A 113,339-nucleotide genomic window follows, 5' to 3' on the forward strand; every position below is an offset into this window, starting at 1 on the left:
TGACGAGGATTTACGGTTTTTAGGTGAGTACGTTTACGAAAAGGTGTTTATTCACTACACGCTGAAACAGTGGGGCAGAAGGCCTGAGGAAATGGAACCTGAAGCAACCATTAATGTGCCGGTGCTGGTAGGGAAGGATGACCGCTACTACACAGCGCGGTTTCAAGGAGTGCCAAGGCAGGGCTATACTCAGATGGTTCAGCAGATGCTGTCCCACAAGAATATAAAGCTTATGCTGAATACGGACTTTTTGGAACTTGCAGAGGTCAAGGCAGACGGTATTTACATAATGGGAAAGAAATACGACGGCACCATAATTTACACAGGCTCTCTTGATGAGCTATTTGGCTACAGGTTTGGACGGCTTCCTTTTAGAAGCTTGGACTTTTGCTTTGAAACCCATGATGTGGAGTACTACCAAGGAGCTGCCACGGTGCACTACCCCAACAACTACGATTTCACACGCATCATTGAATTCAAGCACATTCACCCTGTGGATGTAAAACGCACTACCATTTGTTTTGAGTACCCCAAGGAATACACAACCGAGAATGACGAACGCTACTACCCAGTGCTAACAAAAGAAAGCAAAGCGACTTGGCTTAAGTATGCTGATTTAGCCAGAGAATACCATGTGATTCCCTTAGGCAGAGTAGGGGAATTCAAGTACTACAACATGAGCGAAGCGGTTGAGAGTGCGCTCCGAGCGTTCAATGACATAGCAAAGTAAAAGACGTTTTATTACCATTCAAAAATTTCGTCGTCTTGAAGAACAGGCTTATTTCACGCTCGGCAGATTCTAAAGAATCTGAGCAGTGCACTGTGTTCATGGGCATGGGAAGACCGTAGCGTCCACGGATGCTCCCTGGGTCTGCCTGTAGTGGGTCTGTTGCACCAGCCAGCTGCCTACCCACTCTGACAGCGTCATCTCCTGACCAAACAGTTATGAAAATGGGGCCGCTGGACATGTAGTTAACCAAACGCTCGAAGAAATCCTTACCTTTGTGCTCAGCGTAAAACTCTTCCCAGAATTCTCTTGAGTACCAGCCCAGCTTTGCACCAACCATTTTAAGTCCGCGGTCTTGGAAAAGGGTGGTTATCTCGCCGATTATGTTTCTACGCACCGCATCAGGTTTGTAAATAACTAATGTTTTTTCCGCCATGAAAATATTATAGCATCGACCTGCGTTCCGTTCTGCTATGAGCAATGATGAGTGTTAACATTAACTTGTAAGCATGGAAATGCACACTTTTTTGATGAAGCTGCGGCTAAAAAGCGCAGGAACAATAGGAGGTCATCAGGGGCATGACTAACCAAGAAGTGGCTAATCTGCTTAGGCAGATTGCCAAGATACTGGAAATAAAGGGGGACAGCACCTTTAGGATAAGGGCTTATGAGGAAGCGGCTACAAGAGTGGAAAACCTTGCTGAGCCCATTGAGGATATTTGGAAGCGTGGTGAGCTTACCAATGTTCCAGGTATTGGAGAAAGCATAGCTGCGAAAATTGAAGAATACCTAAAGACGGGGAAAAGTTCTTACTTGGAGGAAATATCCAAAGATATCCCTAAGGGGCTTTTCGAGATGATGGAAGTGCCAGGCATTGGGCCGCGTTTGGCTTGGCGCCTTTACACGGAGGCTGGTATTCAAAGCATTGAGGAGTTGGAAAGGGCTTTGGTGGAGCATAAACTTCAAGGGCTGCGTGGCTTTGGCGCAAAAATGGAAAAGAAGCTCTTAGATGGGATACAGATGTACAGGCAGCTGAGCGGTAGAATACCGCTGTACTTGGCTCTGCCCATTGTTCATAACGTGATTACATATCTCAAAGGTCATGCTAAGTTCGTGGACATCGCACCAGCAGGCAGTTTAAGAAGGGGCAGAGCGGATATTGGGGATTGTGACGTGCTAGTGGCAACTGATGACCCCATTCCTGTGATGGAGGCTTTTGTGAAGATGCCCGGTGTTGCTCAGGTGCTCGCCAAAGGTGATACCAAGGCTTCTGTTTTTACTGGTGGTTTGCAGGTGGATTTAAGAGCAGTGCCAGTGGAGTCGTGGGGCGCAGCTTTGCAGTACTTCACGGGTTCTAAGGCGCACAACATAAAACTGCGAGAGCTTGCCATAAAGAAAGGTTACAAGCTCAACGAATACGGGCTCTTTAAGATGGACACCGATGAAAAGGTAGCAGGGCGCACTGAGGAAGAAATTTACAATGCCTTAGGCTTGCCTTGGATTCCGCCTACTATGAGGGAAGATAGAGGGGAAATTGAACTTGCCATGACAGGCAAACTGCCGCGTTTAGTGGAGATGAAGGATATAAAAGGTGATTTACACGTGCACAGTACTTTTTCCGATGGTACCGACACGGTGGAAACCATGGCAAGGAAGGCAAAGGAAATGGGATATGAATGGCTGGTTATTAGCGACCACGCCACTGGCTTAGGGGTTGTTGGCGGCTTAAAACCCGAAGACCTACCCGATTACATAGCAGCCATTAAAGAGGCAGAAAAAAAGGTGGGCATAAGAATCTTTGTGGGCTTGGAAGGGAACATAAAGGCAGATGGTACTTTCCTCTTCACGGATGACAGGGTGGAGGTGCTCATTGCCGCTATACACACGGCTCTAAATCAAGAGAAAGAAAAAATACTGGATCGCTACGAGAAGACCTTTAAGGAAGCTAAACCGCACATTGTGGCGCATCCCACAGGCAGAATACTTGGCAGACGTGGTGGTTTAAATGTAACTTCCTCTGAGGTGCTGCAGCTCTGCAATAAATATGACGTGGTACCTGAACTCAACTGCACGCCCATGCGCTTGGACATCGATGATGTGGGTGTGCTCACTGCGGTAACCCAGTACCACATGCCTGTTGCCTTGGGCACTGACTCTCACGATGCAGAGGAACTAGTCAACATGGAACTTGGAGTGATTCAAGCTCAGCGCGGCTGGGCAGATCCTGATCATGTGATAAACACATGGAGTGCTGAAAAGGTGGAGGAGTGGCTGCGTAGTGGACATAAGCAATGAACTGTTTCACAATTATTTAAATAGCATTAACTTTTTGGGGTGCTATAAATAAGTTTAGAGGTGAGATTTGGCATGTATAAAGTTGTCATGATAAGGCACGGGGAAAGCGAATGGAATAAGCTGAATTTGTTCACTGGTTGGACTGATGTGGACCTTTCTGATAGAGGTGTAGAAGAAGCCATTTGGGCTGGTAAGAAACTAAAAGAAGAAGGTTACACCTTTGATGTTGCATTTACTTCCGTACTGAAACGTGCCATTAAAACGTTGAATTTGGTGCTTGAACAGATGAATCTGGATTGGATCCCTGTGTACAAGCATTGGAGACTGAATGAGCGCCATTATGGTGCTCTGCAGGGCTTGAATAAAGCAGAAATGACCGAAAGATATGGTGAGCAGCAGGTACTCCTGTGGAGGCGTTCTTATGATGTACCACCGCCACCACTGGAAAAGACAGACCCAAGGTGGCCTGGCAATGATCCACGTTATGCGCTTGTTCCTGAAGACGAACTACCACTTTGCGAGTCTTTGAAGGATACCGAAGCGCGTGTGGTCCCTTATTGGGCTGACATGATCGTACCTGCCATAAAAGAGGGCAAAAAGGTACTCATTTCCGCTCACGGTAACAGTATGCGTGCCATTGTGAAGTATTTGGATAAGATGAGCGGTGAAGAAATTGCGAAGACGAATATTCCCACGGGTATTCCGCTGGTTTACGAGCTTGATGAGTCTATGAGGCCCATCAGGCACTACTACTTGGCTGATGAGGACTTCTTAAAAGCCAAGGAGCAAGAAGTAGCTAACCAGATTTACAAGAAATAGCAAATTAACCAACTCCTCCTCCCATAAATGTGAAAAGTATGGGCTTCCCAAGAAAACAGTTCCTGCGAAGCCCATTTGTGTTGTGCGTGTGAGCGCTTTATTGTTTTTGATATGTGATGGTAATTACTTTTGCCGAGTCATTCCACGTTACGGCAGCACCCAAGGTTTCTACTACAAAGCGCAAAGGAACCATGGTGCGGCTGTTTACGATGATGGGCACCACGTTAGTGCTGCCAAGGTCAATGGGTTTTTTAACACCATTCACCATGGCGTAGTTTTTACCAATCCAAAGCTCCACAGTGGTAGCACTTTTAGTTCCTTCCATGGTTATGGTAACTTTTTGTTTTTCTTTGTCCCAAACAGTGCTTCCTCCGAGCGCTTTAACCACATGACTTATGGGCAAAAGCGTTCTACCACTTTTTATGATGGGCGGCATGTCCATGAAACTCGGCACACCGTTGATTAGGTACTTATCATTCATAATTTGAAGCTCTAAGGTAGTAGCTGTAGTTTGTTTTGCACCCTCTATGAAAGGTCCGTTGAACTGCAAGAGCGCTTGGCTTTGTCCCCAAACACCTGAATCGGGCGGAAACCAAACTGTGTAGCGGGGCGTAGTAACAACGAAGTAGTAGTTATGGTTCCCTGCTTCTAAGGTAGTTTTGTACTGGTATGTGCCAGTGTAAGTAGTACCTTCCACAGGCTGCATTTTATGTGGTTTGCCATCGATATAAACCATGACTGTGGGTGTGACCTTTTCTGGCACCACCAGAGGCAGCTGATATGTGTACAAGGTGGAAGGTGCAGCAGCGCTGCTCCTTAAGGGCTTTACGTAGCTCTTAGCTGCGCCCATTCCTGGCGAGTAGGGCACTCTTGCTGTAAAACCGTTAGCTGGCGCTGTAAGAATAAGCCCGCGGTACATTTGGGAAACCATGAGCTCCTCGTAGGTGTAGGTTTTACGGCCATTCCATGGGTCATTTACCAAATACTTGAACTGCTCGCCAGTATTATCGTAGCCATAGATGACTACGTAGTGTCCCCCTATGATTTCAGTGTTTGCCATGAGGGGCCTACCAGCGGCTATCTCCTGCATTACAAGTTTTTTGGCATAGCTTTCTGAAGGCTGCCTTATAAACTGCGCGGAAATGTCATGAGCATTCAAGAACGGTATGACATCAGCTATGGTTTTGTCGGTGCCGTTACGCCAAATGAAGCCCCAAGCTCCCCAGCCTTGCAGCCCTGGCCGGTGCTCTTGATTAGCAAAGTACTTCCACATTACATCATGGTAGGGTGATTTGTAGCGGTATGCTCGCGTCATGTACCAACCGTAGTCTGTGGGATTCCCGTCTGCGCCAGTTATAGTAAAAGGTGCAATTCTTCCATAATAGGCAAATAGCATGGCAGCAGAAGTTATGCCGCATGCTCGAGAAGGGCTAAACCCAATGGGTATGTTGTAGTGCTGGCTCATGTAAGGAACATTTAGCTGCGCTTTAGCTGGCAAGGTAGCTGCAGCTACTAAGGGAGGGGGCGTCAAAAGGACCAAGCACATTAGAAGTGCAAGAGTACACGCAGACGCGGTTAGCCTGACAATGCGTTTTGTCATCTTTGCAAATGCACCTTTCTCTATTTACTTCTTGTAAAACATGAACAGTGTTTGCGTCATGGAGTCCCAGACGAAACCAATATTCATGGATCTTGCAACAAAATCTGCAGGTAGAAGCGGTCGCTGGTTAACTACCATGGATGCTACTTGGGAGTTCGAGGAATCTAAAGAGGTTCTTGCTCCATTAACGACGGCGTAATTAGTACCAACAGTGTGAGTTAGTGACCTAGATCCTAATCTTATCGTGAGTGTTCTGCTTGCAGAGTTCCACGTAAAGCTACCTCCAAAATGTTCAATAACGGGCTGAGGATCAAAGAAAACTTTATTGTTTTTCATCATGGGCGGTATTCTGCTGTTCAACATGTTTGAATTTGCCAAGTATTCTGAGTTGCCCAATCGAAACAAAGCTGTTTTGTATGGCCCGTAAATAACGACGATATGTTTAGTTTTGTCGAACCAACCCACTTCAGCTCCGAGTTTCTCTGCAACAAACCTTAACGGAACCATGGTTCGTGAATTTACAATTTCTGGGACGACTTGTGGATTGTTGGGGTCAATGGCTTGTTCTTTTCCATTAACTCGAGCTTTGTTCTTGCCTATCCAGAGTTCGATCATGTCTGAACCCAGTTGAACGACGACTCGACGATCCTGCGGATACCAGGCTACTGAACCTCCCATGGCTTCTACAATGAAACGTATGGGGAGCAAAGTACGTCCACCTTTGATTATGGGTTGAGAGTCAAGGTACTTAGGTTGCTCACCCACGTAATATTTTGTGGTTCCTACTCTTAATGTTATTACCACGTTTTTCTTTGATGTGGTAGGGTTTGTAACGGTTATTGTTACAACAGCTGTGGCTTTTCCTCCTTTACCATCTTGTACTGTGTACGTAAAGCTGTCTGTTCCATAGAATCCTTTGTTTGGGGTGTAGGTAACCGAGTTGTCCGTATTGACGCGGGCTGAACCGTTCTTCGGTTTCAAAGTTATTTCTACTGTCAAAGCGTCACCGTCAGGGTCCTTATCGTTGGCTAAAACGTTTATTTTTACAGCTGTATTGATTCTTGTGTATGCCGTATCGTTGTTGGCTGTGGGTGCAGAGTTTGGTGCAATTACTTGAACTGTCACTGTACCAACGGATTTTCCTCCCTTTCCATCAATGACAGTGTAAGTGAAAGTGTCAGTACCACTAAAGTCTTTGTTAGGAGTGTAGGTAACTGTCCTATCAGAATTGATCGTTACTTTTCCATTCTGAGGCTGTGTTACCGAACCAATGTTTAGACGGTCCCCATCAGTGTCATAGTCGTTTGCCAAGACATAAATCTTGATGGCGTTGTTCTTACCAGTGGTTGCCGTGTCGTTCTTGGCAACGGGATTGCGGTTTACCTCTTGTTGCACTCCTCTAACGGTAACCGTGACCCGGGCTTGGCTTGTTAGGCCCTCTGCGTTTACCACCGTATAGGTGAAAGTATCTGTTCCAAACCAGTTGTTCTCCGGACTATAACGTATGATACCTTCTTCAGCTAATATGACAATGGTTCCATGGGATGGTTTACTTGCACCATAAATGGTCAGATGTAATCCATTAGGATCTGTGTCATTTGCTAAAACTCTGATATCCACGGGAATGTTTTGATCAGTTGCTGCAGAATCATCTGAGGCGACAGGAGGAAGTACCTTTGTTTCTTCTATAACAGTAATAGTTACTACGCCAACACTTTTACCCCCTTGACCATCGCTTATGGTATAAAGGAAGCTATCCTCTCCTGCCCAGTCCAGCGGCGGTACGTACTCAATATTATTGTCAGCATCGATGATGGCAGATCCGTAACGCGGCGAACCTACTTCTTCTACCACTAGTTGATCGCCGTCTGGATCGTAATCATTGTCCAAGACTGGTACCGTAATTGGAGTGTTTTTCGGTGTGCTAACCCGATCATTCACTGCCACAGGAGAATGATTTTGCTCTGTTACTTCTATGTAAACGGTGCCAATAGCAGTATGACCGTTACCATCTGAGATGATGTAGATGAAGGAGTCAAAACCAATCCAGTCGCTTTTAGGAGTATAGAGAACACGGCCGTCTCCTAGATCTTGTGCAGTTCCGTTAGCGGGTTGGAAAAACCCATTAAGTAAGATGTGGTCTCCATCTGGATCGTAGTCGTTAGAAAGCGGACTGATTACGACCTCTGTGTTTCTTGTTGTAACAACTTGATCTTTAATTGCTACTGGTGGGTCCTGCACCGGCAAGACCTGGACTAGAACTGTGGCAGTTTCGTGGCGGCCCATGCTATCGATTAATCTGTAAGAGAACTCGTCTATGCCATACCAATTTGTGGTGGGCGTGTAGGAAATGCGCTGATCTTCTAGAAAACTGATGATGCCATGTTGCGGTGGTTCAACAACGCTAATGCTTATTTGTTGACCTTCAGCCAAAATGTCATTTTGAAGCGGGTTCACCACAGTGGTGGTTTCTTCCATGGTTTTGAAAGCATCTGCAACAGCTGCGAACATGTTTCCTTCGCTACTGACGTAAATGGTCACTGTGGACATGCTGGTGGCACCCATTGTGTCCCGTACGGTATATGTGAATGAGTCAGTGCCCTTATACCAGGGGTAGGGTGTATATGACACTGTTGTGGGTGTCAAAAGTTGGACATAGCCGTTATTGGGTTGACTGATTTCTATTATGTAGAAATCGTCATTTTCAGGATCTAGGTCATTCGCTGTGGGGCTAAAAACTACTTCCTGACCGATACGAGTCAGTATTTTGTCTTCCATGGCTACTGGAGGATTGTTCTCAATCACCACCACAGTAACTTCGCCATAACCTGCCTCTCCAGTGGATTTAACCACTGTGTAGGTAAACTTGTCAGTACCTATCCAATCTTGTTCGGGGGTATAGGTAATACTAAAATCGCTGTTAATGGCGACAGTTCCATGGGACGGTGTGGAAACGCTGGCCAACCACAGCATACCGCCTTCCAAGTCACTATCATTCGCTAAAACATCAATCGTTACAGGTGTGTTCTTTGCCGTGGTTGCAGTATCATTGTTCACAATCATACTTTCACTTGACAGCGCTGCCACTGACATTTGCGGACGTGTTGAGGTGTTTGATTCTATCCCGAACGTACCTACTGGCAAGCAGAGCGCTACTAGAAGCAGAAGAGTCAGTATGCTCTTGATTACTCTAAAGCTCTTGTTTTGCTTATCTTGCGTGGCACTTTTTATCATTGGCGCCACCACCTCCCATTACATATAAATCCTTCTGCATCTTTCATTATGTACTAAAAAAGACCATTGGGGCCTATTTTATAAACTGTAAGGCTGGTGCTTCGCTTTGTAAATTGCTAAAAAAGTTAGCTCTTACGTAGCCTCCTTAGAACCATGTCTTTGGGCATGGCTTCCATGAGGTGGAATAGGGAAGGTCCCACGGATTTACCGCTGATTACTGCTCTGATAAATGGGAAGTAGTCGCGTGGTTTTATACCTTTGTCCTGAGCATACTGCCTCAGCACAGCTTCGATGTGATCTGCGTCCCACACCGTAGCGTCAAGCTGCTCAGCCAAACCTCCCAGTGGCAAATCCTTTGCCAAAAGCTCCTGTGCTTTTTCATCCACTGTGAAATCATCAGTGAAGATGTAGTCAGCCAGTTCAACAAAGTCTTTCAAGGTGCGCATACGCTCTACCAAGAGTGGAATTAGCCTCAGGTGGTAAGGTTCAATCTGGAATCCTTTCGCTTCCGCAAAGGGCCTTATGCGGTCCAGAAGTTCTTCTGGAGGAAGCATTTTCATGTGTTCGCGGTTTATGTAGTAGAGCTTATCGGGGTCAAATACCGCTGGGTGCAAGCCAATCTTTTTTGGGTCGAAAAGATCAATGAGTTCTTGTTTAGTGTAGACTTCTCTGTCTGGGTCATAGGACGCACCCAGCAAGGCGAGGAAGTTAAACAGCGCTTCAGGTAGGAACCCTTCGTCGCGATATGCTTCCACGCCCACGGCACCGTGCCTCTTGGAAAGTTTGGTTTTGTCCTTCCCCAAGATCATGGGGACATGTCCAAACTCGGGTGTTTCCCAGCCCAGTGCTTCATAAATAAGGATTTGCTTAGGGGTGTTGGGTATGTGATCTTCTCCTCTGAGCACGTGAGTAACACCCATTGTGTGGTCGTCTATGACCACGGCGAAGTTGTAAGTGGGTGTACCATCACTTCTCACCAAGATGAAATCGTCCAGTTCACTACTGTTAATCTCAATGTGGCCTTTGACCATGTCGTCCCATGCGATTATGCCTCTATCTTGCGGTACTTTCAGCCTAACAGCAAAGGGCATGCCTTTGTTGAGCCGCTCTTCAATCTCTTCTTGGGTAAGTCGTGAGCAGCGTCCATCGTAACGTGTTGGGAGTCCTTGCTGACGCTGCTGCTCTCGCATCTGCTCTAGCTCCTCGGTGGTACAAAAGCAGCGATAAGCTTTGCCTTCCTCCAGAAGTTTTTGGGTGTACTGCTGGTAAATGTGCATGCGTTCAGATTGGTGGTAAGGTCCTTCGTCCCAATCCAAGCCCAGCCATTTCATGGAAATCAGTATTTGCTCAGAGTACTCGGGTTTACTGCGCTCAGGGTCAGTGTCCTCGATGCGCAGCAAGAACGTTCCTCCAAACTTTTTTGCAAAAAGGTAGTTAAAAAGAGCTGTTCTGGCTCCTCCCACGTGCAAATAACCAGTAGGTGAAGGAGCAAATCGAGTCTTTATGTGTGTGGAGTCGTTAACACTCATGCTAAACCAAGCCTCCTTTTACATTCGTAGATGGCTTGCTGCACTGCCACGGACAAGCGAGATGCATCAGTGCCTCCCGCCTGTACCAGTGTGGGGCGTCCGCCACCTTTACCTCCTATGTAGGAAGCTGCCATGTTCACTACTTCACGGAGGTTTACCTTCTCGGCCACATCAGGTGACGCTGCCAAGACCAAGACGGGTTTTTCATTGTTCAAGGTTCCCAAAGCCGCCACAAAAGGTTTGTTAAAACTTCTCATGGCATCAACAGCAATGATGAGCGCACTGGGGTCTCTGGGTGGGAACACTGCATTTATGAACTTAATGCCGTTTATCTCCTCTGCTTTGGTAAAGAGTTCTTTTCCTTCAGCAGTGTGTACCCGTTCAATAAGGTGCTTGATTTCTTTGTCCTTTTCTTTTAAGTCCTGGTTCAGTTTTTGTAGTTTTTGCACGACCATGTCTTTGGACGTATCCAGCTCCTCTGCTACATCTTTAACCAACTTTTCTAAATTCCACAAATGCTCCAGAGCCTTTTTCCCTGTGATGGCTTCAATTCTTCTTATACCTTGACTGCTTGCTGATTCGCTTATGATATGGAACAAACCAATGTCGCCTGTTCGCTTTGCGTGAGTACCACCGCAAAGCTCCATGGACCAGTCGGGCACTTCAACTACTCTGACGGTTTCACCATATTTTTCCCCAAAGAGCGCCATGGCACCCATCTTCTTCGCTTCATCCAGACTGGTGAAGAATATGTTCACCTCTTTGTTTTCTAGTACTTGCTCGTTAACCAGACGCTCCACTTCTTGAATCTGGGCGGGGGACATGCTTTCAAAGTGACTAAAGTCAAAACGGAACCAATCTGGTCCAACTTTTGAACCACCCTGTCTGACGTGATCTCCAAGCACGCGCCTAAGAGCTGCATGCAAAAGGTGAGTGGCTGTGTGTGCCCTTTGCATGGCTTTACGCCTTTCTATGTCCACCTGCAAAAAGGCTTGCTGTCCTTCTTTAATTACACCTGAAGTTACCTGTCCGTAATGTACAATCACATTACCGCCTAAGACCTTCTGCACATCATCTACGCGGAACGTGCCTGTTTCAGTGGTGATAATGCCGTGGTCTGCTTCCTGTCCTCCACTTTCAGCGTAGAAGGGGGTGTGCTCCACTATGATGGCACCTTCATCGCCTTCGTGAAGCTCTGTTCGGCTATTGTCCTTTACCGTTGCAATGATGGTGGAGCTGTCTTCCAACTGGTCATACCCAGTGAACTCAGTCTTTATGTTCCCCACAAGACGAGTAAAAATGGTGTCGGTGAGAACTGCTTCTCCGCCTTTCCAAGAAGCTCTGGACTGCTCCTTGTACTGCTCGATAATCTGGTTTAGCTTCTCTTTATCCGTGCTAAGGTTATTTTCCTGCAGTACATCGTCGATGATGTCCAAAGGCAAACCGTAGGTATCGTAAAGTCTGAACACTTCTTCAGCAGGCACTTCTTTGATGCCCTGCTTTTTCATTTGCTGGACAAGTTCATCTAGGTAGCGCTGGCTACTGCTCAAGGTACGCAGGAACGCTTCTTCTTCCTGCTTGATGAGTTTCATGGAAAGGTCTTGGCCACCGATGAGCTCTGGATACCAGTTCTTATAATGTTCAACGACAACGGGCACGATGTTGTACAGGAACGGTTCTTCTTTACCAAGCTGTAATCCGTACCTGACTGAGCGGCGAGCAATGCGTCTTATAACATAACCTCTGCCCTCATTGGAAGGAACAGCGCCGTCTGTTATGGCAAAGGTGAGTGCTCTTATGTGATCAGCAATAACACGAAAAGCGACTAAGTTTTCTTCGTATTTCTTGCCCGTTAGCTGCCCAATGGCTTCTATGATGGGCTGGAAAAGATCCGTTTCAAAGTTTGTGGGTTTTCCTTGCATGATGGCAGCCATGCGCTCAAGGCCCATCCCTGTATCGATGTTCTTTCTGGGTAAATCAGAAAGGTTGCCGTTTTCGTCTTGGTAGTACTGGGTAAAGACCAAATTCCAGAACTCGCGGAACCGTTCTCCCTCTGCTGCAGGTCCTTTTGAAGGGTCATCGCAAGGCCACTCTTCACCCATGTCGTAGTGAATCTCACTGCAAGGTCCACATGGACCTGTGGGTCCAGGAGGCCCCCAGAAGTTTTCTTCTTTTCCCATACGGACTATGCGGTTTTCTGGAAGTCCTACCAAGTTATGCCATATGTCAAAGGATTCATCGTCATCTTGGTAAATGGTTACCCAAAGGCGCTCTGGTGGAAGTTTGAAACGCTGAGTAACCAACTCCCATGCCCAAAGAATGGCTTCTTTCTTGAAGTAATCGCCAATGGAAAAGTTTCCCAGCATTTCAAAAAAGGTGTGGTGCCGTGAAGTGTGACCCACGTTTTCCAGATCACCCGTTCTGAGGCATTTTTGAACTGTGGTTATGCGCTTGGCAGGAGGCTGTGCCTGGCCTAAGAAATAAGGCTTAAACTGCACCATGCCAGCACTGGTGAACATGAGAGTGGGATCGTCAGGCAGCAAGGAAGACGAAGGCAAACGTAGATGACCTTTCTCTTCAAAGAAACTTAGGTAAACTGAGCGTATTTCATCTCCAGACATATACATAGAGCTGTTGCACCATCCTTTCTATGGTTAGAAAAAACTTTGGACTCTTCAGTATGCTTACTTACTTAACGTATATTAAGTATTTTAAATCATGAAGCTTCTAAGCGTCACCAAGCTCCTGCTTTTCTCTTAAAAATGCTACGCATTGGTCGTAGTAATGCTTGTGGGGGTTCTCTGTAGTGGGTGTTTTAGGTGCTCTGTGACGAAACAGTGCCCACGCCTTATAAAGCTGTATAACTTCAGGTTTGCTTTGAACCAAGGCACCCCAAACAGCTTTTTTACCGTGGGTGCATAGGCAGGCAGGTGGATCGGCAAGGTCCATGTGCTCCAAATCCCAGCACAGGTTTGTCAGTTTTGGAGGTAAACCAAACAGCTCTGGGTAGTGGTGTGCTTCGCATGCTGAGGTTCTAATGGGTGCTAGGGGCGGCAAATTGGTTGAAGGTACTTTTAATGGAAGCTGGAAAAAGTCTTTAAGAATCTCTATGGCTTTTAGCCATTCTGGAGATAGTATCATTTTTAGATATTCCTGGTAAAGTCGGCCTTCGTTCACTTGCCTTAGCAGTAAAAGGCCGTCCACCTTGTCTCCCACAGGTGTTAGACCAAGTTCAGCGCACAGCTTGGCAGCTCTTAAAACCCTTATTGGGTCTTCTTCCAGCCTTTCTTTCTCCACGGACAGCTGTCTGTTAAAAAGGTCTTCTAACCCACCTCGTGGGTCATAGTAGTTTCCTTGGAAATCCAGTGCCATGGCATTCATGGGAAAATCGCGTTTTTGCAGGTTAAGCTGTGAGCTTACATCGACAATTTTGCCGCCTATGATGTAGCGATAAGTTAGGACATCTTTTCCCAAAACAACCTTGGGTTCAAAGGGCACATGTGCGTCGCTTATGATATCATAATCTTTGGGCGGTTTGCCCAATATGATGTCTCGCAAACAGCCGCCAACTAAGAAATCCATGTTATTATTGTATATTGTAAAATTGGTATGGTCTGGTAAAGAACGTACTATTTGATATGCTGTTTCAGCAGTAAAAGTAACAAGATGGTTAATGGAAGGAGGAAACACCGTGAAAACCATAATGGCAAAACCAGGTCAGGTAGAAAGAAAGTGGTACGTGGTTGATGCTGCTGGTAAGCCGCTAGGAAGGCTGTCAGCTGGCATTGCACGTATCCTCATGGGCAAGCACAAACCCATCTGGACACCTGGCGTGGATTGTGGCGATTTCGTTATTGTGATCAATGCAGAGAAGGTAGCTTTGAGTGGCTCTAAAGAACTCAAGAAAGTGTATTATGACCACTCTGGTTATCTGGGTGGCCAGCGAGTTACACCAGCCTGGCAGCTAAGGCAGAAAAAGCCAGAGCAGCTCATTTACAGATCAGTGAAGGGCATGCTGCCCAAGAATAGTTTGGGACGCAGGCAGATCACTCACTTGAAGGTTTATGCGGGACCGGAACATCCGCATCAGGCTCAGCAGCCTGAGAAGATTGAGCTGCCATAAAAGGGCAAAGGAGATAGGAGGGAAATATGCAAGCACAAGCACCGGTAGTAGGTAGAAGAAAAAGGGCAGTTGCCAGAGTCAGATTGGTGCCTGGGACCGGTCGCATCCTTGTAAACGGGCATGATTACAAAGAGTACTTCCACCGAGTAACCTTGGAAAAGGTTGTTGAGAAGCCTTTTGAAGCCACTGGTACTCTGGGACAGTATGATGTTTTCGCTCGCGTAGAAGGCGGCGGCAAGAGCGGTCAGGCAGATGCCATCAGACTGGGTATTGCCCGGGCACTGGTCAGATTGAATCCTGAGTGGCGTAAACCACTAAGGCAAACCAAGTTGGTTTACTCTCTGCTTACCAGAGATCCCAGGGAGAAAGAACGTAAGAAATACGGACTGCACGGAGCTCGTAGGGCTCGTCAGTACAGAAAACGTTAGAAACGCGTTAAAATATTATTGTCACTGTTAGGTGCGCCTGTGGCTCAATTGGATAGAGCAGCGGACTACGGATCCGCAGGTTGGGGGTTCGAGTCCCTCCAGGCGCGCCATTTTTTATTGCAGAAGTTTCGGCGCAAATTAAAAGGGGCTCCTCTACTGGGAGCCCCTTTCTGCAACTTAAATGTATAGTTTACACTTTACACGTTTGGTGGTATGACGCCAGCTGCTTGAAGCACACGTTTAAGCATGACCACTGCTTCTGCGCGTGTGGCGTTGGCTTGTGGATCGAAGGTGCCATCAGGTCTGCCTAGGACAATGCCTTTCTGCACTGCTGCCGCAACTTCCTTTTTGGCCCAGCTGCTTATCTTGGCCTGGTCAGTAAACCTTGACAGTAATGCATCTACTTCTTCCTCTTCAACAGTCCAGTTCATAGCTCTTACGATAAACGCTGCGATTTGTTCTCTGGTTACCTGAGCGTATGGCCTGAATGTGCCATCTTCAAAGCCAATGGCAATGCCTACCTTGTGTGCAGCTTCTACTTCAGCAGCGAACCAAGCGTCAGGAGGTACGTCTTTGAAGGACGTTTCGCTCACGGGTTCTACCGGTACATCAAGTGACCGTACCAGTAAAGCCACAAACTCCGCTCTGGTGACGCTACCATCAGGGTTGAACTTGTTGTCGCCAACACCTTTTGCAATGCCCAAGCCGGCCATGAGTTCTATATCATGCTGTGCCCAGTGTCCTTGAATGTCATCAAAAGTCTGTGTGGGGAGTCCAACGGTGGTGAAGCTGAACGTGTAAGCCTCCTTGAGTGGATTACCAGCTACATCTTTTACAGCCCCTGCTGGTATGGTAACTGTGTACTTGGTGGAGTACTCAAGACGGGCATTTGGTCTAATGGTTAGATCAGAACCACTGATTTCCACTTTTGTGCTTATCTCTTTTCCTTCTGCATTTTTAAGTACTATATCTGCGAATGCATCTCCGGCTACTATGTCTTCATTGAAGGTAACCTTTATCACTTTGTCCAGAGCAACGTCAACTGCACCGTTTGCAGGGTCTGTGCTTTCCACCTCAGGCGCGGTCGTGTCAGGTTCAGCCATGGTGGTGAAGCTAAATGAAACGTCTTTAGGTAGTGGATTATCAGCTGTATCTTTGACTGCACCTGCCGGTATGGTAACTGTGTACTCAGTGGAGTAAGCCAATGGATCGCTAGGTGTAATGGTGAGCACACTAGCAGTAAGTGTGGTAGTCACAGCAACAGTAGCGCCTTTTGCATCGGCTAAGGTGATCTTATCAAAGTTAGTAGCACTTACCACATCTTCATTGAAGGTAACCTTTATCACTTTGTCAATTGGTACATTTGTGGCATTGTTAACTGGATCAGTGTTAACCACAGTAGGAGCAGCAGTATCTAGCACTTTTTCTAATACAGCGTATTTACTGAAGTGCGTAGTTTCAAAGACCATACACTTGGTATCCTGGTCGAAGCTGGAAGAGATTTCTTCCCATGCCTCTGTGTTCTCGTTGAACCTAGCAACTGTGAGCAAGCCAGCAGCAGCTAACTCTTGTTTATCGCTTGGAACGGGCACATACACTTTGACATTTCCGCCTAAATCAGTGATATCTTCGCGGCTTCCGTCAGACTTCACAAGTTCCATAGTGATTTCAAAAATCGCACCCGCTAGTTTATACTGATCGGCGTTAGTAGCTTGTCCATGAAGTTCCTCTGCAGCAGTGCTGGATAATTCAGCAACCTTTATTTCTACCTGAGCACCTGTTAATTCGGCCAAATTAGACACAACTGCGGCAGGCAATTCCATTTGAACTTCTCCTATGTTAACAACCACTGGTTTCTCTGTTTCCCCTATGATAGCTAGTTGGTCTAACGTCAGAGCGAGTGTATCTTCTCCTTCTGGAGCACTTAGGACTACTTCGCCCGTTTCTTCGGCCTCACTTATAGCTTCCTCGATTGCGCTGTCGGGTAATGGTTCCTCAGCTCCGGGCGGTGTGGGTTCCTCTGGTGGTGGAGGTGGTGGCGGTAGAGGTCGCGCTGCTGTTGTAAAGCTCCAGCTGAACGCTCTGTTGAAAACCGTTGGACCGTCGATAGCCACAGCATTAAGCGCTGTTAATGGGACTGGTTCTTCCTTTTCGATCTTGGCATAGAATGTGCCTTCAGGTACGTTCACAGTGTATGAAGTTCCGTATGCAAACGGTGGATGAGTTATCACCACAGTCTTTTTATCATCCGCTAGACTTGCAGAAACGTTACTTAGTGAGCCGATGGTTATTGAAGGTTCTGACACCATTTCCACTGGGTAGTTGAAGACCAACTTTACTTCTGCATTAAGGGCAACGCCTGTGCTGCCGTGGGCTGGCACCTTAGTAGCTACTGAGTCAAGGCTCACAAGGTCCGTCATTTGTTCATCAGCATACCAATCGTAAATGACAATTGGTCCAGCAAGTGTCGCACTGAATGGCCCTTCGTCTGTTCCCCAGTAGTTACCGGAAGCGTAGAGGGTTGAGGTGGAGCGATTGACGACTTCACCTTTGATGTTTGCGTTGGCCACTCTTAAGGTGCCTTCTGTATTCTGGCTTATAATTATTGCCGCGAAATCGGTTTGACTGTCTGGCGATAAGTTATTTTCGTTATTAACAATGAAACTACCGCCTTCAATATCGAGCATGTCATTTCTTTGGTCCGTCCCAGCATTTACACCAAAACGGACTGCGTAGCTGTCGCCGTAGACGATTCTAGGAACAACTTCTATGTCGGTATCAATGATACTTAATTTCCCGCCATTTTCGAAGTTAATGCCACTCTTTACATCAGAAATTGATGAATTCCTAACAGTTAGTTCTTTTGCGTAGCCACCTATGGTGACGTAGTATCCATTAGTGAATGTGCAATTATCTATGGTAATAACCGCTTGAGGGTTGGTTACAGGAACATAAATTGCAAGTGCACCCCATTTGTATTTTTCATTGTTCTCGGTAGGTACAAGAAATCCATTTGCATCAAAGTCACAGTTCATTATTTGTATGTCGCTAACACCCTCGTTTATGTCAATGTTATGATAGTATTTTCCATTGGTTGGAGCAAGCCCTTCTGGGACTTTAAGTTTAAGGTTTTCGATTCTTGTTCCACTGGCACCGCTGTTCAGTTTTATGGTAGTCCAGTTCGTGGAATCAGTTGCGGTCGTTATTACTGGTTTTTCTCCATTCTCATCTGCAACGCCGATTAGGTTTATTGGTTTGCTGATGGTTAGGTTCTCGATATAAGTACCAGTATTCACGTAAACAGTTCCCGTTGCAGCGACTAAGTTGATTGCATCCTGAATGGTAGCGGTAGCATTCTCGCCGATCGTTGCTGTGCCGCCAATGACCGGAACTGTGGAGCCTGTTCCAGCTTCTTTCCAGTCGTCGTCCACCCAAACGACGTCCGGTGGTTCTTCTTGTCCTCTTGCTACTGGTAAAGGCGCTATGAATGTGGCTACAAGGGATAGAGTAAGCACCAATACCAGTAGTTTCTTTGTTTTGCCTCTCATTTCACAATCACCCCCCTTTATGGAGGATTATAGCACTATATAAGCTAATGAGATCACAAAATGCTCATCTTCTAAACATTCATGTATACGAATCGTTTTTTGTGTCAGCCATTCGTTGAAAGGAGCTAGGCGTGATCGCTTTAAGGTAGAGAAGTACTTTGTTTAGAAAGGGTATCTTGGTTGGTCTTATAATTTGTACTTTCTTTGGGTATCTTCTTTTACAGACTTACCATGAACGGCAGATGTGAGCACTATGAAGCTGCCAAACACTGCTGTTGGCTCATGAGCAAGATGACTTTGTGGAGGTGATATGGTGACGCAGCTTCTAATTGTTCTGGTTGGGTTGATAGCAGGCGTAGTCACTGGTCTTATTGGAGCCAGTGGGGTGATGGTTATTGTCCCGGGGCTAGTGATGCTGGGCTACGGCGCAGCCGACGCCATTGGGGCGAGTTTGTTTGCTGATACGGTAGCTTCTCTGGTAGTTAGTTGGACCTACTACCAAGCAGGCAATGTGAACTTACGGCAGGGCTGGTGGATTGCTGTGGGCTCCGTTTTGGGTGCGCAAGTCGGAAGTTACATTTCTCCACATATTGCTGAAAGCAGTTTAGGAGGCTCATTTGGAATTTTTCTCATAATCACGGCTGTTATATTCGCTCTGCGCGGCATGGGTACAGTTATTGGTGTAAATGGACAGCAAGTGGAGGCAAAACGCGAGCCTAATAAACTTCTTAAAATTCTTAGGAAAAACGTGGTATTGTCCAGTCTCATACTGGGCTTCCTAGTAGGTATAATAAGCGGCTTACTTGGGGCTGGTGGCGGCGTTATGATACTGCTCATTTTGGTTTTCGTGCTGGAATACAGCATGCATGAAGGCGTCGGTACATCGACCTTTATCATGGCTTTTACTGCCGCTTCAGGTGCCATTGGGCATGCTTTTACGGGTAACCTTCCCCTGGAAGCAGCAGTGCTAAGTGGTTTAGGCACTGTCATAGGAGGCAGGTTTGCTGCACGGTTTGCCAACAGGGTAAATGAAAAGGTTTTGAGTTACATAGTGGGAGCCATTTTTGGTATTTTGGGTGTGGCCATGCTATTTGGTCTGTAATCTTACTGCTCCGTAGTTTTTGTCAGCACTTTTTGTGTGGTGCAGGTTGAGGAAAGCGGGTTTATACTTATTTTGCAGTGTGTTGTTTCCCCAAATTTCCAGTTAGGGAGGCTTAATGTTGTATATGTTACACGGAAGATTAGTAAAAAGCTGTCGGGTGCACTGACGGAGGGAGGCTTTATCTATGTTAGAGGGTAACTTAGTGAGGTTGAGGGCATACGAACGTGACGATTTAGAAAAAGCAAGGATGATATACAACGATCCTGATGTTAATAAGTTCCTTAGACTTGACGTACCTTATCCGCTGAAGGTTGAAGACGAGGTCAAATGGTACGAGGGTTTGAACCCCTTTGGGAATGGTGCTTATACTTTTGCTATTGAAACAATTGCTGATGGAGAATTCATCGGTTCATGTGGCATCGAGGCCGTGGACTGGAAAAATTCCCACGCATCACTGGGCATATTTTTAGGTAAAAAGTACTGGAACAAAGGCTATGGCAGTGACGCTTTGTCAACTTTGCTCGATTTTTGCTTTAGTGAAATGAACCTGCATAGGACTTACATTTACGTGTTCAAGTTCAACGAGCGAGCAATCCACACTTATGAGAAAATTGGCTTCAAAGTAGACGCTACGTTGCGTGACAATGTTTTCAAAGACGGAAAGTATCAAGACGAGCTTGTAATGTCCATTCTACGCAGTGAATGGGAAGAGAAGAAAAGAAAGCAAACTCAAGCACATGACAATGAAAGATGATCATCGCGAAACTCATTACAACGTTGAGCTTACTCTGGATCCTGACCAAGGGTTATTGCACGCAAATGTGGAACTACTGTGTTCATCCATTGAACAACAATGCAGTAATCTTGAGTTCTATCTTCACAAGAGCATGGAGGTAAAGAGCATCACCGGCAGTGTTCCGATTACTTACCAGTTTGATGTGGAGCAGCCGTGCTCCTTTCCATTTACGCCAGATGCAGGTACTTTAAAAATAAAGCTTACTCAGCCAATGGAAGATGATAAATTGCTTCGAATTTGGTTTGAGTATGAAGGAAACATAGGGGTACCCCCATGGGAAGTAAATCGGATAACCCCAGGTTGGGTGGAACTCGGTTTCTATGCTACTTGGTTCCCGTATAATCCTGAGTTAAAGCAGTTTTGTTACGATGTGCAAGTGCAGATTGACCCCGGCTATGAGGTGATCGGTTTAGGTGAGGTGAAGCAACTTGGTGAAGGTTTATGGTATATTAGCCAGAAGCAGCCTTCTGCAGACATGGTTGTGATGGCATCAAATAGGTTTTGCAGGTTGAGAGATGCGGAAAGTGGCTTGGAAATGGAACTAGATTACGTGGACGTGGCAAAGTGGGTGATTGAAGATGTTTTTAAGAAAGGGCTGCAGGCCTTGAAGTGGTACAGTGAATGGTTTGGTGTCACTTCAAGCGTTGATATGAGAATTGTCATTACGCCGCGCACCGAAGGTGGAGGTTATGCTAGAACGGGTTTTATTGTACTACCCCGCATTGGTACAGAAAGCTACAAAGAGCAGGAAGTAAGCTACTTTAGTAACTTAGCTCATGAGTGTGCGCACCTTTGGTGGGCAAATGCTCCAGTTAACTCGTGGGAAGATTGGCTAAATGAATCCTTTGCCGAGTACTCTGCTTTAATGGCAGTAAGGGAGCTGTTTGGAACGGTTCATTTTGAAAGCATCCTCGCTAAGAAACTCAAGCGCTCAGAAGGCATGCCTCCTATTAAGGGCATTAAAAGGAATGAAGAGAGAGCTTTCACCGTTTTATATGACAAGGGATGCTTAGTGCTTTACGAGCTTGAGCAAATGGCTGGGCGAAAAAAGTTCATTGAAGTGCTTAGAAAAACCTTCCAGCAAAAGGTAAGCTCTACAGCAGAATTTGTTGAGCTTGTGGGTGCGGACGTAAGCAACGAAGCTAAGAAAAAGCTGAATCGACTGCTGAGTAGTTAAAGGTAGGATGTCAACTGAGAATGGGGTAATAGAAGTTGTTTTAGGGCGCGTGAGCAGAATAGAGACGGTGTGTAACTGTTGGCTATTCTGCGGGCTGAGGGAGGAGAGTTGTGAAAAAACTATTAACGTTTTTAGTAGCATTTTTGATTGTTGTTTTGGTTCATGAGGGTGCACATGCTTTGGTTGCTGCTGCTTACGGAGAACTCGCTGCCTTCCAGGTGCATCCATATGGTTTTGAGGTTATCTTCAAAACACCAGTAGCTCAAAGGCAGGGCATTGAGTGGGGTCTTATTTCTGGAGTAAGCAATGTAATAACTGTGCTTTTGGGTTATTTACTGCTCTTTTTTGTTAAACCCATAGCGAATATGAAAAACTCCTTCGTGAGTGCTGTTGGTTATTGGCTTATTGTGATGTTTCTACTGCTCGACCCTCTTAATCTGTCTGTAGGTCCTTTCCTGTACGGTGGAGACATAGGCGGTATTGTAGCTGGCTTTGGAGTAAATCAGTACCTTGTTCAAATTCTATCTTTTGCTATTTTTCTCATAAACCGTGAGCTTGTGGCTCAGGTTTTGCTGCCCGCCTATGGCATAAAGACTGACCATCCACTTTTCAAACCATGGATAAAACTTGGTAGTGTTAGTTAGTAAGGAGGTGGCAGAAGTAAGAAAACAAAAGTTCAAAAGAGGCGTTTTTCCGCTTCTATTGCTGGGGATGATTCTCCTTTTTGTTTTTGGCTGCAAGGGAAGCGATAGCTCTTCGGTGCGGATAGGATTTGTCGGATCAAACTACAGCAACCACATGGACTATGAGTTTTCAACATTTACGGGCACTGAAAGTAACAAATTCAAAGCGCAGAAAGGTGACCTCATCAAGCCAACATATGACGTCACATTGACAAAGGGCAAAATTACTATTCAGCTCATTAGCCCGACAAAAGAGCTGGTGTGGAAGAAGGACATACAGCAAAACGAACAGGGCATGACCGAGCTTGTGTTAGAGGAAAGCGGTTGGTACACCTTTTTGGTAACAGGAAAAGCAGCAGGAGGATCGTTTTACCTTTCTTGGGACGTCATAAGTAAGGCAGAAAAATAAACAAGCTGAAGCTTCTTACGTCGGTCTGCGGGCAAACGATTAGGTTAGGGTCTGTTATCATTCTTAATAATGAGTTAACAGTATTGCTCTTTTTATGGTATTGGAGGTGCGGTTATGAAAGGTATTGTTTTGGCTGCTGGCTTAAATACGCGTCTTTATCCAGTTACAGTGGCTGTCAATAAGCAGCTTTTGCCTGTTTACGATAAACCCATGATTTACTACCCCTTGTCCATGCTCCTCATGGCCGGCATAAAGGATATTTTGGTCATTGCAGATCCTTACAATGTGAGTGCTTTCCAGCGTCTACTTGGCAGTGGCGAGCATTTAGGGGTGAAGTTCAGTTATGCTGTGCAGTGGATACCCAGAGGCATAGCTGACGCTTTTATTGTGGGTGAGTGGTTTGTAAATGGTAGTAAGTGTGCATTGGTTTTAGGCGACAACGTGTTTTTTGGCCCTTCACTCGAGAAGTCAGTGGCTGAAGCATCGCAGCTCAAGGAAGGTGCTGTGGTCTTTGGCTATCCGGTGGATGATCCGCGATCTTTCGGTGTGGTGGAATTCGATGAGCAGGGTAATGTAATTTCACTGGAGGAGAAACCACAGCAGCCAAAATCCAAATACGCAGTGCCTGGACTTTATTTCTATGACAACCACGTGGTAGAAATGGCAAAAGCACTTAAACCTTCGGCTCGAGGGGAGCTGGAGATAACCGATCTGAACAAAGCTTACCTGGAGCAAGGAAAACTCAGGGTAAAAGTGTTGTCTGACGATCTACAGTGGTTTGATACGGGAACGCATGATAGTCTTTTGCATGCCAGCAATGAGGTGGCGCGATATCAAAAAGAGACTGGCCATTACGTAGGATGTCTGGAGGAAGTCGCTTACAGGCAGGGATTCATTGATAGAGACCAATTAAGAGCGCTGGGCATGAGGTACAAGAACACCGCCTACGGTAGATATTTGCAGGCAGTGGCTGACGGGTTAGTCTGAGAAAGTGTTAAAGGGTTAGCGCCGGGAAGGGCCTGCACACACGAATATGACAATACTTGGCGATGACGAAAAGTACATGGTAGAAGCCTTAAAGGAAGCTGTAAAGGCATACAACGAGGGGGAAGTTCCCGTGGGGGTCGTGGTTGTGTTTAATGGTGTGGTGGTAGGCAGAGGGTATAATCTTAGGGAACAGAGCCATGACCCCACTGCTCACGCAGAAGTGGTGGCTTTGCGTGATGCTGCTGCACACATGGGACGGTGGAACCTTAGCGGCGCTACGGTGTACGTGACGTTGGAGCCCTGTTTGATGTGCTGCTATGCCTTGGTTCTTGCAAGAGTCGATCGAGTAGTGTTCGGCGCCACAGATCAGAAAGCCGGAGCACTAGTTACTCACATGGATTTCCTTTCTCTGCCTTTCTTAAACCACCGCTTTGAAGTCCGCGGTGGGGTTTTGGAAAAAAGCTGTTCAAAACTGCTTAGCTCCTTTTTTAGGAAGCTGCGTCAGGGTTAGAAAGGGTCAAGTAGAAGGGTTCTGGCGTGAAGAAGGCAGGTTGTCAAATACTGTATAATGAAAAATAGTCGGAGAGGTGTCCGAGCGGCCGAAGGAACCCGACTGGAAATCGGGTAGGCGGCTAAACCCCGCCTCGAGGGTTCAAATCCCTCCCTCTCCGCCAACCCGGTACGTGGAGTGAGGTACGGCTGTGAACCCCGCCAGGCCCGAGAGGGAGCAACGGTAAGCAGTTTAGTGCCTGTGCTCCACACCGGGCTTTTATGCATCTGCGCAGGGGGTAGAGCAGTATGTACACACAGAACGAGGCTGCTTGTACTTGCTTGGCAGAAAAATGATGGAAAGATCTACAATAAAGATATGGCGCTTTATAGAAAATACAGACCACAAACATTTGAAGAGGTTGTGGGGCAATCCCACGTAACAGAGATTTTGACCAAAGCCCTTGATAACCAAAAAATCTCGCATGCTTACTTGTTTGCGGGCCCCAAGGGCTCTGGCAAAACGTCTTGTGCACGGATTTTTGCCAAGGGATTGAACTGCGAAACGGGTATAACATCCAAGCCCTGTAATGAATGTGAATCCTGCAAGCTCATTAACGAAGGTCACAGCCTGGATGTTATTGAGATTGACGCAGCTTCAAACCGGGGTGTGGACGAAATAAGGGAACTCAGAGAACGCGTGAAATACAGGCCTGCGCAAAGCAGGTATAAAGTTTATATCATTGACGAAGCACACATGCTCACCAGAGAAGCTTTCAATGCGCTGCTGAAGACATTGGAAGAGCCCCCTGAATACGTGGTGTTCATACTGGCAACTACTGATCCACAAAAAATACCACCCACAGTGCTGAGCCGTTGCCAGCGCTTCAGATTTAAGAAGCTTACAAGTGATGAGGTTTTTCAAATACTGGAAAATGTTTGTAAGAGTGAAGGTTTTTCTTACCAGCGAGAAGCACTGGAGCTCATCGCAGAAGTATCTGACGGTGCAGTACGCGATGCTCTAAACTTGCTCGAGCAGATCTCGGTAGTAGATGAGGGAAAGGTGTCGATAAAGACGGCACGCTTTCTACTAAACGTGGTTGAAGATGAGGTCATTTTGGATCTGCTAAAAACAGCTTTTGCAGACATGGATGAGGCTGTAGAGCGTTTGGCAGAGCTAATGGAATCTGGCGTTGAACCGATGGAACTTTTCCGCACAATGAAATCTTTAGTACGCCGAAGTGTGTTTAGGAATAAACCTTGGCCACGTGATGTGGCACTTGAAATGTTTAGAGTGCTGGAATCCTATAACTTCATCATGGAACGAACAGAGTTTCCTGCTGTGGCCTTGGTAGCTTTGCTTAATGAGCTAAGGAGCAAGGCCAATTTGGGTACACCTAAGGGTGGCGAGAGCGCTCCTTTGTCTGAAAAGAATGCAGACAAGGAGAAAACTAGGGTAGCTGAAAAGCCTCAAGAACCAGCGGCTGAAACGCAGAAGGAAAACAAACACAGTGAGAAGCGGGAAGAATTAGCTAATGATGTGGAAGCAGAAGCCGTGAAAGAGGCAACTGAAAGCGAATCTAAAAGAGAGGTTAGCGATGCCGCAGCTACCACTGTAACTGCGGTGGAAGAAAAGGAATCCTCACAGGATGCAACCGATTTGCAAAGCTGGATTGAGAATGTGCGCAGTGAATACTTCCCTTTGTATGTGGTGCTAAGGGAGGGGAAAGCCCGGATCGAGGGTGACAGGCTAATACTTTCGTTTCCAGGACTCCTGCACATGTACGGAAGGTTCATGGAATTGCCTCAGGTTCAAAAGGTGCTGCACAATTACGGGCATTTCAAAGTAGAGCTTCAGACCGAAGCGGAAGAGAAAGATGAAAGTGTTTTAGAGATTTTTAAGCAGGTATTTCCTGAGGCACAAATTGAGGAGGTCAAGAATAATTGAACTTAGAGGAATTGAGTAAGCAGTTTAGGCGCCTTCCTGGGGTCGGGCCTAGGACGGCTGAAAAGATGGCTTACTACTGGCTGACGCTGGAAGATGACGAGGCAGAGCGTTTTCTTCGTACATTGGAAAATTTCAGGCGCCAGATAACGTTGTGCAAGAGGTGTCATAACTTGGCTGTGGGAAGCGATCTTTGCAACATCTGTCAGGATAACAGAAGGGACAAAGCCATTGTAGTGGTGGAGACACCTCAGGATGTGGAAAACATTGAGCAAGCGGGCATTTATCATGGGTACTACCATGTACTCCATGGGCTAATCTCGCCACGGAAGGGCGTCACACCCGAGCAATTGTTTATATCGGATCTGTTTGATCGCATAGTGGATGAAGGCATAACTCAGGTAATCATTGCCACTTCTTTTACCATGGAGGGTGACATTACTGCTGATTATCTTGCAAAACAGCTAAAAACTTTGCAGCCAAACATACCCATTTACAGGTTAGGAACGGGTTTACCCGTGGGTGGCGAACTGAACTACGCAGACAAAGCCACCCTAAGGGCGGCGTTTATAACCAAACAAAAAGTGGGGGAGGAAAATGACTAAAAGAGTAATCACGGACAATTTGGATGAAGTACTGGGCATACTTCCTCCGTGGATAGCTGAAAAGCTTAGGATGAATCCCATGCTTAGTGATCTGGTGGACATAGTGCTAGACCTTAAACGACCAGTGGTTATCAGGTTTAGCAGTAGTCAAGAAGTGTGGGAATCGGATTTGGTTAGTGAGGACGACATCCAATACGTGGTGCAGCATATTGGTACCTTTGGCAAGGACAACAGAGCTGGTCTAGAGGGCACATTACATAGGATTTCTTGCATTAGAAACAGGCAGGGGCGGATTATTGGTTTGTCCATACGAATAGGCAGAGCCATTTATGGTGTGGTAGACCCCTTGACGCCTTACTTTACCCAGGAGAAGAGTGTTCTTCTGATGGGTAAACCCGGAGTAGGTAAAACAACACTGCTTAGAGAGGTTGCCAGACTTCTTTCTGTGGACTATCAAAAACGTGTTATTGTGGTGGACACATCGAATGAAATAGCAGGTGATGGTGATGTGCCACACCCGGCTATCGGGTTGGCTAGGCGCATGCAGGTACCAGTTCCTGAGCAGCAGCATGATGTGATGATAGAAGCTGTGGAAAACCACATGCCAGAAGTGATCATCGTTGACGAAATAGGGCGCAAAGAAGAAGTGGACGCTGCACGTACCATTGCTGAACGTGGTGTGCAGCTCATAGCCACAGCTCACGGTAACACGTTGGAAAACATATTAGTGAATCCCACGCTGTCCGACTTAGTTGGTGGAGTGCAGGTGGTAACACTGTCTGACGAAGAAGCTCATAGGCGTGGAACGCAAAAAACCATTTTGGAGAGAAAAACCAGTCCCACCTTTGACATTCTTATTGAAATACGAGCTCGCGGTGTGTACGCCATACATGAAGATGTTGAAAGAGCTGTTGACAGCTTGCTTAGAGGCATTCCACCTAACCCATTGGTGCTGCGGGTGAAAGATGATGGCACCGTGGAAAGCGGTTACGAACAAACATTGCCTCCTGCAGTAGAAGTGGCAAGTGAGGAAATTGGCGCAGGTAGGAAGCGTGGGAGACGTGGAGGCGAGATTCGCATTCTGCCGCTGGGGCTTTCCCGGAGCAAGTTGGAAAAAGCTATTGCGAACTTAGGAGTTCCAGCAGTCATAGTGGAAGAGGTGGATGACGCTGACATGGTGCTCACGCTCAGATCTCACATGAATAAGGGCTATCAACGTCTTAGGGAAGCGAAAGCGAAAAACGTTCCCATAAAAACCATAAAGAGCAACACGATGAGCCAAATGGAGGACTTTCTCACTACGCTGTTTTCACTAACGCCTGAGCAGATGGAAGCTGAGGTAGAAGAAGCGCTTCGTGAAGCTGAGGAAGCTGCCATGCACACCGTGGAAGATCAGAAAAGGCGAGAACTCAGGCCTGCTCCTCATCGTATTAGGCGTTTGCAGCACGAACTCATAGCAAAATACGGTTTGCTCAGTTTTAGCGTGGGTGAAGAACCTTATCGCCGAGTAGTGGTCATTTACCCGGGGGCGGAGGAGTAACATGTTCATCGTTGTAGAAGGTATCGATGGATGTGGGAAAAGTACAGTAGCCAGCTTGCTTGCTGCCGAAATAGGGAAGAAACGGCCCGTATTTCACACATTTGAGCCGGGGCACGTCCGCGATGGTTTATACCGTGAGCTTATCATGGAGAATGTGGACAATCCTTTTGTGGTGGCAGCCTTGTTCACCATTGACAGGGCGGAGCACGTGAAAAAGATGATTAAACCCGCTTTGGCTAAGGGTGAGTGGGTGGTTTGCGAGCGCTATGCTGATTCCACTTTGGCTTACCAAGGCTACGGCATGGGACTAGATAAGGAGCTCATCAACCGGATGAATGAGGAAGCTATTGATGGTCTGTGGCCAGATAAAATCTTCTATTTGGACATTGAACCTCATTTAGCGTTGGCTCGCCTGCAAAACAAGGAAAAGGATGCTTTGGAAGGTCAGGGGTTAGAATTCTTACAAAGGGTGCGGGAGGGATACGAAGAAATCGCACGCACAAGAGGATACATTTATATGGATGCAACCCTTCCCCCAGAGATTATTGTGAAACGCATTTTGGAGGAGGTGAAGCTGCAGTGAAACTGTTTATAACCATATTGCAGGAAGAAGATTACCGTGTGCTGGCTGAAAGATTAACCGAGAAAGGCATATACCATACACGTATAGCTGGTGAAGGTGGGTTCTTGGGTGGAAGAAAAGTTGTACTTCTGAGCGCCGTAGAAGACGATGCCGTGAATACGATGCTGGCCATAATAAAGGAATCCTGCAGTGAGAGGGAAGAGACCATTTTGGCAGAGGCGCCCTCAGGTTTCATTGGTATGAGCATACCCATTCCAATGAAGGTGCACACGGGCGGCGCCGTGGTCATGATTCTGCCTTTGGATCAAATAATTAAAGTATGAGTGATTTGCCTTCAGCTCTGGTGTATTCACTGGTCACCAGAATGTCTGCCCCAGTGGCTTTAGTAGGCCCTGATTGGCAGGAAGCCTACGAGGTCATTCGGGAGAAAATAGGGCGTGTTTCGCCGCAGGATTTGCTGGAAATACAGGGCGAAACGCTGGGCATTGATGCGGTAAGAACAATTGAGGAGTTCTTGGCGTTTGTTCCAGGATCAGGCGTCAAATACGTGTTGGTGCTAGGTGGTGACAACTTAACACCTGAGGCACAAAATGCCTTCTTGAAGACTTTAGAAGAACCTCCTCGCTACGCTCGGGTTTTGTTGTTTTGCCAGAGATGGAGTAACCTTCTGCCCACGGTTAGATCACGTGTGGTGAATATTCCATTGCCAGCTAAAACTAGAACGGAGTTGCGCACAAAAAGCGCATGGGAATACCTGATGAGCTCAGGAAGTAAGAATGCGCTCGAGCAGCTCAGGAACAACTATGACTGGGCATTAAAAGTTGCAGATAAAGAATTGCTTTTTTCAAAAGATATTGACAGCTACAAATTGGCTGCTTTTTACTTACTTCTCATGGAGCAGAAAGCTTCCGTGATGCTTCTGAAAGACATGTTGGAGCTGGAAGCTGCGCTGCACTACAACGTGAATACGGAGATGATTTTTGACAGGATGCTAATGACTGGAGTGAAGGTGAAATGAAGTATTTGGTAAGAACCATGTTTAGTCAAAAACCAGGATTCATAGAAACGGATGTGCCCTTGGAGAAAGGGCTTCGCATAAAGGTAGTTAAGGAATACGGAGAAGTACCAGCTGTGGTAGTCGGTGCCTGGCGCTACGAGTGTGATACGTTGTGGGGTTATGGTGGTTCTTTGGAAGGTGTCGACTTAGCCGCGCTGGAGTCTGACGTTAGAGAGAGTTTAGAATTCTTAAGGCATGAAGGGAAAAACAGTTTGAACATTGCCATTTTCGCTGCAGAAGAAACAGTTGATCGCCAAACATTGCAGGCATATTTTGTGGCTGAAGGTAGAGTGGACTTCAGAGACCTGGTAAGAAACTTCCAAAAACAATTTAACAAAAGGCTACGTTTGTGGCAAGTGGGAGTAAGAGACCGATCGCAAATGGTGGGTGGCATTGGTGTTTGTGGCCAGCTGCTCTGCTGCCATGCGTTCCTAAAGGATTTCGAATCCATAAGTGTGAACATGGCAAAGGAACAAGGGCTTTTACTTAATCCTGATAAGATTACGGGCACTTGCGGTCGCCTACTGTGTTGTTTGCGCTATGAACACCACTGGTACTGCGAGGCGTTTGCCAACTTGCCAGAACAGGGTAGCCGCGTCAAAGTGAAGAAGGATGGACAGGTCAAAGAAGTAAGGATTGTTACAAGAAATGCTGTTTTGCGCACTGCCTATGTTTCTGACGACGAAGGCAACATGTTTTGGGTGGATTTTGAAGAAATTGACACTACTTGTGGCATGACCCAAAAAGGAGAATGAAATAGGTCTTGGTGCGGAAGGGGGGATTTGAACCCCCAAGGGCTATGAACCCACTGGATCCTGAGTCCAGCGCGTCTGCCAGTTCCGCCACTTCCGCAATCCGGTACTGAGTACCATTAATTATTATATACTACCTGTGAAACGCATAGGACCGATGAAGAACAAGGCTTATGTTATAAAGTTGTATAATAATTTCAGGGCTTGTGGCTAAAAGATGCCTGGGAAGGGGCGTGAACTGAAGTGGCCGAGGGCGGTTTCTGGAAGAAGTTGACGAATTTTTTCACCGCATCAGAAGAAGATGAAGACATAATAGAAGAGGACTACATGGATGAAGGATACGAAGCAGAAGAGGGTACTGGCTTTGTACCTGTGCAGACCCGAGCCGTGCCAGTGGGCTCGACCATATGGGTTTATCAACCAAGTTCTTTCTCCTTTGATGTGGATTCGAGCTTCATTGGGGCACGTATAAAGGATGGTTACATAATCATACTTAATTTGCAGGATTTGGACGACCTATCTGCTCAGCGACTCATCGATTTTGTCAGCGGAGCTCTTTATTCGGTGGAAGGGAAACTAAAAGCCATATCCAGCAGTGTGTTCCTGTTGGTTCCGAAGAATGTGAGGGTGGAAAGCTTTAATGAAGGTTTTGGCACAGAATAGAAGAGCACGGCATGATTATCAAATACTTGAAACCTACGAGGCTGGCATTGTACTCAGCGGAGATGAGGTAAAATCGGCGAAGGAAGGCAATGTACAGCTTCGAGACGCTTTTGTGCGTGTAGAAAATGGTGAAGCTTGGCTTTACAACATGCACATAGCGCCCTATGAAAAAACTGGAGAACCTTTTCGTGGTGACTCCAAGAGAAAAAGAAAGTTGCTGCTTCACAAACGCGAAATAAACAAAATACTTGGTTACTTAACTCAGAAAGGTCTAACAGCTATTCCTCTCTCCATGTATGTTAATGATCGGGGTTTTATTAAGGTGTCCATTGGTGTAGCTAAAGGCAAAAAAATGGTGGATAAGCGCCAAACCATAAAAGAGCGCGATATTGAACGCGAGCTTCGCCGCGAGGGCAAGATTAGGTACTAAGGTTTTCGGGTAAAATATAAATGGGGGCGAAAAGGTCTCGACGGCGAGTCGGAGCCTTGAGCTGCAGGCAGGGTTGGCTGCCACACCTTAAAAAGGGTAGCAAGGCAAAAATAAATGCCGAACCAGAATTTGCACTAGCTGCTTAATGTAAGCAGCCGCTCTCCAAACTGAGGCTGCATAAGTTTGGAAGAGCGTCAACCCATGCAGCGGCTCTTAAGCAGTGGCACCAGCTGTTTAAGGGTGAAAAGAGTGGTGCTGGGCAGTGCGGTTGGGCTTCCTGGGCTGCACTGTCGAGACTTCACAGGAGGGCTAAGCCTGTAGACGCGAAAGGTGGCGGCTCGTCGGACGCGGGTTCGATTCCCGCCGCCTCCACCAAAATACTCCTTCAAAGTAAACTGCGATTGTAAACCCCATTGTTTTTTTGGTGACAAAGCAGTATGCGAGGGAGTTAGTCAGATTATCCAAGAATGAAGTAAGACCGCTTGGTTGTAGAAGCGTTCAATTCGGCATTATGTGGCGAGCTTTTGTCAACAGAATGGAAGCTTATGCATTGCGTTTGGTCGTTAGGTAGGAGTGTTTTGTGCTGTAGGAAGCAGGTACTGAGAAGAGATTAATTGTGGAGGGATGTCATGGCGCAATTTGACATAGTAGAGAAAAGTGGTGTGAAGATTGCTGTGGTGAAGGACAAGACAACGTTGATAACCGATGAGCAATCAGCATTAGATTTCATGTCTGAAGTTTTGGAGAAGACAGGATGTGACCGTGTAATTGTTGATAAATGCATTGCTCCTGAAGAATTCTATGATCTAAGCAGCGGGCTGGCGGGTAGTATTTTGCAAAAATTCGTAAACTACCGAGTGAAAATTGCCTTTGTAGGAGATTTTTCTGTTTATGAAAGTAAGAGTCTAAGGGACTTTATCTATGAAAGCAATAAAGGCAGTAACGTATTCTTTCTACCCACACAGCAAGAAGCTATAGACAAGCTTAGTTTGTTATAAACTTGCTAAAAGAAGAGCTGTGCATAAATTTAGTACTCTTTGTTCATAGATCCGAAAATTGATGTTCTTTTGTGGGGTGCTCATATGAGACGTAGTGACAGAGAAGTTAAAGATTCGGCAAGAATTGATGAAATAATCAGAATGTGTGATTGCTGCAGGCTGGGGTTAGTAGATGGGGATGGAGTTTACATTGTTCCTCTAAACTTTGGTTTCAAAAGCGAAAACGGAAGAAGGACTCTCTATTTCCACGGAGCAAAGGAAGGAAAGAAAATAGAAGTGATAAAGGCACATCCTTTTGTGGGCTTTGAACTTGATACGAATCACGCCGTAACTGCTGGTGAAAAGGCTTGTGATTACTCATTCCTTTACAGCAGTGTGATCGGTAAAGGTGTTGGAGCAGTGGTGGAAGACATTGAGGAAAAGAGAGCTGCCTTGCAGCTTATCATGGAACACTACTCAGGTAAAGGCAATTGGTCGTTGCCTGATGAGGCAGTGGAAGGCGTTGCAGTCATAAGACTGGAAGTCGTTGAGCTCTCTTGTAAAGAACATGCGTAGTCTAAGGCGCTGTAGTGGGTAATCATGATAAATGATAATTGAGACCGAACGGCTCGTAGTTAGGAATATTAGTTTGGGTGACACTGCTTCACTGTCTAGTATTCTCTCTGACTCAGAGGTGATGAAACACATTGAACGGCCGTACACGTATGAGCAGGCAGAAGAAGTTGTGAAGGAAGCACGGTTATCTCCGCAGCCAGTTATATATGCTTTACAGATTGAAGACACGGGAGAGCTGATTGGACATGTTATTTACCATCCATTTAGCGGTGAAGATTGCTACGAAATAGGTTGGGTCATAGCAAAAGAATGGTGGGGTAAAGGCTTTGCAGAAGAGATTACACGGGCACTCATTCATAAAGCCATGCGGGACGGATTAAAGTGCCTCGTAATCGAATGCGATCAAAACCAAGAAGCAAGCAAGAAAATAGCACTTAAAAGCGGCTTTAGTTACAGCGGAAGGCTTGACAATTTGGATGTTTATAGGCTAAAACTCTAACTCGCAGAGTGTGTCATGAGTCAAACCACTTTTTTAAAGAGGGCTGTTAATGTTAGCTATTTCTTGTGATCAAGATGAGCTGACAGTGGTTTGGGGTAGGCAGTATTTGGTTGGCACGGAGATGTATTGAGAAGATATACCGATGTCTGCTGCCAGTTTAGGCTTAAGTGCATACGGCAATGGTATTTAACCGTGGTTTGTGAAAAGCTTGAGATGACTTATCGGGACAGGGAACGAGAGAAGCCATTGTCATGGAGCTCTTCTAAGCTCTATTACTGCCAGGTAAAGATCATTTCCTTGCCTAGAACAGTAAGTTCCTTTTGTGGGGTATGCTTGGAATATGGAGCCACAGAAAAAGAAATTCATATCATACGTGGTGTTAATCGTTGCAATAGTAGCACTCTTAACAGTCGCTTTGTGGAACGGGTTAGTAGTAAAAAGCTATGTGCTAAGTTCAAAGAAGCTAACAGATCCGGTGAGATTATTAATTCTCAGTGACCTTCACAGCAGCATGAATGGTAAGAATCAATCATTGCTACTTGCAAAGATAAGAGAGCTGAAACCAGATTTGGTTTTCCTAGTAGGCGACGTTGTGGACGATAAAAGGCCACAGGAAGGTGCGCTGCAGCTTTTAGAAGCAATAGCTCCTGAATATCCGTGCTTTTATGTAACGGGGAACCATGAATTTTGGTCAGGACGTGCAGATAATATAAAAAACACAATTCGCAGTTACGGCATTGAGGTTTTGGAGGGTAACTGTGAAACTGTTACAGTTGGGGGGCAAAGAATCCAAGTGTGTGGTGTAGATGACCCAGACGGTTTTGAGCAGGAAAACTTCTTTGGGCAAGAGATTTCCCCTGAATGGGATGAACAGTTTGAGAGATGCAAGAAGCAGCTAAATACTGACACGTTTTCTATACTACTGTCACATCGCCCTGAGCGGGTCTCATATTATGACGGCAGCGGTTTCGACCTTGTGGTGTCGGGGCATGCTCATGGCGGGCAGATAAGAGTACCTTGGCTCTTGAACGGACTTTACGCGCCTAACCAAGGCTTTTTGCCCAAATATGCTGGAGGAGTTTACGACCTTGGAAGCTCCACGATGATCGTTAGCCGTGGGCTCGCAAAAAGCTTCATTCCAAGAATATTTAATCCACCTGAAATCGTCTTAGTAAGCGTGGAACCGAGAGAATAATTCTGCTTTGTGTTAATTCAATTCATGGTGGTGCTCAAAGCTGCAATGTTCGTGTGAATGCCCAAGGGGTTCATGAGCGTGCATGTGCTTATGCCAACCGAGTACTGTTCCATTATGAATGTGGTTGTGGTGTCCATCGTTGTGCCGGTGCCAGTGATTGTGTGTTACAGGTTCATGTGTGTGGGCATGCTCGTGCGGTTTTGTGGATGATAGGTAGGTTCCTACGATCATTAGTGGCAATGCTATGGGGAACAGTACGTTAGGTGGTGTTCCAAATAAAAAGAAAGAAAGCGCAACACCTATGAACGGCCCTACGGCATAGAAAGCGCTGGTACGTGCAGCGCCTAAATAACGCTGTGCAGAAACGTAAAAAAAGATGCTAAGCCCATAGGCAACGAAACCGAGAAGCAAAGCAACAGTAATATGTGAAAGGCTTGAGCTCATTTGCCCGAACAATGCGGCAATGCACAGAGAACCTATGCCCGAGCAAAATCCTTTTATGACGACCACTTCCATTGGATCTCTCATAGAGAGCATCCTGGTGCAGTTGTTCTCTAAACCCCAGCACATAGTGGCGCCTAGTGCAAGAAGCGAACCAAGGGATAATGTGTAGTTAGCGCCTAACTCCACAGACAAAAGGATGCATGAAATGGTAATGAAAAATATTGCGGCCCAAAGTCTTCTACTAATATGTTCGCTGAATAATATAAATGCGATGAAAGCTGTGGCAACGATTTCGAAGTTGCCCAAAAGCGAAACTGTGGCTGGATTGGAATTTTCAAGGCCATACATGAACAGTATTGGGGCAGCTATATCTAAAGCGACCATTCCCATTACGTATGGGAAATCGCTTTTTGCTATGTGGGTTTCAGTTTTTCCTCCACCTACAGCGCCTCGAATTATCATAAGAATGAGCACGCCCACACCTGCGCCAAGGTATAGCAGAGCTGCCATCAAAGTTGGGGGTATGTCACTGAGAAGAATTTTAGAAAAAGGGGACGTTAAGCTGTAAAGTGCAGCAGCCAGAACTGCTAACAAAGATGCTCTTTTTTCTTTCGCATTCATGGAATATGGCCTTCTTTAAACCCTTTTCTATTCATAAGCAACATTATTATAGCTGTGACGGTGGTTTCATGCAAAGATGACTTATAATGAAAGTTAACATTCTCGTGGGGCGATTCAAGTATGATGACCCTTCGTTTTGAATCTAATGGCGTTGGGTATAAGTTATATAACTGAAACAAGGGGTGATGACTTTGGCAGAAAAAGACAAGTTGGACGAAGTTCTCGAATATTTCCACTTAAAATCATCTGAGCTTAAGATGACTGCATCGGAAACAGTGGAAGATGAAATAAAGGTTCTGCAAGATGTTATTAAGTTCGCTCAGCGAAAACTGGAAGAATCCACCGGTGAAGTGAAGGAGAAAATTCAGCAGGTAATTGACTTTTCAGAAGAGAAGATTGAGGAACTCCAGTTGAAGACGAGTTTAGGCAGCGATGAGGCAAAAGAAGTTGTTGCATCCATAGCTGACCAGATGGAAGAGCTCATAGATGAGCTGAGAAAATCAGATGTTATGAAAAGAGTAGGGGACGTGGCAAAGAGTGTGGGTGATTTGCTGGGCACTCTTGGCAAGAAGGTTGGAAAGAGCGCTTCTGAACTTTCGCGAGTTATTGCTTTGCGAACAGACTTAAGCAGGTTGAATTCCAAACGCCGAGAACTTGTAACTCAGATTGGCGAAATGGTCCATAAGAGGCTCAGCGAAACAGGTAGCTTAGTGCTTACGGAGGAACTCCTAAAGCTTTCTAAAGAAGTGGAAAAACTTGACATGGAAATTAAAGCAAAGAAAGAAGAACTTAAGCGTGTGGGGAAAGAAGAAGACCTTTCTGAAGAGCAGATAAACACTATAATAAAGGAAGCTGACCAAGGGTAACATTATTTTGATGTATTATAATATGAGCAAAAAAGGAGGGGATGTTAAATGCACGAAATGACAAAGAAGTTCTTGGAAGATGCATTTGCGGGTGAGTCCATGGCTCACATGAAGTACATGATTTTTGCCGAAGATGCAGAGCAAAAGGGGCTGACAAAGCTGGCGAATCTGTGGAAAGCTATCGCTTATGCAGAGTTTGTGCATGCGAAGAATCATTTTAAGGCATTAGGTAAGTTTGGTGAGGTGCCTGCCAACTTGCAGTCGTCCATTGATGGAGAAACCTTTGAAGTGAACGAGATGTATCCTGTGTACAACAACGCAGCGGAGTTTCAGGGTGAAAAAGAGGCTGTGCGGACTACGCACTACGCACTAGAAGCTGAGAAGATCCATGCAGGCATGTACACAAAGGCATTGGATTTGGCTAAACAAGGTAAGGATTATGATGCCGACAAGATCCTCATTTGCCCCATTTGTGGCTATACCGTTGAAGGTGAAGCTCCAGACAGATGCCCGATTTGTGGCGCACCAAAGGAGAAATTCGCAGAGTTCAGTGTGTAAGGGAAAACAACAGGTTTTCATTGGAACCAGTGGTTACAGCTATGGCCACTGGAAAGGAACGTTTTACCCAGACAATATGAAAGGGGAGCAGATGCTCCCCTTTTATGCTTCAAAGTTCAACAGTGTGGAGATAAACAGCACTTTTTACCATATGCCGCGCTCTGCCACCGTGGAAAAATGGCTTGATTGCTCACCGGACGACTTTGTTTTCTCCCTAAAGGCTCCTAAGACTATCACCCACATAAAGAGATTGTCCGATGTGGAGGAAGTGGTAAACAGGTTTTATGAAGCTGCCAGTGTTCTAGCCCATAAGTTGGGTGTTGTTCTGTATCAACTTCCGCCTTCTTTAAAGAAGGATTTGACTTTGCTTGAAGGCTTTCTAAAGCTACTTGATAGAAAACCTGGGAAGAAAGCAGTGGAACTGCGCCATGTCAGCTGGGTTGGTGATGATGTGTTTGAACTTCTCAAGCAACATAATGTGGCTTTTGTCGTTAGCCACGGGGATAATTATCCTCTTGTAACTACTCCTACGGCAGATTTCATGTACGTGAGGTTGCACGGATATCCTGAACTTTACCGGTCGAGCTATTCTGTGGATGAGCTCCAAACTTGGGCAAACCTTATTCGAACGTGGCTTGAGCAGGACAAGATGGTGTACGTGTACTTTAACAACGATGCGGAAGGCCATGCTGTGAAGAACGCTTTGGCCTTAAAAAGCCTTATCTAAGCAATTCACCCATTGAGCGGTTTTCTAAAAACAGCTGCTGCTATAATCGTAAGAGTGAAATCCTATCTTGTATATGATTCTGGAATTGGCGGCGCTTGGTTTTCTCTGGAGTTACTGAGACGTAAAAAGGCGCATCGCGTTGTTTTTTACGCTGATACTTTGAATTTTCCCCTTGGGCTAAAATCGGAAACAGAGCTCTATAACATTCTTGACCAATTCTTTGGTTACGCCAGTGTCGCAGCTACTAAACCTGCTGAGGTGTTTGATGGGATATTCTTAGCTTGTAACACCATAAGCAGTGTGTATTTACGATATTGGCCAGTTTTCAAGAAGAAGGTTCCTTTTCCCATTGTTCACACATACGCATATCATAATGGCCTAATTGGTTTACCTAAACCACTCATACTGGCAACTGAGGCTACGGTACGGGCACGCATTTACACTTACTTCACGGCGGGCAGAGGTGTTGAAATGCCTGCTACAGACCTTATTGAAGCTTTGCAGCAGGATGATACACAGCGAGCTAAGGGGTTGGTCAAACAAACAGCCACCTTTGCTAGGAAAGAACGCTTCTCTCATGTGGTTTTAGGATGCACTCACCTGAGTGAAGTGGCAGCGTTATTTGAGGAAGAAGGCTTGCCAGTGTACGACCCCCTTGCGCAAATACTGGGGAACCTTAAGCTTGATAATGATGAGGGGGTTGGAGCAAATACTCAGCAGCTAATTCTCCATGCCACAGGCGACTATGGCGATGTGGTAAACTATGTAAGAAGGAAGGCTGCACTTTTACCCGAGGAGGTCTTGCTCGATGCCGATTGATAATATCTACATCTTTTATGGTTTGTGGGGTATCGCCATTGTTTTAATTGTTGTTAATGTTTGGCTTGTGATCAGATTGTCAAAGATAAAGGGTTTTGAGAAGCTTAGTCATCAAGTTGATGACGTACTGCGTGACATGGAAGATGTAAAGTGGCGTTTGGAATCCTTAGAGGGTGAAGAACAGAATGATTTTTACTACAGCAAAGTGGTGCGGTACGATGCCTTTCAAGATGCAAAAGGACGTCAGAGTGGTTCCATCTTGGTTTTGAACAGGAAAGGTACAGGGTTTATAATTACTATTATAAATAGCCGTGATAGATCAGCCACTTTCTTAAAGGAAGTGGTAGAGTTTAAACCGATTCAAGCTTTATCACCAGAAGAGCAGGTGCTATTGAATGAAGCCAGAAAAGCTTAGTGGGGAAAACTGTAAGGCTGTAACGATAAATTTGGTTTTTAATCAAAGAAAGATTGAGCTACATTTTACTCGCCGCGGTTACAGGTGGTTATGCAGGACGTTATTGGTAATGTTTTTGCTTCTGGGGGTTACGTTTTTCCATGTTCAACAAAGTAAAGGTTTGGCTGCTTTGACCTTGCAAAAACAGGACGTGCAGCAGACCAAAGAATTGGTGGAGCAGTACCAAGCTGAAATGGCTCTGTTGCAGCAGCAAAATGAGCTACTTATGAAGTTCAAGGAAGAACAGATGCAGCAGCTGGAGAAGAAGCTCCAGGACGTGGTAAACACGGCTGCTGACACACTCAAGAAACCCAGTTTAAAGAATTTAGTTGCTAGCGCTGCTGGGCCAACTGCTTACCGCGGAACTGATGATATTGATAAAGAAATACAAAGTTTGCAGGCGAAGATGGACGAAGTTGAGAAAACGCTTGAGAAATATGCTGATGCGTTGAATGCTTTCCCCGATAAGTGGCCCACTTGGGGTAACATTACCAGTACTTTTGGCTGGCGTCGTTGGAGTTCAGGTTGGGTTGACTTTCATACAGGGCTTGATATTGCTAACTCCTGTGGTACACCGGTTTACGCAGCTGGCAAGGGTGTAGTTATCCAAGCCGGTAGAGACGGTTCATATGGGCTGTCAGTGATTATAAGCCATGGTAATGGTTACACCACGCGGTATGCACATCTGAGCAGTATTGCTGTGAAGGTGGGGCAAACGGTCCTCAAAGGTGATTATGTTGGTGCCATAGGCCAGACAGGTTTTGCTACCGGTTGTCATCTGCACTTTGAAGTTAAGTTGAACGGCACGCTCATAGATCCTTACAAGGTACTGCCATAGAACTTCCAGTTGCGCGGATATAGTAGACCCTTGTGATACCTTGCTACGCTATTTGGCGCGGTAACGTGAAGTTCGTCTATGAGATCGTTTTTAATACTCTGAGGGCATGTATGTGTGAACTATTCAGAATGTGATTACATACCCAAAAGTGATTTAGCGGTTTGTTCTAGCTCAGTAACTATTTCTTCAAAGTTGTTAAGCAAGTCCACTGCTTCCTCATACAGAGGTTGAGTTTCCTCTTTCGTGCTATTTATCTTCACATTGGCAAAAGCACATTGCATGGCTGCTTGAGCTAACTTTATACCGCTATAAAGGTCTGAAGCGACTGATGGTAGTACGTTTTCTGCAGTTTTACCAGCTACTGTTTTGACAGCTTGCTCGATAGCTTTCATAGTGTTTAGAGGAACTTGCGTCGCTTGAATGAGAGCTTTTGTCATGGCCTGTTTTCTTTCCTGCTTTTGGCTTTCTGTGTCTTTTGGGAGCCGCCGAGCACTCATATAAGCCTCGAAGGCTTCAGCATCCTTGTCTGCTAAATTGAGTAGTTCACTACGAATTTGGTCAAGTTTTGCAGCTGCTTCCTGCATAGTAGGATCTTGCACTTTCTTCTGGCTAACGCGAAGAGCCATGGCCATCAAGCTACAAGACATGGCAGCAGAAAGTGCAGCTGCGGTACCTCCACCAGGAGTGGGCGAGTCTGAAGCCAATGAATCCAGAAAATCTTTTATGGGTTGCTGTTCAATCATAATCGCAGAAGCCTCCAATCATCTGAGTTTTTTAGCTTGTTGTAATATAATCATAGCATGCAAAAAAGCAAGCAAAAAGACCAGAAGAAAGACCATCAAAAAGCCATAACCATAGTCATCATAGTGGTTGCAGTGCTGGTGTTGGGTTTGGTAGTATGGTGGAGCTGGACTCAGCTACATGGTGCTTTGAGTGTGCCATCGGAAGGGTTTAAGTTTGTGGCGGAAGGGCAGAAGATTTCAGTACCATGTCTATCTGATGGCTTGCTGACCACTGAAGAGGTTTTACTCTACAGCGCTAACCCTGATACTTTGATGAAATACTTGGCTTTGCAGCAAGTAAAAACATGCAGTGCACCTTTGGCTTGTTTGGCAAAAGGTTTCGATGGCAATAAACTGTATTTGGATCCCAATTGTTACGTGGATGCTGAAAATGCTGAAGTACACGGAGACGTGTTTGAGGCATTAAGCCGTTACTTTGGCGAAGGTAACGTGATGATTGGTTCTCGCCCTTTGGAAGCCAATCCGCTTAGTAGGGTCATACCATTAACCGCTTATTACTTCATAGATACGGAAGAAGGTGTACAGCTGGTGCACCGCGATGGTGTCTCTTTGGATCAATTCTGGAAGGAGCTCGCAGTGGAGCAGCAGCCAGAAGTAAGGGTGGAAGGCACTACGGCTTATGTAACTTTAAGTTTGCCCAGTTATGATGACCATTTGGCTTATGCTATTGCATTGAATGTGGAACACTTTATGAAGGTCAAGAGTGTGGTGTTGACCATAAACGGCTTAGAAGTTTATCGTCACCAAGTGCCTTATGCTTTGAAATTAGCGAAGTCCAATGAAGGTTTTCTTGTTACGGGAGAGGCACTCAGTGTGGATGAGCTGGAAAGTTTTCTAAGAGGTGTATCCATAACGGACAAAGGAAGTTCTGTACTGGTAAAGATTGATGCTGACATGAGCACTGAGGATTACAACTTGGTTATAGCCGTTTTAGATACCTTGAGTGGTAAAACAGTGAAAATAGTTGCGGGGCCCTATTCTGCTTTAGGTTCTTTTCCTTCGCAGTTCTGAAATCCCAGTAGCCACCTTTCTGGAACATGCAGCGCTATTGTTTCACCCTTCTTAAGAAAAGGGATGGGCGTGAGAAATTGATCCTTGTACGGTATATCTAGTTCTGAATGCTGCGTGTTGCTGACCGCTGACATGAGAAGTAACAGTCTTTTTGGTAGTTTTAAGCTGTGGCTGGAAAGTTCCAGCAGTAATGCGTCTTTTACCTCACAACCATTGTAAACACCGTTAAATGTGCAGACTTTTGTTTTTACAAGAAAACCACTGTGTACCAATATATCGCTAAGGTTACCATTGCAGAGTTTGTAAGTGGCTAGCAGATCTGCTGCAATGGTGTATAGCGATTTAGGTTTTTCTTGCTGGTAAAAATCTTTGAAGAAGCAGAACAGTTCATCTGTGGAATAGTACCTTCCTTTTGTCTGTAAGTCATCCAAGAAGGTTTTTTCTGTGTTGAGCAGCCGCAACCTTTGGAAACATTGCTCGTCTTTCACATTCTGGCAGTGTTTTTCAATTTTCCTAATGTGCTCTTCTAAAAATGTTCGGTAGTGATACTGCAGACTGAAGAAGAAATCGGTAAAACCCGCTAGCAGGCTTTGGAAAGAACTTCCTACAGTAAGGAGCGTTCGGTAAGTTTGTAGCTGTACAGCATTCACTGGATTTACAATGCCCTGAAAGTACTGCTCAATATTTCTAATATGTTCGGCATAGGAGATGCTAAGTTCTCTGGTATCTGCGGGGACTTGCTTAAGCAAGCAGATGACTGCCTCAAGATTGTAGTAGAGGTACCTCGCTTCTTCTTCTGAAGGCATGTTTGTCTCTTTTATGATAGGCAGCCTTTGAAAGATTTCCCACCTTAGCTTTTCCAAACCTTGTCCAGTCCAGATGACATTATTGAAGACTAATATGTTGTCCAGTTGCTTTCTGCCGTAGGGGACAGCATAGGAAGACATGGCCGTGGTATAGACCTCTGCTCTTTGAAAAGTCCTTAGAAATTCATCATTGTTCTTAGTATGATGGCTGAGAACCAAATACCACAGTGGCAAAGGAGAGGGTAGGTCAAAACGAAAGAGGGGTATGTTACCAGTAGTTTCCCAAAAACGCTTGTTTAAAAAGCGACTTTCCATGATTTGCACAGCGTGGAAATCAGTAGAAGGGTTGTTTATGCTTTTTGCACGGATAAAATCCTGAGAAAGTTTGTTTATGTCATGGGTTATGCCCATTAGTCTTAATGCAAGTTTTTGTTTCCAACTTACAATCGTTTTAGTGCCTCCTAAACGCATTTTTCCTTATGAAGTATAATATGCTAAGATGAGCATGAAGACCTACGAGCTAAAAGAAGAAGAGTGGACAGAATTCAGCCCGTTTTTGACCGGATCTGAAGAACAGCTTAAGCTGATGGAGCGATTTTTCAAAGTAAATGTGGTTTCCAGCCCAGAAGGAATTGCTGTAACGGCTGAAGATGAATCACGTATAAACGACTTCCTCGCTTTTTTGCGCAGTTTGTCAAACACACTTAGACGAGGAGAAACAATAAAAACGGAAGATCTTCAAAGGTTCTTGAGCTCCTACAAAGAATTTGGCCGGTTGGTTTTAGGAGATGTTATAACCCTAAATGCTCAGGGCAAACCAGTAAGACCTAAAACCAGGGGTCAGGAAATTTTCATCCAGGCAATGAGACAGAAGGATTTAGTGTTCGCGGTGGGTCCCGCTGGAACGGGTAAGACATTCTTGGCAGTAGCATACGGTGTAGCACTTCTAAAGGAGAAGAGTGTCCAACGATTAGTGATCTCGCGTCCCATATTGGAGGCTGGTGAGAAAATTGGCTTCCTGCCCGGAGACATCTATCAAAAGGTTGATCCATTTTTCCGACCATTGTACGATGCTTTATTTGATCTGTTGGGGCCAGAGAAAACTCAGCGTTACATAGAAAGAGGCATTATTGAGGTAGCTCCCTTAGCTTACATGCGTGGGCGTACTTTTGACAATGCTTTCATCATCTTGGATGAGGCCCAGAACACGGGTAACGAACAGATGAAAATGCTGTTAACACGCATGGGCTTGGGTTCAAAGATGGTAGTTACTGGGGACATAACGCAAATAGATTTGCCAAAGCCCAAAGAATCTGGATTGATAAGGGCTCTGGAGATCCTAAAAGGTTTTGAGGAGATTGCCATTGTTTACCTCAAAGAAAGTGACATTGTGAGGCATCGTCTGGTGCAGAAAATTGTGAAGGCTTATAAGGACTATGAAGAACAAAATCAAGAGTAATTTGGTTTTAATACTGTTCATCTTGGGTGCCGCCATATTATTTGTGGGGCTTTTGCCCTTACGTGCACCCATTAAAGACGGTAGATTCACTCGTTCTGTGGTGACGGACAGAAATTTGAGCATAAGATTTGGAGATCAAATTCAAGGGACACTTTTGGTTAGCGATGAAATGACGGTTAAGTCGTACGTAAACACGTTATCCAGATTAGGTGAACAGAATGCTGATCCTGAGCTGAGACAGGCTTTGGCTTTACTAAGTCAGTACGTAAAGGAAAAAGGAATTTACGAGACAGAGATACCCATTAGTGCAGGTTGGGTTCAGAATACGCTGAATTTGAGTGCTGAAACTTCCAAGAAGCTGGCAACGTTGGTATCAGGTATTGTAGTCAAGCCCACATGGGTGGAACGGCCTTTAGATGTAATCACTGCCATTACAACAGCCGAAAGCGTGGTTATTCCAGCTGGTACATTGGTGGCGCGTGATGGAGACGAAGTGGTAGAAGAGCAGGTAAGAGCACTAAGTTTGATGGGGTTGTGGATACCTGGAGAAGCATTCTACCCTGTTGCGTACTGGGTTTTTATCTTCCTCGTCCCAGCAGTGTGGCTCATAGTAACTTGGAGGAGCCAGGTTTATAAATCTTATTCGCCTATCTTTTACTTCTTCTATGGTGTGCTGGGGGCATTAATGTTTTTCTATGTCTATCGTTTCTCCAGCTTATTACTCGGTTTGCCATTGTTCCTGTTTGGTTTCTTGGTGCTTTCACTAAAGATGGCAGAGAAAGGTCTTTGGTCCATGCTAATTCCCATGAGCGTCCTTTCATTTTTAGCTGTGCCCATGGCTGCTTACAACTGGGTTTCTTTGATACTGGTGGGCTTGCTGATTTATGGCTTGGGCAACAAATTCTTCCAATACGAAACTGTACTCACGGCTGCTGGATTATCTGTACTAGCACTAATCGGTTTGGAAATTCTGTGGTGTTTTGGTAGTGGGGTACGAAATCTGAGTTTGGTGTGGAATGGTCTGACTTATACGGTGATGGGTTGTTTAGCGGTAGGTTTGCTACTTGTTGGAGCATTCTGGTGGGAGGAAAGAAAAGGATACCTTACTCCGCTCACCATAGTAAAGCTGAGCAACCTCAGACATCCGCTTCTGCAAAGGCTTGCCATTGAATCTCCTGGTAGTTATCACCATTCCATGGTTTTAGCGCAGATGTGTGAAGAGGCTGCATCAGCTATTGGCGCTAACCGCATTTTGGCTCGTTTGGGAGCCATGTACCACGATATTGGTAAAACTAAACAGCCACAGTATTTCATCGAGAATAATCCTGAAGCCAACGACTTGCATGAGAAGATGAGTCCCAGTTTGAGCATGCTCATACTTTTGTCTCATGTTAAGGAGGGACTTGCTTTAGCTGAGCAGTATAAACTGCCATACAGTGTTAGAGAATTCATTGCTACTCATCATGGCACCAGTGTCGCTAGTTTCTTTTATCACAAGGCAAAGACCAATGGTGCTGAAGTGTCTGAATCAGAATTTAGATACCCGGGGCCATTACCTAAAAGTAAGGAAGCGTCCATACTTATGTTGGCCGATGGTTGTGAGGCAGCAGTCCGTTCCCTAAGTGAGAAGAACGAATCCACTATAAGATCCACAGTATCTTCCATAATCGACTCCAGATTAGAAGATGGACAACTGGAGAATTCAGAGCTAACTTGCAGAGATCTGACCATTATTGAAAACGTATTCGTGAGAGTGCTTTTGGGCCTTTATCATCCCCGGGTTCCATACCCAGGAGGTGCTGAAACGTGATTGATGTGGGTAAAGAAGTTCCCGTTCCAAGAGGAGCTATTAAGCTCACTAAAAACACTCTGAAATTTCTCTTGTCAAAATTTGGCTTGGAAAATAAAGATGTTTCTGTGTATTTTTGTAATGAGAGAACCATTATCGACTTAAACACACAGTACAGATTTAATGAAGAGCCCACTGATGTCTTGTCTTTTACTGGGGAAGGTGACTTCTTAGGAGAAATCATAATATGTGTACCAGTGGCACTAAGACAAGCCGAAGAAAGTGGTGTGGACTGGCAGGTGGAGTTTGCCATGCTTATTGTTCACAGTTTTTTGCATTTGTTAGGGTACGATGATGAAACTGAAGAGGGATTTGCTGAAATGGTGGAAGTTCAAAATAAGTTGTTAAAAGAGTTGGGTTATGAAGAATCTTCGATTGGCAGACTCATTCCGAATAGCCGTTAAAGGTCTCAAGAACGCTTTCTTGCGCGAGTACCACATCCGAGTGGCTTTTTTCTTGGTGCTTGCTTTGTTTCTGTACAGTCTGGTGCTTGGGCTGACACTTCGCGAGTGGCTTGTTCTTGTGACGTTTTCTTCATTGGTGGTGTGTTTGGAAATGATTAACAGTGCTTTGGAAAAACTGGCTGACGCCGTACATCCTGATTGGAGTGAACAGGTCGGGTTTGCCAAGGATTTAGCAGCGGGTGCTGTTTTGGTTAGTATTGGAGCTGCTGCGGCTGCTGGACTGCCTGTTTATGTTTCAGCTTTTAGCAGACGTTTTTCTGTTTCATGGACTTATTCTCTTTTTGTTAACTTAGGCTTACTTATTTTGGGCATAGTACTACTGTTTGTCTGGGATTTTAGGAGGTAAGACGTGTATATGACGAATGAAGAATTAATTAGGAAGTATGATGATTTAATCAGTGCAGCTAAGTCTGCTAGGGAGAACGCTGTGGCGCCTTTTTCTAACTTCAGGGTGGGCGCTGCTTTGCTTGGAAAAAGCGGCAAGGTTTACTTGGGAGCAAACATGGAACCAGCGGTGATGAACTTGGGACTTTGTGCTGAAAGAACTGCTCTGTTTAGCGCTCTGGCTCAAGGCGAAAAAGAATTTGAAGCTATCGCGGTGTATGCTGGAACTGAGCAGCCTGGTTATCCCTGTGGCGGCTGTCGACAGGTATTTTCAGATTTGGCGCCGAATGTTTTGTGGCTCTTAGTTGGGGATAAAGAGGTTAAAATAGAGACACTGGAAAGCATGTTACCTAATCGTTTCGTTTTAGAAGACCTTAGGAGGTGAGTACCTTGTCCAAATCGGGCATAGTAAGCCTGGTAGGGCGGCCCAGTGTGGGTAAGTCCACATTAATAAACAACTTAGTGAAGCAAAAAGTTTCCATTGTAACTCCTCGTGCTCAAACTACTCGGCGTCCCATTAGGGCCATTTTGAATACTGAAGACGGATCACAAATAGTGTTTGTGGATCTCCCTGGCGCCAAGAAGCCTTATGACGCGCTAGGAGAGTATTTGCTTGATTCTGTATGGAGAAATGTTGGCGATTCGGATTTAGCACTTTTTGTAGTAGATGGCTCATCTGTGCCCCCAGGGCCTGGAGACATTTTCGTAGCGCGAAATCTGATGAAAACAGGTGTTCCCGCGTTGCTGGTAATGAACAAATCAGATTTAATCTGCGATGACCAAGTGGAAGAGCGCTTGAGAATGTTTGAGTCATTAGGTGATTTTGTGGGATCAGTGGCTATATCCGCACTAAACGGAAGCAACTTGGATAGGTTAGTCAATCTTGTCCTGGACCATTTAGATGAGGGGCCGCAGTTCTATCCTGAGGGTATGCAAACGGATCAGCCTCTGGAACAATTCATTGGCGAAATAATACGTGAAAAGATTATGCTCTTGACATCAGATGAGATCCCTTACGCTGTGGAATCTCAGGTGGACTTCTTAGATGAGCAGGAAGACATAATACGCATAAATGCGACCATTTATGTGGAAAGGGAATCTCAGAAACCCATCATCATTGGTGCCAACGGACAGATGATAAAGCAAATAGGTACCCTGGCAAGAAAAGAACTGGAGGTTGTGCTGGGAAAGCATGTGTTTTTGGGGCTCTGGGTAAAGGTAAAGGAGAATTGGCGTAACAATAAGGAAGCACTTTATTACTTCGGCTACCATGTGGAATAAAGAGCGTTTTCAAAGGGCTCAGTTGGCACTGAGATCTATTAAGGAAGATTTCTCGCTAAACCAGTGTGTCCACACTGTGGCTGCTTTCGACGTTTCTTTCCAAGCAGGGCTCGGTGTGGGCGTGGTGGCGCTTTTTAACTACCAGAGTGTGCAACTCATGGAATGTGAAATCGTGGTAAAAGAACCGTATGTTCCGTATGTACCCACCTATTTGGCTTTTAGGGAGATGCCTTACATTTTGGCGCTTTACAAGAAGTTGCATGAGGAACCTGATCTGTTGCTCATTGACGGCCACGGTAAGAGTCATCCTAGAGGTATGGGCATTGCCACTCAGGCAGGGCTTTCTTTGAGAAAGCCCTCAATTGGGGTAGCAAAGCGCTTGCTTTTTGGTGATTTATTGGAAACCGCTGATGGTAGTTCTCTGGTAGTTCATCCTGAAACAAGGGAACCGTTAGCCGTTGCCTATAAAGAGAAACCACGTTTCAAGCCAGTTTTTATTTCCGTGGGAGCAGGTGTGTCCAACCTGAGTGAAGCTGTGAGCCTGGTTCTACCCCTTTTTAAGGGCCATAGGGAACCTGAGCCACTCAGGTACGTGCACAATGTGTCTCTTCAGGAAGGAAGGAGGATGCGTGATGGAGTACAACAGGTTAATTGATCACACGCTGCTAAAAGCAGATGCTACGGTGGAGCAAATAGAGAAACTCTGCAAGGAAGCTTTGCAGTACAATTTCTTCTCTGTGTGTGTGAATTCGGCTTTCGTACCTTTGGCTAAGAGCTTTTTGGAAGGATCAGACGTGAAAGTGGCAACCACCATAGGCTTTCCCTTAGGAGCTTCTGCCACTGCTGTAAAGGCTTTTGAGGTGGAGCAGGCCTTAAAAGAGGGTGCCGATGAATTCGACATGGTCATCAATGTGGGTTGGCTGAAAAGTAAGCTTTACAGGCTGGTGCATGAAGACATAGCTGAGGTGGTGAAGGCTGCTGGAGGAAAAGTGGTGAAAGTCATCATCGAAACTTGTTACTTGACTGACGACGAGAAGAAGATTGCTTCCAGTATTGCTGCTGCGGCAGGGGCTCACTACGTCAAAACATCAACGGGTTTTGGTACAGGCGGTGCCACAGTTGAGGATGTTCAACTCATTAGGTCAGTAGTAGGTCCCAATATTGGTGTGAAAGCTTCTGGTGGAATAAGGGATGCTGCAACCCTGAAAGCCATGGTGGATGCTGGAGCTAACCGTATTGGAGCCAGCGCCAGCGTTAAAATCATGGAGGAACTGCGTATTGAGGGAAATTGAGGAGCAATTTGCCATATTGGAGCGGATTCCCTACAGAGAAACTGATTTGCTCTTGTCTGTACTGGGAGAGCATATCGGAAAGGAGCTTCTTACGGTTAGGTCAGGTAGAAAAATTCCTAACAGGTGGAAAAGTTCTTTTTTGGAAGGGAGCATACTCTTGGGTCGCATTTTGCAAGTGAAGAACCATCACGTATTGACAGGCGTGATCACAGAAAAATATGTACCCTACGAAAAGTACAGCCCTTTTATGATTTTGGCTTTAGAGATGTTTTCAAAAACTCCATCTGTAGACCGTTCTTCTTTTCAGCTCCTGGAGAAATTCCTAACCTCTGAGCAAACTGCAAGGGATTTTGATCAATTCTTAGTTTCTTTCATGGTAAAAGAGAGCTTGCAGCCCAGCTTGAACAGCTGCGTGGTTTGCGGTGAAAAGAGAGAACAATTTCCTATAAGCGCTAGTGTGTACTTGGGCGGTTATGTTTGCCCCAGGTGCGGATCTGGAGATGTGGAACTTACTGACGTGGACTACGAATCTCTTTTAAAGACATACCGCAAGGTTGGTGAGCTTACTGAAAACATGAGAGCTTATTGGTTAGATGTGTTGGAATCACAGCTTAGTACTAAATTCGTTTCCAGGGAGGGGTTAAAGTGACCTTTCAAGAACTTATAACGAATCTTACTGATTTTTGGATAAAGCAGGGCTGTATTTTAGCCCAGCCTTATGACGTAGAGGTGGGCGCTGGTACCATGAACCCCAATACTTTCTTTAGAGTACTAGGGCCAGAGCCCTGGCGGGTAGTCTATGTGGAACCATCCAGACGCCCCGCAGATGGCCGTTATGGGGAAAACCCGAATAGGTTGTACATGCACCATCAGATGCAGGTTATCTTAAAACCGGCTCCTTTTAATGTGCAGGATTTGTATTTGCAGTCCTTAGAAGCCATTGGCATTTCACTAAGTGAACATGACGTACGTTTTGTGGAAGACAACTGGGAATCGCCAACGCTGGGTGCTTGGGGAATCGGATGGGAAGTTTGGTTAGATGGCATGGAGATTACACAGTTTACCTACTTCCAGCAGGCAGGTGGATACGATCTAAGTGTGGTACCAGCTGAACTCACTTACGGCCTGGAACGCATTGCCATGTACTTGCAGCGGGTGGAGAATGTTTTCGACCTGAAATGGTCGGAAGACATTACCTACGGCGAAATGCGTAAAACAGAAGAATATCAGCATTGCGTCTATGCTTTTGAAGAGTCTGATGTAAACAAGCTTAGATCATGGTTTGACTCTTATGAGGATGAAGCAATGCGTCTCATAGATAAAGGACTCACGTTACCAGCCTATGATTACGTTTTGAAGTGTTCCCACACGTTCAATTTATTAGATGCTCGTGGGGGATTCTCTGCCGCGGAGCGCAGTTCTTATGTGCTTAGAATCAGGAAACTAAGTAGCAGAATTGCTAAACAGTGGCTCAAAGAGCGAGAGGAGAAAGAATTTCCTTTGATGGGGAGGTGGAACTAATGGATCTACTTTTTGAGTTGGGTTTTGAGGAAATGCCGCCTTCTCATCTGAAAGCTTTGAAACAGCAGGTTATGGAGCGCTTGGAGCCCACTTTTAAGGATTATGGGCTCTCTTTTGAGACGGTTAAAACATTTCTTACACCCAGACGTTTTGCTTTATTGTTGGGCGGTTTGCCAGAAAAACAAGCTGTGGTGGAAAAAATGATAAAAGGCCCACCTAAAAGTGCTTGTTACATGCCAGATGGCAGCATTAAGCCTGCTTTGGAAAAGTTCATGCAATCCAACGGGGTTAGCTCAGACAATATAAGAATAATTGAAGAAAACGGTAAGAGTTATGTCTATGCTTTCAAAACAGAAGGTGGTAAAGATGCTTGTGAGGTCCTCCCAGCATTACTTGAAGATCTATTCACGGACCTTTGGTTTCCCAAGAGCATGCGTTGGGGCCAAGGTTATGTGTTTGGTCGACCTGTTCGCTGGATTGTGGCTCTAGTCGATGATCAAGTGCTCCACATAGAACTTTTCGGGGTGAAATCGAACCGGGTATCGCGTGGACTTAGGGTTTTCGGTAGTGATGTGGAAATAGACATCCCTGGTCATTATGAGCAGCTGGAAAAGGAAAAAGGTTTGATCATCGCAGATGAAAACAAAAGAAGAGATTTGATACGTAACCAAGCTGAAAAGCTTGCTGCAGAGCTAAATGGCAAGCCGCACTTACCTGAGGAATTATTAGAAGAACTCACCTTTATTAACGAATACCCAACGGGGTTTGTTGGGCATTTTGAAGATAGGTTCTTGCAGCTTCCTAAAAAGGTACTGGAAACTGTTATGATCCATCACCAGCGCTATGTGGCGGTTGAAAATGAACAGGGTCAGCTTTTGCCTTATTTTATCGGCTTTAGAAATGGCCCCAGTGAAAACATTCAACAGGTTATTGTGGGAAACGAAAGAGTGATTCGTGCTAGGTTTTACGATGCGCTCTTCTTTGTGGAAGAGGACTTGAAAACGCCGTTTGCAGATAGAGTTCAGGGGCTTGAGAGAATTAGTTTTTTAGGTAACTACGGAACGCTTCTGGACAAAGTTAACAGAGTCAAGCGTTTGCTGGCACTGTTCAATAAAGAGAATGATCTGCTACTTCAGAGCTTGGCTGAACTTTACAATGCAGATCTAACTACGCTCATGGTTCAGGAGCTACCTGAGTTGCATGGATACATGGGAACGTTTTACGCTAAGCGTAGTGGAGTGGAAGAACCTTTAGCCAACCTCATTGAGGAAGTTGTTACAGAACCAAGGGTTGAAAATAGCGCAATCATAAAGGTGCTGGATGCACTGGATACTATTTTTGCGGGTTTCGACATGGGCTTTGTGCCTTCAGGTTCCTCAGATCCCATGGGGCTAAAAGGCTTGGCATTTGATGTTTTGGATCTCATCTGCAAGTTTTTCCCTGAGCGATCAGTGAAGGATTTAGTTTTGGGTGCGGCAAGCATTTTGGGGAAAGAAAACCTGGTTGCTGCCGTGGAAGAATTCTTCTTGGATCGCTTAGATAGTTGGATTGAGTGCAAGGAAATTAGGGTTAAGAACGCTATTATGGACAGGGCTCTGGATAAGCCCATAGGTATGTTCCCAATCATGGTAGAAGTGCTTGGACAATTCTGGACTGGTACCATGGTGCAGAACATTGCCCTAGCTCACAGGCGAATTCGCAACATAATCAGGAATCAGGAGGCTCATGCAAGTTTTGATCCGGCTATCGGGTCTGAGAACGATTTAAGATTGCACGAGAGTTTTCTTAACAATGGCATAAGAATAGACTCTTTAAACGTGGTAACAAAAGATGGTTTAATGAAGGTGCTGGAATACTTAACTGCTCTAAGTGATGACGTACACGAGTATTTTGACAAGGAACTGGTAATGGCAGAAGACGTTAAGGTGCGTCAGAACAGGGTTGCATTACTCATGGCTGTTGATAATCTGTTCAGCAGATTTGCATATTTCGGCGACTTAGTTTTGTAGTAATAGGAGGGTGAACAATGGCAAAGAGAATTTACTTTTTTGATGACCCCGAACCAGTTGGCAGAGAGCTTCTGGGAGGCAAGGGTGCAGGACTGGCAGAAATGACACGGATTGGCTTACCCGTGCCTTATGGTTTCACCGTTACCACGGAGGTGTGTAGAGAGTACTATCGTTTGGGCGGTAGGCTCCCTGATGGCCTAAAAGAGGAAGTCATACAGAGCATGCACAAACTTGAGGATAAGGCAGGTAAAAAGTTCGGTGATCCAAGCAACCCACTACTGATTAGTGTACGCTCTGGTGCTCGGGTATCCATGCCCGGAATGATGGATACCATTCTGAACCTGGGTCTAAACGATGAGACCGTGTTGGGTTTGGCTCGTTTGACAAATAACGAGCGTTTTGCCTGGGATAGCTACAGGCGTTTTATAACCATGTTCTCTGATGTAGTGCTTGGCATTTCAAAGGATGAATTTGAAAAGGTACTCGATGAAGTAAAGGAAAAAGAGCACGTAAAATACGATGCTGAAGTTTCTGCCGAAGGTCTAAAAGAGGTTGCTCTGAAGAGCAAGGAATTGGTTCAGAAAATTACAGGAAATCCTTTCCCCATGGATGTGTGGGAACAGCTTTTCATGGCCATTGAGGCAGTGTTCAGGTCATGGAACAATCCTCGCGCCATACTTTATAGGCAACTTAACAACATCCCTGACGACTGGGGAACCGCAGTAAACATTGTTCAAATGGTATTTGGTAATATGGGCGATGATAGTGGTACTGGTGTTGCCTTTACCAGGAACCCCGCCACTGGCGAAAAGGAACTTTACGGTGAGTACTTGACGAACGCTCAAGGTGAAGACGTGGTTGCTGGTATACGTACGCCAAAACCCATAAAAGAGATGGCACAGGAATGGCCAAATACTTATGCTGAGCTAACGCATGTTGCCGCTCTACTGGAAAAGCATTTTAAGGACATGCAGGATATGGAATTCACTGTTGAGAAGGGTAAACTTTACATGCTTCAAACCCGTAGTGGTAAACGTACTGCGCAGGCTGCCGTAACTATTGCAGTCGACATGGTGCATGAAGGGTTAATAGACAAGGAAACGGCTGTTCTCAGAGTTAGTCCCGAGGACGTAAACCATTTGCTACATAAGCGTATTGACCCCTCAGCAAAAGGAAATCCCATAGCAGTAGGCTTAGCAGCATCACCGGGTGCAGCTGTGGGGACGTTGGTGTTTAGTGCTGAAGAAGCAGTGGCTGAGGCCAGTGCAGGTAAGAGCGTTATTTTGTGCAGGCCAGAGACCACACCTGACGATTTACATGGAATGGTGGCAGCGCAAGGAATCCTGACTACTCGCGGTGGAATGACCAGCCACGCGGCTGTAATAGCCAGAGGCATGGGCAAACCAGCTGTAACTGGTACAGAATCGCTGAAATTGGATCTGGATAACGGCGTAGTTACAGCTCCAGGTGGTGTGACCATAAAGAGGGGCGACGTTGTAACCATTGATGGTGGTACCGGTGAAGTATTCTTGGGAGCATTACCTTTGGTAGAACCCGAAGTAAGTGCTCATTTTGAAGAGCTACTAAGCTGGGCCGACGAGTTTAGAAGACTGGGTGTAAAAGCTAATGCAGATACCCCTGAAGATGCGGCTTTAGCACGCAAGTTTGGTGCAGAAGGCATAGGGCTGACAAGGACTGAGCACATGTTCCTGGGTCATGAGCGTACGCAAATAGTTCAGGACATGATTCTGGCAGAGACCACAGAAGAGAGAATGGTGCCACTGCAGAAACTTCTAGAGCTTCAGAGGAGTGACTTCATCGGCATACTCAAAGCCATGGATGGCCTTCCAGTGACCATTAGGCTTTTGGACCCACCGCTACACGAATTTTTACCTGAACCGCATGAAGCTGCCAAAGAGCTTGAGCAAGCAAAGAGAAATGGTGCTCCTGCTGAAGAAATCGAAAGGTTAGAAAGACTTTACCGAAGGACTGTGCAGTTCCAGGAACACAACCCCATGATGGGCTTTAGAGGCTGCCGACTGGGTATTATCTACCCGGAGATTTATGAAATGCAGATAAGGGCAGTAGCAGAAGCCGCCGTTGAGCTAAAGAAGCAGGGTTACAATCCTCGTTTCCAGATCATGCACCCATTGGTGGGAACTGAAGAAGAGATGAAATTCTTAGCGGAGATGACTCACAAAGTAGTTAACGAAGTTCTTGGAAACAACGGCATTGAACTGGACTACAAGGTTGGAACCATGGTAGAGGTGCCTAGAGCGGCACTGGTGGCAGGTGATTTGGCAAAGTATGCAGAATTCTTCTCTTTTGGTACTAACGACCTTACGCAGCTAACTTTTGGTTATTCACGTGATGATGCCGAAGGTAAATTCTTGGGCGCTTATGTGCAAAAGGGCATACTTCCTGAGGATCCATTCATCAGTCTTGACAGAAACGGTGTGGGTAGATTAGTTGAACTAGGTGTTACCGAGGGAAGAGCTACTCGACCTGAGTTAGAAGTAGGCATATGTGGAGAGCACGGTGGCGATCCAAAGTCCATTGAGTTCTGCCACCAAGTGGGCTTGGATTATGTATCTGCTTCACCATATCGTGTACCACTGGCAAGATTAGCTGCAGCTCAGGCTGCCCTTAAAGAGAAACGCGGAGAAATATTCAAGGACAAATAAAAGAGCCATATAACTGAGCTTTGCAGGAGTCACCAATTCGGTGGCTCCTTTTCATTTTTGTCTCTAGGTTTTTTGTTAGGGGAAGTTGTAAGTAATTAATCCTGAAGAGAGATCAACTTCTAAGTAGGTTATGAGTTCCACATTGCTAAAGGTGTTCACCAGCGGCACGTACAAGGTTTCATTTGCGCAAAAAGGAACTTCCACACTACTTCCAGAAGCGATTGTTTTGCGCAAGAGATTGTTTACTTCACTCGTCAAATCATTGTCTCCCAGAATGAGCACGTTTCCCGTGTGTTCTAAGTTGTCGATGTAATAAACCACGTATTTCCCGGCTGCATAACTTACAGAGACTACTTCACCAGGTAGCTTAAAGGAGTTTTCTACCCCTTTATGTGTAGCTGACATATCGAACATGAGTAGATCGCTATCCTCACCAGCATAGGCAACCAAAAGTTTTTGCTTGTCCGGTTGCATCAGAATGGCATTGGGTATCTTGTTTTGAAGAGCAATCGCTGAGCTTGAGGTTAGAGTTTGCAATGAGAGAAGGCGATCCAAGCTCGCCAAGGTAGTAAGTGTGCCTTGGGCATCTTCTTTGACGAGGTTGCGATCAGTGATCACGTAATATTCTGGTTGTTCGTGTTTTACGTTTCTGTATTCAATAGAATTGTCGGTCATATCTAGGAAAAACTGCAATGACCAATTGCATTGTGATGGCTGCTCTGGATATCGTTCGGCAAACTGCATGTTAACTGACCACAGTTTTGATGACATAGGTGTTACTTGAAACTGTAAGTCGCTTATTGTCCTTTGGGAGGAGTCCTGTTCGGTGCATGGAGAACCCATATTCTTATTAATGAGTGGCGTTACAAAGCCTTCGTCGTCAAATTGAAATGCTAGTCCCAGTGCTTGTATCCAAGCTAAGTGCTCCTGTGAGCGGCCCATGGTTATTCTATTCACCTTTGTGCTTTCATTGGTCTGCACAGTTACGTACAAGGCCTTTCCATCTGTGGGAGACCACCAGATATCTTGCACAGAACCAATGTACTGGGGGAGTTCATAAGCAATAGTCATGGATTGTGTTTCTTCATCATAGACATATACCCGGGTCAATGCACCTAGCTCGCTGGTAAAAGCTACTAAAGATTCTTTTTTAGAGCAGGAAAGGTTAGTAATGGTTGCCTTGGAGATATCTTTTGTCTCATGTGTGATAATGTCGTAAGCTTGCAGTCCATTTTCCTTCTGAGCATAGGAAAATGGGGAAAAGTAAATCTTGGAACCGTTTGCATTCAAACAAGCTCTACCGGTATTTGGAAATACTCTCTCAAGGCGGCCACTGGGTATGGACAAAAGGTATGTTCCCTGAACAGTACCCATCTCTCTCACAGAAGGCAAGGGGGATAAGCTAAAAAGCAAAACCTGGTTATCAGCACTTAAGTCCAGGCTGTACACCACTGACATGCCTTCGTAGTTGAGTATGGGATCAAACAAAGATTCTCCTTGAGTCTGCTCCAGCAAATAGATACGTCCTACGTTCGTAGCAATAGCTGCTTTTGCATTACCCTCGTACGCGTTTGCCGTGAACAAGGATGCATTCTCAATTAGCAATGTGGAAGTTTTTGCACGCAGATCTGTGGAAAACAGCTCACCACTTTTAGAAAGCTGTAGTAGTAAATTATCTGACCACCATACCGTGGATACCTTATCTGTTAAGGAAGCGACTTGCCTGAAATCTGTAAACGCAAGCGTGGGTTTGTTCTCTCTGCGCACAGCAAAAAAACATAGCCCGAATAATGCAACAACCAAAAGCGTACAAGCTAGAATCTTTTTGACACTGAAATTCTTCATTTATTCTATGTTACCTCATAATTAGAAAGATCGTTTAACACACAAACTCATTTCAGTGTGGAGCGTACTAAGTGTTGTGATAATCTTATATGTGGTGTGACAGTAGTCACTAAAAGGACACCATAATGTGTATCTACTACGGGAGCTTAAGTGAGGAGTTGAACGCAAAATGACGAAGGTAGTTTATCCTGGTACTTTTGACCCCATAACGAAAGGGCATTTGGATATACTTGTTAGAGCTGCACAGGTATTCGACCAAGTGACACTGCTTGTACTAAGTAATTTGCAGAAGAAGTCACTGTTTTCCTTGGAAGAACGCGTTAGGTTGGCTAAATCAGCCATAGAGGAAAGTAATGCTCCCAGCAACATTATCGTAGACAGCTATGAAGGGGTCACGGTTCATTATTTGGAAGAGCATGGTATAAGGCTCATAATAAGAGGTTTAAGAGCTGTTAGCGACTATGAGTACGAGATACAGCTATTCCTAGCCAATAAATACCTGAACAGCCAGGTGGAGACTGTTTTGATGCCTACTAGTTTACGTTATCAGTTTGTGTCTTCGAGTTTAGTAAAAGAAATGGTCAGTTTTGGCTTGGATGTTTCTGAATTTGTGACGCCAACTGTGGAAAGGGCGTTAAAAGAGAAATTGGAGGTGAAACAATGAAAATTCTGGTGCTTAACGCAGGAAGCAGTTCTCTGAAGTTTCAGCTTTTTGACATGGAAGATGAATCAGTAATGGCTAAAGGCATCGTTGAACGAATTGGTTTGGATAAACCCTTCCTCAGCTACTCCAAGGGTACGGACAAAATAAAGTTTGACAAAGAGGAACCTATTAATCACAAAGATGCTCTGCAGTGGGTTTTGAACACGCTCACCTCACATGAGTACGGCGTTATCACTACGTTACAGGAGATTGGTGCTGTGGGTCATAGGGTTGTTCATGGAGGAGAAGAATTTACAGGTTCTGTGCTAATTACCGAGGAAGTCATTGAAGCTTTGGAGAGAAATAAGAACCTGGCTCCACTGCATAATCCACCGAACCTCACAGGTATATACGCTACTAAAGCGGTTCTGCCAGAAGTTCCCATGGTTGGTGTTTTTGATACCGCATTTCATGCTACTATGCCTGAAAGGGCCTATCTTTACGCGCTTCCCATTGAACTTTATGAGAAATACAAAGTAAGACGCTATGGTTTCCATGGAACAAGTCACCGCTACGTTGCCATGGAAGCTGCAAGAAGGCTTGGTAAAACTCTATCTGAGCTACGTATTATTAGTGCCCACTTAGGTAATGGTGCTTCTGTTTGCGCTATTCAGGGTGGTAAATCCATTGATACTTCCATGGGTTTCACTCCATTGGAAGGGTTGGTTATGGGAACCCGTTCAGGGGATCTAGACCCTGCCATTCCCATTTGGATGATGCGTGAACTGGGCATGTCCTTTGATGAAGTGGATAACCTCTTGAATAAGAAGAGTGGCGTTTTTGGGTTAGTCCGGGGTAGAAGCTTTGATATGCGGGATATTGAAGATTGGATGGCAGCGGGTGATGAAGAAGCCAAGAAGGCCATGGAGGTTTACTGCTACCGTTTGAAGAAGTACATAGGTGGTTACGCTGCTGTCATGGGTGGGGTGGACGTGCTCATTTTCACAGCAGGTGTGGGCGAAAACTCACCTATTGTCCGTGAGATGGTTTGCGAAGGCTTGGAGTTTCTTGGCATAAAGTTGGACAAGGAGAAAAACAATTCTCGTGGAGATGCTATAATAAGCGCTGCAGATTCTAAAGTGGTGGTCATGTCCATCAAGACCAACGAAGAGCTCATGATCGCCCGTGATACTTACGAGATTGTGAGGGGATTGACATAGACGAAATAAGAACGATTGATCTAAATGCCGTAAGGCGCGAAAAGGGCTATAAAAAGCTGGATCTGTCTTTACTACAGGATAGCCTGCAACTCCCTTACGAGGTTAGAAACCTACAAGGAACCTTGGAGGTGGAACAGTGGGAGTTTGCAAAATTCGACCTTAGAGTAGACGGATCTGTGGATGTAAGAGTGCCTTGTGACCGTTGCGGTGAAATGTTCTGGCAGCACATAGAGCTTGGTAGTGAGGAAGTTTTCATTATTGGTCGTGAACCAGTGCCCACTGGAGAAGAAAAAAGACTTTCAGAAGAGGACATTTCAACTTTTTACACACCAAACGGCCAAGTGAATGTGATAGAATTGTTGAGCGAATACATCCTTAGCAGTTTACCGACAAAAGTTATCTGCAGGGATGAATGTCCTGGGCCTGTAGAGCTTCTTGGTGAGCTGCAGTTTGTTGAGTTCATATTGGATGAAGGAGGGAAATAATACATGGGTGCACCAAAGAAGAAACCAACACGGATGAAAAGAGATCAGAGAAGAGCTCATTTCAAAGCCACTGTACCGAACTTAATCGAGTGTCCGCATTGTCATGAGCTCATACCATCTCACACGGTTTGTCCTAACTGTGGATGGTATGGTGGGGAAGAAAAAATCAAGATTGAGAAGGAAGAGAAAGGCTAGTTAAAAATGAAAATCGCCCTGGATCTCATGGGCGCAGATCAACCTCCGGGCGTTTTGCTGGAAGGTGTGTACCGTTACGCCCATGACCATCGTGATGAGGATGAGCTTCTCGTTTTGGTTTCGAAAGGTGAGGTAGTAAGGGATTCCAGTAGCGTCAGAGTAGTTTATTGTGACGAAGTAGTGAAGCAAGAGGACGAACCTACGGTGGTGCTAAGAAAACGAAACAGTAGTATGTGCAAGGGCTTAGAAATGGTTGCTAGCGGCGAGGTAGAAGGCCTTATAAGCTTCGGCAATACCGGAGCTTTGGTCATTGGTGGCGTTGCTTATGTCAAAAGACTGGAGGCTCATATTAGGCCAGCCATTTGTGTCGCCATGCCTTCTGTGCAGGGTTCCACATGGGTATTCGTAGATGCGGGAGCAAATGCTGATGTGGACCCTGCTGATCTTTTAGATTTTGCTGCCTATGGTTGTGCCTACTATAAATCTTTGGAAGGACATGATGCTGAATCTGTTGCCCTTCTTAACGTTGGAAAGGAAAGACATAAGGGTTCGAAATTGATTCAGGAAGCAGCTAAACTTATGACTGATGTGCCTGAATTTGTTGGTTTTGTGGAACCAGATCAGCTCCTTTTACCAGCTGTGAATGTGGTAGTAACGTGGGGACTTCTCGGCAATGTCTTTCTTAAAACTGCTGAGGGTGTACTGGAAGTGGTGAAACACACACTGAAGGACATTAGTCAGAAGGGCCTCAAAGAGAAAATCGGTTTGGGCTTAGTAAAAGGGAGTTTATACCAAACGTTTAAGAAATTTGATTATCGAACCTATGGTGTCAGTCCTATTTTGGGTTTGAAAGGTAATGTGTTAAAGGGACATGGTAAAAGTGACCCTGAGGCGGTATATAATGCTCTGCGTACTGGTAAATTACTTATGGAACGAAATACCATTGGCGCAGTGAAGGAGGAACTAGTAAGGTGGAGAGAGAAAAGATCTTCCAGGAGCTAAAGAACATCCTAAAAGATACTGTTACTGTTGAAGAGGAAGAGATCACCATGGAGTCAGATCTGGTGAATGACCTTAACTTGGATAGTTTGGATTTAGTAGACCTTGCTCTTAGTGTGGAGCAGGTTTTTGGATTTGAATTCAGTGATGAGCAGTTGCAACAGATAAAAACGGTTAAGGATGTAGTGGATATAATAGAATCAAATCTTTATACTAAATGAGGATTTATCCTGTTTTCCTTTCTCACGCTGGATGCAGACAACGATGTGTGTTTTGTAACCAGAGGGCGGCTGAGCGCATTAAGCCATGGAAGGAAAGCATTGAAGAAGCCTTTCATTACATCCAAAAAAGTAATCTGGTTTATGACGAAATAGCTTTCTATGGCGGTACGCCAACTAGCTCGGAAAACCTTTTGAAGGACATACTTCAGCCCTTTCAGACTTTTCTAAAGATCGGAAAGATAAAGGGCATAAGAATTTCTACTCGACCAGACGAAATAAACGAAAGCATAATCCAGATACTCGTTGATTACGGCGTAAGCACGGTAGAGATTGGAGTAGAGAGCTTTTCAGATGAGGTTCTACGTTTGTCTAAGCGGGGTCATACGGAGGAAGATGTAAAACGGGCGCATGAGCTGTTAAAAGGACGTTTTCGGGAAGTCTTTCAACTCATGGTCGGGCTACCGGGTGAAACTGACCGCCACAGAGAGGAGACCATTTCCAAGACGGTTTCCCTTAAACCATGGGGGGTAAGGTATTTCCCAACATTGGTTCTTCGCGGGACTGAGCTGCAGAAAATGTACGAGAGCGGTACTTACCAGCCCTTGTCCATGGAAGAAGCACTTTACTGGTCTCGCAGAGCATATGAGAGTTTCATGGCTGCTGGCATAGCGGTTTTGCAGATAGGCCTTCATAGCTCCGAATTCCTGTCAGAGGAATTGGTGGCAGGTCCTTACTGCGGTAACTTTGGAGAATTGGTTAGGGGTGTGATGTAAAATGGGCCTTTTAGATGGTTTTAAAGCGTTTTTTCATCAAACTGTACTGAAGATGCAGGGAAAAGCTCTTACTCCCGAGCAGGAGGAAGAGCTGCTTTCAAAACTAATCATGGCTGATTTTAGTCTGAAGAAGGCTCAAGCACTTTTGGAACAGATTAAGGAGAAAGGCAACAACGTAGATGTCATAAGAGAAGTTCTCTTGAGTGAAGCTCCACCTTTTGAGCCTCTCAGAGATACCAGCGTGCCTTCAGTATTCTTTATCATAGGTGTGAACGGTGTAGGAAAAACTACCACAGTAGCAAAGTTAGCACACATGTACGCAAAACAAGGAAAGAACGTTGTCGTTGTGGGTGCAGACACCTTCAGAGCTGCTGCACAAGATCAATTGAGCACGTTAGTGAATCGCATGCCTGTTACATATGTGGGTGGGGAACGTGGTTCGGACAGCGGTTCCATTCTTTACAAGGCCCTTTTAGAGAACCCGCAGGCGTCTGTTTTTTTGGTTGACACAGCTGGGCGAATTCACACTTCCAGGGCCTTAATTGATGAGTTGAGCAAACTTATCAAAGTTGGCAAGAAGTTTTCTGAGGAATTCCCTCAGGAAGTGCTACTTGTATTGGATGGTACGCAAGGGATTCAGGGTTACCGTCAGGCCATGTCGTTTGTCCAGGGTACGCCCATAACGGGTTTAGTACTAACGAAAATGGATAGTACGGCAAAGGGTGGAATGATCTTTTCGATTTGGGATGAGCTAAAAATCCCTGTTAAACTGGTTTGTTTCGGTCAGCAGCTTGATGACATTGATTTCTACAGCCCACAAAGGGTTGTCGATGCCATCCTTGGGAATAACGGCGGTGGTAATAATGACTGAGCAATCAGTGGAAACTGTCATGCTTAGAGCTGTTAATCTGGCGCTTGACGAAATAGGGGAGTACTGGTGCAGTGCAGTCTCATGGGAACCTAAAGGTGTGGATGATCGCGTAACGTTTCTGGATAAACAGATTGAGAAGAAACTACAGAGTTTTCTGCAAGGATACAGCAGTTACGGTTTCATGGGTGAAGAATACGGTGTGAAGAGTCGCGGGGAACGTTTGTGGGTGTTGGACCCCATAGATGGTACCGTGAATTTTACTGTCCGTCTGCCCATGGTTGCTGTCTCTTTGGCACTCATGGAAGGGGACAAGGCCGTTTTAGGGGCAGTGGGGGAAGCAGTTAGCAAGCGTATCTATTGGTCTGATGGTAAACATCTTTTTTTGGATAATGCCGTGGTAAGTAACAGTAGAAAGGTTAGTACTTTGGAGGAAGCATTTGTGGGTTTGGGGACGCCCCGAAAAGACGATCCCTTTGCTGCTGGTTATGGTAAGTTTTTGTCAGCGGTCCAAAAAAAAGCAATGCGTTTAAGGATGCTGGGCTCGGCTGCACTGGGTTTGACCTACGTCGCTTCAGGTGCGTTGGACGCATTTCTTCTACCACGTTTTGAACTGTGGGACGTGGCAGCTGGAAGGTTGTTGGTGGAAGTATCTGGTGGCAGCTACTGGCAGGAAGGTCCAAATAGTATTCTCATTGCAGCGCGCAATGAAGCCCTTCTGGAAGACCTTAAACAAATTTGGTATGGTGTGAACTCCTTATAACCAATAATACTGCTATTTGTTGACCTGATTGGTTTTAGCTGACAACCTTTTTTGTGCTTCAAGCGCGATTATTTGGTGATTGCATGCTAAGTATCATCTGCATTGATGCCGTGGTTGGTTTTCCTGATCGCATGGTTCTGACATTGTCATTTGTTAATCTACCTGATTTACAATGGTTATTGGGAACACTATCCTGTAACGTGGTTTGAAGAAAAGCCTCTGTCATGATAAAATAATTCTGTTGTTTGGTTACACGTGTTGGGGGATCGTCTAATGGGCAGGACGCAGGACTTTGGATCCTGTAGTGGTGGTTCGAGTCCACCTCCCCCAGCCATTATAGGGGGTGATGGGGTTGGGTAAAAGCATTTCCAAAGCAAGAACATTGGGTGAAATTGGTTCTATTCTGTACGTGATCAGTTTGGTCATTCCGAACGCCATTCTCTTAATTGGTGGTGTGGTACTGCTTCTGCTGTCGGTTCTGGACATCGTTAGGGACACGGAGTATAAAGGTTCTGGAAACTCATTTATTATCGCCATGATCCTGGACATAGTGTGGCTTTACGTTGCTGCGTTTGCAGTAGCACTAACGCTGGGAGCTTATAAGGCTTATGTTGAAAGGCCTGGCGCTGACTGTATGGGCCCCATGTGCGACCGCCTGTTTCCCAATCCCTTTGGACCGGGAGGGGCCGGAAGAACTGTTGTCATGGCAGCATTAGGGGCGGCCATTATTGCGTACGTTATTAACATAATTACGGGCATACTTTATAGAAACATTTACAAGAATGTGGGCAAAATAACTGGTGTTTCATACTTTGAACGATCGGCTAATTGGATTTTCTGGGGAAGGATTCTCAGCATTGTCCTTGTGGGACTGGTAGTGGATCTTGTTGGCAGGGTCATGCTAGCAATTAGCTTTTTCCATCTACCGGATTTCTTACCAAGTAATGAAGAAGAGGCTCAGTCAATACAAGAAAAGGATTCTGGACCTGAGTAGATTTTTCCCAGCGTTTTTGCGTAGTAGCATAAGCCATTAAGAAAAAGGGCCCCTTACGGGGGCCCTTTTTCTTACGCTATCCGCACTTGCTATAGCCGCAATTGGGGCACATGAGGCAGCCTTCGGCGCTTACCATGGGTGTGCCGCATACCGGGCACAGTGTTACGCCCATGCTATTTAGGAGTTCTTGGACACGCTCATCGCCGTAAACTGCTTTCATGGTGTCTATTTGTTCTTTATCGAGCTTAGGTGGAGCTGTGGTTTTTTTACTAGCATTTGTCTCTTCCAAAGTCAATGAAAAAGAAGTTGCACTCTTCAAGCCATTTCCCAAAATATTCAGTCCTTTACTGACGGCTTCTTTTAATGCAAGAGCAATACCGTGGGCAGTGCTTCTTAGGCCTTCAGGGGAGAGCTTGTAGCTTACTGGATCTACCGGTTGCACCAATTGGTCCACGATTTCGTCCAGTGGAATACCGTACTGCAGGGCAATGGAGACAAGTCTTGCTACGGCTTCAATTTCAGCTGGTGCTACTGATCCACTGGCATTTGTGAATACCTCTATGGGACGGCCGTTTTCGTCCACATTTACGGTAACGTATAACGTACCTGTGCCTGTTCTGAATTTCTTCGTGAAACCTGTAAGCACCTCTGGTCGTTTCGGGAATATCCTCTTTGGTCTTGGTTCTTGAGTTTCTTCTGATGAACGTTCTTTGGGCGAAGTTGATGGCACGTTAAGTACCTGCAGTTCTAGTGACTTATCTCTGTATACGGTAATGGACTTCGTTCCTAGTTCATAGGCCAGGAGATAGATGTTTTCTATGTCTTCAACAGTGGACTGGTAAGGAAGATTCACCGTCTTAGAAATGGAGCTGTCTATGTTCTCCTGCCATGCTGCTTGCATGCGCACATGCCATTCTGGAGCGACTTCCATGGCAGTGGGAAAAGCATTTCTTATGTCCTCTGGCAGATCTTCTAAATCCCGCAGTTTACCCTCGTTTTCTATGATTCTTTGAACCAATTCTTCGCTGTACAGCTCGCGTTCCTTTAGTACATCCAGCAACGTGGGTTGGACTTCGTGGAAGGTACCTGCTGTGATTTTCCTTTCAAAAGCCAAAGCAAAGTAAGGTTCAATACCACTGTTTACGTTTGCTAGTATAGATAATGTTCCTGTGGGAGCTATGGTGGTTACGGCAGCGTTTCTCATGGGAATGCCGAGCTCTTTCCACTTACTTTGATCATAAAACTCAAACACTCCGCGTTCCTGGGCAAGCTCCTGGGAAGCCAGGTGGGATTTCTCCTTTAAGAATGCTCCCACTTTTCTTGCTTCTTCTAGAGCTTCCTCGGAATCGTATGGTATGCCAAGTAAAGACAAAGCATCAGCCCACCCCATCACGCCTAAACCAATTCTTCTTGCTTTTTTTGCATAATCCTCGAGTTCGGGTATGGGGTAGTCGTTAGCTTCAATGACGTTATCCAAGAAGCGTACTGCCAATCTTATGGTTCGCTGGAATTTCTCCCAGTCCCACTGGTAACCGCTGTCTGTTTTCTTCAGCATGTGTTTGAGGTTTATGGAGCCCAAATTGCAAGAACCGTAAGGCGGCAAAGGCTGTTCACCGCACGGGTTGGTAGCTTCAATGCGGCCATCATCTAGGTAGTCCAATTGATTAATGCGGTCGATGAAGATAATGCCTGGGTCTCCTGTGCGCCAGGCATTCTCAGCTATTTTGTGCATTACTTCACGTGCATTGAGCTCTCCCACTACTTCTCCAGTATGGGGTGCCACGAGCTTAAACGTAGTATCTTCCTTGTAAGCTTGAACAAACTCTTCTGTAACAGCTACAGAGATATTGAAATTATGGAGTGGACCTTGGCCACTGGTGTTCTCCTTCTTGGCGTCGATGAATTCCAAGATGTCTGGATGGTGAACGTTTAGAACACCCATCTGTGCTCCGCGCCTCTTACCTCCCTGTGCCACCACATCTACCATGACATCGTAAATGTGCATAAAAGACACAGGTCCAGAGGATTTTCCACCACTACTCTTAACGAGAGAGCCTTTTGGTCTTAAACGGCTAAAGGCATAACCTACACCGCCACCTGCTTGCATTATTTTTGCAGCATCCCATAGGGTCTTAAAAATACCGTCGATGCTGTCTTCTATGGGGAGTACTATGCATGCTGACATAAATCGTCTGCCTCTGTACTTGGGATCTTTAGGCAAACCTGCATGAAACAACGTAGGGGTATTTGGTAAAAAGTCGCGTTTCCAAAGTATGTCGAAGAAGTCCTGTTCCACGGATGAGATTTGTTCAGATGTGGCGCCCCAAACAGTCTCAATCTGTGCCAGTCCATGTGCTACACGGTGCATAAGCTGTTCAGGGGTTTCCACGATGTTGCCGTTTTCGTCTCTGAGAAGATATCTTTGTTCTAGGACTCTTAATGCTGTTTCGCTCCACTCCAATTCCATGGCTTCTTACCCTCCACCAAAAAGTTTTTCCAATTCTTCGTCCAGAATACTGCCCACTGTGTTGCCATCAGCTTTTCCCTTTAGCTCCTGCATCAATGAGCCCATAATCTTACCTCGCTCCTTCATGCTTTTTGGCTGTAGTTTTTCTATGTGGTTTCTTACTACCTGCCTAATTTCTTCCTCTGACATCAAAGGCGGCAAATAGCTCTCTAAAACGGAAAGCTCTGCCTTTTCCTGTTCTAAAAGGTCTGTTCTGCCTGCTTTCTGGTACATCTCAATGGCTTCTCTACGTTTTTTAACTTCTTGTTTGATTACCTGCAGCACATCGTTGTCATCTGCTTCTCCCATTTTCTGCACTTCCAGGTTTTTTGTGCCAGTCACCACAGACCGTACTACTTCCAATTTAACGCTATCTTTGGCCTTCATGGCATTCTTTAGGTCTTCTTGTAATTTTTCCTTTAGGGACATGATATGTTAATGCGCCTCCTTTTGCTGGAGTTGTAATATAATCGTAACACCAATAAGGAAGTATGTATGTGAAGACCAAATAATGTGGAAAGAGGAGAAAATGCTGTGACGCATTACCTTTCAGTGGAGGGGCTCTTTAAGCTGGAGGTCACTCATGGAGGACCTTTCTGGGAAGCAATAAAGGCTAAACAAGATTGCTTAACACTGCTGGAGAAAGAAGAGGCTGTTGCCATTCATGTGGGTGAGGACATTCTCCCATTGCAAGCTCCAGTACTCAGCGATGGAGCACTAAGACTTGTAAGAAGGGGAACTGTACTGGGTCAACGCATTGCTGAGCGATCCTCCATGTTCGTAGTTGGAATGGCGGCGTACAGACTGTTTGGTAAAAAGTACATGGAGGTTAAGTACTCCTATGGTTCAGGAATCTTTTGCAGCATGGATGAGCCCCTAAAGGATGAGGAAATAAAAGCGCTGAAACAGGAAGTGCAAAAACTTATTGAGGAAGACATACCCATAAAGTGGTCTGTTGTAAATGTTGGCGCGGAAATCCCCAGTTCAATGTTTGTTAGGGGTGTTAAGAGTTTAACAAAATACCGAAATGTAAAACATCAATTATTCTACGGTGAGGATTATGGAGAGGTTTCTTGGCTTCCGCTTTTGCCCAGTACGGGCATGGTCAAGGGCATAAACCTTATAAACTATGCACCTGGCTTCGTAGTAGTTCCAGAAGATAGGCAGTTCGAGGAAATACCAAAACTGTTTCAAGCGTTCTTTGAATACGATCAATGGCTCAAGGTGCTTGGGATAAGCGATGTGGGCGACATAAATGCTTTAACTCAGGGTCGTGAGATTACGGAGCTTATTAAGGTAGCAGAGGCACTGCACGAGAAGAGAGTTTCCTACATCGCAGACGAGATTAAAAAGAAAGAAGCGAAGCTAATTCTTGTTGCTGGTCCTTCATCTTCCGGAAAGACAAGTTTTTCTCATAGGTTGGCAGTTCAGCTCCGAGTGAATGGATTAAGGCCAATCAATATGGGGACCGACGATTACTTTTTGCCTAGGGAATTGACGCCTCGCGATGAAGCCGGTAATTATGACTTTGATTCACTGGAGGCAGTTGATTTGGAAACTTTGGTGCAGGATATCAACCAGCTTCTGAATGGTGAAGAAATAGAAGTTAAAAAGTATGACTTTGTGCGAGGGGCACGAATTACACAGGAAAAAAAGCTCAAACTTCCTGAAAACGGAGTGCTCATTTTGGAGGGCATCCATGCTCTTAATCCGCGCACCACTCAGGGTGTGCCTGCTCATGTGAAATACAAGGTTTACGTGAGTGCATTGGCGCATCTTAACTTGGACGAAGTAAACCGCACTTACACGACTGATGCTCGGCTCATCCGTCGCATGGTCAGAGACAGTTTTTACAGAGCTTACTTAGCAGAAGAAACGCTTCGTCAATGGCCCTCAGTTAGACGTGGAGAAGATAAGTACATTTTCCCTTATCAACAGGAAGCTGATGCATTCTTTAACAGCGCTTTGCCTTATGAGCTTCTCGTGCTTAAACCCTTTGCTGACCCGCTGCTTTCTCAAATTCCAGAAACGGTCAAGGAATACCCTGATGCGTGGAGACTTAAAACATTGCTGAGTTACTTTGAAACATGTCCCTCTGCCTACGTTCCCAGCACCTCCATATTGCGTGAGTTCATAGGTGGCAGCGCGTTTGATGTTTATTAAGCGTTGAACATGCATACAGCTGCCATAATGAGTGTGTTTCCTCTATAATTGAATTAGAGCCATATGGCACGGTAACAGTGCCTAACAGTGTAAGTTTTCATATGTGCGTGTTTGTGGGTTTTGATGTGAATTGTGTGCATGATTTGTATGCCCTCAAGGTGGGCGGAGGAGGTTGATGCTGATATGATACCGTGGGTGGTGCTTGAAAGACTTTACCTGTACTATTCATATGTGGAATCACTACCACCTGAAATAAACTGGGTGTCCTCGCAGATGCTTGGTGAAGCATTAGGGATTTCACCAGACTTAGTAAGAAAGGATATGACTTACTGCGACATAAAGGGCAAGCCTCGTCAGGGTTACCCCGTGCAAGAGTTAAAAAGCTACTTACGAAAACTGTTGAAGTTGGACGTTAACGTTAAGTCCGTAATTGTTGGTGCAGGCAGACTAGGATCAGCTCTGGCTAACTATGATGGACTAAGGAAAAACAATATGCAAGTGCTGGCGCTATTTGATGTGGATCCCGAAAAGGTAGGAAAAAATCTGGGTGATATTCCCATACTTGCTCTTTCAGAGCTAGAAGGCTTTGTAAAGGAGAAGCATGTACAGTGTGGTGTAATCACAGTTCCTGCTAACAGCGCTCAGCAGGTCTGTGATCTCTTGGTTAGTGCCGGGGTAAGAGCTATTTGGAATTTTGCTCCTGCAGCTTTGAAAGTGCCTCACCATGTCCAGTTAAGGAATGAAAATATTGTGCAAGGTTTTGTACTCCTTAGAATACGAATGCTGGAGGTGAACTGAGGTGGACCGCGCAGACATTGTTAAGGAAGGCTTACATTTGGCAGGAGTACTTGCCTCTCAGAAGATGCTAACGGCACCTAAGGCGCTGGGTCGGGATAGCATCGATGTCAAGCTTATCGAAGACAGAGAAACATTAAGTACCATCTTGGATGAAGCGAAGAAGTTTCAAGATAAGTGGCCATTCTACAGTAGGGACGCAAAGACTTTGGAAGATAAGGATTTTATCCTGCTTCTGGCTTACGCAGAAGACAAGAAGCCAGCGAACCTAAATTGCGGTTTGTGTAAGATGGATTGCGACAGTGCTCGTCAAGGGAAAACCTTCTGTGTGTTTTCTGCCTTGGATTTGGGGATTGGCTTAGGGGTGGCAGTGGATGTGTTTAACGATTTTGGTGTGGACAACAGGATTCAGTGGACTTTGGGTGAAGCATGCAAGAGTTTGGGTTTATGCCCTGAAGGCAGCGTTGCCATAGCCGTTCCCATGCATGTGAGCAGCAAGAATGTGTTCTTTGATAGATTTTGGTGGGACAGGAAGTGAATGAGAAAAAATGCGGGTTTTGGTGACAGGTGATTGGCATTTAGGGGCTGTGACCTGGAGAAGAAAGCCACAGGATAGAACTCCAGAAATTCAAGCTTGTTTAAATGAAATATTAGATTTTCTTAGTCAAGAGCGAGTGGATTTAATTGCCGTTACTGGTGATTTTACTCATTATTGGGTTCCCTTAGAGGGTGAGAAACAGCGTTGGCTCATGGATTACCTTTATGCCTTGTCTGAACACGCACCCGTAGTTGGTGTTTTAGGAAACCATGATTGGCGTGGTTTGGTCAGCTTTGATAAGTTTGCGCGTAAAAAAGATGTTTACATCGTTGATAAATTTGGCCAATTGGAACTGAACTTAAATGGCACTAAGGTGTGCATAGTGATTTTGCCTTACTTTGATGCAAGAAAAGTGCTCCAGCCTTATCAAAAACTAACCAGTAATGGCGTGAAGGATACTGCGAAGCAAGTTGTATTGAATGATTTATCTCCTCGCTCATGCTCTTGGGATGCTAATTACAGAATACTAATAACACATGGTGTGGTAGAAGGGCTTGCTTATTCGGAACTGGGTGGTAATGATGTGCCCATACCCAAAAGTGCGCTGTCACAGTTTGATTTCGCCTTACTGGGACACATTCACAATGCTCAAGTGATAAAGGATGATTCCACAGGCAGAATTGTGGGATGTTACCCAGGCGGTGTGGCCAAGTTAGATTTTGGTGAAATGGGAAGTACGCAAGGCTTTTGGATTGTTGACTTAAGCCCTAAAGGCCCAGACTGCAAGCTTATTCAGTTTTCTTCACAGAAACCTCTGAAACGTGTGGAAGTCGCAGGACCGGTCACACCTGAAGTGCGTGAAGAAATCATGAGAACCAACGGTTATGTTAAAGCGGTGCTTAAAGAAGGCGATCTGGTCACCGTTCAAAAGCTGTATGACTTAGAGCCGGTGGTCGTAGTGGAACTCAAGAGTGCCGTAAGTAGTGGAAATGAAGGATCAACGGGTGAAGGAGAAAGCAAGGTTAGGTTTTCCTCTTTGGAAGAGGCCTATGGTTTGTATTTGAACCATTATCCAGAACTGGCAGAGGACAAGCGAGATGAACTTCTTAGGAGATTCTCTTCTTACTTGAGGAAAGCTAAGGAGAATAAGTCATGAAACCAAAAAAGCTCGAAGTTACTAATTTTCTGGGCCTGAAAAATCTTTCACTAGAGTTTCCAGAGCAGGGTGTATTTGTCATAACAGGACCTAACGGCTCTGGGAAATCATCCATTTTGGAAGCCATGTATTTTGCGCTTTATGGTAAGACAATGAGGCTTCCTGGTGATGTCAAAAACACCGCTGTCATAAACAGGAATGCTCAGCACAGTTCCGATAATCCGGCCAGGGCTGTTGTGAGTTTCACCTTTGTGCAGCAAGGCAAAGAATATCTGGTACGTCGCGAGCTGGTGAGAGGCGTTCATAAGAAAGATGATGTAAGTCATAATGCTTGGTTATACGACCTTAGCGGCCATGCCGGGCTTGTTCCTGAAACAGGTGTAGTTAAGGTAAACAACAAGGTTGAAGATATTCTGGGCTTGACGCCAGAGGTTTTTGCGGCAACGGTGTTCTTGGGTCAAGGTAAAATAACAGAACTTGTAGAGGCAAAACCAGATAAAAGACGTAAGATCTTTGATGCCATTTTGGAAACCGATCATTTAGTTAAAATGCAAGAACTTGTGCGCGGAGATCTTAGGGAACTGCAAACTAAAGTAAAGGCCCTTCTGGAACGTAAGGAGATTTTGGAACAAGGCCCTTCTGCCAAGGATTTGGAAAAGGAACTTCAAGACGTGGAAGAGAACATGAAGCAGGTTATTGAAAGGGTGCAGGTTTTTGAACAGGCTGCAAAAGAACTAGAAGAAGTGCAGAGAATCAAAGGAGATATGGAAAACACCGAGGCCGACATAGCGGCTTTAAGAAGTGAAATAGAAAAGCTTAAGGAAGCAGCTGAACGAGATACGAGAATAAGACTTATAAAAGAGCTCAGGTCAAAATATGCTGAGCTGGAGCAGTGGCAAATCCAGCTTGAGGAATTAACGAAGAACAAGGATAAGCTGGGAAAGGACTTGTCGAACTGGTCCGAAAGGATAAATGAGCTTAAACTAAGAGTTGTGCAGATCGAAGGACAGTTAAACAGTCTTGAAGATGATGTGCATTTATCTAAAGAGAAGGAAATCCTGGCTCAAAGCTTGGAGGATTTGAAAGCACTCCGCAGTTATTTAGAAGAAGCTTGGAATGCAATTGTTCAATGCCGCTTGACTAGCGAAGAAGTTCTCCAGCTAGTCCTCGAGGAAAGAAAACTCAAGTCTGAAATCAACAAATTGGAGCATTTTGTTGAAGTGGTTTCTTCGTCTGATGGGCTAATAAACAGTTATTTCAGTGCGAAGCAGAATATGGAAAAGGTGGAGAAAGAGAAACAGGAAGTTGAAAAAGAGCTATTCATACTGGAACAGTCCCAAGCGACCCTAAAAGAGCGTATATCCATTCTAAGTCAGGATTATCCCAACTTGGAACAGGACTTTTTGGTGAGCCGTCTAGCTGAACCTCTTCATGTTGGTGATACGTGCCCAGTCTGTGGCAGCGAAATTACCAAGCTTAGGGAGATTCCCTTGCCTGAGGACGTGCTTATGGAATTTAGCCAGCTGGAGATGGAGCGGTATCACCTGGAGCAGCAGCAGAGAATTATCAATGAAAGAAAAGCCAAACTTGACAAAGAGGAGATTGAGCTCCGTGAGGTCATTAAAGAATGTGAATCGCGGCTCGATCTGGCAGTTTTGGAAAAGATGGGAAGCGTGAAATCGTTTGATGCTTTTCAGATGTGGTTGTCTGCTCAGCGTGAAGCGTTACTGGAACGTAATCAGCGCGTGAGCCAACTTGAGGAGCAGATACAGTCTAAGAGAGACAGGTTAAAGAGTACATATTGCAGTACTTTGAAGCGGCTTTGCAATCAGAAGGAAATAAAAGAAGCCTTACTAAAAGGAAGCGTGGAAGAACAACTTTCACAAGCTGATCAAGGCATCGCGGAGATGGAAAGACGTAAGAAAGAGCTTGAAGCCTTTTCTCAGCAGGTAAGGGAGCAGCGACAGGATCTCATGCTTGCTTTGGCTGAAACCAATGTTGAACTTAGAAAAACTCAGGAGAGAGAAGAAGATATCAGAAATACTTTGCAGGAGACTATCCACCGCATGAAACAGCTTTCTGGCCAAGTCAGCACCTTATTAAGTGAGCTGAAAGAAGAACTTTCTAGAGCTCATATTAGCTATGAGGACTATGAGCTTCTGAAAAGCGAGCAGGAGAGCGGAGCTGCTGATCAGCTAAGGGCCTTAAAAGGTAAATTGGACGTACTTGAAAAGAGGTTGGAAGAACAGCGGAAGAAGTACTTGTCTTTGCTGGAGAACCGCGACGTAGCTAGTGAAGAGCTGCCAGTTCAGCTCGAACAAGCTAAGAGTGAATACGAAGTTCTTCTCGGTGAGCGAGGTCGCCTACAAGCTTCCATTGAACAAGCTTTGCAGAAAGAGGCCGAGTTGAACCAAGTAGAAGTGCAGCTTGATGCGTTGGAGAAGGAATTAAACATACTCAGCCGTCTCTCGGATGATTTGAAAGCGGACCGCTTTCCTGATTTTTACCGTGGGGAAATGATGAATGAAATTGTCTCCTCAGCTTCCAGCCTTTTGTGGGAAATGAGCGGTGGTCAGTTTAATCTGACCTTTGACTCAGATTCTTTCCGTTTCGACGTAGTGTTTGATGATGGACTTAGCTCTGACATAAGCAGTTTAAGCGGTGGTGAAAAGGTTTTGGTAGCTCTGTCTCTGGCGTTTGCAATAAGTCAACATTTTGCTGGGTCTCTGGAATCCATTTTTCTGGACGAAGGCTTAGCTTGGCTTGATAAGGAGAACAATACAAAGCTGGCACAGTATCTTCAGAATTTGGAAGACGGTGCCATTTTGGTTGGTATCGTCACTCATTCTGAGGAATTTGCTATAAACTTCCAAAGGCGGCTTTACGTGAATGGGGGGAAAGCCCAGTGGCTTTAATGTTTAAGAAGGAAACAGTAACCATGTTCAAAATGCTCTCTTTGCATCAAGGTGTGGAGAGGTCTTATTACGACAGCGAATTTGCCATGTGGGATAATTTACCGCCTTTGCCTGAAGACTTCTCAGGCCTGAACGTGGTATCTTGCACACCAGTCTTGCAAGGCGAAGAAGTACTAACCCGCCTAAGTGTGGAACAGATGAACAGGCCCATCGTCATTGTAGATGGTGTGCAAAGGCTGATGAGGCGAAAGCTTCAGAAAGACGGAAACTGGGTTTATTTGGTGGGTCTGGCTGCCGGCGCTGTGGAGGTGTGGCCCAAAGCTGATCTGCTGTTACCCACCTTAAGAAGGGAATTGGTACTTTTCGTACCTGAAGGGCTACTTGAGATGCCTTTTGAAGACGAGTATTACAATATTCCTTTTAGGTCAGTTGCTTACAATCCCAGGGATGAGAGAAGACCCTTGAACACCATAGTCAGTGAAAAGCGTTCTGCCTTGGAATTGTCGGCTTTGAATCAAGCGGTAAGCGAGTTGGGTGGGAAAGGCATCTTACTCAGGGATGGTCCTTTGAAGTTCGGGGATCCATTGACACGGGCAAATGGACCGGTAGGGTTAGTGAAGACTTTGGAGCCTCGTAGTAATGTGGACATTTTTACCAACTTTGTGAAGAAATTGGATCTTGGGCAGGTAAGCTGTCTATTGGAAATGGAAGATAGGAATGATACTGAAGAAATAGGTAAAAGGCGGTATTTCTCCTATTTACGGATCATGGATGTGGGCGATCCTTTTTCTTTGGAGGGTATAGTCCGTCTTGACATGGTTGGGCAGGAAGGTAGTGGTGAGGAGCTTGCAAAAACTGCCTTTATGGCAGCTGAAACAGTTTTTTCCTTATCCCGAGTAGGACCTTATTCACGTTCTCCTTACAATTTGATGACAGTGGACTGGTTGGAGAAGCACTTGAGGGCCTTGTTACCAGATCCTTCGGTAGTAAGTATTGAGGTAGCCAGGGAGGTGAACAAACTTGGCGGATAACATTATCGGCATCGTTTCGGGCATTGAGAAAAACACACCTACGGAGTTTTATGTGAACTTGTTTTCAGAGGATGGTAAAAGCATAAGGGTTCGCATTGGCGACGTGGTTCGTGTAAGTGTGTTTTACAACGACCAGGAAGTTATTTACTACGGTACCGTTTACGACATCCTTAGTAGGTGGGATAATGATGTGGATTCTGGATTCAAAGAGAAGGCGGTTTTTGAACAGGTAGTTCCCGGCAACAGGTTTTATATGGCAGCTGTGGCAGTTACTAGAGCCTTTTACAAAGGGCGTGAGGTTTTTGATGAACCGCTGTCAGTACCTGCCCCTGGCACGCCTGCTTTCTTGGTAACCGAGAAAGAAGAAGTTGAAAAAGCCTTGCGTTTTGATGAACTGAAAAGGCGTAAATCCCACTTACCGGTTGGAGTCATGATAAATGGACAACCTGCTTACATAGATTTGGGCTTTGTACTGGGTGAGAACGGGGCACACATAAATATAAGCGGTCAGTCAGGTGTTGCTGCAAAGACCAGCTATGCCACATTCCTCATGGCAGCCATGTTGCAGCGTGGGCAAGGAGAAGACAGGTATGCTAGTGCTCTTCGGGAAGGACGTTACATTGTGTTCAACATGAAAGGGGAGAGTTTGTTCTTCCTTGACTGTGACAGCGAGGACTGGCTAAAGGCTGACGAGGCAGACAGGCAAATGTGGAGTTCCATGTACGCAGCCATGGGACTTGATCCTGAATGGAAATTCCCTTTGGATAACATCCTTTACTGCGGAATCCCTAAAGGCGTTACCGCCAGGTTACTCGAAGAACCAGACATTAAGTCCAGAAGTGACGCTGGAGATAATTTACGCGTTTATGGGTGGGATTTCATAGATGTTATTCGATACCGCCTTTTAGAACTGGCGCTGGACCAGGAAGAAATGTCCATGAGTCAAAACATGCAGCTTCTACTTTTCAGTGTGCAGGAGAAAATGGAGGAACTTTTGGAACGTCTTGTCTTTGATGTGGATGCAGTTGTGACGGAGTTTACAAGAAAAGGTACCATTGGTAATAGAACTGTTGGAAGAGCTGGAGATAAGAGAGATATTTTTATCAGAGCCTTGCAAAATATCAAATGCAGTATTCCAGACAATGTCTACGAAAGAGTTCGCCTTGTACTGTACGCCTGCAATGAAGGACCTGAGCAGATTCTTGGTAGTTATGGTATTCCTCAAACTGTTGATGATTTAACCGACTACTTAAGAGGCGCTGTTTTAGGCGACAAAGCGGAAGTTTCTGAAGGTCAAGAGGGTGCGTTAAAGGAATGGAGCAAAGCCATCACTGAAAACGAAGTGGGTAGTGCCACTGTGTTTGCTTTTATAAGGCGGCTAAAACTGGCGAAAAAGGAAGGCTTGTCAAAGCTGTGGAGAGCTTTTCCTCATACCCTACAAGGGGAGGTTACCGAAGCTCCCAGTTTTAACTACAGCGTTGGAAGTGCATGGGACAGAAAAGGAGGCATCACAGTCATCGATCTGTCGAAACTTCATTCCTCCATGCAAGCATTTGTAGTGGGAGCAGTATTAAGGCAGGTTTTGGAGGCGAAAATGGCTCATCCAAAAGCCACAGAGGAGCCCGTTTTCATTTTCCTTGATGAACTGAACAAATATGCGCCGAGAACAGAAGGCGGAGCCATGGTAAAGCTGTTTAGGGACGTGGCAGAAAGAGGCCGTTCTTTTGGCGTAATCTTAGTAGGTGCAGAGCAAACTGCATCTCAGGTGGATTTTCGCGTAGTTACGCAGAGTTCTACCACTGTCGTTGGCCACCAAAAGGCAGCAGAGCTTAGCCACGACGAATACAAGCATTTATTACCACGGCAGCGAGAGATGGCTTCTTCGGTGGGCCCTGGTGTAGTATTTGTTGATCAGCCGTTTCTAAGGGTGCCCATCATGGTAAAGTTTCCTATGACCAGATGGTCTACGAAAGAAACCAAGGTTACGACGCAAGGGTTTGGCTTAACTGACATTTTTGGATAACACGCTGTAGAAAGAGAGCATGTAGGAGAAACCTAAAAGAGAGCAAAAAAGGAGAGTGAAAAACATATGAACGCCGATCTCCATGTTGAACTCATTAAAGAAATACCTGAACCTCAGAAGGTTAGCAATTGGAACGATTTTTTGGAAGGTGCTGAAAGTTTCATGACAGCTTTGGAGGCTCGGTACGAGGAAGAAGGGTTGTACTTCAGTGCTGAGATGCGTCTTTATTCTGGCATGGAAGCAGGCGATCTGATCATGGCTTCTACTCTTTATGAAGTGGAGTTGGTCAAGGCTAAAGATTTAGTCCTTGCTTTAGATGCGTGGGCAAGAGAAAACGGGTTTACCCTGGGCGAAGTTTCTTTAGAATTCCGTAGCGAACAAGATGTGGTACCCAGATTGAACGTGCCGCGGTTGCTAGCTGAAACAGGCGTGAAGATGGAAGTGGAAAAAGGTAAAGTTGCTCTGGTTTTCACTCCTGGTTCCATGAAAGATTTTTCTTCGCTGTTCACCACGGTGATTGAAGATCTTAGTAAATGAAGAATAAGCGCAAATGAGGTCAGAGTGGATCAAGTGCTATTGCTTCTTTGTTTTTGTGTAAGATTGCGCCATGGCTAAGGCGGAGAGATTACTTTGGAGATGATGTTAGAAACACCACGTCCGTCGCTGTCTACGGCGTACACCGTTACATTCATGTTGCTGCTTCTTTCTGCAGGCAGCCGCGTGAATTTGTAGCTGAAAGTGCCGTTAAAATCTGTTCTAAGTACCATGATCAGTCGGTTATTAGACCAAAATGTTACGTAATAGGCGCCGCCCTTGTTACCTTTAGTCACCTTACCGCTAAACACTACCCAATCAGCTTTTATTTCATCGGCCGTTGGGTAACTAAGCTGTAGTGACAACGTTTTTGACGCAGTGGTGGCCTGAGAGGGTGTAGGGAATCCATAAGATACTACGGGTGCACTGCCTGTTGCCGTTCCCGGTGTGGTAGTCGCTGTGCATACTTCTTTGACAACGGTTACTGTTTCTACTACTCTTTCTGGAACACAGGTGGAATTGTTAATGTTTGGTCTGCCGGCAAGGATGAGCAGTGCTCCCAAGAAAAGCCCTATGGCAAAAAGTAAAACCCCCGACACGGTTTTTCTGTTTTGTGGACGCTCAGGATAATACATGTATTTTATTTTATCAGAATTCCACCTTTTGCGTTGTAAAATTTAGCCATGGAGCGCATTAGAATGGTTTTAGCTACTGGAAATCTGGGCAAGGTCCGTGAGATTTCTCAGTTGATAGGTGACGTTGTGGAGTTGATTCCTTACGAAGGTGCGTTACCTGAAGAGACTGGAACTACTTATGCTGAAAATGCTTACATAAAAGCAAAAGCTGCATTTGATAAGTACCATTTACCTTCATTGGCTGACGATTCAGGATTGGAAGTGGACTTCCTCGGAGGACAGCCGGGTATTCACAGCAATAGGTTCCTGGGCCTAAAATCGGATCAAGAGAAATACATGAGAATACTGGAGCTTTTAGAAGGTGTGCCTTGGCAGAAGAGAACAGCTCGTTTTCGGTGTTTGGTTTGTTATGTGGATAGAACTGGAGCTGCTCATTACTTCGAAGGAGTAGCAGAAGGTTATATAGCAACTGAGCCAGCTGGTGAAGGCGGATTCGGCTATGATCCTGTTTTCTACTATCCTCCGCTTCAAAAAACCTTTGCGCAGCTTCCAGCACAGGTCAAGAATCAGATAAGTCATCGGAGCCAAGCATTTCTTAAGTTCAAGGAGTATTACTTGAGCACAATCGAAAGTATGCGAACACCCCGACGAGGAGGAGAAGATAAACATGAATGATGGAAAATTTGAAGCACAGTACGATGCCACTGCTGAACTTAAATGGGCAAAAAAGTGGAAGGAAGATAAGGTTTTCCACAGTGAGATCGACAAAGCCAAGCCGCGCTTTAGTATTGTCATACCTCCTCCAAACGTTACTGGCTCACTGCACATTGGGCATGCGCTGGACTTGTCGCTTCAAGATGCCATTGTGCGTTACAAAAAAATGAACGGGTTCAATGTCTGCTGGGTTCCAGGCACTGATCATGCAGGCATAGCAACTCAGAACGTTGTGGAGCGTGCTTTGCTTCAGCAAGGCATACGTCGTCAGGATCTGGGACGAGAGGTTTTCTTGGAAAAGGTTTGGGAATGGAAGGAGCGCTATGGCAATACCATTTTAGATCAGATAACACGACTGGGCTGCGGAGTAGATTGGGACAGGCTGCGTTTCACCATGGACCCGGTGTGTGCCAGAGCCGTGCGTCGGGCATTTAAAGAGCTCTTTGATAGAGGCCTCATTTACAAAGGACACTACATGATCAATTGGTGTCCACGTTGTGGCACTGCCATTTCTGACCTTGAAGTGACTTATGAAGAAGAAGACTCACATTTGTGGTTTATAAGATACCCCTTTGAAGACCAGAAGGGCTTCATAGTTGTGGCCACGACTCGTCCAGAAACCATGTTAGGAGATACTGCCATTGCCGTGCATCCTGACGATGAACGTTACAAGAATGTTGTGGGAAAGCATGTCATTCTTCCATTGGTAGGAAGGAAAATCCCTGTCATTGCGGATGAAAGTGTGGATCCCGAGTTCGGAACTGGAGCAGTAAAAGTTACACCTGCTCACGACCCAACTGACTTCGCCATTGGCCAAAGGCATAACCTTGAACCCATTCAGGTTATCGGACTTGACGGTTCAATGACTGAGGAAGCAGGTATTTTCAGTGGTATGGACCGGTTTGATGCTCGCAAGCAAATCGTGCAAGCTCTTGAAGAGCAGGGCTATCTTGAAAAGGTAGAACCTTACAAGCATGCCGTGGGCCATTGTCAGAGGTGTCACACTGTGGTGGAGCCCATGCTTTCTGACCAATGGTTTGTTAAGTTAACAGCCATGGCTGATGAAGCAAAACGTGTAGTAGAAACAGGTGAAGTGCAGATCATCCCAGAGCGCTGGATAAAGGTCTACCAAGATTGGATGGACAACATACGTGATTGGTGCATATCCAGACAGATTTGGTGGGGGCACCGCATTCCTGTTTATACCTGTGAAGAATGCGGATACGTGTTTGCCAGTGAAGAGGAAACAGTGGAGCAGTGTCCAAAATGTGGTGGGCCAGTAAAACAAGAAGATGACGTGCTGGATACATGGTTTAGTTCTTCTTTGTGGCCCTTCGAGGTGTTCGGGTGGCCTGAGGAGACTGAAGATTTGAAATATTATTACCCCACATCACTGCTCATAACTGGCTACGACATATTGTTTTTCTGGGTTGCTCGCATGATTTTCATGGCAACCACACTAACAGGGCAGATACCTTTTGAAGAAGTGTTTCTACATGGCCTTGTCTTAGATGAACATGGGCAGAAGATGAGTAAGTCAAAAGGTAACACGGTTGACCCCATGGACATGATTGATGAGTATAGTGCTGATGCACTTCGCTACGCTCTTGTATCAGCCATGAGTTTGGGCGGTCAGGATGTGAATTTTTCCGAGTCCAGGGTAGAGCACGGTAAAAATCTCACAAATAAGATATGGAACTCCGCTCGCTATGTTCTGAGTGTTTTGGAGGGTAAGCAGCTGGATACAACACCAAACCAGTTTAGCATAGCTGATCGTTACATACTAAGCAGGTTGGAGCAGACAAAACAATTTGTTAGCGAATGTTTTGAGGCTTATGATTTCGGCGCCGCTCTGAGGGAAATAGAGAGTTTCTACTGGAGTGAATACTGCGATTGGTACATTGAGATGTCAAAGGTGGATCCCAATTACAGTACCTACTGGACGCTCAAAGAGGTTTTGGAGCAGTCATTAAAGTTGTTCCATCCTTTCTTACCTTTCGTGACTCAGGAAATTTGGGATCGGATGGGGCATAGTAATTACCTGGTTGAGGAATCTTGGCCAAAGCTTAGCGAGCATGTGGTTGATGAGGAAGCCATTGAGAAAGTTGCCACAATGAAAGAAGCTGTTAGAGGGCTAAGAAATCTTCGTGCCGAACTGGGCTTAAAGCCAAGCCAGAGAATACCAAGTGTTTTCTTACAGGGAAATATGGAAGAGTGGGAAGAGTTCTTCCCCTACATAAAATTCCTTGCACGCGTGTCAGAAATTGAGCACTCATCACAAACTATTTCAAATGCCTACAGCGTAGTTGTCGGAAACACAGTGTTCTTTGTGCCATTAGAAGGTTTGGTAGATATTGACAGAGAAAGAAAACGTCTGCAGAAACAACAAGCCGATTTAGAGAATCGTATAGCCATATATGACAAGAGGCTGCAGAACGAGGATTTCATCAAAAAAGCACCACAAGAGGTTGTGGAAAAGCAGAGGGAAGAGCGTAAAGCATTGGAGGAATCACTCAGTAAAGTGATTAAGAGATTGAGTGAACTGGGGGGATGAGTTGTGCCTGTATTGGGCATCATTTCTTGTCATCCGCCTATAATCATTCCTGAAATAGGCGGAAACGAAACGAAAAAAGTGCAGAAAACCATTGATGCACTTAAATTAGCCGCATCTGAAGTGGAGAAGTTTAATCCTGAGGTGACACTCATAATGTCACCTCATGCAGTGGCTTTGAATGGGGAAAAGGTTCCAGTCCAGGTCACCGATAAATACACAGGCGATTTTGGTGATTTTGGTGCTCCTCACGTGACCATGCGTTACGATTGTTCTTCTAAGGATGCCTATGCACTTAACGGATGCGGCGCATTAGCTATTCGTTATGGACTCATGGACCATGGTTCCATGGTACCTCTTTACTACTTACGCCCTAGCTCCCCATTGGTAATTATGGGCTATGCATTTTTGCTCTCCACCAAAGGTTACATTACTTTTGGCTCCTGCATGAGACAGCTTTTTGAAGGTAGAAGAGTTCTCTTCATTGCTTCAGGAGATCTCAGCCATAGGCTGCTTCCTGATGCACCAGCAGGATATCATCCAGACGCAAAGCGGTTCGACTTAAAATTGGTTGAAGCGGTTAAGGATTGGTCACTGGACAAGTATCTACTTCTGGAAGATTTTAGGGATTCAGCTGGTGAATGCGGTTATTGGTCCATAGCCACGCTTTTCGGTTTTATGGGCCCAAAGGCTGAGAGCGATGTCCTGAGCTATGAAGGGCCTTTCGGCGTGGGCTATGCGGTGGCAGTTGTGAAAGAATCGGGTGAGTGAGCACCATGGCTGAAAAAATGCATCATCCTTATGTGGAGTTAGCTAAAAAAGCTTTGGAAACGTTTGTACTCACCGGTAAAGTCATACCGGCTCCGGAGCCTTTACCTGAACTTTTTAGCGGAAGGGCTGGCTGTTTTGTCACACTCATGGAAAATGGAGAACTTAGAGGCTGTATTGGTACCATTGAACCTGTTTATGACAACCTGGCACTGGAGATTATCAACAATGCCATTGCCGCTGGGACTGAGGATCCACGGTTTCCACCTGTTAGGGCTGATGAACTGCCTTATCTGGATTACACTGTAGAGGTACTGGGACCCCTTGAACTCGTTAGGGATCTATCTGAGCTTGATCCAAGAGTGTACGGAGTTGTGGTTCAGTCCAGCGTTAGACCTCTACGTAAGGGTGTGTTGCTGCCAGACATTGAAGGTGTGGACACAGTTGACGAGCAAATCAGAATTTGCCGACTGAAAGCTGGTATAAGTGGCAGTGAACCAATCATTCTTTATAGGTTCCGTACTGAGAAGTTTAAATGAAGCTTTACGTTGAAACTGATAAAGGTATAATTTGTCTGGCTTGTCCCAGGGCGTGCAATCTTTCTTCTGGTAGAGGATATTGTGGCGTTCGTTCTGTTAAGGATGGCAAGTTTTCCTGTGATGTATGTGAACTGGTTAGTAGCATAGCCAATGATCCTATTGAGAAAAAGCCAGTTTTTCACTATTTGCCTGGTTCCACGGTGCTATCTGTGGGAACGTTGGGTTGTAATATGCGCTGCATAGGTTGTCAGAATTGGGAGATTGCTCACGCTGATTTAGATACTTATCGTTGGAACCTCCAAAGAATAACTGCCAGTGAGCTTGTAGCATTGGCAAAGCGTGTAAGCGACGGTTTGGCTTGGACTTACAATGAGCCCACAGTATGGGCAGAATACGTATATGATGGAGCTTCTCTGGCTAAGGAAGAAGGTCTGTATACGGTTGTGGTCACCAATGGTTACTATTCCCTTCAAACCTTTAAACTGTGGGAGCCAGTCGTTGACGTCTTTCGTATTGACCTTAAGGGCTTCACTGACGAGACCTATGATAAGTTTGCCCCCGATGTTAAGGTAAGTGTGATTTTGGGCAACATTGAGAGAGCGGTTTCCTCTGGAAAACATGTGGAGGTAGTGACCAATGTCATGCCAGGCGTGAATGATGTTGATTTGGAAGCCATTGCCGACTTCATTAAATCTTTGAATCCTGAAATACCTTGGCACCTAACGAGGTTTTTTCCCCAATTTAAGATGCAAAATGTGCCACCTACGCCGGTGAGTTTGCTTACCAGGGCGCGTCAGATGGCTCTGGAAAAGGGGCTAAAATACGTGTATTTGGGAAATGTAAATTTGCCAGGTATGGAAAATACTGTGTGCCCTCGTTGTGGTAATCTTTTAATTGAAAGAAAAGGTTTGTTCACGGTTGAGAACTATGTTGAGCAAGGCAGCTGTCCCCGCTGCGGCAATAAAATTTATGGAAGATTTGGAGGTTGAAGGTGAGACGGAAGCCTACTTTACCACTCATTTGGAGCATTTTTATCGGTTTGTTTCTCGGAACATACCTAGGATTCTTGCTTGGGAAGTACATTCCTTTTTTCAATCATGCGTGGAATTTCCAGCTGGGACCTTTGGCTCTTGACTTGGGCTTTATGGCGGCTCAATTCAACCTTTCTCTGGGTATAAACGCCATGTCATTACTGGGCGTACTGTTCATGCTCTATGTTTATTTGGTGCAGTAAAAATTGAAAAGAAAAATAGGAGGTCATAGTTATGCCAATAGATATTGGGATCGATCTGGGAACTGCAAATAGTTTAGTGGCGGTTAAAGGCAAGGGCATCGTGGTTAGCGAGCCCTCCGTAGTAGGTTTGGATCGTGTTACGCACAAAGTTCTCAAAGTAGGTAACGAGGCCTTTGAAATGGCTGGAAAAACTCCTGAGAACATTGTGGTGATTAGACCCCTCAAAAGTGGAGTTATTGCTGATGACTACACCACGGAAATCATGGTGAAGTATCTCATAAGTAAGGCAAAAGGTCATGTGGGGTTTTCTGTGTTTCCTCAGAGGCTACGCGTAGTTGTGGGCGTACCAACTGGTGCTACTCCTGTGGAACGTAGAGCGGTGGAGGATGCCTGCAGAAACGCTGGAGCAAGAGATGTTTGGGTGGTTCAGGAGCCTTTAGCTGCAGCTGTAGGCGCTGGTCTTCCCATTACCGAACCCAGAGGTAACATGATTGTAGACGTCGGAGGAGGAACCACTGAGGCTGCGGTTATCTCTTTGGGTGGTTTGGTTTCATGGAAATCGGTACCGGTGGCAGGTGATGCTTTTACTGAAAGAATTATCGAATTTGTTAAAAGTGAATACAACCTGTTCATAGGCGAACGAACTGCTGAAATGATAAAAATAAATATTGGTTCCGCATACCCCATGGAAAAGATGCAAATGGAGGTTACAGGCCGCGATCTGCTAACAGGTTTACCAAAGCGTATCACCATTTCTTCAGATGCTGTAAGAGATGCTTTCAAGGATCTGTTGGGGAGTATTGTTGACGCAGTGAAAGGTACATTGGAGGCCACACCACCAGAGCTAATTTCGGATATCATGGAAACGGGCTTTTACCTCACGGGTGGTGGCTCCTTACTAAAGGGCTTGGATCGATTGCTTAGTGAACGCACTGGCGTGCCTGTGCACACTGTGGAGGATCCTCTAACTGCAGTGGCTCGTGGTGCTGGTGTTATTGCAGGAAACATGCATCTACTCAAAGAAATCCTGCAAGCGTGAGGATGAATGAAGGTAAATCTTGCCCGGGTCATAGAATGGACCATAGCGGCATTACTTATTCTGGCTGTGTTTACCACGATCAGCTGGAATACATTCTTTAGCTATGTGTCCAAACCTTTTCTGTGGATAAGAACAGGAATTTACAGGGTCGGTGAGACTTTTTCTGATTTTTGGTGGTGGAATACTGAAGGCAAAGTTGTCTATGAGAAGAAACTCATGGAAAATGAGAAAGCGCTTGCTCAAAGCGTTACAGATAGTGTCAGGTTTGGTGAAGTAAAGGTCATCGGCTTGAGATGGGATCAAAAACACATTGAACTCATAGCCACTGGAGGTAAGGTCCAAGTAGGGGATTTAATTACCACTGATACAGACATTGTGGTGGGACAAGTCAGCGAAGTTGTAGGTAACGAGTTTGTGATTCGCACCATATTTGACGAATCTTTTAGTGTACCCGGCCTTATATCAAGAACTGGTGCAGTGGGCAGGCTTTTTTATAAGGGTGGTGAACTTTCCTTCCAACCGGTTGGTTACGAGGACATTTTGCCAGGCGACTATGTGGTAGTACCCACAGCAACGCCGTTACTCGCGGCAGTAGTTACCGATGTTTCTGACAAACAGTACATAAAGGCGAATCCGGTTCTGGTTGATCTTAGAGCATATGGCCTGAAACTATGGAGTAAAACATGGTAGAAAGCATATTTTTCTTGATTACTGGTACGATGTTTTTTCCTCCTTTGGTGGTGATGCGAGTCAAAGCGCTTTTGAGTAGCTATGGATTTTGGTCTTGGCTCTTGGTGTTCTTTCTTGCTTTGGGGTTTGATGGGGCGTTCATGCACCCGTTTTGCGTTTGTACTGTGGGGCTGTTACTTTTGGCAGATATTTTTGAGTGGAGTTGGAAAAAACTAGCTGTTTCTATGTCAATTATGTTGGTATTGTGGGGATTCATCATAAATTGGTGGACACTACTGGTGCTTCCACTCATTGTGGTGGAGGCGTGGGCTGATGCGGAATAGGGCCTTTTATGCTCTGGGTTTGCTGGTAGTACTCATTGCGGGCGGGTTTATTTGGCGGCTTCACTTTCTCCAAATTCAGCAGTATGACTACTATGCGACCAGGGAGAAAAACAATTACACACGCTATGTGACTGAAGAGCCCATCAGGGGACGGATTTTAGATACAAAGGGCAGAGTTCTTGCTTACGACCAGACTGCATACAATGTGGCTGTGGTGCCCGCTTTGTCAAAAAATGCAACTACGACTAAAGAAAACCTGTTTAAGCTGGGCGCCAAAGCAGAAGATGTGGAAGCCGCCTTTGAAAACAGCAAACTTTATCCCTTTCAGCCCATGGTTGTCATACAGGATATATCAGAATCTAACCGCTTAAAGGTTCTGGAAGTAGAAAACCATGATCCTGCCATAAAACTGGTTTTAGGCTCCAAACGTGTTTACCCTTATGGGCAACTGGGTGCTTTTATCACTGGCTATGTGGGAATGGCCTCCAAGGAAGATCTGCAGCGTGATGAAAATTTGCGGCCAAGTAGCATTGTAGGAAAAATGGCTGCGGAAAAGGTTTTTGACAGCTACTTAAGAGGCCAGCCTGGCATAACTGAGGTCTTGGTTGATGTTACCGGACGCGTGGTTAAGGAAAAGTTGGTTTCAACGCCAGTAAAGGGGTATGACGTGTACCTCACTGTTGATATGGATTTGCAGAAAGTGGCCTGGGATGCGGTTGCAAACGAAGTTGGTGGAGTCATAGCAGCCAATCCAAGGGATGGTAGCATTTATGCTTTGGTTTCTAAGCCCAGCTTTGACCCAAATGTGTTTGTGAAAGGTATTGACAGTGCAACGTGGAAAGAGTATGAGAAGAACAGCAGCTTAGTAAACAGAATGACCATGTCTCAGATTCCTCCTGGGTCCACTTTCAAGGTGGTAACAGGCTTAGCTGGACTCTATTATCACGCTATAACGCCTGACTTCACCATTAATGATCCCGGTTACCTTCAGCTTGGTTCCGCTCGGGTCTGGAACTACCGTCACAGAAGTTGGGGCAAGGTTGACTTTGAGAAAGGACTCGCTGTGTCCAACAATGTGTATTTCGGGACGGTTGGGTTACGCACCGGCATAGATAAGATTTACGAGGTAGCAAAGACTATGGGCCTTACTGATTATCCTTGGATAGAGTATGATGCTGTTAGCAAGGGAATTATTCCTAATCAGCAGTGGAAAAAGGAAGTGGTAGGCGAGCCTTGGTATCCAGGAGATACAGTGAACACCAGTATTGGTCAAGGTTATGTGGCGGTTTCGCCCATGCTTATGGCTCAGGTGTATCAACAGATTATTAACGACGGTGAACTTTACAAGTTCAGGTTCCTAAAGGAAGTTCGCGACGGTAAGACGGTGGTATTTAAAGCTGAACCCGAGTCACGCCCTCAATCCACCATTTACAAAAACTGGTTTCCCGTCATCAGGAATGGTATGGAAGCAGGCGTGGACTGGGGTTTGCTCACGGGGCTAAAGTCCAGTATGTATACGGCGGCTGGCAAGAGCGGTACTGCTGAGACTGAGAGAGCGAACAAATACCATAAGTGGCTTATTGCATATGCAAATCGTAATAATCCTGAGATAATGGTGGTATCCTTAAGGCTTTATACTACAGATACAGAGCCTGTTAAAATTACTAAAACGGTCATGGAGGGTTATTTCCGTGGAAAATCAGCAGTACGTTAAGTTAACTGGGTTAAGAGATGGGTATTTGGTGGAGTACCAAGGGGATAACCCTGAAGAACTATCTACCATACTGGCTAAGTACTTGCAGTCCTATGCTGATCTATTGCAGGGCCACAATCTTTTTGTGAAATCTGCTTTGGATGAAAAAGCCTTAATAACTGTTGGAAAGAAGCTCAGTGCTCTGGGGTTCCGTACCAGCCTCGTGAAATACGAGGAGAAGCAAAAAGAAAACAAAAAGGAAATGATGTATGGAAATGCTAGCAGGTCAGCAACGGGGCACCGCGTCACAGCCCAAGATAGCAAAAAGAAGGGAATTCCTAACACTACTGGCGACGTGGTTTTTCGGGTCGTGGTTGGTCCGCTCAGAAGTGGGAAGAGCATTAACTTGGGAGAAGGTGTGCTTCTGTGGGGTGATCTCCATAAGGATGCTGTAATAAAGGCTCTTTGCGTCATCGTCATGGGGAAGGCTTCAGGCAAGGTTATTGTCCCTGAGGGTTCCTTTGTGCTCATGAAACAAAGTGAAGGGGCCTCGGTTCAGGTGGGCGATGTGCTTTACGTGGATATTTCTTCTCCTGCGTGGATCCTAATCACAGATGCTGACCCTGACGCAGTAGAAGTGTTTTCTGATGAAAAACAAGTAGGGAGGAGGATGAGTCAATGGCTGGGCAGTGTATTGTAGTGACATCTGGAAAGGGAGGCGTAGGTAAAACCACAATAACAGCTAATGTGGGGTACGCCCTGGCTTCCCTTGGTAAGAAAGTGCTTCTCATTGATGGAGATATTGGCCTTAAGAATCTGGACAGCGTGCTTGGGTTAGAACGGAGGGTTGTCTACGACTTGTTCGATGTGATAACCAACAGGATTGAACTTGAAGATGCTTTAGTTAAAGACAAAAGATTACCTGACAATTTGTTCTTATTGGCAGCTTCGCAGAGCCACTTTAAGGAGGATGTACCTGAGGAGAAGTTTAGTGAAGTGGTGGAAGAGGCAAAAGCGTTGTTCGAATACGTACTTGTGGACAGCCCTGCTGGCATTGAGCACGGTTTTAGAATTAGTAGTCGTTTTGCTGACCGAGCAGTAGTGGTAACTGTGCCTGAAGTTCCCAGTATTCGTGATGTGGATCGAGTGGTCGGGCTCTTGGAGAACTATCGAGTATCTGTGGACGGCGTAGTAGTAAACAGGCTAAACCAGACCTTGGTACGGCAGGGTAATATGCTTTCACCCCAGGATATTCTGGATCTGTTGGAAATACCACTTCTTGGTGTGGTTCCAGAGGACACACTCATTGTTCAAGCGGTAAACCAAGGGGATCCACTGGTTTATAAGTATCCGAACTCAGCGGTGGCACGTGCTTACACGAACATTGCCCATAAACTGCTGGATCCCGAGTATGTTCCTCAAGAAACTAAGAAATCAAGAGGCTTTTGGTCTCTATTCGGCTTTCTCAGAGGTGAGGGATAATGTCTTGGTTCACTGACTTGTTTGGGCGGCACACGAAAAATGATGCTAAGCAGCGTCTTGAGGTCATGCTCATACATGATCGTGGAATATTTGATAATGCTGACCTGGAGCAGATGGAGAAAGAGATTCTGACGGTGGTAAAGCGCTATGCTGACATTGAGACTGGTGCGGCTGAAATTTGCACAGATAAGTTGGACAATGGCAGATTACTGCTCAGCATAAGAGTTCCTGTGAGGGGCCAAAAGAGTAGACGGTGAAAATAAGGCTAGTTTTTGGTTTGATCTGTGTCGTTAGTGCTTTTGCTTTGGTTTTCTTTGGTTTAGTAGGTATCTCTGCAGCTACGCAACCTGGCTATGAGTTTAGCGGCTTCATGACTGATTATGTCAGAACCCAACTGATTGCTTTTGCGGCGGGACTCTTGGTGGGTCTTATTATTCTGTATGTGGGGTTTGCTTACGTGCTAAAAGTTGCTCCATATTTGGCAGTTGTCAGTGTGATTTTACTTTTGATCACTTTGGTCATGGGTGAAGAGGCTTATGGTGCCCAGAGATGGATATCCTTTGGCTCTTTTCAATTTCAACCTTCAGAGCTTGCAAAGTTGTCTTTACCCCTGCTTCTTGTTTGGATAAATGGTCGCTTCAGTGGTGTTAAGAAGTGGGCCATAAGTCTTGTTGGTGCTATGTCTTATGTGGTACTGGTGCTAGTTCAGCCAGATTTAGGGACTAGCATTGTCTTGCTGGTGGAGTTTATAGCCTACTTAGTTATTGAAGGTGTTAACTGGGGCATTTTACTTTCAGGGCTTTACATGGTAATCTTGGCCTTTCCAATTCTTTGGGATAAAGCTCTTAAGGAATACCAAAAACGTCGTCTTCTCAGCTTTTTAAATCCCTTCGATGATCCTTCTGGTTCTGGCTACAATCTAATTCAAGCATGGACAGCCATTGGAAGTGGTGGTTTAAAGGGTAAAGGCCTTGATAATGCCTATTTTCTTTATTATGGCTATCTGCCTGTTGACCATGCCGACTTCATATTTGCAACGATTTCCTACGTACTGGGTTTTTGGGGTGCGGTGAGCTTGTTGGCGCTCATGTGCTCTTTTGTCTTGGGCGGGGTAGGATTTGCGTTCTTTGTTCCTGATAGTAAGCAGAAAGAGTTCTGTTTTATTGTCCTATGCGCCTGGCTTATCCAATTTGCGGTAAACATTGGAATGAATTTGGGACTTATGCCCATAACTGGTATTCCGCTGCCTTTCATAAGCTATGGTGGGTCTGCTCTTCTCATGAACATGGTTATGCTTTTCACTTTTCTTTCTTACAGACCCGAACCTGAGACCCATTAGGGTCCCAGGATTACTTCAGCAGATCCGGCTTCCATACTGTGTTTCAGGTTTTCACTGATAAGGTCCACACTAATGCTGTTAATGTACTGAATTTCGCTTTGAGGGTCCCAGACACGGTTTCGGGTAACAAATCTGTCTGCCAAAAGCAGAGAAATACTTGAGGTGGATTCCAAGCTCATGGTGTAAGCGCCAACGGTGAACCTCTTAAACCTATCCAGTTCATCCACCGTGAGCTTTGCTTGTGAAAGCCTTTCTATCTCCTCTTGAATAATACTCTTTGTTCTGTCTAGCCCCTTTGGTTTCAAATCACAAGAAACAATTAATGCACCTGCTACCGAAGTTGCTTCCACCGTGGAGTACACTGAATAGCTAAGGCCTTCTTCTTCACGTATGCGCAAAAACAACTGACTAAAGCTGGATCCACCGAGAATGTTTGATATGAGTTGGTAGACAAAGATGTCATCCCTTGCTGCTTCACAAGCTTGCAAAGCAAGCCTATAATAGGTCTGTTGTGTGTCTTCTTTAATTCTTGAGCTACCCGGAGTGAACTCTGGTCTTTCCATATGCTTAATGGGATCCACCAACGGGGAAGGAATGTAAACATTCCTAAGGAAGCTCTCCAACACTTTACCGTCAATGGGGCCGGCTATGGCCACACAGGGCTTTTGGTAGATCAACTTTTCCCAGAAAATGTAGAGTTTGGTTTTGGTGGCGTTCTCGATGTCTTTCCGCCTGCCAATAACGTCTTCACGCAAACGATGGCCATTCCACATCGTTTTCTGCAGATGTGAATAAGCTCTCTCCTCGGGCTGGTCTTGTGCCATCTGGATCTCGCTTATAACAACCTGTTTTTCAGTGGAAAGAGCAGTTTCTTCTAATAAAGGCTCGTAAGCTAGGCTGAACAAAACTTTCACAGCATTTTGCCAGTAGTTTGCAGGTACGGTTGCTGTTAGGTATATGGCATCATAAGTAGTGAAACCGTTGTAACGTCCGCCTACACCTTCTATCTCCATGGCTAAATCCTTGCTTGTTGCGTAAGTGCGCGTTCCTCTAAAGAGCATATGTTCCAGTAAATGTGCGTATCCGTATTGGCCTTCTTCTTCAGCCATAGCTCCGCCTGGTATGGCAATGGTTATAGAAAAAACGCTAGTGTCTCTTTTTACGTAAAGCGAAGGAAATTCAGTGTTCAATGTTTCTATGTTCATTTCTTGCCTCCTTTGATCTGCAAAATCAAGATACTACTTACTATACGGGTATTACGAAAAATCATCTGTTTTCTTGATTCTTTCTTGGAGTTCTGCTTTTGAGGGGCGTTCCACGTTTATCACCACATAGCGCGTATAAGCCACAGGTGTATCCACTTCGATCATGTCGTCGACTTTCACAGGATCCGATTGTTTTGCTAATTTGCCGTTTATTTTAACGTAACCTGCCTGAATTATTCTTTGTGCTAACGTGCGTCGCTTAATGATACCGCTTTCTTTGAGAAACTTATCCAGCCTCATTCTTTGATTCTTCCCACAGCGTTTCTAGATCATTTTCAGCTTGATGCTCAGTTACGTACTTTAGACGCCTCTGGAATTTCTTGCTACTATGGAGAAGAGCATCTTCTGGGTCCACGTTCAAAAGTCTGGCTAGGTTTACTACCGTGAACAGAAGGTCACCTACTTCGTCCTTCATACTCTGGGTTTGTCCGCTCTCAAAAGCACAGCGAAGTTCTTCAAACTCTTCCTCGAGTTTGTCTTTTAGTTGCATAGGGTCTTCCCAATCCAAGCCGTGGTGATGAGCCTCATCTTGCAGGCGAAGTGCCCAGGTAAACACGTTGGGCGGGACAGATTCGTCATCGCTATTTTTACCTTTACGTTCCTGCCATTTGCTTAATACGGTGGCTGCATCAGCGTCATGATCAGATGCAAACACATGTGGATGCCTCGAGATCGCTTTCTCTGAAGCTTTAGTAAGAACATCCGCCAGTTCGAAGGCGTCATTTTCTTCTGCGATGACGCTATGAAGCAGCAAATGTAGCCACAAGTCGCCCAGTTCTTCAGCGTAATTATCCATATCTTGGTTGGAAATAGCTTCCATGAGCTCACTAAGTTCTTCACGGCTCAATGTGACTAACTGGTACGGAGTAACTTCTCGGTCCCATGGGCATCTTTCTCTGAGGTTTTCGACTATCTTCTTAAAGCGCATGAACTGAAAACCTACCGTTTTGGGCAGTGTGCAGTGGCAATCAGAACTTCCAAATGAGGGGGGCTCTGGTAACTCAAAAACGCTCTGCAACTCCAAGGCGGCTCTCTGAGGGGTATAACCTAAGCTCTGCAAGAAAAGATTCGAGAAAAACAAAGCATTTTCCAAATTGCTAGTCACTACCACAGTGCCATCTTTGTTAGTTAGGAGGCCTTTCCAGACATCTTCCAAAACCTGCTGCCAGTCAATCACTTCTCTCGGTAAGCGTATTTGTCCACACTTTTCTTTACTGGTTCCTTCTGCTTCTGTCTCTGTCTCAACACACACGTCCAATCCTTTTATGACCTTATATCGCTTCATATTAACATCTTACACCAGCGCAGTATTCTTGGTATAATTCTAGTTATGTTATATTAACTGAAAGTTAAAAGGGGAGGGGAGAGTGTGCTCGAGTTTTTTGCGGTTGCAGTGCTTTTGCTGCTCACGGTTATTCTTAACGCTCGCTGGATTCTGGGCATAAAAGTGGAAAACGCTTTAGCAGCACAGATAAGCGGTCACATCCACGATGGTGCAAAGGCGTTCTTGTCCAGTGAGTACAAGGTTATGTTTCCATGGATTGTTGTACTTTTTATTGTACTAGCTCTGCTCACAGGTTATAAGTCAGCCATTGCCTTCTTGGCAGGTGCTCTATTCTCCATTGCGGCGGGCTACATTGGTATGCAGATCGCTACATTGGCAAATGTACGCACCACAGAAGCTGCTAGGAGAGGCAGTGGAGATGCGCTTTCTGTTGCTTTTTCAGCTGGATCAGTCATGGGCATGACCGTAGTTGCCTTCGGTTTACTAGGGCTGGGGCTTGTGGTTTTCGTTTTTGGTGGTTTTGAAAAAGCCGGAGGCATTGTTAGTAGTTTTAGTTTGGGCGCTTCTTTTGTTGCTTTATTTGCTCGTGTGGGTGGTGGCATTTTTACTAAAGCTGCTGACGTTGGGGCTGACCTAGTAGGAAAGGTTGAGGCTAACATACCTGAAGACGACCCCCGGAATCCCGCAGTCATCGCAGATAACGTTGGTGATAATGTGGGTGATGTTGCCGGTATGGGAGCAGACTTGTACGAGTCCTATGTGGGGTCCATCGTCGCTTGCATTGTTTTGGCTTTGGCTGAGAAAAACATGGTCGGCTTAAGTTTTGTCTTGTGGGCCGTGTCTTTGGGTGCACTTTCCTCCTGGTTCACCATATTACTTGTGAGAGGCATATCCTCTCGCTCCCACATGGAGCCTGCGAACGTGTTTAGAATGGGTAGTATATTGGTGACGCTGCTGGCTGTGGGTTTTGTTTGCCTTATTCCCATGTGGACTGGTGCAAGCTGGTCATATGTTGTTTCAACGGTGGCAGGCATGATTGTGGGCATAGCCATTGGGTTTATTACAGATTACTACACCATGGGCGCGCCCATAAAGGAAATAGCTAAAGCTAGCGAGACTGGAGCAGCTACCAACATTCTTTCTGGTATGGCGATTGCCATGCAATCCACCTTTTTGCCAGTCTTGCTTGTAGGCCTAGCCACAATTGTCGCGTACCTCAGCGCAGGGCTGTTCGGTATTGCTTTAGCTGGCGTTGGTATGCTTTGCACTCTGGCGTATTCTTTGTCGGTAGATGCCTACGGTCCCGTGGCTGATAACGCTGGGGGCATAGCTGAGATGGCGCATTTTTCTCCTCAGGTGCGTGAGGTTACTGATGGTTTGGACGCTTTAGGTAATGCCACTGCTGCCATGGGGAAAGGTTTTGCTATCGCTTCAGCCGCGCTAACGGCATTGGCTCTGTTTGCTGCATTCAACAGTGCTGTGGGGATTAAGGCTTTGGATGTCTCAGACCCCAAGGTGCTCACAGGGGTCATGGTAGGAGCGGCTTCACCGTTTCTTTTCTCTTCCATTGTCATCAATGCCGTTTCCAGGACTGCTTTTGTCATCGTAAAAGAGGTCAGACGTCAGTTTAAAGAAATTCCTGGTTTGCTTTCAGGCCAAGCCAATCCAGATTATGTAGTCTGCGTGAGTATTAGTACTAGTCATGCTCTTAAAAACATGGTAGTACCTGCTCTGTTGGCACTTATTCTGCCTCTGGCTTCCTACTTCTTGCTTGGTGTTGAAGGGGTCGGTGGCGTACTTATTGGCCAAACTGTTAGTGGATTTGTGATGGCCGTTTACATGGCAAATGCAGGTGGCGCTTGGGATAACGCAAAGAAGCTTATCGAAGGTGGTTTCTTAGGTGGTAAAGGTTCTGAGGCCCACCATGCCGCAGTAATAGGTGACACGGTGGGTGATCCGCTAAAGGATACAGCTGGCCCCTCCATTAACATACTTATGAAGTTAAGCACGGTAGTGTCCCTCATCCTCATACCCATTTTTGTGCAAATGGGCTTGCCCGTGCTCATCGATCTATTTGCAAAATAAAACAAAAAGGCGAGAGGAAACTCTGTAATTCAGAGTGTTCATGATATCCTCTCGCCTTCTTATTCCATTTTACAGTGGCAACTACGAGTAGACGGTAAGCCGAGTTCTGTTCCCACCAAAACCGCGTTGCCTTCAAAAGTTTTGGTGGGTGGCAACCATTTATCTTGGCTTGCTGTTGCCAGCAAGCTCCAGCGGCCTACCCGCCAGCTCGCCGAGCAGGGTCACAGCTGGCTGCTTGGCCTTGCTCCGGATGGGGTTTACCGTGCCAGCACTGTCGCCAGTGCTGCGGTGGGCTCTTACCCCGCCTTTTCACCCTTACCTACCCAAACATTTGGGTAGGCGGTTTGTTTTCTGTGGCACTCTCCTTGAGGTCGCCCTCACTGGGTGTTACCCAGCATCCTGCTCTGTGGAGCTCGGACTTTCCTCAACCTTTTGGTTGCGGCTGCCTCGTCTACTCTTTACATATTCTACCATGCTTGTCCAATGTGACTCAATATCGTAATATTCCCTGGCTCTTTGCGTGAAAATGTGAACTACGATGTCGCCTATGTCTACAAGCACCCAATCACCTGGAGTATAACCTTCAACGCGGTAGGTGATGTTCTTTTTATCCAGTAGCTCTTCCAATGAGTCTGCCAGTGATTGGCTATGGGTGAGTGAGTTCGCAGTGCAAATAATGAAATAATCTGCTATGGTGTCCAGGGCTCTTATGTCAACGATTTTTATGTTTTCGGCTTTTTTCTCGTCAAGAAGCCTCTGAATGGCTTCCACGTCCTGATCCAACGTCTGTTCACCTCCTTTCTTTTCTTTTTTGCTCTATGGGTAGTAAAGGTGGTTTTCGTGAATATATGTTTCCACTGTTTTTGGTACTAAATAAGTTATGGGTTTTCCCTTAGCTACTCTTTGTCTTATGTACGTCGAGGAGACGTTTATCGGCGTCATGTCCGTAAAGATGGCTTCTGCTTCTGGTCTGGCTACAGTTATTGGTTTTCTCGGGACTACGATGAAAATAGCATTTTTTACGAGTAAGTCATACCTGCGCCAGTTGTGCAACTCTTCCCATTCATCACTGCCTAATATGAAGTAGGGCTTTTCACCAAGCACGTGCTTTACTGACAAAATGGTTTCATATGAATATGTGGGTCTGGCTTCTCTTTCCAATTCCATGAGCACAAATTTGGGTTCCTCTTTTAGCGCCATCTCCAACATGTTGACGCGGTGAAAGTAGGGGACTTTCGCGCTGTCTTTGTGTGGAGGTATGTGAGTAGGGACAAACCAAACCCTGTCAAGATTAGCGGCTTCCATGGCTAGGTGGGCCATGAACAGATGACCTATGTGAACAGGATCAAAAACACCTGCAAGAAGGCCAGTTCTAGAGGATTTCAAAGGCTTTATCATGTATGACTACGGTTTCTCCTTCTTTTGCACCCATTTGCCTTAGCATTTCCTCAAGTTTCTTACGTCTTATCTCTCTTTGTACATACTGAAAATCCCAAGGTTGGGTGGTATCGTATCTGGATATGTACCGTGCCCATCTGCCTTCAACTACCCAGTATTCATCTTCTCTACGAATGGAGAAATCCTCTGGCAAAGGTGGAAGCTCCATTGTCATGAATTCTGCAGTGGGTTCCTCTGTTGATAATGTGGGCGAAATAAGTTCAAATAAAACGTCTACTAATTGATTAGTGCCTTCGCCTGTGGCCGCGCTTGTAAGCACCACGTGTGATTCTTTGTCAGCAAACTGCACTTTTAGCTGATCAATGTGCTCTGGCTGCAGTAGATCGATTTTGTTTAAAACTAGAACTCGCGGTTTTTCCAGTAAGTTAGGGTTATAAGCTCGAAGCTCACCAATAATCGTTTCATAGGCTTGCATGGGTTCATAACCATCGATGGCTGCTGCATCAATGACAATGGCCAGTACTTTGGTGCGTTCAACATGCCTTAAGAAGGTTAGGCCAAGTCCTTTTCCTTCATGAGCTCCCTCTATGAGCCCTGGAACGTCGCTTACTACAAATGATTGTTCAGCCTTTTTAACAATTCCCAGTACTGGAGATCGCGTGGTGAAGGGGTAGGGAGCTATTTCTGGTTTTGCCTTACTTATGACGGATATGAGTGACGATTTTCCAGCGTTAGGTAACCCCACAAGCCCCACATGGGCAACCAGTTTTAGTTCTAAACGGAGTCTGCGCATTTCTCCTTCATGCCCCAGCTCACGGAAACGCGGTGCTCGTCTAGTGGCAGTAGCCATGCGCGCATTGCCTTTTCCGCCTCGACCGCCTCTAGCTACTAGCAGTTTCATTCCTGGTTTGTCCATATCGACCACAGTTTGAGTTTCCAAGTCAGCAACTATGACGCCCACTGGTATGCGTATGAAGAGGTCCTTTCCATCTTTCCCGAACTGTTTTTGAGATCTACCTGGTTCACCGTCTTCAGCCCGAAACTCCTTTTGGTACTTGAAGTCATACAATGTGAGAAGGGCAGGGTCGGTTACCAGGTATACATCGCCGCCTTTGCCCCCATCTCCGCCGTCAGGTCCGCCTTTTTCAATGAATTTCTCACGACGAAAAGAGGCGGCTCCATCGCCGCCCTTTCCACCGTAAACAATGATTTCCGCAGTGTCAATGAATATCATTACTTTTGTTCGTTAGGAATCACACTGACGAATTTCTTTCCGCCCTTTTTCTCGAACTGAACTACGCCTTCAGCCAGTGCGAACAAGGTGAAATCCTTTCCCTGACCTACGTTTTTCCCTGGCCAGAAGTGATTTCCTCTCTGCCTAACGATGATGCTACCGGGTTTTACTTTTTCTCCGCCGTAAGCTTTCACGCCCAAATACTGCGGGTTAGAATCTTTGCCGTTTCTTGAAGAACCTCCGCCCTTATGATGTGCCATGGTTTCTTATCCCTCCGTTAACACAGACGTTTTAATGCCATTGATTCGCAAAATGGTGTAACGTATCCTGTGTGATTTTTTCCTGTGGTAATTTACTTTCGCTTTGAAACGTCTCACCTTGATTTTCTTTGTACGAATCTGCTTCACGGGTTCGAGCTCTATCTCAGCGCCTTCCACAAAAGGTGTTCCCACTACCGTATTCGCTTCGTCCTTTACCATGAGGACTTTTACTTCCTCCGGTTTGATTTCTTCCCAGCCAGGTACTAGTATGGTTGAGTTTTCCTTTACTTTATACTGTTTTCCTCTAATTTCCAGTAAAGCGTACATGCTTGTCAGGTCCTCCTTTTAATACATATTTTGGCGGAGGGGGTGGGACTCGAACCCACAAGGCCCTTCCGGGCCGCCGGATTTCAAGTCCGGTGCCTTACCAATTAGACTACCCCTCCATCTTATTATGGTTATCAAGGTATCCAATTACAGCAACATATATATTAGCATAGATAAAGCCACATCTGCAACTTGCTAACTGTTACCTGCGGCAGCCTTCTTTTGTTCCCAAGGTAAAAAGGTTTTGTTTTCACTTCCAGCCATGAGTCGGCGGATATTGTCCTTATGGCGCCACGTAATGAAGAAAGCTAGAAAAAGAAGTGCCCACGGGAAGAATGGTAATATGGCAAATGCAAAGATAAAGACGGACCAAATTCCCAGTATGGATCCTAAGGAAACCCAGCGAGTGGGTAAGAAAGTCACCAGCCAAACCGCCACGAACATTAGCACCAATCTTATATCAAAGCCTAGTAAAGCTCCTACGCTTGTAGCAACACCTTTACCACCCTTAAACCTCAGAAACACGGAAAAACAGTGTCCGATTATGGGCGCTAAAAACAGTAGCCATTGCTGGAGAGGCGTCAGCCCTGAGAAATAGTGAAATGCCAAGTATGACGGTATAAAGCCTTTTGACAGATCTAGAAGTAAAGTCATGGCACCAAAGACTACGCCGAGTGCTCTGTAAACATTTGTGGTACCGATGTTCCCAGACCCAATTTTCCTGATATCAACGCCTTTACTTAAGGCGATCAAATAACCGAAGGGCATGGCACCATATAGATAAGCTCCTACTAGACCCAATAAGTAGTAGTAATTCACTTTACACCTCCTCTTTGTTTCCATATGCCTGTAACTACGCTCCACGACACACGCAACTGTAGTCACATTAGCAAATAAGTTGTTTTTTACCGCATATCGCTTCATCCTATAATATTAGATGATTCCCCGTAGCATTATGTTACACTTTACCATAAAAGAAAACAGAAAAATACTAAGGCAATGAGGCGGTGACCATGGTTAGAAAAAACGGCAATAAGCTTGCCTTCTTTTTACTGCTGGCAGTTTTACTTAGTGTGGCGCCAGCACTTAGTTACAGCAACCACACGTTAGAGCTTTTTCCAAATAGCTCCACAGCTATTTTCGATGGGAAGAGCTACAAATTGACAGCATCACCAGTTTTGGTGCAGGGGCGCTTGCTGGTTCCAGTAAGGGACATTTCCGAACTCATAGGGGTAGATGTAAGGTGGGATAACCAAGCCAGAAAAGCGATTGTCACTTTTCCCTATGTTCCAGATTTGGTTTCGGAAAACCAAACACTAAGAGATAACCTGCAGGACAGTTTGTCGTATCTACAGGTTTTAGACAATCCTGAGATGCAGGCTTTGGTAACTACCATAAAGACGATAAAAGAAGAGTATTTGTATCCTGAAAAGACATCCACGGTAGTTTACGCTGCCGCCAAAGGTGCAGTCAATAGCCTCCAAGACCCTTACTCCAGCTTTTATGATCCCAGTGAGGCAAAACAAATTCTCGAGGCACTTCAGGGTGCATTTGTAGGCATTGGGGTTTACCTACAGGAGTCAGCAAATGGTGTTGTTGTGGTTAAAGTGGTTCCGGGATCGCCTGCTCAGAAAGCAGGTATGCAAGCTGGGGATCTCATTATCAAGGTGGATGATGTAGATGTGTCATCAGCACCGATAGAGGTTATAAGCTCGCTTCTTAAAGGCGAAGAGGGAACTTATGTGAAAGTCACCGTAAAACGGGCTGATAAGACTTTAACGTTTACTATTCAAAGGCTTCGCATAGTGGTTCCCACTGTTTCATTAATCATGAATACTACTACCGTTGCTGTGCTCCAGATTGACCAATTCACTGAAACTACTCCTAGCGAATTTAGGCAAGTCATGGGTAGTGTTAAGGCTCCCAAACTTGTCATTGATTTAAGAGGGAACCCAGGTGGATTGGTGGAGTCGCTAGTAGATGTTGCTGGTATGCTCATGGGTACAAAACCAGTGTTTTTGTATCGTGATAACGAACAAACGACGGTAATCGATGCGGAGACGCCCCAGATTTATACTGGTAGACTGTATGTTCTGGTAGACAAGTACTCTGCCAGCGCTGCAGAAATGCTTGCGGGAGCTCTGCAAGACAATAAAAGAGCCACCATTGTGGGTGAGCGGACATTCGGTAAGGGCGTGGGACAAACACTTTTTGATCTTGAGGATGGGTCTTTACTGTATTTGACTACATTCGAATTCCGGACTCCAAATGGCAAAGTTATTAATAACTACGGTATAGACCCTGACATCAAAGTGGATCCGGCAACTGCGTTAGAGTATGTACTTCGGCTTCCATAAGGTGGGCTATATAATTAGACCTAAGGGGTGCATATACAACACACGTGCCCTATGGATGGAGGTGCACTGATGAAAAGGACGTTTGTCTTGTTATTAGTGGTGGGGGCTATCTTGTTGGGGTGTAGCAGTCAACAGTCTGCCAACACTTTAGTAGTTGGCACAGCGGCTGACTTTCCTCCTTTGGAATTCATTGACGAAAATGGTAACTTTGCTGGCTTTGATATTGAGCTAATGAATGCTATTGCTGAGAAGATTGGGTATGAGGTGAAGTGGGAGAATGCTGATTTTGCCGGTTTAGTAGCTTCTTTGCAGACAGGTAAGTATGATGCTGTCATTTCTGCAATGACTATTACAGCTTCACGGCAGGAAGAAGTGGATTTCTCGAGACCCTACTTTAGGTCTGATCAAGCTGTGGTAGTTCAGGAAAGCAACGTGGGCATTTTAAGTAGGGAAGATCTTGCTGACAAAACGATCGGGGTTCAGCTTGGTACCACAGGAGAGCTGCTTGCTCGGGAGTTAGTTTCTGACAAGGGGGGAGTATATACCTACGAGAGTCCTGACCAAGCCTTCTTAGACTTGAATACGGGTCGTCTAGATGCAGTAGTTAATGATCTACCTGTTAGTAGTTATTTTTTGTTGAGGAACCCTAATCTTCCGCTTAAGGTTGCATTCACAATTGAAACAGAGGAGTATTATGGCATTGCAGTCAAGAAGGGTAACACGGAACTCGTAGAAAAAATTAACAATGCCCTTATACAACTAAAGGAGGAGGGCAAGTATGCTGAGCTCTACCAAAAATGGTTTGAAACGGAGCCGCCTGCTGACATCCCGTAAACAGATTGTTCTTTACCTGTACAACGCAGGAGCGTGAAGTCTTTAACTAAGAAAGCTATCAAGGAAAGAGGGTGCTTATGGACTTTCGGTGGGAGTTGTTAGTGACAATTTTTCCCATTTTGTGGTCGGGCTTTTTAACCACACTGGGACTTACATTGTCTTCGCTACTAGTGGGGTTGGTATTTGGCTTAATACTAGCGCTCATGAAGATTTCCACAAACTGGATACTTAAGGGAATTTCCATTGCTTACATTGAGCTGATAAGAGGAACTCCGGCACTGATGCAGATAATGTTGGTCTATTTTGGCTTGCCTGCCTTGGGCCTCAATATTGACCGTTTAACTGCGGCAGTGGTCGCTTTGGGGTTAAATAGTGCTGCTTACTCAGGTGAGATTTTTAGAGCAGGTATTGAATCCATTGACAGGGGACAAATGGAGGCTGCCAGGGCTATAGGTATGACTGGAAGCATGGCTATGAGGCTCATCGTTTTGCCTCAGGCTTTTCGTGTGGTAATTCCTCCTTTGGTTAATGAGTTTGTGGCTCTACTCAAGGACACGTCCTTGGTTTCAGTCATAGGAGTGGCTGACCTCATGCTCAGAAGCAGAAATATGATTTCTTACACAGCTAACGTGTTTACGCCGTTGCTTGGTGCTTCTATTCTGTACTTATTAGCTACCATACCAGGATCTCAGCTTTCTGCCTACTTGGAGAGGAGGTTCAAGTTCTAGAAATGATGCCTATTTTGGAAGCTAAAAACATTGTGAAACGTTTTGGCAAGCATGAGGTTCTAAAAGGGGTAAGTTTGGCTATTCACCAAAAAGAGATTGTTGTCATCATGGGACCTTCAGGTGGCGGTAAGACTACGCTACTTAGGACGTTAAACCTGCTCGAGGAACCCTCAGATGGTGAGATTTATTTTAGGGGAAAGAAAATTGATCCAAGGAGCCGTGATGCCAACGAACTAAGAAAAAAGGTGTCCATGGTTTTTCAGCTTTTCAACCTGTTTAATCATCTTAACGTGCTTCAAAATGTAACCATTGGACCCATAAAAGTTTTAGGCAAATCACCCCAAGAAGCAGAAGCCCAAGCCATGGAAATCTTGCATCGGGTTGGCTTGGCTGAAAAAGCAAAAGCTCTGCCTTCGTCCTTGTCGGGTGGCCAAAAACAAAGAGTTGCTATTGCCAGAGCACTTGCCATGGAACCGGATGTGATTTTGTTTGATGAGCCTACCTCCGCCCTGGACCCTGAATACACCAAAGAAGTTTTGGATGTAATGAAGGAATTAGCTGAAGAAGGCATGACCATGGTAGTGGCCACCCATGAAATGGGTTTTGCTAAGGAAGTGAGTACTCGAATAGTGTTCTTAGAGGACGGCCGTGTAATTGAGGATACCGATGCGCATAAATTCTTCGTTGAAGGCCCGCAAACGGAGAGAGCAAGGCAGTTCCTTTCAAAAATCTTAAAAGCATAAGATATTCTTTAAGCGCATGTTATAATGATTTTGTCCTACGATTAAGCAAGGAGGTAGACTAGACATGGAACCTAAAGACTTTATCAGCAAAAGGGGAGCAAGTTTAAAACCGTCAGCTATTAGGGAAATATTCAAGTACTCAGGCGACCCGAGTTTCATTTCTTTCGCAGGTGGTTATCCAGACCCAGACGTTTTTCCTGTGGAAGAGTTAAAAGAAGTTTCAGTGGAAGCACTAGATAAGTACGCCAAGAAAGCTTTGCAGTACAGTGCTACTGAAGGTGTACCAGAGCTTCGCCAGTACTTGGTGAAGTTCATGGAGGAAGAGGAAAACGTAAAAGGGCTTGGTGAAGAGAACATCATCATTACCACTGCTAGCCAACAATCGCTGTTCTTAGTGGGTTTGGTTCTTATTGACCCCGGTGATGTGGTCATGGTAGAAGCTCCAACGTACCTTGGAGCACTATCTGCTTTCGATCCGTTCGAACCGGATTACGTGTCAGTGCCCACCGATGACGACGGCATCATTCCTGAAAAACTAGAAGAAATGGTAATTGACCTAAAGAAGAAGGGGAAGAAAGTCAAATTCCTCTATGTCATACCCACATTCCAAAACCCTGCTGGTTACACGCTTAGTTTGGAAAGAAGAAAGCGTATAGTAGAGATTGCCGAGGAGCAGGATTTCCTCATTGTGGAAGACGACCCCTACAGCTACTTGGTGTATGAGGGCGAAAGGCCACCCTGCGTAAAGTCTTTTGATAATAGCGACCATGTGATTTACCTCAGCACATTCTCGAAGACCTTTGTGCCCGGATTCCGTCTTGGCTGGATTGTAGCTCACAAAGACATCATTCGCAGAATTGCCATTTCAAAGCAGGCAGCGGACTTGTGCACCGGTGCTTACATGCAGTACATAACCTATCTTTACATGCAGAAAGGTCATTTCATGAAACATATTGAAGCCATGAGAGACATTTACAAGGTAAAACATGCAGCCATGTTAGAAGCACTGGACAAGTACATGTCTGATATTCCCGGCGTTTACTGGAGTAAGCCGAAAGGTGGATTTTTCGTGTGGCTAGTCCTTCCAGAAACAGTGGACTGCGACCAATTGTTTGACAAAGCCATTGAGCACAAGGTTGTTTACGTGAGAGGTTCAGCTTTCTTCGCAGATGGGCAAGGGAAGAACACCGCACGTTTGAACTTTAGCCAACCCAAAGTTGAAGACATCGACAAGGGAATCAAAATACTTGCAGATGTAATCAAGGAAACAATGGGCGTTAAGTAGTCTAGACAACAGGAAAATTACTTAAATATTTCTCTCTCTCTTTTCTCTCTTCTTTTTTGGGGCCTCGCTCAGGCGAGGCCCCTTCTTTTCGTAGGTTTGCTGCAGTCATTTCCATGTTATAGCTGTTCTTTGATGACGCATCTTAACTACTGTTATAATGAAAGTAATTAATAACGACTATAAAAAAGGAGGTTGGATAAAATGTTGTTGAAGGACAAGGTGGCCATTATTACTGGTGGGGGTTCCGGTTTTGGCAGAGCCACCTCTCTTCTTTTTGCGAAAGAAGGGGCAAAGGTGGCTGTGGTGGACTACGTGGAGGAAGCCGCGAAGATGGTTGCAAATGAAATAAAGTCCATGGGAGCCGAAGCCATCTACGTTAAAGCCGACGTTTCCAGCGAAGAGGACGTAATGCGTTTTGTGGATGTAACTGTTAAAGCGTTCGGAAAGCTGGATATCATTTTCAACAATGCGGGCATATATGTCCCGGGTAACGCTGAGCAGCAAAAGGTTGAAGACTGGGACAGAATTCTCAATGTGAATTTGAAAGGCGTATTTCTTGGATGTAAGTACGCCATTCCTCACATGAAGCAGAATGGTGGCGGTGCCATCATAAATACAGCTTCTGCGGCGGCTTTGATTGGGTTCCCTGAGGCCATTGCATACGCAGCGTCTAAAGGAGGCGTGGTTTCTCTTACCAGAGCAGTAGCTTTGGACTACGCTAAGTTTGGCATAAGAGCGAACTGCATATGCCCCGGCACTTCAGAGACAGCCATTACTAAGGATGTATTAGCTGACCCTCAGCTTCGAGCTATGTTCTTGGCTCCCATACCGTTGGGTCGGTTTGGACAACCTGAGGACGTTGCAAATGCTGCTTTGTTCCTGGCATCGGATTTGTCTGCCTACATCACAGGAGCCGTTCTGCCTGTGGATGGCGGTTGGACTATGGCTTAGTTGGCTGGCCTTCTTGTAAGATTGTAAGTTCAACCTTTAAGATTTAAGAAGCCCGTCGCGCACATGCATCAATGTGACGGGCTCTTTTAGTTAATTTAGGTCTGCCTGTACGCCAGTGGTAAGCATTGTGGTGTATTCGCAAATGTTTGTTACATAGTCTCCCATGCGCTCTAAATGCTTTGCTGCCAGCATCAGATCTATGGTTTCCTCAAGCTTTAGGTTTTCCTGACCACTTCTTAGCCTTTTCTTCAAATCAGCGTAAATGGTATCTAGTACGTCGTCTTTCTTGGCAACTTGTTTTGCTATCTCAGGATCACGGTTTATGAAAGCATCAATGGCTTCGTCGAGCATTTCTATAACTATTTCACCCATGCGCTTAAAGGTAAGTGCGTAAAAATCATAGCTTTCACTGGGGACTGTGGGATCAATTGCAATGCGAGCCACATTCATGGAATGGTCAACTAGCCTTTCAATGTCCTGGGCTATCTTACCAATGATAATCACTGATGCGATGTCGTCTGGGCATTCCATTGCTACTTGTAGAACCGTTTCCTGAATGTCTTTGTTCAGTTCATCTACTTTTTGGTCAAGCGCCAGCACTGCATTGGCATTAGCGGGACTTTTCCTTTCAACCGCATCTAATACCGCCCTACAGGTGTCACGAGCCAAGGAAGAAAGATAAATTAAACGTTCTTCAAGTAATTTGGTCGTTGACTTCACAAAGAAGATTATACCTCCACTTGCACTACCTATTTGTTAAGCCTTTCTAAGGGCAACATTTACTTTCAAACCATGAGGTTCGTTGGGTTCCAACCACAACCTACCGTCATGGAATTTAACTACTTCCAAAGCAATGCCCAGACCAAGGCCCAATCCGTCTGCCTTGCTAGTTGCTCTGTAAAAATCTTGAAACACTTTTTCTCGCTGTTCTTCTGGAATTCCTTCTCCTTCGTCGGCAACTGTTATTAAGACGTTTTCTTCTTGTTCCTGCAGGGTAACAGTTATTTTTGTCCTTTCAGGGCTGTACTTTAAGGCATTATCTAACAAGTTTAAGAAGAGGGATTTTAACAGACTTTTACTTCCCTCAACGAATATGCTGTGACTTGGTATCTCTGCTTCAATGGAAACTCTCTTGTTGTCAGCAAGCACGCTCATCTGCCAAATGACTTCACTGAGCAAATTAACTATGTTTACCTTATCCATGCGTTCCACCAAGCCACGATCCATCTTGATTAAAAGTGCTAAATCGCTTGTCAGCTGATTCAGCCTGTCCATCTCGTCTATGATGCGTGTGGTAAGATCTTTTCGCTGCACAGGGTCTTCTTCCTCCTCCAAAAGCTCTAGCATGAGCCGAACCGAACTCAAAGGTGTTTTAAGTTCGTGGAGCATTTTTTGGTAAAGTTCAACGTCTTCTTTTGTGCTTCCGTGGCTGCATTCCTCAATGGTTCCGATGATCTCACCGTTTGTTCTCTTAAGGATCATGTAATAGGATCTTTTTTCGGCTGATGGTGTTAGGTAAAAAGGCGTTGACGCAGTACCTTCTTTCTTGCAGGTTTGTAGTGCATCGATGACTTTGTGGTCCCTGAAGACCTCATAAAGAAATCTTTCCAGAGGGGCCTTACCTACTAAGGATTCGAAAAGCCCATTGTATCTGATTATCCTAAAATCATCGTCCAGCACGAAGACAGGTACGGGTAAGTTTTCCAATAGGTCTTTAGCCATGTTCTCTTCGCTTCGTCTATCCTGTGTGGAGACCGTTTGGAACAACACCACTACAGAAGCAAGAGCACATAGGACAACTACTAGAAGAGCAAGATCGGCACCACCCATGCGACTATTCCTTCCTTACGTCGCCGTTAAACTTGTATCCCACACCTCTCACAGTCAGTATGTATTTAGGTTCGTTCGGGTTGGGTTCAATTTTGTCTCTGAGCCACTTAATATGAACGTCCAAAGTGCGCTTATCTCCATAGTAGTCAGCACCCCAGATTTCATTTAGCAAATACTCCCGGGTTAACACTTCACCGGCTCTTGACATGAGTATGCGCAAAAGCTCAAACTGTTTTTTGGGTAGCAAGTATGACCGGTTGTTCACTCTCAGCTCATGACCGCGTAAGTCCAGGGCAATATCGTCGCAAACCAGTCTTCTTTCTCCCACTGTTTTTTTCATGCCATAAGTACGTCTAAGCACTGCCCTGACTCTGGCCACTAACTCGGGCAAGCTGAAAGGTTTTGTGATGTAGTCGTCAGCGCCAAGTTCCAATCCCAGAATTCGGTCTACTTCCTCTTCACGTGCTGTAACTACAATTATGGGTGTGTCATACTGGCTTCTTATCTCCTTAAGTATTTCCTTGCCATCTACCAAGGGTAGCATTAGGTCAAGTAAGACTAAGTTTGGCTGGTGTGCATAGAACTTTTCTAAAGCTTCTTTGCCGTTCATTGCCTTAATGACTTTAAAGCCTTCTTTGGTAAGCTTTCGTTCGATGGCGTCCAGAATGTTTCGGTCGTCCTCCACGACTAGAATAGTTTCTGATTGGTTCTCCATCTTAGTACCACCACCTTCTTCTTAATAATGTTAACTTAACAGTGTTAAAAATGCAACAGAATACCGAACAACCTGTTATAAAATGAAACAAAGTGGGGTGGTTAAAACATGCTGTCGGATTATGAGGCAGTAGCGAAACTATTGAAAAACTCAGGACATGCCGTGGTTCTTACTGGCGCTGGCATAAGCACTGAGAGCGGTATACCCGATTACAGGGGTCCTCAAGGGCTCTGGAGAAAATATGATCCCATAAAGTATGTGAGCAGATCCACCTTTGAAACAGATCCCAAGACGTTTTGGGAGTTCAATTTACCCATGTGGATGCAGTACAAAGCAGCAAAGCCCAATAAAGCTCATTTCCTCGTTGCTGAGTTGGAAAGGCTTGGATTCATAAAGGCGGTAATCACACAAAACATTGATGGACTTCACAAGAGGGCTGGCAGCAAGAATGTGTACGAAGTCCATGGCAACCTTGAGACAGTTACTTGTTTGCGATGCCATAAGGAATACCCTTTGGAAGAAGCTTGGAAGCAATTCAACGACTGTAACATACCTCAATGCAGCTGCGGAGGACTATTGCGTCCCAATGTGGTTCTTTTCGAAGATCCCATGCCCGATACGTTTTTCCAAGCAGTCAGGGAAGTAGAATCAAGCGATCTAATGATAGTTATGGGAAGTAGTCTTGAGGTGTATCCCGTAGCCCAGCTGCCAGCCATGGTTTCTAAATTGGTGGTCGTGAATCTGCTACCAACCCCTTATGACGACAGGGCAGACTACGTTTTCCACGAAAGTACTGGAGAATTCTCTGAAAAGTTGGCCTCTGTGTTGGGTATCAAGTTATCTTGAAGAGAGATATTGTGTGCATTGCACATGTGGCATGTAAAGAGGGTAAAATTACCAAGTAATGCCAATTCTGGGTTATCTTGTTTTTTTAATCAATGATTGATTAGGAGGTTAATGTGCGGAAAATACTGGTTGCAAACGATGATGGCATTTTTGCAGAAGGTATAAATATTTTGGTGACACATCTTCTTAAATGGGGAAAGGCAGAAATAACTGTGGTAGCTCCTGATAGGACAAAGAACGCTACCAGTCACTCTCTCACCTTGGATTCCATCCTGCGACTCAGAAAAGTGTTTATGCCCAACGGTTACGAGGGTTATACTGTGGTAGATGGTTCGCCTGCTGACTGTGTGCTGGTGGCACTGAACGATTTGGTTCCCGATACAGACTTAGTCATTGCTGGCATCAACCATGGTACGAACTGTGGTATTGATGTGCTTTACTCAGGAACAGTGGGCGCTGCTTCGGAAGGTGTGGTTAACGGTAAACCTTCTATTGCTATTTCCTCAGAAAGCCCAGAAAGGGAACACCTTGAAATCACCGCTCAAGTGCTGATCAGCTTATTGGATCAAGGATTGTTAAATGCTACCAGCAGTGATTGGGTTTTGAACATTAACGTGCCTGCACTTAAGCTGGAGGAAATTAAAGGGGTTGCCTGGGCAACCATGAGTCGTCATGGCTGGACTAATAGGGTTCAAAGACGTGAAGATCCCCGAGGCCAGATTTACTACTGGGTTACTGGGGAACGGTCAAAACCAGAGCAAAGCAACAATGGGGATTATCAGTTGCTAAGCCAGGGTTTCGTAACGTTAACGCCAGTTGGTCTCGATCTTACAGATCATGAATCGCTAAAGGAGCTGTCAAGCAGGTTCGTATTCCAGCTTTGATGGAGGTTGCACGTTTATCCTTTTTATGTTTCCATTTGATATTTGATTTGCAATTAACCAAATAAGGGATTTTACGTTTTCTGTTTTGAAAACGTCAGCGTGGTTGTCTAACTTGACGATGAAACCTTCTCTGTGTGGACTAACGGAAATATAAACACGCTGCTGTAGTGAAACCCCAATGAAGTCATCATCACTGACAATGGCTGGGATTAGTAGCATTGCCTGATTATTACTAAAGGGTTCCCACAACTTAATAGTGCCGAACGTGGTTCTATAAGTTCCTGCTTTCAGTGTGCCATGTGAATCATGCACTATTGCGTGAGGCATAATTACCTCCTTGTCTAAGTAGTTAGGCACTGAAACATGCCGCTTTTTTCTAAGTACAACTTTGTAAATTTTCTTACCTTGACTTACCCACTTCTGTTCATATTTCGTTCCAACTTGAACCTCGTTCCTAACCGCGTAATCAGCTAACGAAAAGAGTCCGCTTTCTTCAGAGTTTCTAATAGCTTCTTCGGCGTATTCTTTCACGTCGGTCTGAAGCTGCAAGATCGCGTTGTCCACAAGGCGTGAGGCGTATATCTGTAGTTTTGGTAATGTAAAAAGTCTCCTTGATGCATGTTTCTTGTGAGGCCAAGGTAAGGGAAAGTTGATGTACAATGCGTCTACGCTTCTTTCCGAAAACAGCTCTCTGAGGCCCCAAATACCGTCCATAAGCAGCAGCGCAGTTTTCGTGTGATCAATCACTTTCATGGCTTTTTCCACGCTTAAGAGCGAGACCTCAAATCCTACTACGTTGGTACCGGTTGTCTCTAATGTTTTCAAGAACTTCCCGTTACCGAACCCAATTTCCACTGCGAGCGGATTCTTCTCTGGAAAGATGGCATCCCAATTTAAGGGAAAAGAGCTCGTACTTTGAGGTTTTATCAGCATAAAACAAGCTCACCAATAGTAAGGCGTGGAATAAGGTTCACTTCTTCGGCGCCTTCGGACTATGGGTAGTACCATAAATGCCACAATGACTCCGAAAACAAACCCTCCGATGTGCGCCCAATATGCCACGTAGCTCATGCTGTTAAGCAGTGTGGGTAGTACGTTTCCTTGAAAGAACCAGATCAAAAGCCAGAACCAAGCCGGAATATTTACCACGGTAACGAAGAAGATCAGGAATATTAAAGTGGCTATGTAGGCGTGTGGATAGAACACCAAATAAGCGCCCATAACTGCGGATATGGCACCAGAAGCGCCAACGAAAAACTCGGCACTTTGAGGCATCATGTAAATATGAGCAAGCCCTGCGACCATTCCACCAATTAGGTAAAACGGAATGTAGAATTTACCGAAATCTCCCTCAATGTTATCTCCAAATATGAACAAAAACCACATGTTTGATATTAGATGGTACAGGTTTCCATGTAACCACATGCTTAAAAACAACAAGCCCCAGGGTGTCAAGTTTAGTGGGTTCACAGAAATCATACTCAAGAATTTTTGTGGACTAATGTAGAAGGAATCTGGTAGCAGCGGTTGTACGAACGCATACACGATGATGTTTATGACAATAATGAGAATCGTCCTAACCGGAAAAGTGCGACGTCTATTTATATCGAATAACGGAAACATCTGTGGGAGCCTCTACGTTTTTGGAGTAGGAGACTGCTCGCTGTGACCCTGCGGGCTGCGGGTAAAGCATGAGCAGGTCGTAAATCTCTTTTGGCATGGAGGTGTCAATGTTCAGATTCAACTGCTTGGCCTCTTCAGCGAAGATGGGGTTATCATGTGTGTAATACCCTTCGCAAAGCAGGGTTGCTACTTCTTCGGCTTTCTCTTCGTCCATGTGCTTTCTTAGAAACCACTTTACAGTGTCTTTGACCTGGTCAATAGCTTTGCGACTTATGTCAGCCAATATGAGGGTTTGATCATCAACGTTTTGAACACCTTTGTCCTTGACAGCTTGCAATATGCTGGCTGCAGGCAAGCCATTAATTTGTGGGTCCAATGGTCCAATCACAGCGTGCTTGTCCATGATAATTTGATCCGCTGCCAACGCGATTAGTGTGCCACCGCTCATGGCATAGTGAGGTATTATCACTGTAGTCTTTGCGGGGTGCATATAGAGTGCCCTTGCAATTTGTTCAGCTGCGAGTACCAAACCACCCGGTGTGTGCAGTACTAAGTCAATGGGAGTATCGGGAGGTGTACTTCTAATAGCAGTCAAAACGGCTTCAGAATCTTCCATGGTAATGTATCTGGCAATTGGTAGCCCCCACAGAGCCACGCTTTCTTGCCTGTGAATCAAGGTAATTAAACGAGAATGCCTTTTCTTCTCCCATGCACGTATGAGTGTCTGCCTGGCTGCCTGCAAGTAATGTTGATGCACAGCCGGGGACATGGCAGAAAAGATTATGATAAGCCAAAGTAAACTCCACAGTACATCCAAGGAAATAACCTCCTTTCAGTTATTTGAATTATATTATATTCGGCAAAAATAAGAAATGTTAAGAAAACTCTCGGTTGATGTACTCAGCTGGCAAAAAATGTTCTATAATTTGGGCATGCCAAGAAGGTTTAGAAAAATACGGAAGCAAAGAAAACCTGTAGAAGCTGGATCGGGCAGGTTCTGGGCGGCGTTCAGTGACGCTTACACCTTTGGAGCAACCCTGCTTGTGTCCATGGGTATTTTTGGTGTGGCCGGCTACTACTTGGATCAGTGGTTGGGCACATTACCCACATTTACAGTGGCATTGCTGCTGATTGGCATCTATTTATCTTTTAGAGTTTTTATAAAAGACGTTCTGAAGCGAGGAAGGGTAAGAAATGGGTAATGAACTCACGCTTTCAGTGAACAGTTTTTATTGGAGTTTTGTAGTTACTGGGTTACTGTGGTTACTGTGCTGGTATATAAGCTTGAAGGCAAAGGAAGAGGGCACGTGGAAGTACGCAGTCATGGCTTTATGGAATTGGCTGGTTTCCTATGGAA

The 113,339-nt window shown here is 45.4% G+C and carries 115 protein-coding genes, 5 tRNA genes, 3 other RNA genes and 1 pseudogene (2 of these 124 cut by a window edge); 92 read left to right on the top strand and 32 right to left on the bottom strand.

Going from position 1 to position 113,339, the window contains the following annotated elements; translation table 11 throughout:
• Positions 1 to 730, top strand: the 3' portion of a protein-coding gene (gene glf / locus COPRO5265_RS02005) for a UDP-galactopyranose mutase (RefSeq protein ID WP_012544253.1). 410 nt of this gene lie to the left of the window's left edge; the window shows 730 of its 1,140 coding nt (coding positions 411-1,140); its start codon lies beyond the left edge, outside the window; its stop codon occupies positions 728 to 730.
• On the opposite strand, the gene ndk is transcribed toward glf, so the two are convergent.
• Positions 711 to 1,163 (bottom strand): nucleoside-diphosphate kinase, encoded by a 453-nt coding sequence (gene ndk / locus COPRO5265_RS02010; RefSeq protein WP_041735586.1) that lies wholly within the window; start codon positions 1,161 to 1,163, stop codon positions 711 to 713. The genes glf and ndk overlap by 20 nt on opposite strands.
• Positions 1,164 to 1,306: 143 nt before the next feature.
• On the opposite strand from ndk, the gene polX reads away from it, so the two are divergent.
• Complete coding sequence (polX, locus tag COPRO5265_RS02015) at positions 1,307 to 3,022, top strand: DNA polymerase/3'-5' exonuclease PolX (RefSeq protein WP_012543713.1); 1,716 nt, start codon at positions 1,307 to 1,309, stop codon at positions 3,020 to 3,022.
• Positions 3,023 to 3,094: 72 nt separating this feature from the next.
• A complete protein-coding gene (gene gpmA / locus COPRO5265_RS02020) occupies positions 3,095 to 3,841 on the top strand; it encodes a 2,3-diphosphoglycerate-dependent phosphoglycerate mutase (protein WP_012544390.1) in 747 nt (248 codons plus the stop codon).
• Positions 3,842 to 3,938: 97 nt separating this feature from the next.
• On the opposite strand, the gene COPRO5265_RS07340 is transcribed toward gpmA, so the two are convergent.
• The 5 genes from COPRO5265_RS07340 to COPRO5265_RS02045 form a co-directional block, all read right to left on the bottom strand.
• Positions 3,939 to 5,387: a stalk domain-containing protein gene (locus tag COPRO5265_RS07340; protein WP_143708083.1), complete on the bottom strand. Its 1,449-nt coding sequence runs from the start codon at positions 5,385 to 5,387 to the stop codon at positions 3,939 to 3,941.
• A gap of 78 nt (positions 5,388 to 5,465) precedes the next feature.
• The gene (locus COPRO5265_RS02030; RefSeq protein ID WP_012544760.1) at positions 5,466 to 8,675 is read right to left on the bottom strand and encodes an Ig-like domain-containing protein; all 3,210 of its coding nucleotides are present in this window, start codon (positions 8,673 to 8,675) and stop codon (positions 5,466 to 5,468) included.
• A gap of 125 nt (positions 8,676 to 8,800) precedes the next feature.
• The gene (gltX, locus tag COPRO5265_RS02035) at positions 8,801 to 10,204 is read right to left on the bottom strand and encodes a glutamate--tRNA ligase (RefSeq protein ID WP_012543552.1); all 1,404 of its coding nucleotides are present in this window, start codon (positions 10,202 to 10,204) and stop codon (positions 8,801 to 8,803) included.
• Positions 10,201 to 12,831 (bottom strand): alanine--tRNA ligase, encoded by a 2,631-nt coding sequence (gene alaS, locus COPRO5265_RS02040; protein WP_012544372.1) that lies wholly within the window; start codon positions 12,829 to 12,831, stop codon positions 10,201 to 10,203. Before alaS ends, gltX begins: the two co-directional genes overlap by 4 nt.
• Positions 12,832 to 12,931: 100 nt before the next feature.
• Positions 12,932 to 13,786 (bottom strand): tRNA nucleotidyltransferase/poly(A) polymerase family protein, encoded by an 855-nt coding sequence (locus COPRO5265_RS02045; protein WP_143708084.1) that lies wholly within the window; start codon positions 13,784 to 13,786, stop codon positions 12,932 to 12,934.
• 91 nt (positions 13,787 to 13,877) lie between these two features.
• Here COPRO5265_RS02045 and rplM point away from each other — a divergent pair, with 91 nt between their 5' ends.
• The 3 genes from rplM to COPRO5265_RS02060 all read left to right on the top strand — a co-directional run bounded on the left by rplM (position 13,878) and on the right by COPRO5265_RS02060 (position 14,865).
• A complete protein-coding gene (rplM, locus tag COPRO5265_RS02050) occupies positions 13,878 to 14,327 on the top strand; it encodes a 50S ribosomal protein L13 (protein WP_083760214.1) in 450 nt (149 codons plus the stop codon).
• A 26-nt stretch (positions 14,328 to 14,353) separates the two neighbouring features.
• Complete coding sequence (gene rpsI, locus COPRO5265_RS02055; protein ID WP_012544724.1) at positions 14,354 to 14,755, top strand: 30S ribosomal protein S9; 402 nt, start codon at positions 14,354 to 14,356, stop codon at positions 14,753 to 14,755.
• Between the two features lie 33 nt (positions 14,756 to 14,788).
• A tRNA-Arg gene (locus tag COPRO5265_RS02060) sits at positions 14,789 to 14,865 on the top strand.
• An 87-nt stretch (positions 14,866 to 14,952) separates the two neighbouring features.
• Here the strand turns inward: COPRO5265_RS02060 and COPRO5265_RS07345 are convergent.
• Positions 14,953 to 18,303, bottom strand: coding sequence for an Ig-like domain-containing protein (locus tag COPRO5265_RS07345; RefSeq protein ID WP_012543989.1), 3,351 nt, complete (start codon positions 18,301 to 18,303; stop codon positions 14,953 to 14,955).
• 310 nt (positions 18,304 to 18,613) lie between these two features.
• Between COPRO5265_RS07345 and COPRO5265_RS02070 the strand changes: the two genes are divergently transcribed.
• The 16 genes from COPRO5265_RS02070 to ricT all read left to right on the top strand — a co-directional run bounded on the left by COPRO5265_RS02070 (position 18,614) and on the right by ricT (position 30,431).
• Positions 18,614 to 19,405, top strand: coding sequence for a sulfite exporter TauE/SafE family protein (locus tag COPRO5265_RS02070; RefSeq protein ID WP_041735589.1), 792 nt, complete (start codon positions 18,614 to 18,616; stop codon positions 19,403 to 19,405).
• A 184-nt stretch (positions 19,406 to 19,589) separates the two neighbouring features.
• Positions 19,590 to 20,159, top strand: a complete 570-nt coding sequence (locus COPRO5265_RS02075) for a GNAT family N-acetyltransferase (protein ID WP_012543915.1) — start codon at positions 19,590 to 19,592, stop codon at positions 20,157 to 20,159.
• Entirely contained in the window at positions 20,143 to 21,378 is a 1,236-nt protein-coding gene (locus tag COPRO5265_RS02080; protein ID WP_143708085.1) for a M1 family aminopeptidase, read from the top strand. The genes COPRO5265_RS02075 and COPRO5265_RS02080 overlap by 17 nt, the downstream gene beginning before the upstream one ends.
• Positions 21,379 to 21,488: 110 nt before the next feature.
• The gene (locus COPRO5265_RS02085) at positions 21,489 to 22,022 is read left to right on the top strand and encodes a hypothetical protein (RefSeq protein ID WP_012543988.1); all 534 of its coding nucleotides are present in this window, start codon (positions 21,489 to 21,491) and stop codon (positions 22,020 to 22,022) included.
• Positions 22,012 to 22,470, top strand: a complete 459-nt coding sequence (locus COPRO5265_RS02090; protein ID WP_143708086.1) for a hypothetical protein — start codon at positions 22,012 to 22,014, stop codon at positions 22,468 to 22,470. Before COPRO5265_RS02085 ends, COPRO5265_RS02090 begins: the two co-directional genes overlap by 11 nt.
• Positions 22,471 to 22,584: 114 nt before the next feature.
• Entirely contained in the window at positions 22,585 to 23,457 is an 873-nt protein-coding gene (rfbA, locus tag COPRO5265_RS02095) for a glucose-1-phosphate thymidylyltransferase RfbA (protein WP_012543443.1), read from the top strand.
• Positions 23,458 to 23,503: 46 nt separating this feature from the next.
• Positions 23,504 to 23,968: a tRNA adenosine(34) deaminase TadA gene (tadA, locus tag COPRO5265_RS02100; RefSeq protein ID WP_012544279.1), complete on the top strand. Its 465-nt coding sequence runs from the start codon at positions 23,504 to 23,506 to the stop codon at positions 23,966 to 23,968.
• Positions 23,969 to 24,038: 70 nt separating this feature from the next.
• Positions 24,039 to 24,131 (top strand) — tRNA-Ser (locus tag COPRO5265_RS02105).
• Positions 24,132 to 24,227, top strand: an RNA gene (gene ffs, locus COPRO5265_RS07430) — signal recognition particle sRNA small type.
• 98 nt (positions 24,228 to 24,325) lie between these two features.
• Positions 24,326 to 25,894 carry a DNA polymerase III subunit gamma/tau gene (gene dnaX, locus COPRO5265_RS02110; protein WP_012543649.1) on the top strand — a complete coding sequence of 523 codons (1,569 nt, stop codon included), beginning with the start codon at positions 24,326 to 24,328 and terminating at the stop codon, positions 25,892 to 25,894.
• A complete protein-coding gene (gene recR / locus COPRO5265_RS02115) occupies positions 25,891 to 26,496 on the top strand; it encodes a recombination mediator RecR (RefSeq protein ID WP_012544450.1) in 606 nt (201 codons plus the stop codon). The genes dnaX and recR overlap by 4 nt, the downstream gene beginning before the upstream one ends.
• A complete protein-coding gene (locus COPRO5265_RS02120; protein ID WP_012544570.1) occupies positions 26,489 to 28,036 on the top strand; it encodes a R3H domain-containing nucleic acid-binding protein in 1,548 nt (515 codons plus the stop codon). Before recR ends, COPRO5265_RS02120 begins: the two co-directional genes overlap by 8 nt.
• A 1-nt stretch (position 28,037) precedes the next feature.
• Complete coding sequence (tmk, locus tag COPRO5265_RS02125; protein WP_012544551.1) at positions 28,038 to 28,619, top strand: dTMP kinase; 582 nt, start codon at positions 28,038 to 28,040, stop codon at positions 28,617 to 28,619.
• Positions 28,616 to 28,942 carry a cyclic-di-AMP receptor gene (locus COPRO5265_RS02130; protein ID WP_012543559.1) on the top strand — a complete coding sequence of 109 codons (327 nt, stop codon included), beginning with the start codon at positions 28,616 to 28,618 and terminating at the stop codon, positions 28,940 to 28,942. The genes tmk and COPRO5265_RS02130 overlap by 4 nt, the downstream gene beginning before the upstream one ends.
• The gene (locus tag COPRO5265_RS02135; RefSeq protein WP_012544325.1) at positions 28,939 to 29,637 is read left to right on the top strand and encodes a hypothetical protein; all 699 of its coding nucleotides are present in this window, start codon (positions 28,939 to 28,941) and stop codon (positions 29,635 to 29,637) included. Before COPRO5265_RS02130 ends, COPRO5265_RS02135 begins: the two co-directional genes overlap by 4 nt.
• Positions 29,634 to 30,431 (top strand): regulatory iron-sulfur-containing complex subunit RicT, encoded by a 798-nt coding sequence (gene ricT, locus COPRO5265_RS02140; RefSeq protein ID WP_012544081.1) that lies wholly within the window; start codon positions 29,634 to 29,636, stop codon positions 30,429 to 30,431. The genes COPRO5265_RS02135 and ricT overlap by 4 nt, the downstream gene beginning before the upstream one ends.
• Before the next feature lie 9 nt (positions 30,432 to 30,440).
• On the opposite strand, the gene COPRO5265_RS02145 is transcribed toward ricT, so the two are convergent.
• Positions 30,441 to 30,528, bottom strand: a tRNA-Leu gene (locus tag COPRO5265_RS02145).
• 143 nt (positions 30,529 to 30,671) lie between these two features.
• Between COPRO5265_RS02145 and COPRO5265_RS02150 the strand changes: the two genes are divergently transcribed.
• From COPRO5265_RS02150 to COPRO5265_RS02175, 7 genes are all read left to right on the top strand, one after another.
• A complete protein-coding gene (locus COPRO5265_RS02150) occupies positions 30,672 to 31,091 on the top strand; it encodes a cell division protein SepF (protein ID WP_012543436.1) in 420 nt (139 codons plus the stop codon).
• Complete coding sequence (gene smpB, locus COPRO5265_RS02155) at positions 31,069 to 31,521, top strand: SsrA-binding protein SmpB (RefSeq protein ID WP_012543973.1); 453 nt, start codon at positions 31,069 to 31,071, stop codon at positions 31,519 to 31,521. Before COPRO5265_RS02150 ends, smpB begins: the two co-directional genes overlap by 23 nt.
• A 22-nt stretch (positions 31,522 to 31,543) precedes the next feature.
• Positions 31,544 to 31,896: a transfer-messenger RNA gene (gene ssrA, locus COPRO5265_RS07470) on the top strand.
• A 254-nt stretch (positions 31,897 to 32,150) separates the two neighbouring features.
• Entirely contained in the window at positions 32,151 to 32,519 is a 369-nt protein-coding gene (locus tag COPRO5265_RS02160) for a DUF4180 domain-containing protein (protein WP_012544681.1), read from the top strand.
• Between the two features lie 84 nt (positions 32,520 to 32,603).
• A complete protein-coding gene (locus COPRO5265_RS02165) occupies positions 32,604 to 33,074 on the top strand; it encodes a pyridoxamine 5'-phosphate oxidase family protein (protein ID WP_012544520.1) in 471 nt (156 codons plus the stop codon).
• Positions 33,075 to 33,105: 31 nt separating this feature from the next.
• Positions 33,106 to 33,573: a GNAT family N-acetyltransferase gene (locus COPRO5265_RS02170; protein WP_012543877.1), complete on the top strand. Its 468-nt coding sequence runs from the start codon at positions 33,106 to 33,108 to the stop codon at positions 33,571 to 33,573.
• 340 nt (positions 33,574 to 33,913) lie between these two features.
• Positions 33,914 to 34,768, top strand: coding sequence for a metallophosphoesterase (locus COPRO5265_RS02175; protein ID WP_012544324.1), 855 nt, complete (start codon positions 33,914 to 33,916; stop codon positions 34,766 to 34,768).
• A 12-nt stretch (positions 34,769 to 34,780) separates the two neighbouring features.
• Here COPRO5265_RS02175 and COPRO5265_RS02180 read toward each other — a convergent pair whose 3' ends face one another.
• Entirely contained in the window at positions 34,781 to 35,833 is a 1,053-nt protein-coding gene (locus COPRO5265_RS02180; RefSeq protein ID WP_012544843.1) for a DMT family transporter, read from the bottom strand.
• Positions 35,834 to 36,018: 185 nt separating this feature from the next.
• Between COPRO5265_RS02180 and COPRO5265_RS02185 the strand changes: the two genes are divergently transcribed.
• Genes COPRO5265_RS02185 through COPRO5265_RS02210 form a run of 6 tightly spaced genes read left to right on the top strand, consistent with a single transcriptional unit; the run spans position 36,019 to position 40,095 of the window.
• Positions 36,019 to 36,699: a hypothetical protein gene (locus tag COPRO5265_RS02185; RefSeq protein WP_012544367.1), complete on the top strand. Its 681-nt coding sequence runs from the start codon at positions 36,019 to 36,021 to the stop codon at positions 36,697 to 36,699.
• A gap of 48 nt (positions 36,700 to 36,747) precedes the next feature.
• Positions 36,748 to 37,257, top strand: a complete 510-nt coding sequence (locus COPRO5265_RS02190; RefSeq protein WP_012543506.1) for a rubrerythrin family protein — start codon at positions 36,748 to 36,750, stop codon at positions 37,255 to 37,257.
• On the top strand, positions 37,250 to 37,984 hold the full coding sequence (locus tag COPRO5265_RS02195) for a DUF72 domain-containing protein (RefSeq protein WP_012544583.1): 735 nt from the start codon (positions 37,250 to 37,252) through the stop codon (positions 37,982 to 37,984). Before COPRO5265_RS02190 ends, COPRO5265_RS02195 begins: the two co-directional genes overlap by 8 nt.
• 54 nt (positions 37,985 to 38,038) lie before the next feature.
• Positions 38,039 to 38,803 (top strand): glutamate racemase, encoded by a 765-nt coding sequence (locus tag COPRO5265_RS02200; RefSeq protein ID WP_236608238.1) that lies wholly within the window; start codon positions 38,039 to 38,041, stop codon positions 38,801 to 38,803.
• On the top strand, positions 38,793 to 39,218 hold the full coding sequence (locus COPRO5265_RS02205; protein ID WP_012544742.1) for a DUF4446 family protein: 426 nt from the start codon (positions 38,793 to 38,795) through the stop codon (positions 39,216 to 39,218). The genes COPRO5265_RS02200 and COPRO5265_RS02205 overlap by 11 nt, the downstream gene beginning before the upstream one ends.
• Complete coding sequence (locus COPRO5265_RS02210) at positions 39,199 to 40,095, top strand: peptidoglycan DD-metalloendopeptidase family protein (RefSeq protein ID WP_012544428.1); 897 nt, start codon at positions 39,199 to 39,201, stop codon at positions 40,093 to 40,095. The genes COPRO5265_RS02205 and COPRO5265_RS02210 overlap by 20 nt, the downstream gene beginning before the upstream one ends.
• A 134-nt stretch (positions 40,096 to 40,229) precedes the next feature.
• On the opposite strand, the gene COPRO5265_RS02215 is transcribed toward COPRO5265_RS02210, so the two are convergent.
• A complete protein-coding gene (locus COPRO5265_RS02215; protein WP_012543503.1) occupies positions 40,230 to 40,838 on the bottom strand; it encodes a cyclodeaminase/cyclohydrolase family protein in 609 nt (202 codons plus the stop codon).
• A 57-nt stretch (positions 40,839 to 40,895) separates the two neighbouring features.
• Here COPRO5265_RS02215 and COPRO5265_RS02220 point away from each other — a divergent pair, with 57 nt between their 5' ends.
• Positions 40,896 to 41,909, top strand: a complete 1,014-nt coding sequence (locus COPRO5265_RS02220) for an ExbD/TolR family protein (RefSeq protein WP_012543630.1) — start codon at positions 40,896 to 40,898, stop codon at positions 41,907 to 41,909.
• Here COPRO5265_RS02220 and COPRO5265_RS02225 read toward each other — a convergent pair.
• On the bottom strand, positions 41,873 to 43,186 hold the full coding sequence (locus tag COPRO5265_RS02225; RefSeq protein WP_012544170.1) for a hypothetical protein: 1,314 nt from the start codon (positions 43,184 to 43,186) through the stop codon (positions 41,873 to 41,875). The two genes, COPRO5265_RS02220 and COPRO5265_RS02225, sit on opposite strands and share 37 nt — an antisense overlap.
• 28 nt (positions 43,187 to 43,214) lie before the next feature.
• Between COPRO5265_RS02225 and COPRO5265_RS02230 the strand changes: the two genes are divergently transcribed.
• From COPRO5265_RS02230 to ppdK, 12 genes are read left to right on the top strand one after another with little or no spacing between them, the layout of a single operon-like run.
• The gene (locus COPRO5265_RS02230; RefSeq protein WP_107689236.1) at positions 43,215 to 44,174 is read left to right on the top strand and encodes a PhoH family protein; all 960 of its coding nucleotides are present in this window, start codon (positions 43,215 to 43,217) and stop codon (positions 44,172 to 44,174) included.
• Positions 44,152 to 45,984: an HDIG domain-containing metalloprotein gene (locus tag COPRO5265_RS02235; protein ID WP_041735597.1), complete on the top strand. Its 1,833-nt coding sequence runs from the start codon at positions 44,152 to 44,154 to the stop codon at positions 45,982 to 45,984. Before COPRO5265_RS02230 ends, COPRO5265_RS02235 begins: the two co-directional genes overlap by 23 nt.
• Complete coding sequence (ybeY, locus tag COPRO5265_RS07350; RefSeq protein WP_012544113.1) at positions 45,981 to 46,427, top strand: rRNA maturation RNase YbeY; 447 nt, start codon at positions 45,981 to 45,983, stop codon at positions 46,425 to 46,427. Before COPRO5265_RS02235 ends, ybeY begins: the two co-directional genes overlap by 4 nt.
• Positions 46,384 to 46,833 carry a diacylglycerol kinase gene (locus tag COPRO5265_RS02245; RefSeq protein ID WP_012543767.1) on the top strand — a complete coding sequence of 150 codons (450 nt, stop codon included), beginning with the start codon at positions 46,384 to 46,386 and terminating at the stop codon, positions 46,831 to 46,833. Before ybeY ends, COPRO5265_RS02245 begins: the two co-directional genes overlap by 44 nt.
• A gap of 9 nt (positions 46,834 to 46,842) precedes the next feature.
• Positions 46,843 to 47,256, top strand: a complete 414-nt coding sequence (locus tag COPRO5265_RS02250) for a cytidine deaminase (protein ID WP_012543861.1) — start codon at positions 46,843 to 46,845, stop codon at positions 47,254 to 47,256.
• Positions 47,253 to 48,152, top strand: a complete 900-nt coding sequence (gene era / locus COPRO5265_RS02255; RefSeq protein ID WP_012544078.1) for a GTPase Era — start codon at positions 47,253 to 47,255, stop codon at positions 48,150 to 48,152. Before COPRO5265_RS02250 ends, era begins: the two co-directional genes overlap by 4 nt.
• Positions 48,142 to 48,807, top strand: a complete 666-nt coding sequence (locus tag COPRO5265_RS02260; protein WP_012544173.1) for an endonuclease V — start codon at positions 48,142 to 48,144, stop codon at positions 48,805 to 48,807. The genes era and COPRO5265_RS02260 overlap by 11 nt, the downstream gene beginning before the upstream one ends.
• A complete protein-coding gene (gene deoC / locus COPRO5265_RS02265; protein ID WP_012543857.1) occupies positions 48,785 to 49,444 on the top strand; it encodes a deoxyribose-phosphate aldolase in 660 nt (219 codons plus the stop codon). The genes COPRO5265_RS02260 and deoC overlap by 23 nt, the downstream gene beginning before the upstream one ends.
• Positions 49,431 to 50,093, top strand: a complete 663-nt coding sequence (locus tag COPRO5265_RS02270; RefSeq protein ID WP_049750674.1) for a recombination protein O N-terminal domain-containing protein — start codon at positions 49,431 to 49,433, stop codon at positions 50,091 to 50,093. Before deoC ends, COPRO5265_RS02270 begins: the two co-directional genes overlap by 14 nt.
• Positions 50,090 to 50,965, top strand: a complete 876-nt coding sequence (locus COPRO5265_RS02275) for a glycine--tRNA ligase subunit alpha (RefSeq protein WP_012544427.1) — start codon at positions 50,090 to 50,092, stop codon at positions 50,963 to 50,965. Before COPRO5265_RS02270 ends, COPRO5265_RS02275 begins: the two co-directional genes overlap by 4 nt.
• Positions 50,965 to 52,974, top strand: coding sequence for a glycine--tRNA ligase subunit beta (gene glyS, locus COPRO5265_RS02280; protein ID WP_012544620.1), 2,010 nt, complete (start codon positions 50,965 to 50,967; stop codon positions 52,972 to 52,974). The genes COPRO5265_RS02275 and glyS overlap by 1 nt, the downstream gene beginning before the upstream one ends.
• Before the next feature lie 17 nt (positions 52,975 to 52,991).
• Positions 52,992 to 55,658, top strand: coding sequence for a pyruvate, phosphate dikinase (ppdK, locus tag COPRO5265_RS02285; RefSeq protein ID WP_012544535.1), 2,667 nt, complete (start codon positions 52,992 to 52,994; stop codon positions 55,656 to 55,658).
• 75 nt (positions 55,659 to 55,733) lie between these two features.
• Here the strand turns inward: ppdK and COPRO5265_RS02290 are convergent, their stop codons facing one another.
• A complete protein-coding gene (locus COPRO5265_RS02290) occupies positions 55,734 to 57,503 on the bottom strand; it encodes a hypothetical protein (protein WP_012543526.1) in 1,770 nt (589 codons plus the stop codon).
• Between the two features lie 169 nt (positions 57,504 to 57,672).
• Between COPRO5265_RS02290 and coaD the strand changes: the two genes are divergently transcribed.
• The 11 genes from coaD to COPRO5265_RS07355 all read left to right on the top strand — a co-directional run bounded on the left by coaD (position 57,673) and on the right by COPRO5265_RS07355 (position 64,664).
• On the top strand, positions 57,673 to 58,167 hold the full coding sequence (coaD, locus tag COPRO5265_RS02295; protein ID WP_012543545.1) for a pantetheine-phosphate adenylyltransferase: 495 nt from the start codon (positions 57,673 to 57,675) through the stop codon (positions 58,165 to 58,167).
• Positions 58,164 to 59,366 carry an acetate/propionate family kinase gene (locus tag COPRO5265_RS02300; RefSeq protein ID WP_012544269.1) on the top strand — a complete coding sequence of 401 codons (1,203 nt, stop codon included), beginning with the start codon at positions 58,164 to 58,166 and terminating at the stop codon, positions 59,364 to 59,366. The genes coaD and COPRO5265_RS02300 overlap by 4 nt, the downstream gene beginning before the upstream one ends.
• A gap of 128 nt (positions 59,367 to 59,494) precedes the next feature.
• Complete coding sequence (locus COPRO5265_RS02305) at positions 59,495 to 59,851, top strand: YceD family protein (RefSeq protein ID WP_012544120.1); 357 nt, start codon at positions 59,495 to 59,497, stop codon at positions 59,849 to 59,851.
• A 3-nt stretch (positions 59,852 to 59,854) separates the two neighbouring features.
• Positions 59,855 to 60,046: a 50S ribosomal protein L32 gene (gene rpmF, locus COPRO5265_RS02310; RefSeq protein ID WP_012544815.1), complete on the top strand. Its 192-nt coding sequence runs from the start codon at positions 59,855 to 59,857 to the stop codon at positions 60,044 to 60,046.
• A gap of 6 nt (positions 60,047 to 60,052) precedes the next feature.
• On the top strand, positions 60,053 to 61,048 hold the full coding sequence (plsX, locus tag COPRO5265_RS02315; protein ID WP_012543972.1) for a phosphate acyltransferase PlsX: 996 nt from the start codon (positions 60,053 to 60,055) through the stop codon (positions 61,046 to 61,048).
• Positions 61,018 to 61,266 (top strand): acyl carrier protein, encoded by a 249-nt coding sequence (locus tag COPRO5265_RS02320; RefSeq protein WP_012544871.1) that lies wholly within the window; start codon positions 61,018 to 61,020, stop codon positions 61,264 to 61,266. Before plsX ends, COPRO5265_RS02320 begins: the two co-directional genes overlap by 31 nt.
• Positions 61,263 to 62,039 carry a radical SAM protein gene (locus COPRO5265_RS02325; protein WP_012544110.1) on the top strand — a complete coding sequence of 259 codons (777 nt, stop codon included), beginning with the start codon at positions 61,263 to 61,265 and terminating at the stop codon, positions 62,037 to 62,039. Before COPRO5265_RS02320 ends, COPRO5265_RS02325 begins: the two co-directional genes overlap by 4 nt.
• A gap of 1 nt (position 62,040) precedes the next feature.
• Positions 62,041 to 62,910: a nucleotide-binding protein gene (locus tag COPRO5265_RS02330; RefSeq protein WP_012544557.1), complete on the top strand. Its 870-nt coding sequence runs from the start codon at positions 62,041 to 62,043 to the stop codon at positions 62,908 to 62,910.
• Entirely contained in the window at positions 62,903 to 63,670 is a 768-nt protein-coding gene (locus COPRO5265_RS02335) for an inositol monophosphatase family protein (RefSeq protein ID WP_143708089.1), read from the top strand. The genes COPRO5265_RS02330 and COPRO5265_RS02335 overlap by 8 nt, the downstream gene beginning before the upstream one ends.
• A 259-nt stretch (positions 63,671 to 63,929) precedes the next feature.
• A tRNA-Gln gene (locus COPRO5265_RS02340) sits at positions 63,930 to 64,004 on the top strand.
• Positions 64,005 to 64,022: 18 nt separating this feature from the next.
• Positions 64,023 to 64,664 carry a DUF996 domain-containing protein gene (locus COPRO5265_RS07355; protein ID WP_158300392.1) on the top strand — a complete coding sequence of 214 codons (642 nt, stop codon included), beginning with the start codon at positions 64,023 to 64,025 and terminating at the stop codon, positions 64,662 to 64,664.
• A gap of 76 nt (positions 64,665 to 64,740) precedes the next feature.
• On the opposite strand, the gene COPRO5265_RS02350 is transcribed toward COPRO5265_RS07355, so the two are convergent.
• Together COPRO5265_RS02350 and COPRO5265_RS02355 are read right to left on the bottom strand one after the other, a co-directional pair.
• Positions 64,741 to 67,131 carry an adenosylcobalamin-dependent ribonucleoside-diphosphate reductase gene (locus COPRO5265_RS02350; RefSeq protein ID WP_012543465.1) on the bottom strand — a complete coding sequence of 797 codons (2,391 nt, stop codon included), beginning with the start codon at positions 67,129 to 67,131 and terminating at the stop codon, positions 64,741 to 64,743.
• Positions 67,132 to 67,137: 6 nt separating this feature from the next.
• Positions 67,138 to 67,599 carry a GatB/YqeY domain-containing protein gene (locus COPRO5265_RS02355; protein WP_012543722.1) on the bottom strand — a complete coding sequence of 154 codons (462 nt, stop codon included), beginning with the start codon at positions 67,597 to 67,599 and terminating at the stop codon, positions 67,138 to 67,140.
• A gap of 84 nt (positions 67,600 to 67,683) precedes the next feature.
• Here COPRO5265_RS02355 and COPRO5265_RS02360 point away from each other — a divergent pair, with 84 nt between their 5' ends.
• The 8 genes from COPRO5265_RS02360 (at position 67,684) to COPRO5265_RS02395 (ending at position 78,328) form a co-directional block, all read left to right on the top strand.
• Complete coding sequence (locus tag COPRO5265_RS02360; RefSeq protein ID WP_236608239.1) at positions 67,684 to 69,333, top strand: nucleoside kinase; 1,650 nt, start codon at positions 67,684 to 67,686, stop codon at positions 69,331 to 69,333.
• A 183-nt stretch (positions 69,334 to 69,516) separates the two neighbouring features.
• On the top strand, positions 69,517 to 70,131 hold the full coding sequence (locus tag COPRO5265_RS02365) for a redox-sensing transcriptional repressor Rex (protein WP_012544200.1): 615 nt from the start codon (positions 69,517 to 69,519) through the stop codon (positions 70,129 to 70,131).
• Position 70,132: 1 nt separating this feature from the next.
• Positions 70,133 to 70,666, top strand: a complete 534-nt coding sequence (locus tag COPRO5265_RS02370) for a ferredoxin domain-containing protein (protein ID WP_041735601.1) — start codon at positions 70,133 to 70,135, stop codon at positions 70,664 to 70,666.
• Positions 70,667 to 70,676: 10 nt separating this feature from the next.
• Positions 70,677 to 71,822: a metallophosphoesterase family protein gene (locus tag COPRO5265_RS02375; protein ID WP_012544328.1), complete on the top strand. Its 1,146-nt coding sequence runs from the start codon at positions 70,677 to 70,679 to the stop codon at positions 71,820 to 71,822.
• Positions 71,819 to 74,737, top strand: coding sequence for an AAA family ATPase (locus COPRO5265_RS02380; RefSeq protein WP_012543640.1), 2,919 nt, complete (start codon positions 71,819 to 71,821; stop codon positions 74,735 to 74,737). The genes COPRO5265_RS02375 and COPRO5265_RS02380 overlap by 4 nt, the downstream gene beginning before the upstream one ends.
• Positions 74,737 to 75,768, top strand: coding sequence for a hypothetical protein (locus COPRO5265_RS02385; protein ID WP_236608244.1), 1,032 nt, complete (start codon positions 74,737 to 74,739; stop codon positions 75,766 to 75,768). The genes COPRO5265_RS02380 and COPRO5265_RS02385 overlap by 1 nt, the downstream gene beginning before the upstream one ends.
• Entirely contained in the window at positions 75,758 to 77,791 is a 2,034-nt protein-coding gene (locus COPRO5265_RS02390; protein ID WP_012544553.1) for an ATP-binding protein, read from the top strand. Before COPRO5265_RS02385 ends, COPRO5265_RS02390 begins: the two co-directional genes overlap by 11 nt.
• A gap of 66 nt (positions 77,792 to 77,857) precedes the next feature.
• Complete coding sequence (locus COPRO5265_RS02395; protein ID WP_012543924.1) at positions 77,858 to 78,328, top strand: hypothetical protein; 471 nt, start codon at positions 77,858 to 77,860, stop codon at positions 78,326 to 78,328.
• Between the two features lie 74 nt (positions 78,329 to 78,402).
• Here COPRO5265_RS02395 and COPRO5265_RS02400 read toward each other — a convergent pair whose 3' ends face one another.
• Positions 78,403 to 78,960 carry a hypothetical protein gene (locus COPRO5265_RS02400; protein WP_012543851.1) on the bottom strand — a complete coding sequence of 186 codons (558 nt, stop codon included), beginning with the start codon at positions 78,958 to 78,960 and terminating at the stop codon, positions 78,403 to 78,405.
• Between the two features lie 48 nt (positions 78,961 to 79,008).
• On the opposite strand from COPRO5265_RS02400, the gene rdgB reads away from it, so the two are divergent.
• From rdgB to COPRO5265_RS02470, 14 genes are read left to right on the top strand one after another with little or no spacing between them, the layout of a single operon-like run.
• Positions 79,009 to 79,635 (top strand): RdgB/HAM1 family non-canonical purine NTP pyrophosphatase, encoded by a 627-nt coding sequence (gene rdgB / locus COPRO5265_RS02405; protein WP_041735604.1) that lies wholly within the window; start codon positions 79,009 to 79,011, stop codon positions 79,633 to 79,635.
• Positions 79,628 to 82,228 carry a valine--tRNA ligase gene (locus COPRO5265_RS02410; protein WP_012543530.1) on the top strand — a complete coding sequence of 867 codons (2,601 nt, stop codon included), beginning with the start codon at positions 79,628 to 79,630 and terminating at the stop codon, positions 82,226 to 82,228. The genes rdgB and COPRO5265_RS02410 overlap by 8 nt, the downstream gene beginning before the upstream one ends.
• Positions 82,229 to 82,231: 3 nt before the next feature.
• Positions 82,232 to 82,996, top strand: coding sequence for a class III extradiol dioxygenase subunit B-like domain-containing protein (locus COPRO5265_RS02415; protein ID WP_083760216.1), 765 nt, complete (start codon positions 82,232 to 82,234; stop codon positions 82,994 to 82,996).
• Between the two features lie 5 nt (positions 82,997 to 83,001).
• Positions 83,002 to 83,532, top strand: coding sequence for an AmmeMemoRadiSam system protein A (gene amrA, locus COPRO5265_RS02420; protein ID WP_012544216.1), 531 nt, complete (start codon positions 83,002 to 83,004; stop codon positions 83,530 to 83,532).
• Positions 83,529 to 84,521 carry an AmmeMemoRadiSam system radical SAM enzyme gene (gene amrS, locus COPRO5265_RS02425; protein ID WP_012543532.1) on the top strand — a complete coding sequence of 331 codons (993 nt, stop codon included), beginning with the start codon at positions 83,529 to 83,531 and terminating at the stop codon, positions 84,519 to 84,521. Before amrA ends, amrS begins: the two co-directional genes overlap by 4 nt.
• A gap of 2 nt (positions 84,522 to 84,523) precedes the next feature.
• Entirely contained in the window at positions 84,524 to 84,766 is a 243-nt protein-coding gene (locus COPRO5265_RS02430; protein WP_041735606.1) for a DUF4321 domain-containing protein, read from the top strand.
• A 31-nt stretch (positions 84,767 to 84,797) separates the two neighbouring features.
• Entirely contained in the window at positions 84,798 to 85,805 is a 1,008-nt protein-coding gene (locus COPRO5265_RS02435; protein WP_012544705.1) for a rod shape-determining protein, read from the top strand.
• Positions 85,806 to 85,811: 6 nt separating this feature from the next.
• A complete protein-coding gene (locus tag COPRO5265_RS02440; RefSeq protein ID WP_012544539.1) occupies positions 85,812 to 86,495 on the top strand; it encodes a hypothetical protein in 684 nt (227 codons plus the stop codon).
• Positions 86,489 to 86,818, top strand: a complete 330-nt coding sequence (locus tag COPRO5265_RS02445) for a hypothetical protein (protein WP_049750675.1) — start codon at positions 86,489 to 86,491, stop codon at positions 86,816 to 86,818. The genes COPRO5265_RS02440 and COPRO5265_RS02445 overlap by 7 nt, the downstream gene beginning before the upstream one ends.
• The gene (gene mrdA, locus COPRO5265_RS02450) at positions 86,808 to 88,532 is read left to right on the top strand and encodes a penicillin-binding protein 2 (RefSeq protein ID WP_012543502.1); all 1,725 of its coding nucleotides are present in this window, start codon (positions 86,808 to 86,810) and stop codon (positions 88,530 to 88,532) included. Before COPRO5265_RS02445 ends, mrdA begins: the two co-directional genes overlap by 11 nt.
• Positions 88,510 to 89,211 (top strand): hypothetical protein, encoded by a 702-nt coding sequence (locus tag COPRO5265_RS02455; RefSeq protein WP_012544529.1) that lies wholly within the window; start codon positions 88,510 to 88,512, stop codon positions 89,209 to 89,211. Before mrdA ends, COPRO5265_RS02455 begins: the two co-directional genes overlap by 23 nt.
• Positions 89,190 to 89,993: a septum site-determining protein MinD gene (minD, locus tag COPRO5265_RS02460; RefSeq protein ID WP_012544109.1), complete on the top strand. Its 804-nt coding sequence runs from the start codon at positions 89,190 to 89,192 to the stop codon at positions 89,991 to 89,993. Before COPRO5265_RS02455 ends, minD begins: the two co-directional genes overlap by 22 nt.
• On the top strand, positions 89,993 to 90,250 hold the full coding sequence (minE, locus tag COPRO5265_RS02465) for a cell division topological specificity factor MinE (RefSeq protein WP_012544784.1): 258 nt from the start codon (positions 89,993 to 89,995) through the stop codon (positions 90,248 to 90,250). The genes minD and minE overlap by 1 nt, the downstream gene beginning before the upstream one ends.
• On the top strand, positions 90,247 to 91,332 hold the full coding sequence (locus tag COPRO5265_RS02470) for an FtsW/RodA/SpoVE family cell cycle protein (RefSeq protein ID WP_012543816.1): 1,086 nt from the start codon (positions 90,247 to 90,249) through the stop codon (positions 91,330 to 91,332). Before minE ends, COPRO5265_RS02470 begins: the two co-directional genes overlap by 4 nt.
• On the opposite strand, the gene COPRO5265_RS02475 is transcribed toward COPRO5265_RS02470, so the two are convergent.
• From COPRO5265_RS02475 to COPRO5265_RS02485, 3 genes are read right to left on the bottom strand one after another with little or no spacing between them, the layout of a single operon-like run.
• Positions 91,329 to 92,537, bottom strand: a complete 1,209-nt coding sequence (locus tag COPRO5265_RS02475; protein ID WP_012543703.1) for a M16 family metallopeptidase — start codon at positions 92,535 to 92,537, stop codon at positions 91,329 to 91,331. The genes COPRO5265_RS02470 and COPRO5265_RS02475 overlap by 4 nt on opposite strands.
• A gap of 51 nt (positions 92,538 to 92,588) precedes the next feature.
• Positions 92,589 to 92,837, bottom strand: a complete 249-nt coding sequence (locus COPRO5265_RS02480) for a S4 domain-containing protein (RefSeq protein ID WP_012544513.1) — start codon at positions 92,835 to 92,837, stop codon at positions 92,589 to 92,591.
• Complete coding sequence (locus COPRO5265_RS02485) at positions 92,824 to 93,882, bottom strand: MazG family protein (protein ID WP_012543471.1); 1,059 nt, start codon at positions 93,880 to 93,882, stop codon at positions 92,824 to 92,826. The genes COPRO5265_RS02480 and COPRO5265_RS02485 overlap by 14 nt, the downstream gene beginning before the upstream one ends.
• An 84-nt stretch (positions 93,883 to 93,966) precedes the next feature.
• Here COPRO5265_RS02485 and COPRO5265_RS02490 point away from each other — a divergent pair, with 84 nt between their 5' ends.
• Entirely contained in the window at positions 93,967 to 95,967 is a 2,001-nt protein-coding gene (locus COPRO5265_RS02490) for a sodium-translocating pyrophosphatase (protein ID WP_012544305.1), read from the top strand.
• An 80-nt stretch (positions 95,968 to 96,047) separates the two neighbouring features.
• Here the strand turns inward: COPRO5265_RS02490 and rnpB are convergent.
• From rnpB to plsY, 8 genes and pseudogenes are all read right to left on the bottom strand, one after another.
• Positions 96,048 to 96,425: RNase P RNA component class A (gene rnpB / locus COPRO5265_RS07435), an RNA gene on the bottom strand.
• A 34-nt stretch (positions 96,426 to 96,459) separates the two neighbouring features.
• Positions 96,460 to 96,738 (bottom strand): annotated as a pseudogene (rsfS, locus tag COPRO5265_RS07680) (ribosome silencing factor); the annotation flags it as partial.
• Between the two features lie 45 nt (positions 96,739 to 96,783).
• Entirely contained in the window at positions 96,784 to 97,365 is a 582-nt protein-coding gene (gene nadD / locus COPRO5265_RS02500) for a nicotinate (nicotinamide) nucleotide adenylyltransferase (RefSeq protein ID WP_012543839.1), read from the bottom strand.
• Entirely contained in the window at positions 97,340 to 98,599 is a 1,260-nt protein-coding gene (obgE, locus tag COPRO5265_RS02505) for a GTPase ObgE (protein WP_012544732.1), read from the bottom strand. The genes nadD and obgE overlap by 26 nt, the downstream gene beginning before the upstream one ends.
• Complete coding sequence (gene rpmA / locus COPRO5265_RS02510; RefSeq protein WP_012543876.1) at positions 98,599 to 98,859, bottom strand: 50S ribosomal protein L27; 261 nt, start codon at positions 98,857 to 98,859, stop codon at positions 98,599 to 98,601. The genes obgE and rpmA overlap by 1 nt, the downstream gene beginning before the upstream one ends.
• 6 nt (positions 98,860 to 98,865) lie before the next feature.
• On the bottom strand, positions 98,866 to 99,186 hold the full coding sequence (rplU, locus tag COPRO5265_RS02515) for a 50S ribosomal protein L21 (protein ID WP_012544506.1): 321 nt from the start codon (positions 99,184 to 99,186) through the stop codon (positions 98,866 to 98,868).
• A gap of 31 nt (positions 99,187 to 99,217) precedes the next feature.
• A tRNA-Ser gene (locus tag COPRO5265_RS02520) sits at positions 99,218 to 99,305 on the bottom strand.
• Between the two features lie 76 nt (positions 99,306 to 99,381).
• Positions 99,382 to 100,005 (bottom strand): glycerol-3-phosphate 1-O-acyltransferase PlsY, encoded by a 624-nt coding sequence (gene plsY, locus COPRO5265_RS02525; RefSeq protein WP_012544692.1) that lies wholly within the window; start codon positions 100,003 to 100,005, stop codon positions 99,382 to 99,384.
• 194 nt (positions 100,006 to 100,199) lie between these two features.
• Between plsY and COPRO5265_RS02530 the strand changes: the two genes are divergently transcribed.
• From COPRO5265_RS02530 to COPRO5265_RS02555, 6 genes are all read left to right on the top strand, one after another.
• On the top strand, positions 100,200 to 101,543 hold the full coding sequence (locus tag COPRO5265_RS02530) for a S41 family peptidase (protein ID WP_012544009.1): 1,344 nt from the start codon (positions 100,200 to 100,202) through the stop codon (positions 101,541 to 101,543).
• Positions 101,544 to 101,612: 69 nt separating this feature from the next.
• Positions 101,613 to 102,377, top strand: coding sequence for a basic amino acid ABC transporter substrate-binding protein (locus COPRO5265_RS02535; RefSeq protein ID WP_012544859.1), 765 nt, complete (start codon positions 101,613 to 101,615; stop codon positions 102,375 to 102,377).
• 101 nt (positions 102,378 to 102,478) lie between these two features.
• Positions 102,479 to 103,105, top strand: coding sequence for an amino acid ABC transporter permease (locus COPRO5265_RS02540; RefSeq protein ID WP_201763832.1), 627 nt, complete (start codon positions 102,479 to 102,481; stop codon positions 103,103 to 103,105).
• 11 nt (positions 103,106 to 103,116) lie between these two features.
• Positions 103,117 to 103,848, top strand: a complete 732-nt coding sequence (locus tag COPRO5265_RS02545; RefSeq protein ID WP_041736033.1) for an amino acid ABC transporter ATP-binding protein — start codon at positions 103,117 to 103,119, stop codon at positions 103,846 to 103,848.
• A 64-nt stretch (positions 103,849 to 103,912) separates the two neighbouring features.
• Positions 103,913 to 105,133 (top strand): aminotransferase-like domain-containing protein, encoded by a 1,221-nt coding sequence (locus COPRO5265_RS02550; protein WP_012543646.1) that lies wholly within the window; start codon positions 103,913 to 103,915, stop codon positions 105,131 to 105,133.
• A 201-nt stretch (positions 105,134 to 105,334) separates the two neighbouring features.
• The gene (locus COPRO5265_RS02555) at positions 105,335 to 106,084 is read left to right on the top strand and encodes an SDR family NAD(P)-dependent oxidoreductase (protein WP_012544896.1); all 750 of its coding nucleotides are present in this window, start codon (positions 105,335 to 105,337) and stop codon (positions 106,082 to 106,084) included.
• A 90-nt stretch (positions 106,085 to 106,174) separates the two neighbouring features.
• Here COPRO5265_RS02555 and COPRO5265_RS02560 read toward each other — a convergent pair whose 3' ends face one another.
• Genes COPRO5265_RS02560 through COPRO5265_RS02570 form a run of 3 tightly spaced genes read right to left on the bottom strand, consistent with a single transcriptional unit; the run spans position 106,175 to position 108,629 of the window.
• A complete protein-coding gene (locus COPRO5265_RS02560) occupies positions 106,175 to 106,804 on the bottom strand; it encodes a phosphate signaling complex PhoU family protein (protein ID WP_012544238.1) in 630 nt (209 codons plus the stop codon).
• 36 nt (positions 106,805 to 106,840) lie between these two features.
• Positions 106,841 to 107,914 (bottom strand): PAS domain-containing sensor histidine kinase, encoded by a 1,074-nt coding sequence (locus tag COPRO5265_RS02565; RefSeq protein WP_012543987.1) that lies wholly within the window; start codon positions 107,912 to 107,914, stop codon positions 106,841 to 106,843.
• Positions 107,915 to 107,918: 4 nt separating this feature from the next.
• Positions 107,919 to 108,629 carry a response regulator transcription factor gene (locus COPRO5265_RS02570; RefSeq protein ID WP_012544833.1) on the bottom strand — a complete coding sequence of 237 codons (711 nt, stop codon included), beginning with the start codon at positions 108,627 to 108,629 and terminating at the stop codon, positions 107,919 to 107,921.
• A gap of 108 nt (positions 108,630 to 108,737) precedes the next feature.
• On the opposite strand from COPRO5265_RS02570, the gene COPRO5265_RS02575 reads away from it, so the two are divergent.
• Together COPRO5265_RS02575 and surE are read left to right on the top strand one after the other, a co-directional pair.
• Positions 108,738 to 109,475 (top strand): NAD-dependent protein deacylase, encoded by a 738-nt coding sequence (locus COPRO5265_RS02575; RefSeq protein ID WP_012543881.1) that lies wholly within the window; start codon positions 108,738 to 108,740, stop codon positions 109,473 to 109,475.
• A gap of 113 nt (positions 109,476 to 109,588) precedes the next feature.
• Complete coding sequence (gene surE / locus COPRO5265_RS02580) at positions 109,589 to 110,359, top strand: 5'/3'-nucleotidase SurE (protein WP_012544212.1); 771 nt, start codon at positions 109,589 to 109,591, stop codon at positions 110,357 to 110,359.
• Here surE and trmB read toward each other — a convergent pair.
• The 3 genes from trmB to COPRO5265_RS02595 are packed head-to-tail and all read right to left on the bottom strand — an operon-like array spanning position 110,333 to position 112,799.
• Positions 110,333 to 111,292 (bottom strand): tRNA (guanine(46)-N(7))-methyltransferase TrmB, encoded by a 960-nt coding sequence (trmB, locus tag COPRO5265_RS02585; RefSeq protein ID WP_012544655.1) that lies wholly within the window; start codon positions 111,290 to 111,292, stop codon positions 110,333 to 110,335. The genes surE and trmB overlap by 27 nt on opposite strands.
• A 9-nt stretch (positions 111,293 to 111,301) precedes the next feature.
• On the bottom strand, positions 111,302 to 111,982 hold the full coding sequence (locus COPRO5265_RS02590) for a rhomboid family intramembrane serine protease (protein WP_012544100.1): 681 nt from the start codon (positions 111,980 to 111,982) through the stop codon (positions 111,302 to 111,304).
• Complete coding sequence (locus COPRO5265_RS02595) at positions 111,957 to 112,799, bottom strand: SDH family Clp fold serine proteinase (RefSeq protein WP_041735615.1); 843 nt, start codon at positions 112,797 to 112,799, stop codon at positions 111,957 to 111,959. The genes COPRO5265_RS02590 and COPRO5265_RS02595 overlap by 26 nt, the downstream gene beginning before the upstream one ends.
• A gap of 115 nt (positions 112,800 to 112,914) precedes the next feature.
• Here COPRO5265_RS02595 and COPRO5265_RS02600 point away from each other — a divergent pair, with 115 nt between their 5' ends.
• Positions 112,915 to 113,184, top strand: coding sequence for an AtpZ/AtpI family protein (locus tag COPRO5265_RS02600; RefSeq protein ID WP_143708092.1), 270 nt, complete (start codon positions 112,915 to 112,917; stop codon positions 113,182 to 113,184).
• A protein-coding gene (gene atpB / locus COPRO5265_RS02605; RefSeq protein ID WP_012543928.1) for a F0F1 ATP synthase subunit A crosses the window boundary here: on the top strand, positions 113,177 to 113,339 show its start. It continues 476 nt past the right edge of the window; only the first 163 of its 639 coding nucleotides appear in the window; it begins with the start codon at positions 113,177 to 113,179; its stop codon lies off the right edge, out of view. Before COPRO5265_RS02600 ends, atpB begins: the two co-directional genes overlap by 8 nt.

Source organism: Coprothermobacter proteolyticus DSM 5265, from assembly GCF_000020945.1.
In the GTDB taxonomy this organism is placed as follows: domain Bacteria; phylum Coprothermobacterota; class Coprothermobacteria; order Coprothermobacterales; family Coprothermobacteraceae; genus Coprothermobacter; species Coprothermobacter proteolyticus.

Bases quoted from the DNA above. Each gene is read 5' to 3' on its own strand.
- ndk (WP_041735586.1), bottom strand. From the start codon at position 1,163: ATGGCGGAAAAAACATTAGTTATTTACAAACCTGATGCGGTGCGTAGA.
- polX (WP_012543713.1), top strand. From the start codon at position 1,307: ATGACTAACCAAGAAGTGGCTAATCTGCTTAGGCAGATTGCCAAGATA.
- gpmA (WP_012544390.1), top strand. From the start codon at position 3,095: ATGTATAAAGTTGTCATGATAAGGCACGGGGAAAGCGAATGGAATAAG.
- COPRO5265_RS07340 (WP_143708083.1), bottom strand. From the start codon at position 5,387: ATGTGCTTGGTCCTTTTGACGCCCCCTCCCTTAGTAGCTGCAGCTACC.
- COPRO5265_RS02030 (WP_012544760.1), bottom strand. From the start codon at position 8,675: ATGATAAAAAGTGCCACGCAAGATAAGCAAAACAAGAGCTTTAGAGTA.
- gltX (WP_012543552.1), bottom strand. From the start codon at position 10,204: ATGAGTGTTAACGACTCCACACACATAAAGACTCGATTTGCTCCTTCA.
- alaS (WP_012544372.1), bottom strand. From the start codon at position 12,831: ATGTATATGTCTGGAGATGAAATACGCTCAGTTTACCTAAGTTTCTTT.
- COPRO5265_RS02045 (WP_143708084.1), bottom strand. From the start codon at position 13,786: ATGGATTTCTTAGTTGGCGGCTGTTTGCGAGACATCATATTGGGCAAA.
- rplM (WP_083760214.1), top strand. From the start codon at position 13,878: ATGGAAGGAGGAAACACCGTGAAAACCATAATGGCAAAACCAGGTCAG.
- rpsI (WP_012544724.1), top strand. From the start codon at position 14,354: ATGCAAGCACAAGCACCGGTAGTAGGTAGAAGAAAAAGGGCAGTTGCC.
- COPRO5265_RS07345 (WP_012543989.1), bottom strand. From the start codon at position 18,303: ATGAGAGGCAAAACAAAGAAACTACTGGTATTGGTGCTTACTCTATCC.
- COPRO5265_RS02070 (WP_041735589.1), top strand. From the start codon at position 18,614: ATGGTGACGCAGCTTCTAATTGTTCTGGTTGGGTTGATAGCAGGCGTA.
- COPRO5265_RS02075 (WP_012543915.1), top strand. From the start codon at position 19,590: ATGTTAGAGGGTAACTTAGTGAGGTTGAGGGCATACGAACGTGACGAT.
- COPRO5265_RS02080 (WP_143708085.1), top strand. From the start codon at position 20,143: ATGACAATGAAAGATGATCATCGCGAAACTCATTACAACGTTGAGCTT.
- rfbA (WP_012543443.1), top strand. From the start codon at position 22,585: ATGAAAGGTATTGTTTTGGCTGCTGGCTTAAATACGCGTCTTTATCCA.
- tadA (WP_012544279.1), top strand. From the start codon at position 23,504: ATGACAATACTTGGCGATGACGAAAAGTACATGGTAGAAGCCTTAAAG.
- dnaX (WP_012543649.1), top strand. From the start codon at position 24,326: ATGGCGCTTTATAGAAAATACAGACCACAAACATTTGAAGAGGTTGTG.
- COPRO5265_RS02120 (WP_012544570.1), top strand. From the start codon at position 26,489: ATGACTAAAAGAGTAATCACGGACAATTTGGATGAAGTACTGGGCATA.
- tmk (WP_012544551.1), top strand. From the start codon at position 28,038: ATGTTCATCGTTGTAGAAGGTATCGATGGATGTGGGAAAAGTACAGTA.
- COPRO5265_RS02135 (WP_012544325.1), top strand. From the start codon at position 28,939: ATGAGTGATTTGCCTTCAGCTCTGGTGTATTCACTGGTCACCAGAATG.
- ricT (WP_012544081.1), top strand. From the start codon at position 29,634: ATGAAGTATTTGGTAAGAACCATGTTTAGTCAAAAACCAGGATTCATA.
- smpB (WP_012543973.1), top strand. From the start codon at position 31,069: ATGAAGGTTTTGGCACAGAATAGAAGAGCACGGCATGATTATCAAATA.
- COPRO5265_RS02160 (WP_012544681.1), top strand. From the start codon at position 32,151: ATGGCGCAATTTGACATAGTAGAGAAAAGTGGTGTGAAGATTGCTGTG.
- COPRO5265_RS02165 (WP_012544520.1), top strand. From the start codon at position 32,604: ATGAGACGTAGTGACAGAGAAGTTAAAGATTCGGCAAGAATTGATGAA.
- COPRO5265_RS02170 (WP_012543877.1), top strand. From the start codon at position 33,106: ATGATAATTGAGACCGAACGGCTCGTAGTTAGGAATATTAGTTTGGGT.
- COPRO5265_RS02175 (WP_012544324.1), top strand. From the start codon at position 33,914: ATGGAGCCACAGAAAAAGAAATTCATATCATACGTGGTGTTAATCGTT.
- COPRO5265_RS02180 (WP_012544843.1), bottom strand. From the start codon at position 35,833: ATGAATGCGAAAGAAAAAAGAGCATCTTTGTTAGCAGTTCTGGCTGCT.
- COPRO5265_RS02185 (WP_012544367.1), top strand. From the start codon at position 36,019: ATGACTTTGGCAGAAAAAGACAAGTTGGACGAAGTTCTCGAATATTTC.
- COPRO5265_RS02190 (WP_012543506.1), top strand. From the start codon at position 36,748: ATGCACGAAATGACAAAGAAGTTCTTGGAAGATGCATTTGCGGGTGAG.
- COPRO5265_RS02205 (WP_012544742.1), top strand. From the start codon at position 38,793: ATGCCGATTGATAATATCTACATCTTTTATGGTTTGTGGGGTATCGCC.
- COPRO5265_RS02210 (WP_012544428.1), top strand. From the start codon at position 39,199: ATGAAGCCAGAAAAGCTTAGTGGGGAAAACTGTAAGGCTGTAACGATA.
- COPRO5265_RS02215 (WP_012543503.1), bottom strand. From the start codon at position 40,838: ATGATTGAACAGCAACCCATAAAAGATTTTCTGGATTCATTGGCTTCA.
- COPRO5265_RS02220 (WP_012543630.1), top strand. From the start codon at position 40,896: ATGCAAAAAAGCAAGCAAAAAGACCAGAAGAAAGACCATCAAAAAGCC.
- COPRO5265_RS02225 (WP_012544170.1), bottom strand. From the start codon at position 43,186: ATGCGTTTAGGAGGCACTAAAACGATTGTAAGTTGGAAACAAAAACTT.
- COPRO5265_RS02230 (WP_107689236.1), top strand. From the start codon at position 43,215: ATGAGCATGAAGACCTACGAGCTAAAAGAAGAAGAGTGGACAGAATTC.
- COPRO5265_RS02235 (WP_041735597.1), top strand. From the start codon at position 44,152: ATGAAGAACAAAATCAAGAGTAATTTGGTTTTAATACTGTTCATCTTG.
- COPRO5265_RS02245 (WP_012543767.1), top strand. From the start codon at position 46,384: ATGAAGAATCTTCGATTGGCAGACTCATTCCGAATAGCCGTTAAAGGT.
- COPRO5265_RS02250 (WP_012543861.1), top strand. From the start codon at position 46,843: ATGACGAATGAAGAATTAATTAGGAAGTATGATGATTTAATCAGTGCA.
- COPRO5265_RS02260 (WP_012544173.1), top strand. From the start codon at position 48,142: ATGTGGAATAAAGAGCGTTTTCAAAGGGCTCAGTTGGCACTGAGATCT.
- deoC (WP_012543857.1), top strand. From the start codon at position 48,785: ATGGAGTACAACAGGTTAATTGATCACACGCTGCTAAAAGCAGATGCT.
- glyS (WP_012544620.1), top strand. From the start codon at position 50,965: ATGGATCTACTTTTTGAGTTGGGTTTTGAGGAAATGCCGCCTTCTCAT.
- ppdK (WP_012544535.1), top strand. From the start codon at position 52,992: ATGGCAAAGAGAATTTACTTTTTTGATGACCCCGAACCAGTTGGCAGA.
- COPRO5265_RS02290 (WP_012543526.1), bottom strand. From the start codon at position 57,503: ATGAAGAATTTCAGTGTCAAAAAGATTCTAGCTTGTACGCTTTTGGTT.
- coaD (WP_012543545.1), top strand. From the start codon at position 57,673: ATGACGAAGGTAGTTTATCCTGGTACTTTTGACCCCATAACGAAAGGG.
- COPRO5265_RS02300 (WP_012544269.1), top strand. From the start codon at position 58,164: ATGAAAATTCTGGTGCTTAACGCAGGAAGCAGTTCTCTGAAGTTTCAG.
- rpmF (WP_012544815.1), top strand. From the start codon at position 59,855: ATGGGTGCACCAAAGAAGAAACCAACACGGATGAAAAGAGATCAGAGA.
- plsX (WP_012543972.1), top strand. From the start codon at position 60,053: ATGAAAATCGCCCTGGATCTCATGGGCGCAGATCAACCTCCGGGCGTT.
- COPRO5265_RS02325 (WP_012544110.1), top strand. From the start codon at position 61,263: ATGAGGATTTATCCTGTTTTCCTTTCTCACGCTGGATGCAGACAACGA.
- COPRO5265_RS02330 (WP_012544557.1), top strand. From the start codon at position 62,041: ATGGGCCTTTTAGATGGTTTTAAAGCGTTTTTTCATCAAACTGTACTG.
- COPRO5265_RS02335 (WP_143708089.1), top strand. From the start codon at position 62,903: ATGACTGAGCAATCAGTGGAAACTGTCATGCTTAGAGCTGTTAATCTG.
- COPRO5265_RS02350 (WP_012543465.1), bottom strand. From the start codon at position 67,131: ATGGAATTGGAGTGGAGCGAAACAGCATTAAGAGTCCTAGAACAAAGA.
- COPRO5265_RS02355 (WP_012543722.1), bottom strand. From the start codon at position 67,599: ATGTCCCTAAAGGAAAAATTACAAGAAGACCTAAAGAATGCCATGAAG.
- COPRO5265_RS02365 (WP_012544200.1), top strand. From the start codon at position 69,517: ATGATACCGTGGGTGGTGCTTGAAAGACTTTACCTGTACTATTCATAT.
- COPRO5265_RS02375 (WP_012544328.1), top strand. From the start codon at position 70,677: ATGCGGGTTTTGGTGACAGGTGATTGGCATTTAGGGGCTGTGACCTGG.
- COPRO5265_RS02380 (WP_012543640.1), top strand. From the start codon at position 71,819: ATGAAACCAAAAAAGCTCGAAGTTACTAATTTTCTGGGCCTGAAAAAT.
- COPRO5265_RS02385 (WP_236608244.1), top strand. From the start codon at position 74,737: ATGTTTAAGAAGGAAACAGTAACCATGTTCAAAATGCTCTCTTTGCAT.
- COPRO5265_RS02395 (WP_012543924.1), top strand. From the start codon at position 77,858: ATGAACGCCGATCTCCATGTTGAACTCATTAAAGAAATACCTGAACCT.
- COPRO5265_RS02400 (WP_012543851.1), bottom strand. From the start codon at position 78,960: ATGTATTATCCTGAGCGTCCACAAAACAGAAAAACCGTGTCGGGGGTT.
- rdgB (WP_041735604.1), top strand. From the start codon at position 79,009: ATGGAGCGCATTAGAATGGTTTTAGCTACTGGAAATCTGGGCAAGGTC.
- COPRO5265_RS02410 (WP_012543530.1), top strand. From the start codon at position 79,628: ATGAATGATGGAAAATTTGAAGCACAGTACGATGCCACTGCTGAACTT.
- amrA (WP_012544216.1), top strand. From the start codon at position 83,002: ATGGCTGAAAAAATGCATCATCCTTATGTGGAGTTAGCTAAAAAAGCT.
- amrS (WP_012543532.1), top strand. From the start codon at position 83,529: ATGAAGCTTTACGTTGAAACTGATAAAGGTATAATTTGTCTGGCTTGT.
- COPRO5265_RS02435 (WP_012544705.1), top strand. From the start codon at position 84,798: ATGCCAATAGATATTGGGATCGATCTGGGAACTGCAAATAGTTTAGTG.
- COPRO5265_RS02440 (WP_012544539.1), top strand. From the start codon at position 85,812: ATGAAGGTAAATCTTGCCCGGGTCATAGAATGGACCATAGCGGCATTA.
- COPRO5265_RS02445 (WP_049750675.1), top strand. From the start codon at position 86,489: ATGGTAGAAAGCATATTTTTCTTGATTACTGGTACGATGTTTTTTCCT.
- mrdA (WP_012543502.1), top strand. From the start codon at position 86,808: ATGCGGAATAGGGCCTTTTATGCTCTGGGTTTGCTGGTAGTACTCATT.
- minD (WP_012544109.1), top strand. From the start codon at position 89,190: ATGGCTGGGCAGTGTATTGTAGTGACATCTGGAAAGGGAGGCGTAGGT.
- minE (WP_012544784.1), top strand. From the start codon at position 89,993: ATGTCTTGGTTCACTGACTTGTTTGGGCGGCACACGAAAAATGATGCT.
- COPRO5265_RS02475 (WP_012543703.1), bottom strand. From the start codon at position 92,537: ATGAACATAGAAACATTGAACACTGAATTTCCTTCGCTTTACGTAAAA.
- COPRO5265_RS02480 (WP_012544513.1), bottom strand. From the start codon at position 92,837: ATGAGGCTGGATAAGTTTCTCAAAGAAAGCGGTATCATTAAGCGACGC.
- COPRO5265_RS02485 (WP_012543471.1), bottom strand. From the start codon at position 93,882: ATGAAGCGATATAAGGTCATAAAAGGATTGGACGTGTGTGTTGAGACA.
- nadD (WP_012543839.1), bottom strand. From the start codon at position 97,365: ATGATAAAGCCTTTGAAATCCTCTAGAACTGGCCTTCTTGCAGGTGTT.
- obgE (WP_012544732.1), bottom strand. From the start codon at position 98,599: ATGATATTCATTGACACTGCGGAAATCATTGTTTACGGTGGAAAGGGC.
- rpmA (WP_012543876.1), bottom strand. From the start codon at position 98,859: ATGGCACATCATAAGGGCGGAGGTTCTTCAAGAAACGGCAAAGATTCT.
- rplU (WP_012544506.1), bottom strand. From the start codon at position 99,186: ATGTACGCTTTACTGGAAATTAGAGGAAAACAGTATAAAGTAAAGGAA.
- COPRO5265_RS02530 (WP_012544009.1), top strand. From the start codon at position 100,200: ATGGTTAGAAAAAACGGCAATAAGCTTGCCTTCTTTTTACTGCTGGCA.
- COPRO5265_RS02535 (WP_012544859.1), top strand. From the start codon at position 101,613: ATGAAAAGGACGTTTGTCTTGTTATTAGTGGTGGGGGCTATCTTGTTG.
- COPRO5265_RS02550 (WP_012543646.1), top strand. From the start codon at position 103,913: ATGGAACCTAAAGACTTTATCAGCAAAAGGGGAGCAAGTTTAAAACCG.
- COPRO5265_RS02555 (WP_012544896.1), top strand. From the start codon at position 105,335: ATGTTGTTGAAGGACAAGGTGGCCATTATTACTGGTGGGGGTTCCGGT.
- COPRO5265_RS02565 (WP_012543987.1), bottom strand. From the start codon at position 107,914: ATGGGTGGTGCCGATCTTGCTCTTCTAGTAGTTGTCCTATGTGCTCTT.
- COPRO5265_RS02570 (WP_012544833.1), bottom strand. From the start codon at position 108,629: ATGGAGAACCAATCAGAAACTATTCTAGTCGTGGAGGACGACCGAAAC.
- COPRO5265_RS02575 (WP_012543881.1), top strand. From the start codon at position 108,738: ATGCTGTCGGATTATGAGGCAGTAGCGAAACTATTGAAAAACTCAGGA.
- trmB (WP_012544655.1), bottom strand. From the start codon at position 111,292: ATGCTGATAAAACCTCAAAGTACGAGCTCTTTTCCCTTAAATTGGGAT.
- COPRO5265_RS02590 (WP_012544100.1), bottom strand. From the start codon at position 111,982: ATGTTTCCGTTATTCGATATAAATAGACGTCGCACTTTTCCGGTTAGG.
- COPRO5265_RS02600 (WP_143708092.1), top strand. From the start codon at position 112,915: ATGCCAAGAAGGTTTAGAAAAATACGGAAGCAAAGAAAACCTGTAGAA.